Annotated in this window: 107 protein-coding genes (1 of these 107 running past the window's edge); 50 read left to right on the top strand and 57 right to left on the bottom strand. The window is 67.7% G+C overall.

Features of this window, described 5'->3' with window-relative positions:
• From OM960_RS00745 to OM960_RS00710, 8 genes are all read right to left on the bottom strand, one after another.
• Window positions 1-2824, bottom strand: partial view of a methyl-accepting chemotaxis protein gene (locus tag OM960_RS00745; RefSeq protein WP_264770750.1) — the 5' portion only. 311 nt of this gene lie to the left of the window's left edge; only the first 2824 of its 3135 coding nucleotides appear in the window; its start codon is at window positions 2822-2824; its stop codon lies off the left edge, out of view.
• Between the two features lie 79 nt (window positions 2825-2903).
• Window positions 2904-4502, bottom strand: a complete 1599-nt coding sequence (pgi, locus tag OM960_RS00740; RefSeq protein ID WP_264770749.1) for a glucose-6-phosphate isomerase — start codon at window positions 4500-4502, stop codon at window positions 2904-2906.
• Between the two features lie 15 nt (window positions 4503-4517).
• Window positions 4518-5189 (bottom strand): 6-phosphogluconolactonase, encoded by a 672-nt coding sequence (gene pgl, locus OM960_RS00735; protein WP_263332206.1) that lies wholly within the window; start codon window positions 5187-5189, stop codon window positions 4518-4520.
• Window positions 5186-6649: a glucose-6-phosphate dehydrogenase gene (gene zwf, locus OM960_RS00730; RefSeq protein WP_264770748.1), complete on the bottom strand. Its 1464-nt coding sequence runs from the start codon at window positions 6647-6649 to the stop codon at window positions 5186-5188. Before zwf ends, pgl begins: the two co-directional genes overlap by 4 nt.
• A gap of 158 nt (window positions 6650-6807) precedes the next feature.
• Window positions 6808-7803 (bottom strand): acryloyl-CoA reductase, encoded by a 996-nt coding sequence (acuI, locus tag OM960_RS00725; RefSeq protein ID WP_263332202.1) that lies wholly within the window; start codon window positions 7801-7803, stop codon window positions 6808-6810.
• 10 nt (window positions 7804-7813) lie between these two features.
• On the bottom strand, window positions 7814-8899 hold the full coding sequence (locus OM960_RS00720; RefSeq protein WP_264770747.1) for a dimethylsulfoniopropionate demethylase: 1086 nt from the start codon (window positions 8897-8899) through the stop codon (window positions 7814-7816).
• A gap of 20 nt (window positions 8900-8919) precedes the next feature.
• Window positions 8920-9540 carry a DUF1326 domain-containing protein gene (locus OM960_RS00715; RefSeq protein ID WP_263332199.1) on the bottom strand — a complete coding sequence of 207 codons (621 nt, stop codon included), beginning with the start codon at window positions 9538-9540 and terminating at the stop codon, window positions 8920-8922.
• Window positions 9541-9551: 11 nt separating this feature from the next.
• Window positions 9552-10358, bottom strand: a complete 807-nt coding sequence (locus OM960_RS00710) for a DUF2182 domain-containing protein (protein ID WP_263332197.1) — start codon at window positions 10356-10358, stop codon at window positions 9552-9554.
• A gap of 112 nt (window positions 10359-10470) precedes the next feature.
• On the opposite strand from OM960_RS00710, the gene OM960_RS00705 reads away from it, so the two are divergent.
• Window positions 10471-11220 (top strand): FadR/GntR family transcriptional regulator, encoded by a 750-nt coding sequence (locus OM960_RS00705; protein WP_263332195.1) that lies wholly within the window; start codon window positions 10471-10473, stop codon window positions 11218-11220.
• A gap of 28 nt (window positions 11221-11248) precedes the next feature.
• Here the strand turns inward: OM960_RS00705 and OM960_RS00700 are convergent, their stop codons facing one another.
• The 7 genes from OM960_RS00700 to hisD form a co-directional block, all read right to left on the bottom strand.
• Entirely contained in the window at window positions 11249-12886 is a 1638-nt protein-coding gene (locus OM960_RS00700) for an ABC transporter ATP-binding protein (protein WP_264770746.1), read from the bottom strand.
• Window positions 12887-12890: 4 nt separating this feature from the next.
• The gene (locus tag OM960_RS00695) at window positions 12891-13814 is read right to left on the bottom strand and encodes an ABC transporter permease (RefSeq protein ID WP_263332191.1); all 924 of its coding nucleotides are present in this window, start codon (window positions 13812-13814) and stop codon (window positions 12891-12893) included.
• Window positions 13815-13825: 11 nt separating this feature from the next.
• Complete coding sequence (locus OM960_RS00690; RefSeq protein WP_263332190.1) at window positions 13826-14779, bottom strand: ABC transporter permease; 954 nt, start codon at window positions 14777-14779, stop codon at window positions 13826-13828.
• Between the two features lie 101 nt (window positions 14780-14880).
• Window positions 14881-16449, bottom strand: coding sequence for an ABC transporter substrate-binding protein (locus OM960_RS00685; protein ID WP_263332188.1), 1569 nt, complete (start codon window positions 16447-16449; stop codon window positions 14881-14883).
• A gap of 59 nt (window positions 16450-16508) precedes the next feature.
• A complete protein-coding gene (locus tag OM960_RS00680) occupies window positions 16509-17618 on the bottom strand; it encodes a mandelate racemase/muconate lactonizing enzyme family protein (RefSeq protein ID WP_264770745.1) in 1110 nt (369 codons plus the stop codon).
• A gap of 156 nt (window positions 17619-17774) precedes the next feature.
• Window positions 17775-18464, bottom strand: coding sequence for a cysteate racemase (gene cuyB / locus OM960_RS00675; RefSeq protein ID WP_263332184.1), 690 nt, complete (start codon window positions 18462-18464; stop codon window positions 17775-17777).
• A gap of 21 nt (window positions 18465-18485) precedes the next feature.
• Window positions 18486-19787 (bottom strand): histidinol dehydrogenase, encoded by a 1302-nt coding sequence (gene hisD / locus OM960_RS00670; protein ID WP_263332183.1) that lies wholly within the window; start codon window positions 19785-19787, stop codon window positions 18486-18488.
• Window positions 19788-19890: 103 nt separating this feature from the next.
• On the opposite strand from hisD, the gene OM960_RS00665 reads away from it, so the two are divergent.
• Window positions 19891-20862, top strand: a complete 972-nt coding sequence (locus OM960_RS00665) for a LysR family transcriptional regulator (RefSeq protein ID WP_263332181.1) — start codon at window positions 19891-19893, stop codon at window positions 20860-20862.
• Window positions 20863-20989: 127 nt separating this feature from the next.
• Here OM960_RS00665 and OM960_RS00660 read toward each other — a convergent pair whose 3' ends face one another.
• The 8 genes from OM960_RS00660 to OM960_RS00625 form a co-directional block, all read right to left on the bottom strand.
• Window positions 20990-21865 (bottom strand): dimethyl sulfoxide reductase anchor subunit family protein, encoded by an 876-nt coding sequence (locus OM960_RS00660; protein ID WP_264770744.1) that lies wholly within the window; start codon window positions 21863-21865, stop codon window positions 20990-20992.
• Window positions 21865-22602 (bottom strand): 4Fe-4S dicluster domain-containing protein, encoded by a 738-nt coding sequence (locus OM960_RS00655; RefSeq protein ID WP_264770743.1) that lies wholly within the window; start codon window positions 22600-22602, stop codon window positions 21865-21867. Before OM960_RS00655 ends, OM960_RS00660 begins: the two co-directional genes overlap by 1 nt.
• Complete coding sequence (locus OM960_RS00650) at window positions 22599-25385, bottom strand: molybdopterin oxidoreductase family protein (protein ID WP_264770742.1); 2787 nt, start codon at window positions 25383-25385, stop codon at window positions 22599-22601. The genes OM960_RS00655 and OM960_RS00650 overlap by 4 nt, the downstream gene beginning before the upstream one ends.
• Before the next feature lie 76 nt (window positions 25386-25461).
• Window positions 25462-26622, bottom strand: a complete 1161-nt coding sequence (locus OM960_RS00645) for an acetate/propionate family kinase (RefSeq protein WP_264770741.1) — start codon at window positions 26620-26622, stop codon at window positions 25462-25464.
• A gap of 1 nt (window position 26623) precedes the next feature.
• Complete coding sequence (locus OM960_RS00640; protein ID WP_263332171.1) at window positions 26624-27370, bottom strand: sulfite exporter TauE/SafE family protein; 747 nt, start codon at window positions 27368-27370, stop codon at window positions 26624-26626.
• Entirely contained in the window at window positions 27370-29148 is a 1779-nt protein-coding gene (gene xsc / locus OM960_RS00635; protein WP_263332169.1) for a sulfoacetaldehyde acetyltransferase, read from the bottom strand. The genes OM960_RS00640 and xsc overlap by 1 nt, the downstream gene beginning before the upstream one ends.
• 94 nt (window positions 29149-29242) lie before the next feature.
• Window positions 29243-30724 (bottom strand): MocR-like pyridoxine biosynthesis transcription factor PdxR, encoded by a 1482-nt coding sequence (pdxR, locus tag OM960_RS00630; RefSeq protein ID WP_263332167.1) that lies wholly within the window; start codon window positions 30722-30724, stop codon window positions 29243-29245.
• Window positions 30725-30876: 152 nt separating this feature from the next.
• On the bottom strand, window positions 30877-32256 hold the full coding sequence (locus tag OM960_RS00625) for an aminotransferase family protein (RefSeq protein ID WP_263332165.1): 1380 nt from the start codon (window positions 32254-32256) through the stop codon (window positions 30877-30879).
• Between the two features lie 443 nt (window positions 32257-32699).
• Here OM960_RS00625 and OM960_RS00620 point away from each other — a divergent pair, with 443 nt between their 5' ends.
• The 6 genes from OM960_RS00620 to OM960_RS00595 all read left to right on the top strand — a co-directional run bounded on the left by OM960_RS00620 (window position 32700) and on the right by OM960_RS00595 (window position 39044).
• On the top strand, window positions 32700-33698 hold the full coding sequence (locus tag OM960_RS00620) for a taurine ABC transporter substrate-binding protein (protein WP_263332163.1): 999 nt from the start codon (window positions 32700-32702) through the stop codon (window positions 33696-33698).
• A 69-nt stretch (window positions 33699-33767) separates the two neighbouring features.
• Window positions 33768-34574, top strand: coding sequence for a taurine ABC transporter ATP-binding protein (locus OM960_RS00615; RefSeq protein ID WP_263332161.1), 807 nt, complete (start codon window positions 33768-33770; stop codon window positions 34572-34574).
• Complete coding sequence (locus OM960_RS00610) at window positions 34571-35836, top strand: ABC transporter permease (protein ID WP_264770740.1); 1266 nt, start codon at window positions 34571-34573, stop codon at window positions 35834-35836. Before OM960_RS00615 ends, OM960_RS00610 begins: the two co-directional genes overlap by 4 nt.
• 76 nt (window positions 35837-35912) lie before the next feature.
• Entirely contained in the window at window positions 35913-37010 is a 1098-nt protein-coding gene (locus OM960_RS00605) for an NAD-dependent epimerase/dehydratase family protein (RefSeq protein WP_264770739.1), read from the top strand.
• Between the two features lie 55 nt (window positions 37011-37065).
• Window positions 37066-37893, top strand: a complete 828-nt coding sequence (locus OM960_RS00600) for a methyltransferase domain-containing protein (RefSeq protein ID WP_264770738.1) — start codon at window positions 37066-37068, stop codon at window positions 37891-37893.
• Entirely contained in the window at window positions 37890-39044 is a 1155-nt protein-coding gene (locus OM960_RS00595; RefSeq protein ID WP_264770737.1) for a glycosyltransferase family 4 protein, read from the top strand. The genes OM960_RS00600 and OM960_RS00595 overlap by 4 nt, the downstream gene beginning before the upstream one ends.
• 30 nt (window positions 39045-39074) lie before the next feature.
• Here OM960_RS00595 and OM960_RS00590 read toward each other — a convergent pair whose 3' ends face one another.
• Both OM960_RS00590 and OM960_RS00585 read right to left on the bottom strand, forming a co-directional pair.
• Window positions 39075-39785: a methyltransferase domain-containing protein gene (locus OM960_RS00590; protein ID WP_264770736.1), complete on the bottom strand. Its 711-nt coding sequence runs from the start codon at window positions 39783-39785 to the stop codon at window positions 39075-39077.
• A gap of 153 nt (window positions 39786-39938) precedes the next feature.
• Entirely contained in the window at window positions 39939-41375 is a 1437-nt protein-coding gene (locus OM960_RS00585) for a mannose-1-phosphate guanylyltransferase/mannose-6-phosphate isomerase (protein WP_264770735.1), read from the bottom strand.
• Between the two features lie 197 nt (window positions 41376-41572).
• Between OM960_RS00585 and OM960_RS00580 the strand changes: the two genes are divergently transcribed.
• From OM960_RS00580 to OM960_RS00550, 7 genes are all read left to right on the top strand, one after another.
• Complete coding sequence (locus OM960_RS00580; protein WP_264770734.1) at window positions 41573-42961, top strand: phosphohexomutase domain-containing protein; 1389 nt, start codon at window positions 41573-41575, stop codon at window positions 42959-42961.
• A 6-nt stretch (window positions 42962-42967) separates the two neighbouring features.
• Window positions 42968-43255, top strand: coding sequence for a hypothetical protein (locus OM960_RS00575; protein WP_263332144.1), 288 nt, complete (start codon window positions 42968-42970; stop codon window positions 43253-43255).
• 1 nt (window position 43256) lies between these two features.
• Complete coding sequence (locus tag OM960_RS00570) at window positions 43257-43979, top strand: imm11 family protein (RefSeq protein WP_264770733.1); 723 nt, start codon at window positions 43257-43259, stop codon at window positions 43977-43979.
• Between the two features lie 45 nt (window positions 43980-44024).
• The gene (locus OM960_RS00565; RefSeq protein WP_264770732.1) at window positions 44025-44198 is read left to right on the top strand and encodes a hypothetical protein; all 174 of its coding nucleotides are present in this window, start codon (window positions 44025-44027) and stop codon (window positions 44196-44198) included.
• Window positions 44195-44326, top strand: coding sequence for a hypothetical protein (locus OM960_RS00560; RefSeq protein ID WP_263332137.1), 132 nt, complete (start codon window positions 44195-44197; stop codon window positions 44324-44326). The genes OM960_RS00565 and OM960_RS00560 overlap by 4 nt, the downstream gene beginning before the upstream one ends.
• Window positions 44327-44519: 193 nt before the next feature.
• On the top strand, window positions 44520-45203 hold the full coding sequence (locus tag OM960_RS00555) for a phosphohexomutase domain-containing protein (protein WP_264770731.1): 684 nt from the start codon (window positions 44520-44522) through the stop codon (window positions 45201-45203).
• A 187-nt stretch (window positions 45204-45390) separates the two neighbouring features.
• On the top strand, window positions 45391-45942 hold the full coding sequence (locus tag OM960_RS00550) for a hypothetical protein (RefSeq protein ID WP_264770730.1): 552 nt from the start codon (window positions 45391-45393) through the stop codon (window positions 45940-45942).
• A 149-nt stretch (window positions 45943-46091) separates the two neighbouring features.
• Here the strand turns inward: OM960_RS00550 and OM960_RS00545 are convergent, their stop codons facing one another.
• From OM960_RS00545 to OM960_RS00530, 4 genes are all read right to left on the bottom strand, one after another.
• The gene (locus tag OM960_RS00545) at window positions 46092-47081 is read right to left on the bottom strand and encodes a C45 family autoproteolytic acyltransferase/hydrolase (protein WP_264770729.1); all 990 of its coding nucleotides are present in this window, start codon (window positions 47079-47081) and stop codon (window positions 46092-46094) included.
• Window positions 47082-47111: 30 nt separating this feature from the next.
• Window positions 47112-48572 (bottom strand): biotin carboxylase, encoded by a 1461-nt coding sequence (locus OM960_RS00540; RefSeq protein ID WP_264770728.1) that lies wholly within the window; start codon window positions 48570-48572, stop codon window positions 47112-47114.
• Between the two features lie 15 nt (window positions 48573-48587).
• Complete coding sequence (locus OM960_RS00535) at window positions 48588-51326, bottom strand: aminotransferase class I/II-fold pyridoxal phosphate-dependent enzyme (protein ID WP_263332129.1); 2739 nt, start codon at window positions 51324-51326, stop codon at window positions 48588-48590.
• A gap of 69 nt (window positions 51327-51395) precedes the next feature.
• The gene (locus tag OM960_RS00530) at window positions 51396-52388 is read right to left on the bottom strand and encodes a carbon-nitrogen hydrolase family protein (RefSeq protein WP_263332127.1); all 993 of its coding nucleotides are present in this window, start codon (window positions 52386-52388) and stop codon (window positions 51396-51398) included.
• A 278-nt stretch (window positions 52389-52666) separates the two neighbouring features.
• On the opposite strand from OM960_RS00530, the gene OM960_RS00525 reads away from it, so the two are divergent.
• From OM960_RS00525 to OM960_RS00505, 5 genes are all read left to right on the top strand, one after another.
• Window positions 52667-53902 (top strand): aromatic ring-hydroxylating oxygenase subunit alpha, encoded by a 1236-nt coding sequence (locus OM960_RS00525; RefSeq protein WP_264770727.1) that lies wholly within the window; start codon window positions 52667-52669, stop codon window positions 53900-53902.
• Window positions 53903-53907: 5 nt separating this feature from the next.
• Window positions 53908-54981, top strand: coding sequence for an FAD-binding oxidoreductase (locus OM960_RS00520; protein ID WP_290428493.1), 1074 nt, complete (start codon window positions 53908-53910; stop codon window positions 54979-54981).
• 78 nt (window positions 54982-55059) lie between these two features.
• Entirely contained in the window at window positions 55060-55620 is a 561-nt protein-coding gene (locus OM960_RS00515) for a DUF4202 domain-containing protein (protein WP_264770726.1), read from the top strand.
• A 343-nt stretch (window positions 55621-55963) separates the two neighbouring features.
• Window positions 55964-56146 carry a hypothetical protein gene (locus tag OM960_RS00510; RefSeq protein WP_264770725.1) on the top strand — a complete coding sequence of 61 codons (183 nt, stop codon included), beginning with the start codon at window positions 55964-55966 and terminating at the stop codon, window positions 56144-56146.
• A 58-nt stretch (window positions 56147-56204) separates the two neighbouring features.
• Window positions 56205-56543 carry a TfoX/Sxy family protein gene (locus OM960_RS00505; RefSeq protein WP_264770724.1) on the top strand — a complete coding sequence of 113 codons (339 nt, stop codon included), beginning with the start codon at window positions 56205-56207 and terminating at the stop codon, window positions 56541-56543.
• Between the two features lie 47 nt (window positions 56544-56590).
• Here OM960_RS00505 and ndk read toward each other — a convergent pair whose 3' ends face one another.
• On the bottom strand, window positions 56591-57013 hold the full coding sequence (ndk, locus tag OM960_RS00500; RefSeq protein WP_263332117.1) for a nucleoside-diphosphate kinase: 423 nt from the start codon (window positions 57011-57013) through the stop codon (window positions 56591-56593).
• Window positions 57014-57207: 194 nt separating this feature from the next.
• Here ndk and OM960_RS00495 point away from each other — a divergent pair, with 194 nt between their 5' ends.
• The 4 genes from OM960_RS00495 to OM960_RS00480 all read left to right on the top strand — a co-directional run bounded on the left by OM960_RS00495 (window position 57208) and on the right by OM960_RS00480 (window position 61157).
• Window positions 57208-59064, top strand: coding sequence for an ABC-F family ATP-binding cassette domain-containing protein (locus OM960_RS00495; protein ID WP_264770950.1), 1857 nt, complete (start codon window positions 57208-57210; stop codon window positions 59062-59064).
• Window positions 59065-59105: 41 nt separating this feature from the next.
• Window positions 59106-59720, top strand: a complete 615-nt coding sequence (locus tag OM960_RS00490; protein WP_263332115.1) for a MarC family protein — start codon at window positions 59106-59108, stop codon at window positions 59718-59720.
• A 3-nt stretch (window positions 59721-59723) separates the two neighbouring features.
• Window positions 59724-60299 (top strand): retropepsin-like aspartic protease family protein, encoded by a 576-nt coding sequence (locus OM960_RS00485; RefSeq protein ID WP_264770723.1) that lies wholly within the window; start codon window positions 59724-59726, stop codon window positions 60297-60299.
• A 75-nt stretch (window positions 60300-60374) separates the two neighbouring features.
• Entirely contained in the window at window positions 60375-61157 is a 783-nt protein-coding gene (locus tag OM960_RS00480; RefSeq protein ID WP_264770722.1) for a glycosyltransferase family 25 protein, read from the top strand.
• A 9-nt stretch (window positions 61158-61166) separates the two neighbouring features.
• On the opposite strand, the gene OM960_RS00475 is transcribed toward OM960_RS00480, so the two are convergent.
• A complete protein-coding gene (locus OM960_RS00475) occupies window positions 61167-61628 on the bottom strand; it encodes a DNA polymerase III subunit chi (protein WP_264770721.1) in 462 nt (153 codons plus the stop codon).
• Window positions 61628-63097, bottom strand: coding sequence for a leucyl aminopeptidase (locus tag OM960_RS00470; protein ID WP_264770720.1), 1470 nt, complete (start codon window positions 63095-63097; stop codon window positions 61628-61630). The genes OM960_RS00475 and OM960_RS00470 overlap by 1 nt, the downstream gene beginning before the upstream one ends.
• Before the next feature lie 122 nt (window positions 63098-63219).
• Between OM960_RS00470 and lptF the strand changes: the two genes are divergently transcribed.
• The 6 genes from lptF to rsmA all read left to right on the top strand — a co-directional run bounded on the left by lptF (window position 63220) and on the right by rsmA (window position 70873).
• On the top strand, window positions 63220-64350 hold the full coding sequence (gene lptF, locus OM960_RS00465) for an LPS export ABC transporter permease LptF (protein ID WP_264770719.1): 1131 nt from the start codon (window positions 63220-63222) through the stop codon (window positions 64348-64350).
• Window positions 64347-65444, top strand: a complete 1098-nt coding sequence (gene lptG / locus OM960_RS00460) for an LPS export ABC transporter permease LptG (RefSeq protein ID WP_263332101.1) — start codon at window positions 64347-64349, stop codon at window positions 65442-65444. Before lptF ends, lptG begins: the two co-directional genes overlap by 4 nt.
• On the top strand, window positions 65444-67597 hold the full coding sequence (locus tag OM960_RS00455) for an LPS-assembly protein LptD (RefSeq protein ID WP_264770718.1): 2154 nt from the start codon (window positions 65444-65446) through the stop codon (window positions 67595-67597). The genes lptG and OM960_RS00455 overlap by 1 nt, the downstream gene beginning before the upstream one ends.
• Window positions 67598-67649: 52 nt before the next feature.
• Window positions 67650-68948 carry a peptidylprolyl isomerase gene (locus OM960_RS00450; protein WP_264770717.1) on the top strand — a complete coding sequence of 433 codons (1299 nt, stop codon included), beginning with the start codon at window positions 67650-67652 and terminating at the stop codon, window positions 68946-68948.
• 10 nt (window positions 68949-68958) lie between these two features.
• Window positions 68959-69942, top strand: a complete 984-nt coding sequence (gene pdxA, locus OM960_RS00445; RefSeq protein WP_264770716.1) for a 4-hydroxythreonine-4-phosphate dehydrogenase PdxA — start codon at window positions 68959-68961, stop codon at window positions 69940-69942.
• Between the two features lie 88 nt (window positions 69943-70030).
• Entirely contained in the window at window positions 70031-70873 is an 843-nt protein-coding gene (rsmA, locus tag OM960_RS00440; RefSeq protein WP_264770715.1) for a 16S rRNA (adenine(1518)-N(6)/adenine(1519)-N(6))-dimethyltransferase RsmA, read from the top strand.
• A gap of 58 nt (window positions 70874-70931) precedes the next feature.
• Here rsmA and OM960_RS00435 read toward each other — a convergent pair whose 3' ends face one another.
• The 6 genes from OM960_RS00435 to OM960_RS00410 form a co-directional block, all read right to left on the bottom strand.
• Window positions 70932-71597: a DUF4167 domain-containing protein gene (locus OM960_RS00435; protein ID WP_263332094.1), complete on the bottom strand. Its 666-nt coding sequence runs from the start codon at window positions 71595-71597 to the stop codon at window positions 70932-70934.
• Between the two features lie 250 nt (window positions 71598-71847).
• Window positions 71848-72675, bottom strand: coding sequence for a peptide chain release factor N(5)-glutamine methyltransferase (gene prmC / locus OM960_RS00430; protein ID WP_264770714.1), 828 nt, complete (start codon window positions 72673-72675; stop codon window positions 71848-71850).
• Between the two features lie 52 nt (window positions 72676-72727).
• Window positions 72728-73783 carry a peptide chain release factor 1 gene (gene prfA / locus OM960_RS00425; protein WP_264770713.1) on the bottom strand — a complete coding sequence of 352 codons (1056 nt, stop codon included), beginning with the start codon at window positions 73781-73783 and terminating at the stop codon, window positions 72728-72730.
• Window positions 73784-74007: 224 nt separating this feature from the next.
• The gene (locus OM960_RS00420; protein WP_264770712.1) at window positions 74008-74448 is read right to left on the bottom strand and encodes a DUF1499 domain-containing protein; all 441 of its coding nucleotides are present in this window, start codon (window positions 74446-74448) and stop codon (window positions 74008-74010) included.
• Window positions 74445-75410 (bottom strand): agmatinase, encoded by a 966-nt coding sequence (speB, locus tag OM960_RS00415; RefSeq protein ID WP_264770711.1) that lies wholly within the window; start codon window positions 75408-75410, stop codon window positions 74445-74447. Before speB ends, OM960_RS00420 begins: the two co-directional genes overlap by 4 nt.
• 212 nt (window positions 75411-75622) lie before the next feature.
• Entirely contained in the window at window positions 75623-76786 is a 1164-nt protein-coding gene (locus OM960_RS00410) for a M20 aminoacylase family protein (protein ID WP_263332084.1), read from the bottom strand.
• Between the two features lie 64 nt (window positions 76787-76850).
• Between OM960_RS00410 and mazG the strand changes: the two genes are divergently transcribed.
• From mazG to OM960_RS00395, 3 genes are all read left to right on the top strand, one after another.
• Window positions 76851-77687 carry a nucleoside triphosphate pyrophosphohydrolase gene (gene mazG, locus OM960_RS00405; protein ID WP_263332082.1) on the top strand — a complete coding sequence of 279 codons (837 nt, stop codon included), beginning with the start codon at window positions 76851-76853 and terminating at the stop codon, window positions 77685-77687.
• Between the two features lie 151 nt (window positions 77688-77838).
• Window positions 77839-78318, top strand: coding sequence for a VOC family protein (locus tag OM960_RS00400; protein WP_264770710.1), 480 nt, complete (start codon window positions 77839-77841; stop codon window positions 78316-78318).
• A 113-nt stretch (window positions 78319-78431) separates the two neighbouring features.
• Complete coding sequence (locus OM960_RS00395; RefSeq protein ID WP_264770709.1) at window positions 78432-79439, top strand: Fe(3+) ABC transporter substrate-binding protein; 1008 nt, start codon at window positions 78432-78434, stop codon at window positions 79437-79439.
• Between the two features lie 64 nt (window positions 79440-79503).
• Here the strand turns inward: OM960_RS00395 and OM960_RS00390 are convergent, their stop codons facing one another.
• From OM960_RS00390 to OM960_RS00355, 8 genes are all read right to left on the bottom strand, one after another.
• A complete protein-coding gene (locus OM960_RS00390) occupies window positions 79504-79629 on the bottom strand; it encodes a hypothetical protein (RefSeq protein ID WP_263332076.1) in 126 nt (41 codons plus the stop codon).
• A 16-nt stretch (window positions 79630-79645) separates the two neighbouring features.
• Window positions 79646-80866, bottom strand: coding sequence for a formate dehydrogenase subunit gamma (locus OM960_RS00385; RefSeq protein WP_264770708.1), 1221 nt, complete (start codon window positions 80864-80866; stop codon window positions 79646-79648).
• A 25-nt stretch (window positions 80867-80891) separates the two neighbouring features.
• Window positions 80892-81488, bottom strand: a complete 597-nt coding sequence (fdh3B, locus tag OM960_RS00380; RefSeq protein ID WP_263332073.1) for a formate dehydrogenase FDH3 subunit beta — start codon at window positions 81486-81488, stop codon at window positions 80892-80894.
• Window positions 81489-81500: 12 nt separating this feature from the next.
• Entirely contained in the window at window positions 81501-84416 is a 2916-nt protein-coding gene (locus tag OM960_RS00375; protein WP_263332071.1) for a formate dehydrogenase subunit alpha, read from the bottom strand.
• Window positions 84417-84517: 101 nt separating this feature from the next.
• Window positions 84518-84709 carry a twin-arginine translocation signal domain-containing protein gene (locus OM960_RS00370; RefSeq protein ID WP_263332069.1) on the bottom strand — a complete coding sequence of 64 codons (192 nt, stop codon included), beginning with the start codon at window positions 84707-84709 and terminating at the stop codon, window positions 84518-84520.
• 51 nt (window positions 84710-84760) lie between these two features.
• Window positions 84761-85372, bottom strand: coding sequence for a TorD/DmsD family molecular chaperone (locus OM960_RS00365; protein ID WP_264770707.1), 612 nt, complete (start codon window positions 85370-85372; stop codon window positions 84761-84763).
• Window positions 85369-85971 (bottom strand): DUF3306 domain-containing protein, encoded by a 603-nt coding sequence (locus OM960_RS00360; RefSeq protein WP_264770706.1) that lies wholly within the window; start codon window positions 85969-85971, stop codon window positions 85369-85371. The genes OM960_RS00365 and OM960_RS00360 overlap by 4 nt, the downstream gene beginning before the upstream one ends.
• On the bottom strand, window positions 85968-86534 hold the full coding sequence (locus tag OM960_RS00355; RefSeq protein WP_264770705.1) for a DUF3305 domain-containing protein: 567 nt from the start codon (window positions 86532-86534) through the stop codon (window positions 85968-85970). Before OM960_RS00355 ends, OM960_RS00360 begins: the two co-directional genes overlap by 4 nt.
• Before the next feature lie 327 nt (window positions 86535-86861).
• On the opposite strand from OM960_RS00355, the gene OM960_RS00350 reads away from it, so the two are divergent.
• Window positions 86862-88814, top strand: coding sequence for a 4Fe-4S binding protein (locus OM960_RS00350; protein ID WP_264770704.1), 1953 nt, complete (start codon window positions 86862-86864; stop codon window positions 88812-88814).
• A gap of 8 nt (window positions 88815-88822) precedes the next feature.
• Here the strand turns inward: OM960_RS00350 and OM960_RS00345 are convergent, their stop codons facing one another.
• Window positions 88823-89563, bottom strand: coding sequence for a hypothetical protein (locus OM960_RS00345; protein WP_264770703.1), 741 nt, complete (start codon window positions 89561-89563; stop codon window positions 88823-88825).
• A 73-nt stretch (window positions 89564-89636) separates the two neighbouring features.
• Between OM960_RS00345 and OM960_RS00340 the strand changes: the two genes are divergently transcribed.
• The 10 genes from OM960_RS00340 (at window position 89637) to OM960_RS00295 (ending at window position 100260) form a co-directional block, all read left to right on the top strand.
• Window positions 89637-89837 (top strand): DUF6494 family protein, encoded by a 201-nt coding sequence (locus OM960_RS00340; RefSeq protein ID WP_263332057.1) that lies wholly within the window; start codon window positions 89637-89639, stop codon window positions 89835-89837.
• On the top strand, window positions 89834-90901 hold the full coding sequence (locus OM960_RS00335; RefSeq protein ID WP_264770702.1) for an Mrp/NBP35 family ATP-binding protein: 1068 nt from the start codon (window positions 89834-89836) through the stop codon (window positions 90899-90901). The genes OM960_RS00340 and OM960_RS00335 overlap by 4 nt, the downstream gene beginning before the upstream one ends.
• A complete protein-coding gene (locus OM960_RS00330) occupies window positions 90898-91620 on the top strand; it encodes a biotin/lipoate--protein ligase family protein (RefSeq protein WP_264770701.1) in 723 nt (240 codons plus the stop codon). Before OM960_RS00335 ends, OM960_RS00330 begins: the two co-directional genes overlap by 4 nt.
• Window position 91621: 1 nt before the next feature.
• Window positions 91622-92101 (top strand): DUF6505 family protein, encoded by a 480-nt coding sequence (locus OM960_RS00325; protein WP_264770700.1) that lies wholly within the window; start codon window positions 91622-91624, stop codon window positions 92099-92101.
• 96 nt (window positions 92102-92197) lie between these two features.
• The gene (locus OM960_RS00320; RefSeq protein WP_264770699.1) at window positions 92198-93712 is read left to right on the top strand and encodes a sulfatase-like hydrolase/transferase; all 1515 of its coding nucleotides are present in this window, start codon (window positions 92198-92200) and stop codon (window positions 93710-93712) included.
• 265 nt (window positions 93713-93977) lie between these two features.
• Window positions 93978-96017 carry an ABC transporter substrate-binding protein gene (locus OM960_RS00315; protein WP_264770698.1) on the top strand — a complete coding sequence of 680 codons (2040 nt, stop codon included), beginning with the start codon at window positions 93978-93980 and terminating at the stop codon, window positions 96015-96017.
• A gap of 92 nt (window positions 96018-96109) precedes the next feature.
• Window positions 96110-97117 carry an ABC transporter permease gene (locus OM960_RS00310; RefSeq protein WP_263332046.1) on the top strand — a complete coding sequence of 336 codons (1008 nt, stop codon included), beginning with the start codon at window positions 96110-96112 and terminating at the stop codon, window positions 97115-97117.
• Window positions 97118-97121: 4 nt separating this feature from the next.
• Window positions 97122-98270, top strand: coding sequence for an ABC transporter permease (locus OM960_RS00305; protein ID WP_264770697.1), 1149 nt, complete (start codon window positions 97122-97124; stop codon window positions 98268-98270).
• Window positions 98267-99262 carry an ABC transporter ATP-binding protein gene (locus OM960_RS00300; protein ID WP_264770696.1) on the top strand — a complete coding sequence of 332 codons (996 nt, stop codon included), beginning with the start codon at window positions 98267-98269 and terminating at the stop codon, window positions 99260-99262. Before OM960_RS00305 ends, OM960_RS00300 begins: the two co-directional genes overlap by 4 nt.
• Window positions 99259-100260, top strand: a complete 1002-nt coding sequence (locus OM960_RS00295) for an ABC transporter ATP-binding protein (RefSeq protein WP_264770695.1) — start codon at window positions 99259-99261, stop codon at window positions 100258-100260. Before OM960_RS00300 ends, OM960_RS00295 begins: the two co-directional genes overlap by 4 nt.
• Here the strand turns inward: OM960_RS00295 and OM960_RS00290 are convergent.
• From OM960_RS00290 to OM960_RS00280, 3 genes are read right to left on the bottom strand one after another with little or no spacing between them, the layout of a single operon-like run.
• A complete protein-coding gene (locus tag OM960_RS00290) occupies window positions 100257-100568 on the bottom strand; it encodes a non-heme iron oxygenase ferredoxin subunit (RefSeq protein WP_264770694.1) in 312 nt (103 codons plus the stop codon). The genes OM960_RS00295 and OM960_RS00290 overlap by 4 nt on opposite strands.
• A gap of 10 nt (window positions 100569-100578) precedes the next feature.
• Window positions 100579-101607, bottom strand: a complete 1029-nt coding sequence (locus OM960_RS00285; RefSeq protein WP_264770693.1) for a fatty acid desaturase — start codon at window positions 101605-101607, stop codon at window positions 100579-100581.
• Window positions 101608-101617: 10 nt separating this feature from the next.
• Window positions 101618-102379, bottom strand: coding sequence for a class II aldolase and adducin N-terminal domain-containing protein (locus tag OM960_RS00280; RefSeq protein WP_411709770.1), 762 nt, complete (start codon window positions 102377-102379; stop codon window positions 101618-101620).
• Between the two features lie 111 nt (window positions 102380-102490).
• On the opposite strand from OM960_RS00280, the gene OM960_RS00270 reads away from it, so the two are divergent.
• Window positions 102491-103369, top strand: coding sequence for a LysR family transcriptional regulator (locus OM960_RS00270; protein ID WP_290428492.1), 879 nt, complete (start codon window positions 102491-102493; stop codon window positions 103367-103369).
• Window positions 103370-103378: 9 nt separating this feature from the next.
• Here the strand turns inward: OM960_RS00270 and OM960_RS00265 are convergent, their stop codons facing one another.
• Complete coding sequence (locus tag OM960_RS00265; RefSeq protein WP_263332034.1) at window positions 103379-104044, bottom strand: SOS response-associated peptidase; 666 nt, start codon at window positions 104042-104044, stop codon at window positions 103379-103381.
• 180 nt (window positions 104045-104224) lie between these two features.
• Here OM960_RS00265 and OM960_RS00260 point away from each other — a divergent pair, with 180 nt between their 5' ends.
• Window positions 104225-104527, top strand: coding sequence for a putative quinol monooxygenase (locus OM960_RS00260; RefSeq protein ID WP_263332032.1), 303 nt, complete (start codon window positions 104225-104227; stop codon window positions 104525-104527).
• A 27-nt stretch (window positions 104528-104554) separates the two neighbouring features.
• Here OM960_RS00260 and OM960_RS00255 read toward each other — a convergent pair whose 3' ends face one another.
• The 4 genes from OM960_RS00255 to OM960_RS00240 form a co-directional block, all read right to left on the bottom strand.
• The gene (locus OM960_RS00255; RefSeq protein WP_264770692.1) at window positions 104555-105163 is read right to left on the bottom strand and encodes a lytic transglycosylase domain-containing protein; all 609 of its coding nucleotides are present in this window, start codon (window positions 105161-105163) and stop codon (window positions 104555-104557) included.
• A 103-nt stretch (window positions 105164-105266) separates the two neighbouring features.
• Window positions 105267-105788 (bottom strand): helix-turn-helix transcriptional regulator, encoded by a 522-nt coding sequence (locus OM960_RS00250; RefSeq protein WP_264770691.1) that lies wholly within the window; start codon window positions 105786-105788, stop codon window positions 105267-105269.
• A complete protein-coding gene (locus OM960_RS00245; RefSeq protein WP_264770690.1) occupies window positions 105785-106321 on the bottom strand; it encodes a cytochrome b/b6 domain-containing protein in 537 nt (178 codons plus the stop codon). The genes OM960_RS00250 and OM960_RS00245 overlap by 4 nt, the downstream gene beginning before the upstream one ends.
• A gap of 55 nt (window positions 106322-106376) precedes the next feature.
• Window positions 106377-106625: a PepSY domain-containing protein gene (locus tag OM960_RS00240; protein WP_264770689.1), complete on the bottom strand. Its 249-nt coding sequence runs from the start codon at window positions 106623-106625 to the stop codon at window positions 106377-106379.
• Window positions 106626-106872: 247 nt separating this feature from the next.
• On the opposite strand from OM960_RS00240, the gene ssb reads away from it, so the two are divergent.
• Window positions 106873-107391, top strand: coding sequence for a single-stranded DNA-binding protein (gene ssb / locus OM960_RS00235; protein WP_263332022.1), 519 nt, complete (start codon window positions 106873-106875; stop codon window positions 107389-107391).
• 99 nt (window positions 107392-107490) lie between these two features.
• Here the strand turns inward: ssb and aroB are convergent, their stop codons facing one another.
• Complete coding sequence (gene aroB, locus OM960_RS00230) at window positions 107491-108606, bottom strand: 3-dehydroquinate synthase (protein ID WP_264770688.1); 1116 nt, start codon at window positions 108604-108606, stop codon at window positions 107491-107493.
• Window positions 108603-109148, bottom strand: a complete 546-nt coding sequence (locus OM960_RS00225; protein ID WP_264770687.1) for a shikimate kinase — start codon at window positions 109146-109148, stop codon at window positions 108603-108605. Before OM960_RS00225 ends, aroB begins: the two co-directional genes overlap by 4 nt.
• Before the next feature lie 210 nt (window positions 109149-109358).
• On the opposite strand from OM960_RS00225, the gene OM960_RS00220 reads away from it, so the two are divergent.
• The 3 genes from OM960_RS00220 to OM960_RS00210 all read left to right on the top strand — a co-directional run.
• Window positions 109359-109496, top strand: a complete 138-nt coding sequence (locus OM960_RS00220) for a hypothetical protein (RefSeq protein ID WP_263332015.1) — start codon at window positions 109359-109361, stop codon at window positions 109494-109496.
• The gene (locus OM960_RS00215; protein WP_264770686.1) at window positions 109483-111039 is read left to right on the top strand and encodes a hypothetical protein; all 1557 of its coding nucleotides are present in this window, start codon (window positions 109483-109485) and stop codon (window positions 111037-111039) included. Before OM960_RS00220 ends, OM960_RS00215 begins: the two co-directional genes overlap by 14 nt.
• 2 nt (window positions 111040-111041) lie before the next feature.
• Window positions 111042-111904, top strand: an 863-nt coding sequence (locus OM960_RS00210) for a tyrosine recombinase (RefSeq protein ID WP_264770685.1), incomplete at its 3' end; no start/stop codon positions are given.

Genomic DNA, 111904 nt, shown 5'->3' with positions numbered 1-111904 from the left:
CGTTTATTTCCGCAAGCCCAGCCGACTGCTCCTGGGATGAAACCGCGATCTCCGACACCCGTGCGGAGATGCTGGAGACCGAGGCCACGATATCCTTGAGTGCGCGCCCGGTCTCGGCTACGAGGCCGACACCGCGCTTGACCTGGGCCGAAGAAGCCGAGATCAACTTGTCGATTTCCCGCGCCGCTTCTGACGAGCGCTGCGCGAGCGCACGGACCTCGGCAGCCACGACAGCGAAGCCACGTCCAGCTTCGCCCGCCCGGGCCGCTTCCACACCGGCGTTCAGCGCAAGCAAGTTGGTCTGGAAGGCGATGTCATCGATCACTGTTATGATCTTCGCGATCCGTTCCGACGAGCACTCGATCTCGCCCATCGCCCGAACGGCCTCCTCCACGACGGTTCCGGACGCTTCCGCCGAAGCGCGCGCAGTTCCTACGAAGCTGCTCGCTTCCGCGGCGCCGACTGCCGCCGACTTGACCGACATCGTAAGCTCGTCGAGGGCCGCCGCCGTCTGCTCCAACGTTGCGGCCTGCTTTTCGGTTCGGCCATTGAGATCATCGGCCGACCGCGCGATTTCAAGCGCATCGACCTCGATCGTGGACGCGTTCTCGATCACCGCGCCCATCGCATCGGCTAGCCGGGCCGCGGCCTGGTTGAAGTCCATTCGTAATGTCTCGTAATCCGTGGCGAATTCGCCCTCGATCCGCGCGGTCAGGTCGCCATCGGACAGATGGCTTAGACCGACCCGAAGCGCCTCCACCACCTGGCTCTGCGCGGCTTCCATGGCGCGCCGGTGGATCTCGGCCGTGCGCAGCGCTAGTTGCGCCTCCGTCACGTCAGATCCCATGAGGAAGACTTTCAGCAATCGGCCGTCCCGATCGTGGACCGGTGAGAGACCGCCGTCGATGATGCTTTCGCGCCCCTCGTCGGGTCCGGTCCGGAATCGGCCGACCACCGAGTCGCCCGCCATGAGACGTTCCCAGATGGCATCCAGATCGCCCTTCGCCTCTGGATCGCCCCGCAGGAGCTCGGCATGGTTCTTTCCGAGGTACTTGCCCTCGGGCGCGCCGAGCAGGGCGATCATTTTCTCGTTCACCTTGATGAGCCGTCCATCGGCATCGAACTCGGCCGTCGCAAGGTACCTGTCGATGGCCGCCAGGACCGCCAGGTTCATTCGCTCGACCGTTACGTCCCGCAATTCGATTACGGACCCGATCCGGCCCTGACCCTCCATTGCGACCTCGTTGATATCGAGCGCAAAACGGGCACTGCCGAGTTGCGCCTCCGAGCAGAAAGGCAGTGTCGCTTCGTCCTCCAGACGCAGTCGTGCGGCCTCAGGCAGGATACCGAGCATCTCGACGTCATGACCGACCACGGCATCTGGGTGAAATCCGGGCCTCGCCTTTCGGACCTCACCGACATGGCGGTCGAGCAGGGCCGTCGCGGATGGATTGACGTAGCTCACGCGCAGATCGCGATCCACGATCATCAGGGCCGCCGAAGAGCTCTCGAAGGCGGCGCTCTTGAATGCGGCGTCGCGAGCGATGGCCGCGGTCGCGGCCAACCCGTTACGCACGGTCTCCAGCGCCCGCGCGATCGTTCCAATCTCGTCGCGCCGGGCAGTGTCACGGATCGGTACCGAGTAGTCACCGGCGGCGATCACGCTCATCGCCGCCGCGGTGCGTTCGAGCGGCCGAGCGAGACTGCGCGCCAGGAGGAACACGACCAGGCCAAGCGCGACCATCGAGGCGACGCCGCCCAGCACCATGCGTTCGGTCAGGAGCGTGACCGGCGTCAGAAGCGACGCCATCGGCTCTTCGTAGATCAGTGCCAGATCCAGCCCCGGAAGCGTGATCCTGCCGGACATCAGCACCGACGGCACGCCGAACAATCCATTTTCGCGGGCAAAGACATGGTTCTCTCGAAACGCCGACTTGAGCACCTCGGCGGCGCTTTTCTGAGAGAGCGCAGTCGACTCTCCCCCGACATTTGTGCGCAGCCGGTAGTCCCTGCCGACAAGATAGGTCAGCGAACCCGTATTCGCTCCGAGATCCGCTCCGAGCAACGCGGTCAGCTGTTCGGCCGAGATCTGGAACACGAGCGCACCGAGCGCCCGCCCGTCCACCGAGCGGATGGGCGCGGCCGCGAAGCTCGTCGCCCGCCCTGTCGAGGGGCCGTAATGGTCGAAATCGGAAAATAGGACTGTCGCATCGGGTGCCTGCATGGCGCGGCGGGCAGTCTTGGCGAGCAGGCTCGAGCGCAGCGGGCCGGTGAAGATATTTTGGCCGAGATCGTCCTCCTTTGCGACGCTGTAGAGCACATTGCCCCCGTCATCGAGGATCATGATGTCGTGATAGGCCTTCTGCCGAAGGATCGAAACGAACCCCGCGTGGTAGCGGTTATGGGCAATCGAATAGTCCGAAACGCTGGCGGGCTGCTCGAGCCGATACCTCTCGCCGGCCGGATAGGGGTTGCGGGCAATGAACTGCTCATGGAGCACGTCCGGCGCGGCCTGGCCGAGCCGCTCCCATGCCATGGTGAAGTCTCGGACCGCGCGGACCGCCGTCGGGCTTGCGGCCTGAGAGGCCAGATCCGCAGCGACGACGGAAAACCACGAAGCGACCTCGGTCTCCTTCGCGTCGACCACCGTCTCGATCCGGGCGCGCGCTGCATCCATGAGCGCATCCCGTGCGAAGCGGTAGCTCGTGTAGCCCATCGCAAGAAGCGCCGCGAGCGCGAGCGCGCCGAGGATGATCGGCAGCTTCACCGCAAGGCTGAGGTTGTCCAGAAGCCGCATCGCCATCTCCGCCGCAAGCACCCGCATCGGCCGTCGAGGCCATGCGAGGCCGAGAATGGAGCGCGCAGCTTGAAGATTCGCTTAACGATGCTTCGGCGCGCGCGCTTCAGCCGGCGAGGTAATCGACGAGAAGGCGCGTGGATCCGTCCTTGCCCTCCGTCGGCTCGCGACCCGCAAGGATCGGCTCGAGGGCCAGCGCCAGTTCCTTGCCGAGTTCGACCCCCCACTGGTCGAAGGAGTTGATGCCGAGGATCACGCCCTCGACGAAGACCCGGTGCTCGTAGAGGGCGAGGATCTGGCCGAACGTGAACGGGGTCAGCTTCGGGTAGAGCAGCGTCGTCGAGGGCCGATTGCCCGGAAAGACCCGGTGCCGCGCCTGCCGCTCGAGATCGGGGCAGGCAAAGCCAGCAGCAGACATAAGCGCGCGCGCCTCCGCCAGCGTGCGGCCGCGCATGAGCGCCTCGGCCTGCGCGAGGCAGTTCGCGGCGAGCAGGCGATGCTGATGCGCCAGCGTCGGCTCGTGCCCCTCGCGGGCAAGCAGGAACTCGCAGGGGATCACCCGTGTACCCTGGTGGATGAGCTGGTAGAAGGCGTGCTGGCCATTGGTACCGGGCTCGCCCCAGACCACGGGGCCCGAATGGCGCGGCAGCTCGGTGCCGTCCATCGCCACGCGCTTGCCGTTACTCTCCATCTCGAGCTGCTGGAGATAGGCCGGCAGGCGGCTGAGGCGCTGTTCATAGGGCAGCACCGCGCGGGTGGCATGGCCGCAGATCTGGTTGTGCCAGATGCCGACCAGCGCCAGCATCACCGGCATGTTCTCGACCAGCGGCGCCTCGCGGAAGTGCCGGTCCATCGCCGCGCCGCCGGCGAGAAACGCCGTGAAGGCCTCCGGCCCGATCGCCAGCATCAGCGAGAGCCCGACCGGCCCCCAGACCGAATAGCGACCGCCGACCCAGTCGGCGAAGCCGAAGACCCGCTCGGCCGCGATGCCGAAGGCCGCGGTGGGCTCGGCGGCGGTCGAGACCGCGGCGAACTGCGCGCCCGGATCGGCGACCGCCTTCGCCATCCACGCACGGGCGGCCTCCGCATTGGTCATCGTCTCGACCGTCGTGAAGGTCTTCGAGGCGACGATCACCAGCGTCGTCGCCGGATCGAGCGGTGCGAGCACGTCATGGACATGGGCGCCATCGACGTTGGAGACGAAATGCGTGCGCGGCCCGTCGGCATAGGGCGCAAGCGCGAGGCAGGCCATCGCCGGGCCGAGGTCGGAGCCGCCGATGCCGATGTTGACCACATCGGTGATGCGGCCGCCCTGCCCCGCGATGCGGCCCGACCGGACCGCCTCGGCAAAGGCTTCCATCCGCGCATGGGTGGCGCGGACCTCGGGCATCACGTTCTCGCCATCCACATCGATATCCGTGTCGAGATTGCGCAGCGCGGTGTGCAGGACCGCGCGGCCCTCGGTCTCGTTGATCTTCGCGCCCGCGAACATCGCCTCGCGGCGCCCGGCCACGCCCGAAGCCTCGGCGAGCCGGATAAGGAGATCGCGCGCATGCGGGTCGATCGACGTCTTGGAATAGTCGAACAGGAGCCCGCCGGCGCGGATCGAGAACCGCCCGGCCCGGTCGGCGCCCTCGAAGAGCGCAAGGATCGGCCGGTCGGCGTGAAGCGCCTGATGGTGGCGCAGGTCGTCCCAAAGGGTCATGGTGGCTCCGGTTGATCAGGGGGCCCAATGCACGGTGGCATTGGCCAGCACCGAGAGGATCGGCGCCTCGTCCGCGGACAGATCCTGCGCGCGTTCAAGGGCCTTACGCTTCTCCGCGCCGGTAATGACGACATGGCAGCTCATCGCGTCGGCGAGAACGCGGGCCGACAGCGTGACCCGCGTTTCACCTGCGCCGGGCGCGCGGATCGGCACCAGCAGCGGCGCGTCGTCGTCGAGCGCCTCGGCGAGCCCGTCGGCGCCGGGGAAAAGCGAGGCGGTGTGCATGTCCGCGCCCATGCCGAGCAAGAGTACGTTGAGCGGCAGGAGCGGTTCGATCTCAGCCGCAAGCCGGTCAAGCACGGCCTCCGGTTCGGGCGCATCGGCATAGAGCGGCAGGAAGCGGGCATTCGCGGCGCGGCCGGTCAGCAGGCGCTGGCGGATCAGGCGCGCGTTCGAGCGTTCGTGGCTTTCGGGCACCCAGCGTTCGTCCGAGGGCAGGACGGTGACCCGGTCCCAGTCCAGTTTCACCCCCGACAGGACGTCGAAGATCGGGCCCGGCGTGGTGCCGCCGGGAACGCAGAAGCTGACCGCGTCGTTCTGGCGCAGCGCCATCGAAAGCTCGCTTGCCAGAAGGTCGGCCAGGTCGAACATCATCAGTTCGGCGTCGGGGTAGTCTTCGAAGGTCATTCCCGGATCTCCCGCCATCTTCGCCCGTCGCGATGCAGAAGCATCAGCGCGTCCTCGGGCCCCGAGGAGCCCGGATCATATGCTTTCGGTCGGTCGCCGCGCGCCTCCCAGGCGGCGATGATCGGATCGGTCCAGGCCCAGGCCGCCTCGACCTCGTCGCCGCGCATGAACAGCGTCTGGTTGCCCCGGATCACGTCCATGATCAAGCGCTCATACGCGTCCGGGATGTCGGCACCGTCCTCGCCCAGAGCCTCGGCAAAGGACATGTCGAGCGGCACCTCGGTCAGGCGCATCCCGCCCGGCCCCGGTTCCTTGATCATCACCGAAAGCGTCATCCCCTCGTTCGGCTGGAGCCGGATCGCCAGCACGTTCTCGCGCCAACCCTCCTCGTCGCCGAAGATCGAATGCGGCACCTCCTTGAACACGACCGCGATCTCGGAGGCCCGCGCGCGGAGCTTCTTGCCGGTGCGCAGGTAGAACGGCGTGCCCTTCCAGCGCCAGTTGGCAATGTCGACCTTGAGAGCGATGTAGCTCTCGGTGCGGCTGTCGCGATGGTCGACATCCTCGACATAGGAAGAGCCATTGCCGCCCGGCCCGCCCGCCCGGTACTGGCCGCGCACGATGTCCTCGGGCGCGACCGGCTGCAGCGCGTGGATCACCTTGAGCTTCTCGTCCCTGACCGCGTCGGGATCGAAGCGGTAGGGCGCCTCCATCGCGATGAGGCAGAGAAGTTGCATCAGGTGGTTCTGTACCATGTCCCGCATCGCGCCGGACTTGTCGTAATAGGCGCCGCGGCCGCCGACGCCGACCGTTTCGGAGACGGTGATCTGGACGTGATCGACGTGGCGCGCGTTCCACAGGGGCTCGAACAGGATGTTGGCGAATCGCACCGCCATCAGGTTCTGCACCGTCTCCTTGCCGAGATAGTGGTCGATCCGGTAGATCTGGCTCTCCGCGAAATGCGCGGCCAGCGTGGCGTTCAGCGCCTTCGCGGTCTCCAGATCGCGGCCGAAGGGCTTCTCGACGACGATCCGCGCCTCGGGCGAGGCGATGCCGTGGCGGTGGAGCCGTTCGGCGAGGTCGCCGAAGAGCGAGGGCGCGACCGAGAAGTAATAGGCCTGGACCACGTCGGGACGGATCAGGGCTGCCAGCTCCGGCCAGCCGCTGTCACCCTTCGCATCGACTGAGACATAGCGCAGATGGTCAAGGAAGCGCGCGATGCTCTCCGCGTCGCGTTTCTTCGCGTCGATGAACTCCGCGATCGCCTCGGCGACGAAGGCGCGGAATCCTTGGTCGTCCATCTCGGTCCGGGCCGAGCCGATGATGCGCGAGGTCTCGGGGATCTGGCCGGCGACGAAACGCCGGTAGAGTCCGGGCAGGATCTTGCGGCGCGCGAGGTCGCCGGTCGCCCCGAAGACGACGAGGTCGAACGGATCGACCGGAATCACGCGAGAGACCATGGACTCCTCGTTGCTTTACGCGCCCGTTAGCGCTAACGGTGACGCTCTTAGCGATTTCACGGCCGGGAGTCTAGCACCTGCCGCGCGGGCGTGCCATCTCAACGCGAACGGGCGCCGGCGCATTCGCGTCGGCGCCTAAAGCGGTCAATAGTCGGGGGTCAGGCGTTCACGTCGACGACGACGCGGCCCTTGACCTGGCCCTTCAGGATATCGCGGCCGAGCTGCGGCAGGTCCGAGAGCACCGCCGGCTGGATCATCGCCTCGAGCTTGTCCATCGGCAGGTCCTTCGCGATCCGCTCCCAGGCGCGGACCCGGTTGGCATAGGGCTGCATCACCGAGTCGATGCCGAGCAGGTTCACCCCGCGCAGGATGAAGGGGGTGATCAGCGCCCCCTCGATCGCGGCACCGCCGGCAAGGCCCACTGCGGCAACCGAGGTGCCGTATTTCATCTGCTTCAGCACGCGGCCGAGCATTGCCCCCGCCACCGCATCTACGCAGCCGGCCCACTGCTCGCCTTCGAGCGGCTTCTTCGTGACCTCGGTCAGCTCCTCGCGCGCGACGATCTGGGTGGCGCCGAGGCTTTTCAGGTAGTCCGCCGTCTCGGGACGCCCCGTGACGGCGGCGACCTCGTGGCCGAGCTTGGCGAGGATTGCGGTCGCGACCGAGCCGACGCCGCCCGCCGCCCCCGTGACCAGAACCGGCCCATGACCCGGCGCGAGCCCGTGATCCTCGAGCGCCATGACCGAGAGCATCGCGGTCAGGCCCGCCGTGCCGACCGCCATCGCTTGGCGCGTGGTCAACCCCGCGGGCAACGGCACCAGCCAGTCGGCCCGGACGCTCGCCTTCTGGGCATAGCCGCCCCAATGCGCCTCGCCGACGCGCCAGCCGGTCAGCACGACCTTGTCGCCGGCCTTGTAGCGCGGATCGGAAGATTTCTCGACCGTACCGGCGAAGTCTATGCCCGGCACATGCGGGTAGTTGCGCACCAGCCCGCCGCCCGGCCCGATGCAGAGCCCGTCCTTGTAGTTCACCGTCGAATACTCGACCGCGACCAGGACCTCGCTCTCGGGCAGGCGGCTTTCCTCGATCGCCTCGACCGAGGCGGAGGTCTTGCCGCTTTCCGCGTCCTTCGTGACCACCAATGCGTTGATCATCGCTTTCTCCTCAAATCCAGAATTTCGCCTGCACGACGGCATCGCGCATGCCGTCCTGCGTCTCGACCTCGACCTTCGTGCCCGCGTCCCAGTGGCTCTGGTCGATCATCCCGATGGCCACGTTGGTTCCGAAGTCGGGGCTGTACTTGGCGCTCGTCACCTGACCGACTCTCGCACCGCCCGCATAGACAGGCCAGAGCCGATCGCAGCGCGGCAGGTCGCCCTCGATCGCGAGCGGGCGGATCATCCGCTCCACCGGCCGGGCCGTGAGTCCCGCCTTGCCGATATAGTCGGCGGGCGAGTTGACGTATTTGCCAAGGCCCGCCTCGAACGGCGTGTTCGCGCGGGTCATGTCGTTGCCGTAGCTCAGGAGCCCGCCCTCGACCCGCTCGATCAGGTTGGGGCAACCCGCGCGGACATGGAGATCCTCGCCCGCTGCGAAGAGAGCCTCCCAGAGCGGCATGCCGTAATCCCCGTCATCGACATAGATCTCGAACCCGCCCTGCTTCGAGTACCCCGAGCGCGCCACGATCATCTCGCGGCCCTCGAAGGCGAGCCGCTTGTAGCGGAAGAACCGGATCTCGCGCACCGCGTCGCCGAAGACCCGCGCCATCAGGTCGTCGGACTTCGGCCCCTGCACCGCGAGCGGCGAGACGTCCGGCTCCTCGACCACCACATCGAGCCCGAGCGCGTCGGCGACACCCAGCACATACTGCAGGTAATCGCTGTCAGCGATCGAGATCCAGTAATGATCCGCCGCGACCTTCACCGCCACCGGATCGTTGAGCAGGCCGCCGTTGCGGTCCACGACCGGGATATAGTAGCACTGGTCGTCCGCCATCTTCGTCAGGTCGCGCGGGCTGATCAGCGTCATCAGCCGCAGCGCGTCCGGCCCCTTGACGCTGACCTGCCGCTCGCAGGCCACGTCCCAGACCTGAACATGGCGCTTCAGGTGGTGGTAGTCCTCGACGAATCCGCCGAACTGCGCCGGCAGCAGCATGTGGTTGTAGACCGTGTAACTCGTCACACCGGCGGCTTCGACGCCGGGCGTAAACGGGGTACGCCGCACGCGGCGCGAGGAAGTGATGACCGTCATGCCTTTCTCCCTGCCCCGGCTCAGTTCGGCCCGTGCCAGTCGATCTGGCAGATCTCGGCCGAGCGGCCATCGAAATCCCAGACCCGGCCGAAGGCGCGGACCTTGCCCTTCGAGGCCTTGGCCACGGTGATATCCGGGCCCATCCAGTATTCGGTATTGCTGACGACGATATCCTCGCCACCCTTGCCCGCCACCGGCGCCACCTCGCCCTTGATCGCGCGTCCGACGGTCAGGCGCCGGGTCTTGCCCTCGGTCTCGTAACTGACGGGCGCGCGCTCGGCACCGAGGAACTCGCTCACGAGCACCTTGAAAAGCCCGGTCGTGCCGCGTGCCTGGCCGGTGAAGATCTTCAGGAGCCCCTCGTAGGCCTTGTCGGAAGCGCGGTCGTCGACATAGGCGGCGGCCTTCCAGTTGCCGCGGCCCATCTTGCCGGGGATCTCGAGGAGGAGGCCGATGTTCAGCCCCGCGAGGCTTTCGCCATCATACTGCCCCTCGTCGATGCGGATGCCGGCCCAACCCATGCAGTAGCCCTCGGTCGGGGGATGATCGCCGAGCGAGATAACGCAAGGACAGAAGACGGTGCAGTTGCAGTTGAGGATCAGTTCCCCCTTGATGGTCCATTCGGGCAAGGTATCGGCCATGTGTTCCTCCGTCAGGCGATTTGCAGGGCGCGAAGGGCGGCAAGGCCCCCCGCAAGGATCAGTGCCGAACCGGCGGGGCGGGTGAGCCTCCGGCCGATCTCGGGCAGTTTCTCGAGCGTCATGAAGAGCGTCGCCGCCCCCATCCAGACGAGGTTCATCGTGCCGCCGATGAAGCCCAGGGCCATCAGCGCCCAGCAGCAGCCGAGGCACAGCGCGCCGAGGCGCAGCCCCATGCCGAAGGCGGCAGTCGCGCCGGGCCGCCAGTGCTGCAGGAAGAAGGTGAGCGGCATCCGGCATTTCGCGAGGCAGGCCGCCTTGATCGCCGAGAACTGGTATGCGCCCGCGCCGAAGAGCAGCGCCGCCGTCAGCCAGGGCGAGAGGCTCACGCCGGCGGGCGTCAGCATGCCGCCCCGCGCCAGCGCCCATTGCGCGGCGGCGCCGAAGACCGAGGCCGCGAGCCAGACCGCGACATAGCCCGCGACGAGGGCGACGGCCCCTGGCCCGGTCGTGGCCCCGGTCGCCGAAAGATCAGTGAAGGTCCGGAGCGCCGGCACGAAGGTCGGCAGCATCATCGCCGAGGCCATCAGCGCCCACATCGCCCAGAGCGCGACGGGCTCCGCCTCGCCGGCCGAGGCGCAGAGCGCCGCCCAGAACTCCGCCGGGACCGAGCCCGCTTCCGCTCCCGGCAGGCCGCGCGCCATCAGCGCGACGCCGGCCCAAGCAGCGAGGATCACGCCGTATAAGCCCAGCCAGCCCATCGCACGCGCAGAGAGCCGCACGGCTGCGCGCCTTCCGCCATGCTGGATCGGTGCGGACATGGATGCCCCCGGGACAGAAAAGAATGGACGGATGCCCCCGTCGCGCCTAGGGTCTGCCTATCCGCGGCAAATGTCAAACAATTAATGTCTGACAATTGAGAATGGAAAGCGAATGGAGAAACTGACGCTCGGCACCGAGGGCGAACTGCCGGTCCGGATCGCCCAAGCGATCCGAGATGCGATCGTCGCGGGACAACTGATCGTGGACCAGCGCCTTCCTTCCGAACAGGAACTGGCCGAGCAGTTCGGCGTCTCCCGCCCCACCGTGCGCGAGGCGCTGAAGCGGCTCGCGGCGCAAAGCCTGATCCGCACCCAGAGGGGCGCCACAGGCGGCGCCTTCGTCAACCGGATCTCCTACGAGGAGGCGGCAAGCCAGCAGATCACCACCTCGACGCTGCTTCTCAGCATGAACGCGGTGGATTTCGATACCGCCCGCGAGGCGCGCTACGCGCTCGAGCGCGCCTGCGTCCCCTTCGCCGCCGAACGGCGGAAGGCCGACCACCTCGCGGCGATGCGGGCCGAGATCTTCCGGCAGGGCCAGCCGGGGCTGTCGGACGAGGGCTTCTGCGCCTCGGACGTCGCCTTCCACCGCGCTTTGGTCGACGCAGCCGGCAATCCGGTCCTCTCCTACCAGCTCGCCGGCGCGGTCGAGGCGATGCAGCCCCTGATGAACATGATCACCTTCTCCGCGCGGTCACGCGAACGTATCGTTGCCCTGCACACGGCGATCGCCGACGCCATCGAGGCGCGGGATGCCGGAACCGCCGAGACCGCGCTCGCGAGCCTCTCCGCCTATACCGCTGAACTTGCCGCGAATATCCGCGCGAAACGCCAGACGATGCGCGATGCGGCAAAAGGCTGAGACGGGTTCAAACCCGCCTCGCTTTTGATCAGGACGCTTTTTCCGCCCGCTCCTTCAGCAGCTTCGTCAGCCAGTCGGGGTCCATCTCGGGCACCGAGGACAGCAGAAGCTCGGTATAGGGATCGTGCGGCGGCTGGAACATCTCGTCCTTCGGCCCCTGTTCCACCACCCGCCCGTTCTGCATCACCACCACCTCGTCGGCGATGGCGCGCACCGTGGCGAGGTCGTGGGTGATGAACATGTAGGCGAGGTCGAACTCGGTCTGGAGCCGGTCGAGGAGCTTCAGGATGCCTTCGGCCACGAGCTGGTCGAGGGCCGAGGTCACCTCGTCGCAGATGATGAACTTCGGCTCCGCGGCGAGCGCGCGGGCGATGCCCACACGCTGCTTCTGGCCGCCCGACAGCTCCGAGGGCAGCCGGTCGATGAACTTGTCCGGGTCGAGCTCGATGAGATTCAGAAGATCGCGGATCCGGTCGGTCAGCGCCTTGCCCTGCAGCCCGAGATACATCTGCGCCGGCCGGCCGATCAGCTCACGCAGGCGCAGCTTCGGGTTCAGCGCGGTATCGGCCATCTGGTAGATCATCTGCGCCTGCCGGAGCTGGTCGCGGCTTCGCTGCCGGTAGTCGGGTGGCAAGGGCTTGCCGTCGAAGAGCACCTGCCCCTGCCGCGGCGGCAGGAGCCCGGTGATCACCCGCGCCGCCGTCGACTTACCCGAACCGCTCTCGCCCACCACCGCGACGGTGCGGCGCTTGTGGATGTCGAAGTTGATATTCTTGAGGATGTCGATCGGGCCGTAACCGGCCGTAACCGCCTTGACCGAGACCACCGGCACCGTGCCCTTTTCCACGGGAGGCTGGGTCGCGCGGGCATGGCTGCGCACCGCCCAGAGCGTCTTGGTGTAGTCCTGCTTCGGGCTTGCCAGCATGGTGCGGGTGTCGGCCTCCTCGACCTCGTCACCGCGCAGCAGCACCTTGATCTTGTCGGCCATCTGCGCCACGACCGCGAGGTCGTGGGTGATGTAGATCGCCGCCGTGTCGAACTGGGCGACGATGTCGCGGATCGCCGCCAGGACCTCGATCTGGGTCGTCACGTCGAGGGCGGTCGTCGGCTCGTCGAAGATGATCAGATCCGGCCGGCAGGCCATCGCCATGGCCGTCATCGCCCGCTGCAGCTGGCCGCCCGAGACCTGGTGCGGATAGCGGAACCCGATCTCGTCCGGATTGGGCAGCTGCATCCGGCGGTAAAGCTCCACCGCGTCGCTCTCGGCCTCGGCGCGGCCCATCACGCCATGCTGGACCGGCGCCTCGCTGTACTGGTCGATGAGCTTGTGGGCAGGGTTGAAGCTCGCCGCCGCCGACTGCGCGACATAGGCGATGCGCTTGCCCCTGAGCCCCCGCCTCGTCGCCTCCGACGCCTTCATCAGGTCGATCCCGTCGAAGTCGATCGTGCCGCCGGAGATCCGGCAGCCGTCGCGGGTGAAGCCCATCGCGGCGAGGCCCAGCGTCGACTTGCCCGCGCCGCTCTCGCCGATCAGCCCCAGCACCTCGCCCTTGTTGAGTGTCAGGTCCACGCCCTTGATGATCGGCGACCAGGTCTCGTCCGAGCGACCCTCGATCTCGATATTGCGCATCGTCAGGAGGACGGGCTTGTTGGTCGTGTCTTTCATCGCCTCACTCCTTCAACCCGCTGGCGCGGTGCAGCATCCAGTCGACGACGAAGTTGACCGCAACCGTGAGGAGCGCGATCGCGCCCGCCGGCAGAAGCGGCGTGACATCGCCGAAGGTGATCAGCGCCGCGTTCTCCCGCACCATCGAGCCCCAGTCCGCGGTGGGCGGCTGGACGCCGACGCCGAGGAAGGAAAGCGCCGAGATCATCAGGAAGACGAAGCAGAACCTGAGCCCGAACTCGGCCACCAGGGGCGCCATCGCGTTCGGCAGGATCTCCCGCGTGATGAGCCGCCAAAGCCCCTCGCCGCGGAGCTTCGCGGCCTCGATATAATCCATTACCACGATGTCCTGCGCCACCGATCGCGCGAGTCGGAACACCCGCGTCGAGTCGATGGTCGCGATCACGAGGATCAGCGTCACGACCGAGGTGCCGAAGATCGTGAGAAGCAGGAGCGAGAAGATCAGCGACGGGATCGCCATCAGGATATCGACGACACGGCTGAGAAACTGGTCCATCCAGCCCCCGACGGTCGCCGCCAGCAGCCCGAGGATCGAGCCGATGGCGAAGGCCAGAGCGGTGGTCATGAAGGCGATGCCGACGGTGTTCCGCGCCCCGTAGATGAGCCGGGTGAACATGTCGCGGCCGAGATTGTCCGTGCCGAGGATATAGGGCGCCTCCCAGGGCAGGAACTGGCCGCCTACGACCTCGCGCTCGGCGAAGGGCGCGATCACCGGGGCGAAGATCGCGACGAGGATGTAGAGAAGGATCACGAGCATCCCGAACGCGGCCGTCAGCGGCGCGGTTCTCAGCGCCTTGCGCAGCCCGCCGCGCGACACCGCGATGGCCGCGGTTCGGAAGAGCCAGCCCGCGGCCAGCGCCACGGCAATGGCCACCGCGATCCAGAGGAGCTTGATGAGGATCGTCATGTCAGCCCTCCTTACTTGCGGTGGATGAGACGCGGATTCGACAGGGTCGAAAGCACGTCGGCAGTGAGGTTGAGAAGCACGTAAGCCGCGGCGAAGATCAGCGCGACGGCCTGCACGACCGGGAAGTCGCGCTTGGCCACGCTGTCGACCATCAGCTGGCCGAGGCCCGGATAGACGAAGACCACCTCGACCACGACGACGCCGGTTATGAGATAGGCGAGGTTCAGCGCGATGACGGTGATGATCGGCGCCAACGCGTTCGGCAGCGCGTGCTTCAGGATAACCCGCATCGGGTTGATGCCCTTGAGCCGCGCCATCTCGATATAGGGCGAGGCGAGCAGGTTGATGATCGCCGCCCGTGTCATCCGCATCATGTGCGCGGTCACCACGAGCGTCAGCGTCAGCGCCGGCAGGAACGCGCGGTAGAGCGCCTCGCCGAGGCTCGTATTCGGATCCATCCGCGTCATCGACGGGAAGAGACCCGACTGCGCAAGGACGAAGATCAGGATGTAAGCCACAAAGAATTCAGGAAAAGAGATCGAGGTCAGCGCCAGCGCATTGGCCGCGCGGTCGAAGATCGAGTTGCGGTAGAGCGCGGCGAGGATGCCGAGCGTCAGCGACAGCGGCACCGCGATTGCCGCAGCATAGAGCGCGAGGAAGAGCGTGTTGCCGAGCCGGGTCGCGATCAGGTCGGCAATTGGCCGCTTGTTGGCGAGCGAGGTGCCGAAATCGCCCTGCAGCGCCCCGAAGAGCCAGTTGAAGTACCGCTGGTAGGCCGGAAGATCGAGGCCAAGCTCCTTGCGGAACGCCGCGACGGTCTCGGGCGTCGCCGACTGCCCGAGAATTGCCTGCGCGAGGTCACCCGGCAGAAGTTCCGTGGCGCTGAAGATGATCACCGAAATGACCAGCAGCGTCAGAAGCCCGAGGCCAAGACGCTTGAAGATCATTTCCCACACGATGGACATGCAGGCCTCCCCCGATTATCGCCCTGCCGGTTCTCCGGCCGGCGGATTTGGCCCGATTGGGCGGTGTTAGCCCCGGCGCCTCAGCGCCGGGGCCGATGGTATCAGGCGAACCACCAGCGCTCGTAGAGCCGCAGGCCGTCGAGGCCCTGGTTGGTGCCGATGACCTCGGGCACACCGACCTTGTCGGAATGCGCGTTGACGTAGCTCGCGAACATCGGGATGACGACGCCGCCCTCGTTGGCGCAGATCGCCTGCATCTCCCAGTACATCTCGCGGCGCTTGTCGTCGTCCAGTTCCGACCGCGCGGATACAAGCAGTTCATTGAACCGCGCATGATCCCAGAAGCTGTCGTTCCACGGCGCCCCGGCGCTGTAGGCCACCGAGAACATCAGATCCTCGGTCGGTCGGCCGCCCCAGTAGGAGGCGCAGAACGGCTTCTTCATCCAGACGTTGTCCCAGTAGCCGTCCGACGGCTCGCGCACGACCTCGATGTTGATGCCGGCGGCCGCGGCCCGCTCGGCATAGAGCACGGCGGAATCCACCGCCCCGGCGAATGCAGCATCGGCTGCCGAGAGCTGGACCGTCAGCGTGTCCATTCCGGCTTCCTTGAGGTGGAACTTCGCCTTGTCCGGGTCGTAGGTCTTCTGCTCCAGTTCGGTGTTGAAGTAGCGCTGGCCGCTGCCGATCGGATGGTCGTTGCCGGCGCTGCCGAAGCCGCGCAGGATCTTCTCGACCAGTTCGTCCCGGTCGATGCCGTACTTCAGCGCCTGACGCACGTTGTTGTTGTCGTAGGGCGAGAGCCGGGTATCCATCGGGAACACGAAGTGCTGGTTGCCGGTCACGGGCAGGACCTTGATGCCCGGCGCACGCTCGAGAAGCGAGACGGTGTTCAGGTCGACGCCGTCGATCACGTCCACTTCGCCGGTGATCAGCGCGTTCTGGCGCGCCGCCGCGTCGACGATCGACAGCGCGTCGATGCCGTCGAACCAGGCGCGGTCGGTCTTGAAGTAGTTCGGGTTGCGGCTCATCTTCACCGAGACGCCCGGCTCGAAGCTGTCGAGCACATAGGCGCCGGTTCCGTCCGTCGTCGTCGGGTCGATCTTGCCTTCCGCCGAGGGCAGCACCACGAGGTGATAGTCGGCAAGGATGAACGGGAAGTCGGCATTGCCGCCCGAGAGCGAGATGACGACGTTCGAACCCTCGGCCTTGATGTCGGTGATCGGGTCGACATAGGGCTTCGCGGCCGATTTCGATTCCTCACCGCGGTGATAGTTGAGCGATGCGACGACGTCGTCCGTCGTCATCGTCTTGCCGCTGTGGAAGGTCACGCCCTCGCGGATCTTGAAGGTCCAGGTCGCGGCGTCGGCCGAGGCCTCCCAGCTCTCGGCAAGTTCCGCCACCAGCGAGCCGTCGGGCGCGATCTCGGTCAGCGTGTTGCAGCGCGCGGTGTTGAAGCTCTGCACGAAGGTCGAATCCCAGGTCGCGGGATCGAGGCTGTCGGTGGTGTTGCCGCTGGCGAGGGCGATACGCAGGACGCCGCCCCGCTTCGGCTCGGCCATGGCCTTACGCACGCTCGCGGGCAGGATCAGCCCGGCGGCGCCGAGCGCGGTCGCGCCCTTCAAGAGGCCGCGGCGGCTGATGCCACCCATCGGGGAGTTCAGTTTCGACATTTTGTCCTCCTTGTCGGTGTTCTTGTTTGGATTGATTACGGCCGCCGGATCGGGCGGGGTCAAGCCTCTAACGCGCTCTTTTGATAATTTGCCCGGCCGAGCCAGTCGGGGTCGATCTCGACGCCCCAACCGGGACCGTCGGGAATGTGCAGATGCCCATCGCGGACCGCATAGGGATCGCCGAGGAACAACCCCTGCTGCCAGGGGTAATAATCGGGCCCCTCGATCGAGAATTCGAGATATTTCCCGGCATTCGGGATCGCGCCCAGAAGGTGCATCGTACAGATCGTCACGAGCGACAGATTGGCGCTGTGCGGGGTGCAGGGCAAGCCCGCCTTCGCGGCCATGTCGGCGACCAGAAGCGTCCGTGCGAGGCCGCCCATGTACATCACGTCGGGCTGCACGATATCGACCGCGCGCATCTCGATCATTCGCTTCCAGGTGGCGAGGTCCCAGTCCTGCTCGCCCCCTGTCACGTCGAGGTCGAGCGCGTCGGTGACCGCTTTCGTCTGTTCCAGTTCCCAGTAGGGGCACGGCTCCTCGAAATGCGAGATCCCCACGGCCTCGAGCTGCCGGCCGACCTCGATCGCGCGGGCCGGCGAGAAGCCCGAATTGCCGTCGACGAGCTTGGCCACGTCGTGCCCAAGCGCCCGCGCAACGACCGGAATCACCGCCTCGGTCCGCCCCGGCCATTCGTCGACGTCGCGTCCGCATTCCGCGCCGACGCGCCACTTGAAGGCGTCGAAACCCTGTTCGTCCCGGAGCCGGCAGAGCCGCGCCGCCTCGTCCTCGGGCGTGATGTCGCGCTTCATCGATGAGGCATAGGCGCGGATCGGGCCCGGCTTGCCGCCCAGAAGTTCCACGACCGGCTTGCCCTCGCGCCTGCCCCGGAGATCCCAGAGCGCGGTGTCGAGCCCCGCGAGCGCCCGGCAGCGATAGGAGCCGGGGAACTTGTGCTCCTTCTCCTCGATCCGCTGGACGAGGCCGAGGATATCGCCGGTTCCCGCCCCGAGCGCGTGCGGCGCGACCTGGCGATGAAAAATCTGGGCGGTGATGTCGGCATTGTAGGTGGAGCACTGGCCCCAGCCGGTGGCGCCATCCTCGGCGGTCAGTTTCACGAAGCAGACGAACTCGTTCGAAAAGGTCTCAAGAGTAGAGATCCTCGCCATGCAACGCGCCCCCGATCGCCGCCAACCCCCAGGCCCGGATCGTGGATCCGGCCTCAATTGTCAGACCTTAAGGCACCGTTAGCGCCAGAATAGCGCCTGAAAGCGACGCTCTGTCGATTATTTGCGACACAACATCGCTTTTCATTGATTGACTGATCAATTTACCGAGAGCGTCACGATTCGCGCGGCAAGACAGTCGAGGCTGTCGGTCCAGACCAGATCCCCCGGCAGGCCGGGGGCAAGGATCGACAGTTCGGTGCAGGCTACCAGAAGCGCCGCGCAGCCCTGCCCCGCGATCAGGTCACGCCCGATCGCGGCGAGGTCCGCACGGTCACCCTCCGACACCCGCCCTGCCTTGACGGCGCGGATGATCGCCAGCAGCCGGTCCTCCTCCGCGCTCCAGACCGGGGTGAGCCCCGCCTCGGCGAAGGCCGCGTCGAAGACCCGCGCCTTCCGCGCCGCGGGCGAGGCGAGCATGCCGATCCGCGCGCCCGCCCCGTGCTTCGCCACGAGCGCCCCGACCGTCTCGGCGATCATATCGATGAACGGCACCGTGACCGCGGCGCGGATGTCGGGCGCATAGGCGTGGGCAGTGTTGCAGGGCATCGCGATCGCCTCCGCTCCCGCCGCCTCGAGCCGCCGCGCGAGATCGGCGAGGACCGGCGCCGGGCTTGGCCCGGTGCCCTCGATCAGGGCGGCGATGCGGCTCGGCACCTGGGGATACTGGAACACCAGAAGCGGCACATGGTCGGAATCGTCCGCCGCCGGCCGCGCCGCGATCACCCGCTCCATCAGGAGCACGGTCGCATCCGGCCCCATGCCCCCCAGAACCCCGACAAGCCGCATCGCGCCTCTCCCCTCACGCCGTCAGGGTGTAACCACGAACGCTTCGCCGGGGAAGAACTTCTCCAGCCGGATATCGGCGGAGCGGGCATGGCCCTCCATCCCCTCGTAACGCGAGATCCGCGCCGTCACCGCGGCCAGTTCGCGCAGCGCCTCGGGCGCCACCTCCTGCCAGGTCACGGTCTTGAGGAACTTGTGGACCGAGAGCCCGCCGGTATAGCGCGCCGCACCAGAGGTCGGCAGCACATGGTTGGTGCCCGCCGCCTTGTCGCCGAACGCAACCGTCGTCTGCGGCCCGAGGAAGAGCGAGCCATAGGCCGACAGCCGGCCCCGCCACCAGGGAAGATCGGCGGCCTGCACATGCAGATGCTCGGGCGCGACCCGGTCGGCATGCTCGGCCATCTCCTCGCGGGTGTCGCACAGCACGATCTCGCCGAGGTCGGCCCAGGCGGCCTCGGCGGCACCCCGGTTGGGCTGCGGCAGCTCGGCGATGCAGGCCGGGATCAGCGCCGTCACCGCCTCGGCCAGCGCGGCGCTGTCGGTCACCAGCCAGACCGGCGAGGTCTGGCCGTGCTCGGCCTGCCCGACCAGGTCCCAGGCCACCAGATGGGGATCGGCATCGCCGTCGGCGATCACCATGCTGTCCGTGGGCCCCGCGAACATGTCGATGCCGACGCGGCCGAAAAGCTGGCGCTTGGCCTCGGCGACATAGGCGTTGCCGGGGCCGACGAGGATATCCGCCGGCGGCAGGCCGAACTGGCCGAAGGCCATCGCCGCAACCCCTTGCACACCGCCGAGCGCGAGGATCCGGTCGGCTCCGCAATAGTCGAGCGCGTAGAGGATCGGCGCCGGGATGCCCTTGCCCGGACGCGGCGGCGACACCGCCGAGATATGTCCGACGCCGGCCACCTTCGCCGTCGTCACGGTCATCAGCGCCGAGGCGATATGGCTGTAGCGCCCGCCCGGCACATAGGCCCCGGCCGAGGCGATCGGGATCAGCCGCTGCCCGGCCCTGAGTCCCGGCCTGAGCTCCACCTCGGTCTCGCGGCAGCTTTCGAGCTGGGCGCGCGCAAAGCCGGCGATGTTGTCATGGGCATAGCGGATGTCGTCCTTCAGCCGCTGCGGAACCTCGTCCGCTGCCGCCTCGATCACCTCGCGCGGCACCACGATCTCGCCCGTCCAGCCGTCGAGCCGCTCGGCATAGCGCTGGGTGACGATCTCGCCGCCGGCCTCGATCTCGGCCAGCATCCGCGCCACGGTGGCCTGGACGCCGGCATTCTCTTCGGCCTTCTCGCCGCCCGACTGCTTGATGAACCTGATGCTCATTTTCTTCGATCCCATTTCATTGCCGCATCGGTCGGGCTTGACCCGATCCGATTGCGGGTTCACTTTTCTGAAACTTGTGATACCCCAAGAGGCTCCGCCCTTCATGCTTTCCAAAGGCATCACCCTGCGCGCGCTCGAACTGTTCGAGGCGATCGCCCAGACCGGCACGGTGGCCGAGGCCGCGCGGCTGATGGATCTGAGCCTGCCGGCCGCCTCGCAGCAGATCTCGAACCTCGAGACCACGCTCGGCACCACGCTCTTCGACCGCGCCCACCGGCCCCTGCGGCTCACGCCCGCGGGGCGCGTCTTCCTGCACCGGGTGCGCGACGCCCTGAGCCAGATCCGCCAGGCCCGCGCCGAGCTTACCGTGCTCGACATCTCGCATCTGAAGAGCCTGCGGCTCGGCGTGATCGACGATTTCGACGCAGAACTGACACCGGAACTGGTGATCGCGCTCGCCAAGAACCTGAAGAACTGCCGTTTCCGCCTGACCACGGCGCCGAGCCACGAGGTCACGGCGCTGCTGGCGAGCCGCCAGCTCGACATCGTGATCGCGGCCGCGCCGCAGGATCCGGTGCCGGGCGCGCATGAACATCGGCTGCTGCGCGATCCTTACGTGCTCGCCGTGCCGCGCGGCCTCTCCCTGCCGAAGGGGCGCGAAATCGACACGCTCACGGCGCTGCCCTTCCTGCGCTACGACCGCAATCAGCTCATGGGCCGCCAGATCGAGGCGCATCTGGCGCGCCACCGCGTCACGCTCCCCGACCGGATCGAGATCGACAGCAACCAGTCGATCATCGCGCTCGTCGCCAATGGCGCGGGCTTCTCGATCACCACGCCCTTGGCGTTGCTGAGGGCGCGGAGCTTCCTGCCGCAGATCGACATCCATCCCCTGCCCCTCGCCGCGATGTCGCGCACGATCTCGCTCTTCGCGCTGAGCCAGGAGGCCGGCAATGTCCCGGCCGAGATTGCGAAGATGCTGCGCGCGATGATGACCGCGCGGCTGATCGGCCCGGCCAAGGAATTCGCACCTTGGCTTGCCGACACGTTCGCGGTGATTCCGGCGCAGGGTTAGGATCACGGGGCGGGCTCCGGGGCGGGGTCTTCCCGGATAGGACGGCGCGGGGGACGCTGCGGCAAGCATCGCCCCCCGTTTTCTGCAAGATGGAAGCGCGGCTTCCGGAAACTGGAATACGCCGGGGTCAGCGCCGCCCATAGTAGAGACCGACGACATGCTCGGCCTCCGCGAAGAAGAGCCAGCGCGCGGCGAAGGCCCCGGCAAGATGGACGAGGGCTGCCAGCGCCACGGTCGCGACCGACGCGGGCAGGACCAGCAGGATCACCGCCGGCAGAAGCCCGGCCGCGACGACCGCGATCATCCGCAGCCGGGCGGCATGCTTGCGCCCCACGTCATGGATCATCTCGCGCAGGAGGTAGTTCGAACCGGTATGGGCCGGCGCGAACTGCCGCACCGATCCGACCGCCCCGAGCCCGGTCGCGCTGCCGAGCGAGGCGCCCACGGCGGCGAACCGCCCGTCACCGAGACGGAAAGCCGCGACGAGCAGCAATCCGAGCGCGAGGCAGAGCAGTGCCGCCAGCACCGCCCGCCCCGACAGCATCGCCCCGGCGGCGAGCGCGAAGCCCATGAACAAGGCCGGCGTGGTCCAGAAGTTCCAGCGCGGGATGGTCTTGAGCTGGGTGTAGATCATCGAGGTAGCGGCGATGGTCACAAGACAGGATAACGCCCCCAGAACGCCCAGGGCCGCGGGCGGCTCCGCCCCGAAGACCGCCGCCAGCGCGACCGGCGCAAGGAGGGCAAGCGAGACGACCGCGGCCCAGGCCTCGCGGCTAAGCCAGCTCGTCCGCCACTGGGTGAAGGCGCGGAGCGCCCGCTGCGGGTTGCCAAGGTGGAAGGCCGAGGCGAGAAGCCCGATCCCGGCCAGCGCGTAGCCGAGCCCCCAGAGCAGGAGGGCCGCCCAGCCCGTGACCGCGACCGCGCCGAGCCCGAGGAAGGCCAGCAGCCCGAATCCGGCACCGGACAGTACCGTGAAGACAATGACGGAAGGTGCTGGATGCATTAGAGTTTCTCCAGAATCCGGTCGAGCCATCCGGCGAATCCGGTGGCCTTCACATCCAGAAGCGGCGCGAGCACGTCGATCTCCTCGGCCTTGCCCTTCGGGCGCGGCGGCAGGTACTTGTTGACCGGCTTGGTCTCCATCTCCGGCATGAGGTCATAGCCGCCACGCTCGGCAACGAGCTTGCTCACGGCACTGCCGGGATCGCCGAGATCGCCGAAATGCCGCGCCCCGGTCGGACACGTTCGGACGCAGGCCGGCTGGCGGTCCTCCTCGGGCAGGTTCTCGTTGTAGATCCGGTCGACGCAGAGCGTGCATTTCTTCATCACGCCCGCCGCCTGATCAAGCTCCCGCGCCCCGTAGGGACAGGCCCAGGCACAGAGGCCGCAACCGATGCAGGCGTCCTCGTTCACCAGTACGATCCCGTCCTCGGCGCGCTTGTAGCTCGCCCCGGTCGGGCAGACCGTGACGCAGGGCGCGTTCTCGCAGTGAAGGCACGAGCGCGGGAAGTTGATGATCTGCGCAGGGCCCTGTTCGGGCTGAACCTCGTAAGAGTGAACGCGGTTGAGGAACGTCCCCGAAGGTTCTGATCCGTAAGCGTTCTGATCCGACAGCGGCACGCCGTAGCCCTGATCGTTCCAGCCCTTGCAGGCGGTCACGCAGGCATGGCAGCCGACGCAGGTGTCGAGGTCGATGACGAGCCCCAGTTTCTTCGCGGAGGGCGGCGGAAGCGCAGTCATGGCCGGTTCCTCCTCGCTTGCGGCACGGGTGAGACGAGGTTCGGGAAGGCGGGTTGCGCCTCTTCGGGTGGATCGGCCTTCTCGACCCGCACGCGCAGGTCGAACCACGCCGCCTGGCCGGTGATCGGATCGGAGTTGGACCAACGCAAACCATCGCCCTTCTCGGGCAGAAGTTCGTGGATCAGGTGGTTGAGAAGAAAGCCTTTCGTCGCCTCCGGCGCCTCCGGGTCGAGCGCCCAGGCGCCCTTGCGCTTGCCGATCGCGTTCCAGGTCCAGATCGTGTTCTCGTTCAGCGCCGCCATGTGCGCCACCGGCACCGTGATCTCGCCCGAGGGCGAGGTCACGCGGGCCCAGTCGCCCTCCGCGAAGCCGCAGGACTCCCAGATCTTGGTTGGCACATAGAGCGGGTTATGACCGTGGATCTGCCTCAGCCAGGCGTTCTGCGAGCCCCAGCTGTGGTACATCGCCATCGGCCTCTGAGTCAGGGCATGGACCGGATAGGCGTCGCCCGCGCTCTCGCCGAAGGGTTCGTACCAGATCGGCAAGGGGTCCATCGTCTCTTTCAGGCGCTGGCGCAGATGCTCGGGCGGCTGGCGCATCCCGTGGCCCTCGGCGGCCAGCCGGAACCGCTGCAACGGCTCGGACCAGAGCGTGAAGAGATAGGGATGGGGTTTGTCGTAGAATCCGAGGCTTACCGCCCAGTCCTGATACGCCGAGTTCCACGGCTTGTAGAATTGAGCCTCCTCCGGGACATGGGCGACGTGGAACCCGCCATTGTCGATGTAGCGCTGAAGCTGATCGGGATTGACCGGCCCGCGCCCGGTCTGGTCGCCGTTGCCACGCCAGCCCATCAGCGGCCCGACCCCCGGCCGACGCTCGTGGTTGACCATGTAATCCGCGTAATCGCGGTACTTTGCGCGGCCTTCCTCATCCACGAAGCCGGGCAGCTTCAGCCGGTTCGCAAGCTCCACCAACACCGACTGGAAGCCCCTAACCTCGCGGTCCGGCTCGATCACCGGCCAGCGGATCGCATCGGCTGCGGCCTCGGCTTCGCAGATCGGCCGGTCGAGGAGCGAGATGCAGTCATGCCGCTCCAGATAGGTCGTGTCCGGCAGCACAAGGTCGGCATAGGCCACCATCTCCGAGGCATAGGCGTCGGAATAGATGATGCGCGGGATCTTGTACTCGCCCGCCTCGTCCCTCTCGGTCAGCATCTCCATGACGCTGCGCGTGTTCATCGACGAGTTCCACGACATGTTGGCCATGTAGAGCAGGAGCGTGTCGATCTTGTAGGGGTCGCCCGCATGGGCGTTCGGGATGACCATGTGCATCAGCCCGTGCGCCGACATCGGGTTTTCCCAGGAAAACCCCTTGTCGATCCGCGCCGGCGAGCCGTCCGGCTTCAGCGCGAGATGCTCCGGCCCCCGCACAAAGCCGAGATGCGGCCCGCCCAAGGGCTTGCCCGGCACGCAGTCGCAATGCGGGGTCGGATGCGCCTCGATCGGCTTCGGATAGGGCGGCTTGAAACGGAACCCGCCGGGCGTCTCGACCGAGCCGATGAGGATCTGCAGCAGGTGCAGCGCGCGGGCGGTCTGGAAGCCGTTGGAATGGGCCGAGATCCCGCGCATCGCATGGAAGGCGACCGGGCGGCCGATCATCTTCTCGTGCCGGTCGCCGCGGAAATCGGTCCAGGCGCGGTCGAGCACGACCGGCGCGTCGAAGGCGGCATGGGCGATCTCGGCCGCGAGCCCCTTGATGCGGGCCGCCGGAATGCCGGTGCGATCCGCCACCGCCTCGGGCGCGTAATCGTCGGCGAGATAGCGTTCGGCGAGGTGCTGGAACACCGTCCGGTGGCCCTCGTGGACGGCGCCGAGATCGGGCTCGACACCCTTCGTGTCGAAGGGCGTGGGCTTGCCGGACCGTCGGTCGATGACCAGGAGCTTGCCATCACCATCGCGCAGCAGGAGCCCCTTGCCCGGCCCCTCGGTGCCATCCACCAGACAGGGCGCGTTGGTGAACCGCGCGAGATAGTCGAGGTCGATCTTGCCGGCTTTCAGGATCTCGTGGACCAGCGACAGGATCAGGAGCCCGTCGGTCCCCGGCGTGATCCCGTACCAGTCGTCGGCGACGCCGTTGTAGCCGGTGCGGATCGGGTTGACGCCGATCACCCGGGCGCCGCGCGCCTTGAGCTTGCCGATGCCGATCTTGATCGGGTTGGAATCGTGGTCCTCGGCGACACCGAACAGCACGAAGAGCTTCGCCCGGTCCCAGTCGGGCTGGCCGAACTCCCAGAACGCGCCGCCCATCGTGTAGATGCCGCCTGCCGCCATGTTGACCGAGCAGAAACCGCCATGCGCGGCATAGTTCGGCGTCCCGAAGCCCTGCGCCCAGAAGCTCGTGAACGATTGCGACTGGTCGCGCCCGGTGAAGAAGGCAAGTCTCTCCGGCGCGTCGTCGCGCAGGGGCTTCAGCCAGCCCACCGCGATCTCGAACGCCTCCTCCCAGGAGATCTCCTCGAACGCGCCCGAGCCGCGCGGACCGACCCGCTTCAGCGGCGCGCGGAGCCGCGAGGGTGCTGTCACCTGCATGATCCCCGAGGCGCCCTTGGCGCAAAGCACGCCCCTGTTGACCGGGTGCCGGCGGTTGCCCTCGATATAGCTCACGCGCCCCGACTTCAGGTGCACGTTGATGCCGCAGCGGCAGGCGCACATGTAGCATGTCGTGCGCCTGACCTCGTCCGAGACATTGGGAGAAGTGTCCAGCTTCGGCTCTTGAAAGCCCATTTTCGTTCCCTATCCCTGTTCGCGCGCGGAACGTTCTTCCCGATTGATCCTCAGATCAACCCGAATGTGCCCGCTTTCATTTTTTCGTATCGGTCGTTTGCCCCCCGAGTACCGCGACCACCTCGGCCGCGATGTGGCGCTCCTCGGCGGCCGGCACGATCACCACCGGCACCGCCGAACCGGCCCGGTCGAGCCGCGCCCCGCCCGCCGCATTCGCTGCCGGATCGAGCGCCACGCCCATGAAACCGAGCCCCTCGCAGATCGCCCTGCGCGCCTCGGCGTCGTTCTCGCCGATGCCGCCGGTGAAGGCGACGCAGTCGAGCCCGCCCATCGCCGAGATCATCGAGCCGGCGTGGCGCACCGCCCAGTAGCCGAAATGCGAGACCGCAAAGCGCGCCTCCTCGGTTCCCGCCGCGTGCAGCGCGCGCATGTCGGAGGCGCCGCCGAGGCCGAGAAGCCCGCTTCTGTTGTTGAGGAGCCGCTTTGCCCCGTCGATGCCGTGATCCTCGGCGAGCCGGATCACGGCGTTGCCGTCGATCGCGCCGGTGCGCGTGCCCATCGTCAGCCCGTCGAGCGGCGAGTAGCCCATCGTCGTCGCCACCGACCGCCCGTCGCGGATCGCCGCGAGCGAGGCGCCGTTGCCGAGATGGAGCGCCAGCACCCGGCCTGGCAGCGGCGCGCCGAGCAGCTCCGGCAGCCGCAGCGTGAGGCTCGCGTAGGAGATGCCGTGAAAGCCGTAGCGGCGGATGCCCTTCGCCTCTTCCTCCGCCGGCAGCGCGTAGCGCAGCGCGACCTCGGGATTGGTGGCGTGGAAGGCGGTGTCGAAGCAGGCGACCTGCGGCAGCTCCGGCGCGAGCCGCCCGAGAGCCCGGATCGCCGCGAGATTGTGGGGATTGTGCAGCGGCGCGAGCGGTACGCAGGCCTCGATCGCTGCCAGCACCTCGGGAGTGACCCGGACCGAGCCGGTCAAGGCCCGCCCGCCATGCACGACCCGGTGGCCCGCCGCCTTCAGCCGCGCGACCGGATGACCCGCCTCTGCGAGCCCCGCGATGAGGAGCGACAGCGCCGCGTCATGGTCGGGCGCCTCGCAGGCGCGCTCCACGCCGATCTTCAGCCGCGCGGCACCGCCGATCTCGGTCACGGCGCCGGTAGCGACAGTCTGAAGCGCGCCGTCGAAGAGCGCCACCTTGATCGAGGACGACCCGGCATTGACGACGAGGATCAGGTCATTCTCCATCTCAGATCACCGATTTCAGAAGGCCGAGCGTCGCGAGCCCGGCAAGGAGGAGAAGCGCGAAGCGGCGAAAGTCCTGCGGCTCGGCCTTGAGGAACTGCCGCCCGCCGAGCCAGATTCCCGCCGCCATCATCGGCAACACGAAAAGCGTGGCGCGGAACGTGTCGGCGCTGACCATACCGGCCCGCGCCATGATGGGCAGCGACCAGAGGTCCATCAGCGTGAAATAGGCGATGAGCGTCGCCCGGAACACCGCAGCCGCGACCGGCTGCGCCGTCATGAAGACCGCGACCGGCAGCCCCCCCACGCCCGCACCGTTGGCGAGGCCCGAGACGAAGCCGGTGCCGGTCGTCCCGACATCGCCGACGTGACCGCGAAAGCTCCAGCCGATCCAGAGCAACGCGCACATTACCAGCACGAAGAGCGCGATCACCGCCCGCGCGAGATCCGTGCCGATCGACGTGATGATCGTCACCCCCAAGGGCACGCCGGCCAGCGCGCCGAGCATCAGCGTGCCGACCCGCCGCCAGTCGATCCGCGCCCAGATCCCGCGCGCCTGCTGCACCGTCATCACGATGTCGCACAGGATCACCACCGGTACCGCATGGAGCGGGCTGGTGACGAGGCTCGTCGCCAGGATCACCAGTGCCGCGAAACCGAACCCGGAATAGCCCCGCACGAAGGCCGCGCCGAAGACGGCGACGGCGAGAAACGCCGCCGCCGCCGGTTCCAGCCCGAAGGGGAGCGCCATCACGCCCCTTTTTGCGGGCGCATGTCGGCGCGGTTGATGCCCGCGACCTCGACAGGCTTCTTCATCGCGTCGCGGCGGAAGGGCTCGCCCAGTTCCTGGTTGATCATGGCTTCGATGAGCGTGGTCTTGCCATGCTTCATCTGGTCCTCGATCGCCTTGTTGAGCGCGGCCGTCAGCTCGTCCATCGTCCGGGCCACGACGCCCTGCAACCCGCAGGCCTTGGCGATGCCGGCATAGGACACCTGCGTATCCAGCTCGGTGCCGACGAAGTTGTCGTCATACCAGAGGGTGGAGTTGCGCTTTTCCGCGCCCCACTGGTAGTTGCGGAAGACGATCTGCGTGACGGCCGGCCATTCCTCGCGGCCGATGGCGGTCAGTTCCGTCACCGCGATGCCGAAGGCGCCGTCGCCCGAGAAACCGACGACCGGCACGTCCGGGCAGCCGATCTTGGCGCCGATCACCGCAGGCAGGCCGTAGCCGCAGGGGCCGAAGAGACCCGGCGACAGGTATTTGCGGCCTTCCTCGAAGGACGGATAGGCGTTGCCGATGGCGCAGTTGTTGCCGATGTCGGACGAGATGATCGCGTTCTTCGGCAGTGCCGACTGAATTGCGCGCCACGCTTTGCGCGGCGAGAGCCAGTCCGGCTTCGCGGCACGGGCACGCTCGTTCCAGGTGGTGCCCGGATCGTCCTGCTCGTGATCCATCGAGGTCAGTTCCTGCGCCCAGGCCGACTTGGTCTTGGCAATGAGCGCCTTGCGATCGTCACGACCGGCGTCGCCAGCGCTGTCCGAGAGCCGCTCGAGGATCGAGTTGGCGACCTTCTTCGCATCGCCGATGATGCCGACGGTGACCTTCTTGGTCAGTCCGATCCGGTTCGGGTTGATGTCGACCTGGATGATCGCGGCATCCTTCGGCCAGTAGTCGATGCCGTAGCCCGGCAGCGTCGAGAACGGGTTGAGCCGGGTGCCGAGCGCCAGGACGACATCAGCCTTGGCGATGAGTTCCATGCCCGCCTTCGAGCCGTTGTAGCCGAGCGGGCCCGCGAAAAGGGGATGCGAGCCGGGGAACGCGTCGTTGTGCTGGTAGCCGACGCAGACCGGGGCCGATAGGCGCTCGGCGAGCTTGATCGTGTCGCCGATTGCGCCGCCGAGCACCACGCCCGCGCCGTTCAGGATCACCGGGAACTTGGCGTTCGACAGAAGCTCGGCCGCCTTAGACAGCGCCTCATCGCCGCCGCCGGGGCGTTCGAACTCGACGATCTGCGGCAGTTCGATGTCGATCACCTGGGTCCAGAAATCGCGCGGCATGTTGATCTGCGCCGGCGCCGAGGCGCGCTTGGCCTGCAGGATCACGCGGTTCAGCACCTCGGCGACGCGCGACGGGTCTCGCACCTCTTCCTGATAGGCGACCATATCGCGGAACGCGGCCATCTGCTCGACTTCCTGGAAGCCGCCCTGCCCCATCGTCTTGTTGGCGGCCTGCGGCGTCACCAGCAGAAGCGGCGTGTGGTTCCAGTAGGCGGTCTTCACGGCGGTGACGAAGTTGGTGATGCCGGGGCCGTTCTGGGCGATCATCATCGACATCTTGCCGGTGGCGCGGGTGTAGCCGTCCGCCATCATGCCGCCCGATCCCTCATGGGCGCAGTCCCAGAAGGTGATGCCGGCTTTGCCGAAGATATCCGAGATCGGCATCATGGCCGAGCCGATGATGCCAAAGGCATGCTCAATGCCGTGCATCTGCAGGACTTTGACGAAAGCTTCTTCGGTGGTCATCTTCATGGGTCGTCTCCTTCAGCCGCAGCCATTCCGACGGGGCCACAGGCCCCGGTTCGAAACGTTTCTACGCCCCGTTACCGGCACCCTGTAGGGCCAGTCACGCCACCTGATTAGCGCCAGTTTCGCGCAACGCCTCGGCGATGAGCGCGATGCCCTCGGGAATCCGGTTCTGCGAGATCGAGGAATAGGCGAGCCGGTAGTAATTCCGCGGCGCCGTGCCCGGCGCGAAGAAGGCCCGCCCCGGCTCGATCAGCACGCCCTTCGCGCGCAGGTCGACCGCGAGCAGCCCGGTATCCACCGCCGCTGGCGCCCGCATCCAGAAGCTCGATCCGCCGAAGGCGCCCTGCCCGGCGATTTCCAGCCCGTGGGTTCGGATCGCCTCGTCCATCACCGTGCGGCGGCGCTTGTAGGCCTGGTTCAGCCGGTTGATCAGCGCGTCGTAATGGCCGAGCGAGAGGAAATAGGCCACCGTGCGCTGGATATGCCCCGGCGTGTGGCGCAGCATCGCCGCGCGAAGCGCGCGCGCCTCGCGGATGAAGGCCTCGGAGGCGACGAGATAGCCGAGCCGGAGCCCCGGAAACAGCGACTTCGAGAACGAGCCGACATGGATCACCCGGCCCTCGCGGTCGAGCGACTTCAAGGCCGGGGCAGCGGGCTTCAGGAACGACATCTCGAACTCGTAATCGTCCTCGATGACAAGGAAATCCTCGCGCCCCGCGCGCTCCAGAAGCGCGGTGCGTCGGCCGATCGGCATCGTCGCATTGGTCGGGCAGTGATGGCTTGGCGTCGTGAAGATCGCCTCGATCCCCTCCGGCACCGCCTCGGGCAGCAGGCCATCGGCATCCACCTCGACCGGCAGCACCTCGGCGCCGATCTGGCCGAGAATCGCGCGCAGGCCCGGATAGCAGGGATTCTCCACCGCTGCCCGGCTGCCCTGGCCGAGCAGGATCTCGGACGCGAGCCAGAGCGCGTTCTGCGCCCCCATGGTCAGGAGGATCTCCTCGGGCCGGGCGCTGATTCCGCGCCGGGGCAGGATCGAGCGCATGATGTACTCGATCAGCATCGGGTCGTCGCGCTCGTAGAAATCGGCCGTCAGCACCTCGAAGTCACGCTTGCCGAGCGCACGCAGCGCGCATTGGCGCCAGTTCTGGTGGTCGAAGAGCGTGGCGTCGGCCTGGCCGTAGATGAAGGGATAGGCATAGGACTGCCAGTCGACCGGCCGCGCGATCAGCTCGTGGCGCGAGAACCGGCGGCCGACGATCCGCTCCCAGTCCACGGTGTCGCGATGCGGCCGCTCCTCGAACTCGAAACCCGGCTGCATGGGCGCGGTGTCCGAGACGTAATAGCCCGAGCGCCCCCGCGCCGTCAGGTAATCGCCCGAAACAAGCTCGGTATAGGCGAGCGTCACGGTGATCCGGCTGACACCGAGATGCTCGGCGAGCCCGCGGCTCGACGGCAGCTTCTCGCCCGGGCGGAAGCGGCCGCGCAGGATGCCCTCGGCCACCATCTGCTGGATCTGCTGCTGCAACGTCCCGTTGAAACCGGGCGTCAGGAAAAAGGCTTCCGCCGGGATCGACATTTCTGGCCTTATGCGCGCGCTGAACTGGACCTAGATCCAGAAAGCCGAAACGGGCGCCGCCGTCAAGCCGCGCCCGCTCCTTCTTCATTGTCCAAGTACCCCGGGGGAGTCGCCGCCCCGGCGGCGACGGGGGCAGCGCCCCCTCCTTGGCCTCAGCTGAAGACCTTGGTCAGCGCCTTGTCGATCGCACCGGTGATCTGGTCGATGTCGTCCGCGGTGGCGATCAGCGCCGGCGAGAGGCAGAGCGTGTTGTTGAAGCCCGGCAGCGAGCGGTTGGTCGCGCCGATGAGCACGCCCTGCGCCGCACATTCGGCGACCACGGCCTGCACCTTCTTCTCGTCCGCCGGCTCCTTCGTGGCGCGGTCCGCCACCAGCTCGGCGCCGCAGAAAAGGCCCTTGCCGCGCACGTCGCCGATCACCCGGTGCTTGTCCATCAGCGCGCGGAGATTGTTCATCGTCCGCTCGCCCATCTTGACGGTGTTCTCCAAGAGCCCCTCGTCCTCGATGATCCGCATGTTCTCGATCGCCGCCGCCGGACCGGCGGTGCAGCCGCCGAAGGTGGAGATGTCGCGGAAATAGTTCATCGGGTCCGAGGCGTCGTCCTTGAACATCTCGAAGACGGCTTCGGTCGTCACCATGCAGGCGATCGCGGCATAGCCCGAGGCGACGCCCTTGGCCATCGTCACGAAGTCCGGCTTGATGCCGTAGTGCTGGTAGCCGAACCAGGTGCCGGTGCGGCCGACGCCGCAGACGACCTCGTCGATATGCAACAGGATCTCGTACTTCTTGCAGATCTCCTGCACCCGCTCCCAGTAGCCTTCCGGCGGGGTGATGACGCCGCCGCCCGCGGTCACCGGCTCGAGGCAGAGCGCGCCGATGGTATCCGGCCCCTCGCGCAGGATCACTTCCTCGATCGCGTCCGCCGCGCGCTCGCCGTAATTCGCGACATCCCACTGCTTGCGGTATTCGAGGCAGTGCGGAACCTTCACGAAGCCCGGCACGAAGGGGCCGTACTGGGCGTTGCGCTCGTCCTGGCCGCCGGCCGACATCGTCGCGATGGTGGCGCCGTGATAGTCGCGGTCGCGGTAGAGGATCTTGTGCTTCTTGCCGCCGTAGCGCTTATGGGCGATCTGGCGGATCATCTTGAACGCCTTCTCGTTCGCTTCCGAACCCGAGTTGGTGTAGTAGACACGGCTCATGCCCGGCATCTTCTCAATGAGCCGCTTGGCGAAGATCGAGCCGGGAATCGAACCGGCGGAGTTGGCGAAGTAGTTGACCTTGATGAGCTGGTCATAGACCGCCTTGGCGATCGACTCGCGGCCATAGCCCACGTTGACGGTCCAGACGCCACCCGAAACGGCGTCGAGCAGTTCCTTGCCCTTCGCGTCCCAGACCCGCATCCCCTTGCCCTCGACGATCACGCGGGGGTCCGAGGTCTCGAACGGCTTGTGCTGGATCAGGTGATGCCAGAGATGGGCGCGGTCGGCCTCGACCACTTCGGAAATATCGTTCGAATAGACGGAGCTGTTCATCGTTTCTACCTTTTCTCGGTGCGCTGCCGGCCCGTCGGAATCGCGCCTCTATTCGGCCGGGACGGGGTCGGGCTTGACGCCGAAATCATCACGAAAGCCGCCGTTGCCGTAGGGCCAGAGACTACGCTCCGATAGTACCAGATTTCCACCAACATTCCACTTTCCGAAACCTGCACTTCGCCGCTTCGAAAAGCGCGACGGCGCGCTTGCCGCAGGGACCGGCGCCGATCCGAATGGAGAGGTCGGAAGGCGGGAGGCCATCTGGTACACTGCACGCGCGGGAGAAAGGCCCGGCGGCAGCCGGCAAGACAAGCCCGGATCCGGGAAAACTGGACTTAACACTGACACGGAATCTGGTCCTATACCGGCCATTGTTAGCGCCTCATAGTGACGGGCAACAAGGCAATCCGAACAGGACCAGGGTTAATCAGGGAGAACGACGCATGAGAACTACGACTTTCAGGACGGCGGTCGCGGTGGCAGCTCTGATGGCGGGGGCCCAGGCGGCCCAAGCGCTCGATGAGATCACGGTGGCCTACTTCCTCGAATGGCCGATGCCGTTCGAATACGCAAAGGTGATGGGCACCTACGAACAGGAGATGGGCGTCAAGATCAACTGGCGCAGCTTCGACACCGGCACCGCGATGTCGGCGGCGATGGCGAGCGGAGACGTGCAGATCGCCGTGAGCCAGGGCGTGCCGCCCTTCGTCGTCGCGACCTCGGCCGGCCAGGACCTGCAGGCGGTCGACGTCGCCGTGTCCTACGCCGAGAACGACAACTGCGTGGTGCGCACCGATCTCGAGATCACCAAGGACAACGCCGCCGAACTGGCCGGCAAGAAGGTCGCCGTGCCGATCGGCACCGCGGCGCATTACGGCTTCCTCAAGCAGATGTCGCATTTCGGCGTCGACATCTCGACGATGGAAATCGTCGACATGGCGCCGCCCGACGCTGCTGCCGCCTTCGCGCAGGGTTCGCTCGACATGGCCTGCGGCTGGGGCGGCGCGCTGCGGCGGATGCTGGAAAGCGGCAACGTGCTCCTGACCGGGGCCGAGAAGGAAGAACTCGGCATCCTCGTCTTCGACGTGACCTCGGTGCCGGCTTCCTTCGCGGCCGAACAGCCCGAGCTCCTGTCGAAGTTCCTGAAAGTGACCGCCGATGCCAACGCGATGTGGAACGAGGGCTCAAAGCAGGCCGAGATGCTGCCGGTCATCGCCCAGGACGCCGGCATGGACGAGACCGCGACCGCCGACACCATGGCCACCTTCGTCTTCCCCTCGGCCGAGGACCAGCTTTCGGCGAAGTGGCTCGGCGGCGGCGCGCAGGAGTTCATGAAGGGCGTGGCCGACGTCTTCGTGCAGGCCGGCTCGGTGCCGGCGGCGCTCGACAGCTACGACAACGCGGTCAACGTCGCGCCGCTCTCCTCGGCAGCGGGGATGTAAGCACCCCCACCCCGCGGCCCGGCCGCCAGCGGCCGGGCCGTCCCGCAACCAGATCCGCGAGGGGGGACCATGACCGGATTGATCATCGACAACGTGTCGATGCGATTTGACTTGCCCAACGGCTCGGCCGTTCAGGCGCTCAAAAACGTATCTCTGGAACTGAAAAAAGGCGAACTCCTGTCGGTCCTCGGACCCTCGGGCTGCGGCAAGACCACGCTGCTCAACATCCTCGCGGGCTTTCTCGCGCCGACCGAGGGCAAGGTCGAGCTGAACGGCCACCGCGTCACCGGCCCCGCCGCCGAACGCGGCATGGTGTTCCAGCAGGGCGCGCTCTTCGAATGGATGAGCGTCCGCAAGAACGTCGACTTCGGCCCGCGCATGAAGGGCATGGCCCAGGCGGAGCGCGACAAGATTACCGACCACCTGCTCGATATCGTCGGGCTTCAGGAGTTCAAGGAAAAGGCGGTGTACGAGCTTTCGGGCGGCATGCAGCAGCGCGTGGCGCTGGCGCGGTGCCTCGCGAACGACCCCGACGTGATCCTGATGGACGAACCCCTCGGCGCCCTCGACGCGCTGACGCGCGAGAAGATGCAGGGCCTCGTGCTCAAGCTCTGGAAGGAAACCGGCAAGACAGTGATCCTTATCACCCACTCGGTCGAGGAGGCGCTTCTGCTCGGTGAAAGGCTCCTCGTCATGGCCCCGCGTCCGGGGCGGATCTTCAAGGAATATCGCCTGCCCTTCGCCGAACGCGGCGTCGGCCGCGACCTGCGCGACGTCAAGAAGTCCGAGGGCTTCGCGGAGACGCGCGAAGAGATCCTCGGCATGATCTGGGGCATGGAGGAAGAAATCATGGGCCGATCGGAGACCGCGGCATGACCGTTCTCATCTTCTACGTCGCGCTCTTCGCCGCCGCCTATTTCGTCGTGCGCTTCATCCGCAGACACCGCGAGGGGCGGCACGACTACACCAGCCTCAAGACCGTGACCTTCGGCGACGAAAGCGCGATCACGCCCGACCGCGTGGCCTCGGTCATCTCGGTGCTCACGATCTTCCTGATCTGGGGCGCCTTCACCGGCTCGAAACTGGTGCCGTTCCACGTCCCCGGCCCGTTCATGGGCGAGACCTCCTTCACCTACACCGCGACCAACGCCGCCGGCGAGACCGACGAGGCCACCGTCACCGTGCTCGTCCACGAGGCCGGCCAGAAACCGGCGGCGCCGGAAGTCGCGCCCGGCACCGGCTTCGCCAGGGACGACAGCGCGGCGATGCAGGCCTGGCGCAGCATGCTGCTGCGGCCCGCCTCGAACGACGAGGGCGGCTCGGAGTCGGGCTTCACCATCACCGCGATCGACGGCAAGCCGGTGCAGCCCGAGGTTCCCGCCGCCGTCGCCAACGGCAAGGTGACGCTGACCTCGAAGGGCTCGATGAACTTCGAGCCCAACAAGGGCTGGCAGATGGAGCCGATCTGGATGCCCGCGCCCGAGGCCGTGGCCGCGCGGCTCGCCGAGATTGCCACCAACGGCTACCAGAACACCTCGCTCTGGGGCCATCTCGGCGCCTCGCTGATGCGGGTGCTCGGCGGCTTCATCCTCGGTTCGATCGTCGGCATTCCCTTGGGCTACGCGATGGGCCTGTCGAGCTGGTTCCGCGGCTGGTTCGACCCGATCGTGGAGTTCATGCGCCCGGTGCCGCCCTTGGCGCTGATCCCGCTCGTGATCATCTGGTTCGGCATCTGGGAGACCGGCAAGATCGTCCTGCTGTTCCTCGCCGCACTGTGGATCATGACCATCGCCGCGCGCTCCGGCGTGTCGGGGGTCAGGATCTCCAAGATCCACGCCGCCTATTCGCTCGGCGCCACGAAAGCGCAGATCATGCGCCACGTCATCATCCCGAACTCGCTGCCCGACATCTTCACCGGCGCGCGGGTGGCGATGGGGGTCTGCTGGGGCACCGTGGTCGCGGCCGAGCTCGTCGCCGCGCAGAAGGGTGCCGGCATGATGATCATCGCCGCCTCGAAGTTCCAGCTCACCGACATCGTCGTGATGGGGATCATCCTGATCGGCATCATCGGCTACGGCATCGACATCCTGATGCGGATGGCCGAACGCTGGCTCGTGCCCTGGAAGGGCCGCGGCTGACCACTCTCCCGGCGGGGCGTTTGCAATCGCCCCGCCGACCGCTATCGTCAACCGGACGCGAGACGGAGGGCGGAGCGTGCATGAAGCTGGATGGCGCGATGCGCTGAGGGGGCGCCGGGTCTTCGTGACCGGCGCCTCCGGCTTTATCGGGCGCCGGCTGGTCCCCGCGCTCGCCGCCTCCGGCGCGGCCGTCACCGTGCTCGCCCGCTCCCGCGCCGCCGCGCGGGGCCTACCGCCCGGGGTCCGCGTCCTGCCGGGCAGCCTCGCGCCGGGGACGGACCTCGCCGCCGCGCTCGCCGGGCAGGAGGTGCTGCTGCACCTCGCCTACGACCTCCGCGCCGCCCCCGCCGCCAATCTCGCGGCCTTCGACCTTCTCGCCGATGCCGCGGCACGCGCCGCGGTCGGTCGGATCGTCCACGCGAGCTCGATCGTCGTCTATGACGGCTGGCCCGGCGGCGACCTCGACGAGGCCAGCCCCTGGGGCGGCTCCGGCGGCAGCGGCTACCGCGCGGTCAAGATCGCGATGGAACGACGCCTCCTTGCCGGCACGCTTCCCGCCGCGATCCTTCAGCCGACCATCGTCTACGGCCCCGGCTCGGCGCTCTGGACCGACAGCTTCGCTTTGGCGCTCGCGCGCGGCGCCGTCGTGGTGCCGGAGCCCGAGGGCCTCTGCAACGGCGTCTTCGTCGACGATGTGGTGCAGGCCGCCTTGCGCGCCGCGGCCCTGCCCGACCTCGGGCACGAGCGTTTCATCGTCTCGGGGCCCGAGCCCTTCGCCTGGTCGGCGCTGATCGAGGGCTACGCCGCGATCCTCGGCCGGGGCGAACTGCGCCGTGTGCCGGAGGCCGAGCTCCGCGCCCGCCTTGGCCCTCGCCCCGCCCCCGCCGGCCCCGCGGCCGCGCCGCCGCTCGCCGCCCGGATCAGCGCTGGCGCCCGCCGCCTGATCGGCCACCGCCGGTTCGAGGCGCTGACCAGCGCGCTCCGCCAAGGGCTCGACCGGGACGGCGTCATGTATCCCGACCACCACCTGCTCGACGAGATGACCAGGCGCGGCCGCTGCCGCATCGACCATGCTTGCGCCCGGCTCGGCTACGCGCCCGACCATAACCTCGCGCGAGGCCTCACCGCGACGGCGGACTACCTGCGCAGCCGCCATCCCGACCGCCGCGCTTGACAGAAAAAAAAGATTATGCCCGGCTAGACCCTTAGAGGGCGCAGCGAAAGGATTCATGGTGATCATTGGCGCGCAGCTGGCGGGTATTGTTCGGGGCGTTGCAACAAAGCTTCTCCCTGACGACCTGCGCAAATGGATCCGGAAACAGCAGCGCCTGCTCAAGCTGCAATCGGTGCCGGTCGGCACGGTGGATTTCGGCGGCCTCCGGCGGCTCACCCCGATCAGCCCGATCTTCGGCATCGACCGCGACCTGATCTCGGTCGAGCGCTATTACATCGAGCATTTCCTCAAGCGCCACGAGGCCGACATCCAGGGCCGCGTGCTCGAGATGGGCGAGCCGCTCTATACCGAGAAGTTCGGGGGCGCGAAGGTCACGCGGAGCGACGTGCTGAACTATGTCGAGGGCAACCCGAAGGCGACGATCGTCGCCGATCTCTGCGACGCGCCGCACATCCCCGACGACACGTTCGACTGCATCGTGATAACCCAGACCCTGCAGATGATCTTCGAGGTCGACAAGGCGATCGCGACACTGCACCGGATCCTCAAGCCCGGCGGGGTCGTGCTCGCCACCTCGCACGGCATCACAAAGGTCGCCCGGCGCGAGGGCGTCGACGACTGGGGCGAGTACTGGCACTTCACCACCCAGTCGAGCCGCCGCCTCTTCGGCGACGTCTTCGGCCGCGAGAACATCGCGGTCGAGCCCTACGGCAACGTCCTGACCACGATCGCCTCGCTGCACGGCCTCGCCGCGCGCGAGCTCGACTCCGAGGAGCTCGACCACAACGATCCGGACTTCGAGCTTCTGGTCATGATCCGCGCCGTCAAGGCCGCGGATGCCGCCGATGCGGCAGCGAGTCCGGGCGGCACGAAAGCGCCGTGACCGGACCGGCGCAAACCGACCGGCCGATGCGGATCCTGCAGATCGGCACCCAGTTCGGGGTCGGCGGCATTGCCCGGCATGTCATCGATCTCACGCATTGGCTGCGCGGCGCCGGGCACACGGTCCATTTCGCCGGCGAACCCGGCGCCCTGCTCGACGCCAGCAAGGACGACCAGTTCCACGCGCTGCCGCTGGCCGGGGTCTCCGCACTGGGCGGCTCGGTTCCGGCGCGGATACGCAACCTCCTGCGCTGCGTCCCGCGGCTGCGGCGCCTGATCCGTGCCCATCCGGTGGACGTGATCCATTGCCATGAAAGCGCGCCAGCCCTCGTCACGAGCCTCGCCGTGATCGGCACCGGAATTCCGGTCGTGGTCACCTACCACGGCTCCGAACCCGAACGCATCCGCAGCTTCGGCCGCATCTGCCGGCTCGGCGCCGAGGTCGTGGTCACGCCCAGCCACCTTTGCGCCGGGCAGCTCCACGAGATCGGCCGCATTCCCGCCGACCGCCTCCGCGTCGTCGGTCTCGGCGTCAAGCCCGCCCCCGAGACCGACGCCGAAGAGGTCGCCGCGCTGCGCCGCGACCTCCTCGGCGCCGACGGCGAACTGCTCGTCCTCTCGCTTTCGCGCGCCTCCTACCAAAAGGGGCTCGACATCCTCATCGAGGTCGCGATGGAGGTGGCCAGGCACCGGGGCGACATCCGCTTCGTCGTGGCCGGTGCCGGGCCGCTGCTGGAGAACCTCCGGGCCGCGGCCCGCGCCAAGGGGGCCGAGCGCCATGTGCGCTTCATCGGCGCGACGCACCGGCCCTACCTCCATCTCCTTGCCTCGGACATCTACCTCCTGACCTCGCGCTGGGAGGCGCTGCCGATCTCGATCGTCGAGGCATTCCGCGCCGGCGTTCCGGTGATCGCCTCCGACACCGGCGGCGTCCGCGAACTGGTCGACACCGATGTCGGCGCTGTCGTCCCGGTCGGCGACGTGGCGGCCTGCGCCAGCGAGATCCTGCGGCTCGCCGGCGATCCCGGCTTGCGCGCCGCGATGGCCGCCGCAGCGTTCGAACGGAGCCGCGAGGACCGCTTCACGCCCGACTTCATCCACCGCCAGTTCGAAAAGCTCTACCGCGACCTCGCAGCCAAGCGGACGGGCTAGCCGCCGCTCCGGCTCCGCGCGCTGCACCGGTCACTTGATCGCGAGGAACCCCTCGAAGCAGAGGTATTTCTGCACCGTTGTGATGTCGACGAACCCCGCCCGCGTCATCAGGTCGAGGTTTCCTTGTGTCGAGAAAGGCTCGAGAATGCCCTTCAGGCTGCGCGCCTTCGAGACGATCTCGTCGCCGGTGAAGCCGTTGCGCAGCTTGAAGTCGGCATAGAGCGTGGTGACGATGTCCTGGAACCGCGCATCCGGCGCGCGGACCTTTTCAAACATGATCAGCGCCCCGCCCCAGTGCAGCGCCTCGTAGAGCTTGTCGATGAGCTGCTGGCGGTCGCGCGGCGGGATGAACTGCATCGTGTAGTAGGACACGATCAGATCTGCCTTCTGGTAGTCGAAGAGCCGCGCGTCCTCGTGCAGAAGCTCGATATTCGCGATCCCGGCGCAATGGTCGCGCGCCTTGTCGATCATCGGCCCGACCGGATCGATGCCGATCCACTTGGCCCCGGTCTTGGCCTGGTTGTGCACCGCGAGCTTCTTCAGAAGCTCGCCCGTCGAGGTGCCGATCTCGTAACAGGTGGAGACGTCGGAGACGAAGAAGTCGCTGAGCTGGCAGACGAGGTCATGGCCCTCGTCATAGAGCGGGACAGACTGGCGGATATGCTCGACGAAGGTGTCGGCGGTCTTGCCGTCGAAGGTCCAGCCGGCATTCCCGGCTTCGATCTTGTGGCCGACACCCATGTTTAACCCCGCGTTCCGCTCACCCGTTACCCGCCGATGCACGTTCCCGCACATCGGAACATCAACGGATGATCACCCGGAACACGCGGAAAATCAACGTTCCGTCATGATCCCGGCCGTGCGCGCCAGGCCCGGTAGACCTCGCGGCCGGGCTCAGACCCGCCCGAACGCATCCTCCATGCGTTCGATATCGTCCTCGCCGAGATAGTCGCCAGTCTGGACCTCGATCAGTTCGAGCGGCCCCTCCGCCGGGTTGGCGAGCCGGTGCACCGCGCCGATGGCGACATAGGTGCTCTCGTTCTCGCGCAGGATAAAGACCTTGCCTTCGAGCGTGACCTCGGCGGTGCCGCGCACCACGACCCAGTGCTCGGCGCGGTAGCGGTGGCGTTGCAGGCTGAGCATCGCGCCCGGCTTCACCACGATGCGCTTGACGCGGAACCTTTCGCCAAGATCGGTGGTCTGGAACCAGCCCCAGGGCCGGTGGGTGCGGGCATGCTCGGTCGCTTCCGGCCGCCGCCGCTCGGTCAGCGCGCCGACGAGTGCCTTGACGTCCTGCGCCCGCTCGCGCGGCGCGACCATCACCGCGTCCGGCGTCTCGACGATCGCGAGCCCCTCGACCCCGAGCGCACAGACCAGACGCCCCTCGGAATGGATCATGTTGCCGCGCGCGTCGATGGCGAGCCCCGCGCCGCGGATCGCGTTGCCGTCGCCGTCCTTCTCGGCCGCGGCCCAGACCGCGTTCCAGTCGCCGAGATCGGACCAGCGAAACCCGGCCGGCACCACATGGGCGTCCCGCGTGCACTCCATGAAGCCGTGATCGAAGGAGATCGCACGGATGTCGGCGAAGTCAGACCCCGGCACGAGGAACCCGTGCTCGCGGCGGAGCCCGCCCACCGCGCGCCCGACCGCCGCCACCGCCTGCGGATCGACCGTCTCCATTGCCGCGACCAGCCAGCCGGCGCGGAAGCAGAAGATGCCGGCGTTCCACAGGCAACCCTCGGCGATGAGACGCCGCGCGAGCGGTTCCTCTGGCTTCTCGACGAACTTCGCGACCGAAAAACAGCCCGCCCCGCTCGCATGGCCCGGCCGGACATAGCCATAAGCGGTCGAGGGCGCGTCCGGCACGATGCCGATCACCGCGACGCCCGCCTCCCCGACCCGCGCCGCCGCCATCGCGACCGCGCTACGGAACGCATCCCCGTCGCGGATCAGATGGTCCGAGGGAACCACCGCCACGACCGCATCCGGATCGTCGCGGGCGATGATCGCCGCCGCGAGCAGCACCGCCGCCAGCGTGTCGCGCCGCTCCGGCTCGACCACGATCCGCGCGCCGGGCACGATCGCCTCGACCTGATCGCGCAAGGTGAACCGCTGCGGCGCGGAGCCGACGACCACGGGTGCGGCGAAGCCGGGGCCCATGACCCGCCGGAGCGTGATCTGCAACAGCGTCTCGCCATCCTGCATCGCGAGAAGCTGCTTGGCCATGCCGGCGCGCGAGACCGGCCAGAGCCGCGTCCCGGTTCCGCCGCAGAGCACGACCGGGATGATCGTCTCGCGCCGGGCGGCGAACCCCTCGAACCCGCCGTCCATCATCGCGCCGCACCGCCGCCGATGCCGCGATCCGCTTGTCCGCACGTTCCTCTCGTGGCCATTTCCCGCGTCCTCCCCGCAACCGCAGGCACCAAGCGCCTTTCCCTAGAGTTGCGGCGAATTTCTTAATTTTTCCTTTACCTTGACGTGAGATCGCTTTCGGAGGACGCTAGGGTAGATGGCGAGGTGGGAAGGCTATGACCATCGGTTTTGGCACCAGCGGGCTCCGCGGGCCGGTGGCGGACCTGACAGACGCGATCTGTGCCGCCAATGCGCGCGCCTTTCTCCAGGCGGTGCCGCATAGCGGCCTTCTGATGCTCGCGCGCGACCTGCGCCCCTCCTCGCCGCGCATCTCCGCGGCGGTCGCGGCCGGCGCGGCGAGCCTCGGTGTCGCGGTCCGCGACTGCGGCACGCTGCCGACACCGGCGCTGGCACTCGCCGCGATGGCCGCGGGCGTGCCGGCGATCATGGTCACCGGCAGCCATATCCCCGCCGACCGCAACGGGCTCAAGTTCTTCACCGCGCGGGGAGAGATCACCAAGGCCGACGAGACCGCGATCCGCGCCGCCCTGCGCCCGCCGCCGCCGATGCGGCCCGTCTGTCCCGAGACCGACGCCGCCGCCGGCGCCGGCTATCTCGCCCGCTACGGATCCGCCTTCGCGCGCGACACGCTCGCCGGGATGCGCCTCGGCCTCTATGAGCACAGCTCGGTCGCCCGCGACCTCCTCGCCGGACTTCTCGCCGCGCTCGGCGCCGAGGTCGTGCCGCTCGGCCGCAGCACGACCTTCGTGCCGCTCGACACCGAGGCGATCGACACTTGCACCGCGGCGCGCCTCGCCGGCTGGGCCGCCACGCTCGGACTCGACGCGATCGTCTCCACCGACGGCGACGGCGACCGCCCGCTCGTCGCCGACGCGGCCGGGCACGTCATAGCCGGCGACATTCTCGGCACGCTCACCGCCGCGGCGCTCGGCGCCGACATCGTCGTGACGCCGGTCACCTCGAACTCGCTGATCGAGACCTCGGGCCGCTTCGCGCGCACCCGCCGCACCCGCATCGGCTCGCCCCATGTCATCGCCGCGATGGCCGAGGCGATGGCGCGGCCCGGGCCCCGGGTCGCGGGCTTCGAGGCCAACGGCGGCTTCCTCCTCGGCTACACCGCCGAAACCCCGGCGGGGCGGATCGCGCCCCTGATGACCCGCGACGCGGTGCTGCCGATCCTCGTGCCGCTGGCCGAGGCGGCGCGGCGCCGGCTCCCGCTCTCCGCCCTCGTCGCCGAACTGCCCGGCCGCCGCACCGCGAGCGACCGGCTCGCCGGCATCGCCCCGGCGCAGGGAGAGGCGCTCATCCAGCGCCTCGTGGACGACCCCGCGGCCCGCGCCCGGTTCTTCGCCGCCGCCGGACCGGAGGCCGCGATCGACCGCACCGACGGGCTGCGCCTGCGCTTCGCGAACGGCGCCATCGCGCACCTGCGCCCCTCCGGCAACGCCCCGGAATTCCGCTGCTACGCCGAGGCCGAGGACCAGGAGGCCGCCGACCACCTGCTCGGCACCACCCTCGACGCCACGCGCCGCGCCCTTGGTTGAGCGCGAATGAACGCCCCCCGGCGCGATCCCCGCGCCGCCGCCCCCATCCGCGACCAGATCAAGGCGGGCACCTTCCCGGTGCGCCTCAAGCCCGGGGACTGGCAGCCGGGCGGCGTCAACCGGCTTCTCGACATCATCGCGCGGAACCGCGAAACGACGGGCCGGGTCATCGCCAATGCCAAGCAGATGGCGAAGAAGGGGAACCTGAGGCTCCATCCGAACGTGACGCGCCTCGTGGACGCCGAGGTGCTGAAGAAGATGGGGTCCGAGAAGGCGGGCGGGCCGGAGCAATGATATGACCGGGCTGATGACCCGCAGGGCGGTGGCGGTCGGGGCGACGGCCGCGATGTTGGGCGGCGGCGTCCAGGCAGAGGGCGCGGAAGAGCGAAAGGTTGAAGGAATGGTCTATCACATCTCGGGCGGCAAATACGTCACCGACTATCTCGGCTCGCAACCCGGCTACAAGGCGCTGGACGGGGACATCGACAAAGTCGAGATCGTCGATCCGACGCCGGATGGGGGGGGGCTGATCACCCGGCGTGGCCTGAAAAGCGGCCGCCCGATGAAGCCCGACCACATGCCGACCAAACTGCAGCGGATCGGCCGCGGCCTCGATATCTTCCCGCTGCTCGATGTGGACAGCTATACGAGCTGCCTGCTCGTCAACCAGACCTTCAAGGACATCCTCGAGGAGCTGGAGCCCGGCGTGCATCAGTTCTTTCCGATGGAGATCTTCATCAAGGACGAGAAGGTCGGCGACCGCTACTGGCTGAACATCTGCAACCGGCTGGATACCTATCACCCCACGCTGACCTACCCGCGCAACGAGCGAGGGTTCTTCGAACCAGTGAAAGGTGAGCCGTTCTCCGTCGTTTTCTCCGTTGATGCGATCGGGAACCATCACGCCTGGCACGACAAGTTTGGGCAGGGCACGTACATCTCCGACACCTTCGCCGAGAGACTGCAGGCGGCCGTGTTAAGTGGGCTGCATTTCAGCGAACCGAAGCCGCAGCAGTAGCGCGTACATGCCGCAGTAGCGATTTCACAAAGGGTATTGGATCAGATGGCATTTGACAGCGGTGGCAACCGGATCGTGCGCCCCGACATGGGGGCTCTGCCCGGTTTCGTGGGCCAGAAGGGATTTCAGGGCGCGCATGTGTTGGGCGAAGTGAAGCTCGGCGGGCGGTCGGTTCCCCAGAAGATGGGGGCGGCCAGCGGAGGAGTTGCCACACAATGACCTGCTATTTGGGAGACCAAGCGCTCGGGCACACGAACCTCTGTTTCGACGTTCTCGATGGCGGCATGAAGAAGGTCGAGAACGAGGACCGCAGCATCAAAGGAGAGTTGAAATGGCCTGGTGTGTGATCGATCCGCTCAGGGATGGCCTGTGCTGCCCGACCGCGTCCTTCTGGGGCTTCGAGGAGAGCCTGACCAAGTACACCGCGAGGAAATGACCGAGGAGGAGCGCGCGCGCATCTTCCCACAGCACGCTGGAGCGTACATTTCGACCGTATCGCGAAAGTTCCGTCATGAAATCGGCACCACATTCGACCACCGGGTGATCCAGCCGCTGGCGCCGCACGAATTCCCGACCGAACTGAGGCTGGAAAGAACCTATGGCGGCCTCGGCGCCGACATCGTCGTGACGCCGATCACCTCGAACTCGTTGATCGAGGCCTCGGGCCGCTTCGCGCGCACCCGCCGCACCCGGATCGGCTCGCCCCATGTCATCGCCGCAATGGCCGAGGCGATGGCGCGGCCCGGCCCCCGGGTCGCGGGCTTCGAGGCCAACGGCGGCTTCCTCCTCGGCTACACTGCCGAGACGCGCGCGGGGCGGATCGCGCCGCTGATGACCCGCGACGCGGTGCTGCCGATCCTCGTGCCGCTGGCCGAGGCGGCGCGGCGCCGGCTCCCGCTCTCCGCGCTCGTCGCCGAACTGCCCGGCCGCCGCACCGCGAGCGACCGGCTCGCCGGCATCGCCCCGGCGCAGGGAGAGGCGCTCATCCGGCGCCTCGTGGACGACCCCGCGGCCCGCGCCCGGTTCTTCGTCGCCGCCGGCCCGGAGGCCGCGATCGACCTCACCGACGGGCTGCGCGTGACCTTCGCGAACGGCGCCGTCGCGCATCTGCGCCCCTCCGGCAACGCCCCGGAGTTCCGCTGCTACGCCGAGGCCGAGGACCAGGAGGCCGCCGACCACCTGCTCGGCACCACCCTCGACGCCACGCGCCGGGCATTCGGTTGAGAACCAATGAGCGGCGCGCCCGGCCGCGCCAAGACCGGCCGCGTTATCGCCAAATTCCGCTTGGCGGTGAAGGAAGGCGAGTTGCGCCTTCCCCCCATATCGGCGCACTTGTGGAGATCGAGATGATGGAGAAGATGGGCGCGACGCGGGCCACTTCGGAGGCGGAGGGGTGGCCGAGTGAGGGTTGATGCAGGACCGACTGAGGCGCAAGATGGATAGCGGGCGCAAACTGTCGCGTGCAGTGCTGTTGGCGGGCGCCGCTACCGCAGGTGTGTACATGGCCTCGGGAGCCGCGAGCGGCGTGGGTATTTGCCTCCGGGGCGGGCCGTTGTTCCCTCACAAGTCGGTGCTCCTTGATCGCGCGATAGAGGGGTTGTTCCCGACCACTTTTTCACCTGCCTTTAAGGATGACGCGCGCGAGTTGCGCGGCCCCGAGAGCGAAATCGGCTCATTCCCACACGTAGTGCAGTATCGGACTGCGTTTCCCGATTGCTGCGGCATTATTTCGGAAGGGCGTATCCCGGATGAGATTTATGGGAATACCCGAATCGGAATAAAGCAACCCGGCTTGTGGGATAAGTTAATTGGTCGCGGTCGGTATATTTTATACGCGCGCGAAGCGGCAATTGATTGGTCAGCCGAACCTCCAGAGCCTGTGGCTGGAAACTATTTTGCGCTCTTTTGGATCGACAATTGCGGGGTCAAGGTACCGGTCCCACCTGACAAAATCGTGGGGTGAAGAATACCGAAGAACCTTTATGCGGCGGAGATCGACTTTGCGTATCTCATTGGCGATGGAAAATGGCCTAAGCCCCCACAATTGAAATGGCCCACCTGCCAATTCAGGAACGTCGAAGCCTCGCAAATCCGCGAGAATGCGAGGCCCCGTCAGATCACCCGGTAGCCGTGATCCGGCGTGTAGATCGCGCGCGCGTCCTCGACGAAATCGTTTATGTCGAAGGCCCATGACGCCTGCGGCCAGCGCAGCTCCATCTGGCCGAGCCGCGGTCGGTAGACCGCGGTGTAGAGCGTGCCGAAGCCGAGCGAATAGGCGGTCGAGTAGAGCGGCGGGCGCAGGAAAGCCGAGATGAACTTCTCCTGCGGCTCGACATGGAGCGTGAGCCGCTGCAGGAGGAACCGCTCGCGCTGCACGGTCGCGGTCATCCGCGCGTGGCTCATCCATTCCACCGTCTTCTGGTGGTTGGTGGCGACCGCCGCATGGGTGATCTGCGCCGGCCGGTCGGGCGCCATCAGCGCGGTGAGGAAGCGCCGTTTCGCGTCGAGCACGGTGACGTTGTAGCTCATATGCGTCGGCACGCGGGCGAGCACCCTGCCCGCCTCCTCGGCGGTCTCGCAGGTCTGAAGCACATAGCGCAGGATCAGCGGCACGCCGAAGCCTTCGCCGACGATCCGCCGTCCGCCGAAGGTGAGCGAGACCGCGAGCCCGGCATCGTTCATGCCGTCGACGAGCCCCCAGAGCCCGTCGCTGGTGCCGAGCACCGTACGGCCAAGCCAACCGGTCCGAAGCATGAGCCGGTCGAAGGCACGCGGGCTGTAGTCGTAATTCCGGACCAGGACCGGTTCACGTCCCGGCCAGATCGCCTGCGAACAGCCCGAAAGGTAGGGCGGCGGCCTCCAGAACGACAGGAATCGCGCCGCGTGGTCGCCGCCGCCGGCAAGCTCGCAGAGCCGCTCGTAGAGCGGCACCAGCTCGGGCATGTGGTCCTTCAGCGCCCGCTTGCTCTCCCAGTAGGGCGGGCGCGGCTCCTCGCCCTCCCGCAGCCACCAGCGGTGGTAGTCGGGCCAATACTCGTGAAAGAGCGCGGCCCATTTCGGGCCGGGCTCGGTCTCGTCGATGGCGCGCCAGAGAAAGTCCATACCGGGAGGACCGGCCCATCCGGGCCGGCGCTACATGATCTTGAAGGCCGGGTCGGCGAAGGCCGGCCCTGCCTGCACCGCCTCGAACGGCTTGGCAGCAAAGCCCTGCTTGATGCCGTGGATCCACTTCTTCGCCCGTTCGTTGAGCTTGAACCCATTGGTCATCGAGCGGCCGCGCGTGACGAGGATGCCAAGGTCCGCGCCCTCGTAGCGGAAATCGCCGGGGCGCAGGATCCTGAGGAAGAAAGCCTCGTTCTCGCTCTCGACCGCGCGGCGGTGATAGTCGAAGCGGTCATAGACGACGCGGCCGTCCTCGAGCATCCGGTAGATCCCGGTCTGCGGCGCATGAGTGACGATGTCGACGCTGTCGTCGGTATGCTTGATCACCATCTGGCTCCACGAGTCGATCATCTCGGCATCGGCCCAACGAGCATTCAGCGCCTCGACGTCGAGGTGGAACTTCTTCTTCGAGAACTCCAGCAGGTGGAACAGGAACAAGGGCGCGTCGGCATGGGCGAAGGCCGCGTGGTTGGTCATCGACGAGGCGCCGGTGATGCGCGGGTTGAGTTCGCCGAGCCAGATCTCGCCGGTCTTCTTGTCGATGAGGAAATCGAGCTCGAAATAGCCGCGATAGCCCTCTTTCCGAAGCTGCTCGCCGAACTGGAAGGTCAGCTCCCGCGCCCGCTGCCGGGTCTTCGGCGGGAAGGCGGTGGAGAAGATCTCGTTGCCGCACCAGCCGCCGCGATAGGGGGTCAGCTCCTTGAAGCCGACAAGCTCGGTCATCAGGGGTCCGACGATCGTGCCCTCCTTCGTCGCACAGGCCTCGATCGCCGAGCCGCGGCAGTCGATCCGCTTCATGATCTTGATCTCGCCCTCGCCGACGATCTCGTGCTCGTGGCGGCGGAAATCGGCCTCGGACTTGATGAAGAAGGTGGTGTGGCCGCTATCGCCGAAGGCCGATTGCAGCACGAGGTCATGGCCGAGCTCGGCCTTGTCGCAGATCTTCTTCAGGTGCTCGTAGCTTTTCACCTCGGAAAGCGTGTTCGGCACCGAGGGCACCCCGGCCTTGTTGCCGATCCTCACCGTCTCGATCTTGTTGTCGCACTTCGTGCGCAGCTTCGCCTTCGGGAACCAGACCTCGGCGCCAAGCTCCTTCGACAGCCGCTCGGTCTCCTCGTCGAACATCAGGAAGACGAACTTCGGCTTGCCGCCGCGCCGCTTGATGAGGTCGATCACCTCCTTGTGCTGCAGAAGGTAGTTGTTGATCTCCTCGATCGACTGGAACTCGGCATGCGGCTGCTCGGAGGGGCAGAAGACGTTCGGGTGGCGGCCATCATAGCAGTCGATATAACATATGTATTTGAAATTCTTGCACCATTCGTCGATACCCAGCAGGTTGAAATTGGTTGCCGAGATAAAATAGACCGGATCCTCGTTGCGGTGAAAATGCCGGCGGATCTCGGAAATGTTCTGCAGTTCTCTGGTCGCCATCTGTCTCTCCCCTGTTTATTCCGCCGCTTTCGGCAGCTTGTTTTTCACCAGATTGTCGAGCGCCTCTTCGGTGAAGACGCGAAGCCCGAGGTCGGGCCGGTAGCCGTGGATCTCGTTGACGTCGAGCGCACGCATGAAGGCGAGGATCTCCTCGCTGACCACCTGCCCCGGCACCAGGATCGGAAAGCCCGGCGGATAGGGGATGATGAACGAGGCCGAAACTACCTCGCGCCCCGATTTCATCGCCTGCCGGATCGAGCCGTCGAGCGCGAGGTAGTCGCAGTTGTTCTCGTCGTAACTGAGGAAGAAGGCGGTGCGGATGTCGCCCTCGGTGGTGCTCTGGTCGCTGCGGAAGGCGTCGTGGAAACGCGAGAAGTCCGGCAGGGGCGGCAGGTCAACCATCAGCGCCTTGACCCGGTGCTCGAAGGCCAGCCGCTCCATCTTCGAGGCATCGTCGAGCCGCTCGTCAAGCTCGTTGGCGATCTCGACCAGCACCTCGATGAGATAGGCGACCGAGGACCGCGTCGTGCCGATATTGGTCATGAAGAGGACCGTGTTGCGCGAGGTCTTGTTGATCTGGATCCCGTACTTGTCCATCAGGATCTTGGTCTTGAACGTGTCGCCGTCCCAGCCGGTCCCGCCGACCGCGAGCGTCACCCGCGTCGCGTCGAGAACGAACTCGTCGCGCTCCCAGCATTCCCAGATATCGGTCCATCCCTGATGGGGATCGTAGTAGCTCTCGACGCCGCTCTCGCGATACTCGGCCGGGATCATGTCGCCCGCAGCCAGCACCTTGAAGTACTTCTGCAACAATGGATGGGTCGCGATCGCCTTGCGCATCGACATCGCCGCCTCGACCTGGCGCTGGACGAACTCGAACCCTTCAAGCTCGACCTGCCGCCGCCCGACATCGAGCGAGGCAATGATCTGGTAGTTCGGGCTCGTGGAGGTATGGGTCATGTAGGCTTCGCGGAAGCTCTGCTCGACCTCGCCCTTGAAGTCCTGGTCGTTGACATGGATCATTGAGCCCTGCCGGAGCGAGGTCAGCGTCTTGTGGGTCGACTGGGTCGCATAGACACGCACCCGCGCCTCCGGCGGCGCCACGAGCCGGGTCTTGAGGAGCGTCGCCTCGTCGGCGTCCTTCAGCTTCTCCTGTTGCTTTTCCCAGGCCTTGGCCTGTTCGGGGCTCCTGAGCTTCTCGCGCAGGTTGTTCGCGGCGTTCATCGCGGTGCGCTGGCGGTAGGTCGGGCCGAAACGGGCGAAGGCGAACCACGCCTCGTCCCAGAGGAAGATCAGGTCGGGCTTGATGGCGAGGCATTCCTCCATCACCCGCTCGACATTGTAGACGATGCCGTCGAAGGTGCAGTTCGTGAGCAGGAGCATCCGAACCTGGTCGAGCTTGCCCGCGGCCTTCAGCTTCAGGAGCTGGTGCTTGACCTCCTTCAGCGGCACCGCGCCGTACATCGAGTAGTCGTTCAAGGGATAGCTGTCGAGGTAGACGACCTGCGCGCCCGCGAGCACCATGCCGTAATGGTGCGACTTGTGGCAGTCGCGGTCGATCAGCACGATGTCGCCCGGCCGCATCAGCGCCTGCACCACGATCTTGTTGCAGGTCGAGGTGCCGTTCGTGGCAAAGAAGGTCTGCTTCGCGCCGAATGCCCGCGCCGCGAGTTCCTGCGCCTTCTTGATCGGCCCGTGCGGCTCAAGGAGGCTGTCGAGCCCCCCGCTCGTCGCCGATGTCTCGGCGAGGAAGATGTTCGGCCCGTAGAACGCCCCCATGTCCTGGATCCAGTGCGAGCGCGAGATCGACTTGCCGCGGCTGATCGGCATGGCGTGGAAGACGCCCGTCGGCTGCTTGGAATACTCCACCAGCGCAGTGAAGAACGGCGTCTTGTAGCGCGACTGCACGCCCCGGAGGATGTTGAGATGCAGTTCGAGGAAGTCCTCCTGATTGTAGAACACCCGCCGGCAGATACCGAGATCGAGCCCGGCGATCTCCTCGACCGAGCGCTCCGTGACGAGATACGCGTCGAGCTCCGGCCGCACTTTCGCGATGAGCCGACAGAGCTCGGGCCCGTAATCCTCTGCCTTCAGCGACTCGATCCCCTCTGCGCCGCCGGCGCGGTTCAGGTAGCGTTTCAGGATCGGCAGATCGGTCTTCGACTTCAGGGTCAGCCCCGGCCGCACCACGACCGCCTGGACGTTGTGGTTGAAGAGGATGCCGATCAGCGCGTCCTCCAGGCTCGGCACGACCACGGTCTCGTAGACGAACGGGTCCTCCGGCCGCCGCATCCGCTGGACGTTGTTCCTAAGCCAGCGTTCCTGATGCTCGTTCAGGTCGTCGACGATCATCACCTCGAAATAGTGCCGCGCCAGAGCCCGCGCCTCGGGCGAGAGCATCGCCTCGTCCTCGTGATCCTCGGCATCGGCACTGTCGCGGTCGAGTGGGATGTGGCGGCGGCGATAGGCGCCGGTGGCCAGCGCCCGCGCCGCTCGGTGGGTGCCGAAGGCAAGATCGTCGAGATTGCCGTGCTCGAACTGCCGCCGGAGATGGTCGAAGGCCTGTACGCCCGGAAAGGCCCAGTAGGTCTCGACCAGCGCCAGCGCGTCGAAGAGCCGTTCGATCTCCTTGCGCAGGGCGTCCGCCTTGCGGCCCGAGGGGTCGCGCGCCAGCGCGGCGGTGGCCGCGCGCAACGCGCTCCACCGGTCCGAGCGGAGCTGGATCGCCGAATAGTAGTCGTTGACCGATTGCATGGCCTCGTCCCCGTTTTATACGGCGACCGAGGATTTGCGGGTCAGCGCGCGCTCGGCAGACCCGAGCGCTCAGCCGCTCGCTGATTTGTCCGCCAGTGGTGGCGGAAGGTCCTCCGCATCCGATCTCGCCGAATGGAAGGCCAGATTGTGAACAGCATGCGACATTGTGTGAGCGCTCACAACCGGTATTTCCAGCCCGAGCCGCGAGCCCTGACGCGGCATCTCCAGAGGCCCGAGGGTCTTGAGATAGGCATCCGCTCCACTCGTCCGGTCGTAGACGCTGAACTCCGCCGAGCGGTCGCGGAAGCTCTTCAGCACCTGGCCCAGGCCCTTGATCCCGGTCTCGCGCTGACGCCGGACCTGATCGAGATCGACCTCGATCGGGAACATGTCCTCCTGTCCGCCCGACTGGTGCAGCACCGTCGCCGCCGGATCGACGACGAGCGAACGCCCGACGCCGCCGGCGCTCAAGCCGTTCACGTCGATGACGTAGCACTGGAACTGCGCCGCCGTCGCCCGCGCGATCGCCAGTTCCGCGTCGCGGTCGGTGGTGCCGGTCAGCACCGGGTGCAACAGCACCTCGACCCCGGCCGAGGTGAGCTGGCGCGTCGTCTCCGGGAACCAGATGTCGTAGCAGATCGAGAGCCCGAAGCGGCCGACCTCGGGCACGTCGAAGACGCAGAACTCGGTTCCGGCCTCGACTTCCGATTCATAAGGTCTGAACGGGAACATCTTGCGGTAGCGGCTGACCACATGGCCCGTCGGGTCGATGACAGCGGAAGTGTTGTAGATCCGCCCGTCCTCGGCCTTCTCGAACATCGAGCCGGGGATCAGCCAGACCTTGTAGCGCCGTGCCGCGGCGCGGAACTGGTCGAGCGCCTCGTTCTCGAAGGGCTGCGCGAAGCGCGGCAGCGGGCCGTAGGGCGCCAGCTCCGAGAAGAGCACCATCTGGGTCCAGGGGAAGCGCGCCATCAGGATATCGAGGCGATGGATCATGCCTTCAACGTTGGAGTTGAGCGCGCTGACATGCATCTGCACGCCGGCAATGGCGAAAGGGGTCATATCCGTATCTCCGTCGGCCGTCCGCCCCGCGAGGCAGGACAGGCCTTAGTCCGTTCGTCGCTCTCCATAGCGGCAAATCGACGGCACGGAAACCAGATCGCGCAAAAGTGTGGCGCGGCCGCCGCACCGGCCGGGCGGGACCGCGCGGCGGCGGCCGTTTCCACAGCGTCAATTATCGGTGGCAAGATGTCGCTTTCGACGCTCCACCTCTGTCGTTTTCGGCTCATAAGCGCCCGGCATTCCACCCACGGCCGCCGGCCGCCTCAAGGACCCCGCCCATGCTTCGCGATTCCGACATCCTCTCGCAGCTACTCTCGCGCCGCCCGAAGACCTCGCTTGGCCGTGACTTCTACACCGCCCCCGAGGTCTACGACGCCGACATGCGGCTGATCTGGACCCGCGACTGGGTCTACGTCGCCTCCGCGCCCGAGATTGCCAAGCCAGGCAACTTCGTCACCGTCCAGATCGGCGACTATTCGGTGATCGTGGTGCGCGGCAACGACAATGTCGTCCGCGCCTTCCACAATTCCTGCCGCCACCGTGGCAGCCGGATCTGCCAGACCGCCAAGGGCTCGAACCCGAAGCTCGTCTGCCCCTACCACCAGTGGACCTACGAGCTTGACGGCCGCCTCCTCTGGGCGCGCGACATGGGCAAGGACTTCGACGCGTCCAAGCACGGGCTGAAGCCGGTCCATTGCGACATGGCCGCCGGCATGATCTTCATCTGCCTCGCCGAGACCGCGCCCGACTTCGCGCCCGTGAAGGCCGAAGCCGACCGCTACACCGCCAAGCACACGCTCGCGGACCTGAAAGTGGCGCACCAGTCGACGATCATCGAGAAGGGCAACTGGAAGCTCGTGCTGGAGAACAACCGCGAGTGCTACCATTGCTCGGGCTCGCATCCGTCGCTCTGCCGCACCTTCAACGACGACCCGAACCTCGTCGGCGCCGACGACAGCGTCTCCTCGCCCGCCGGTGCGGCCCATGTCGCGCGCTGCGAGGCCGCGGGCCTGCCGTCGAAATACATCATCGACCCCAACGAACAGTGGCGCCTCGTCCGCATCCCCTTCGTCGGCGACGCGGTCAGCTACACGATGGACGGCAAGGCGGCGGTGAAGAAGATGCTGCCCGGCATGCCCTTCGCCAACGCGGGCTCGCTTCTCTTCTTCCACTACCCCAACACCTGGAACCACTTCCTGTCGGATCACGTCCTGAACTTCCGCGTCCTCCCGGTCAGCCCGACCGAGACGCAGGTGACCACGACCTGGCTCGTCCACAAGGACGCGGTCGAGGGCGAGGATTACGACATCCAGCGCCTGACCGAGGTCTGGGAAGCGACCAACGACGAGGACCGCCACGTCGTCGAGCAGAACCAGCTCGGCATCAACTCGCCCGCCTACGAACCCGGCCCCTATTCGGACCTGCAGGAAAGCGGCGTGATCCAGTTCATCGACTGGTATGTCGCGACGCTGCAGAACCGGATGGTCGGCCGCAAAGTCATCGCTGCGGAGTAACGCCCATGATCCCGATGCCGCGCGAAAACACGCCGCTCTGGAATGACAGCGAACCCCTGGAATGCGTGATGGTCATTCCCGAGGCGCCGAACGTGAAGACATTCTCGTTCCGGCCGCCCTCGGGGGGCACGTTCCTGTTCCGGGCCGGCCAGTTCCTCACGCTGGAACTGCCGGCGCCGGGCGGCACGGTGTGGCGGACCTTCACCATCTCTTCGAGCCCGACCTCGAACGCCTATGTGACGATCACCGCCAAAATGCAGCCCGACAGCGTCGGCGTGCGCTGGATGTTCGAACACCTCCAGCCGGGCATGCGGATCAACGTCAAGGGGCCGGGCGGCGTCTTCCACCTGCCGCGCCAGCCGGACGGCAAGTACCTCTTCATCTCGGCCGGTACCGGCGTGACGCCGATGATGTCGATGGCCTCGTTCCTCTTCGAACGCGGCGAGGATCCCGACATCAGCTTCGTCACCTGCGCCAAGCGCCCGTCGGACATCGTGTTCCGCAAGCGGCTGGAATACATGGCGAGCCGGGTGCAGGGCCTCAGGCTCAACTTCGTCGTGGAGCACGAGGAACCCTACGAGGTCTGGACCGGCTATCGCGGCTACTTCAACCAGCTCATGCTCGGCCTTATGGCGCCCGATTACCTCGAGCGCGACGTCTATTGCTGCGGCCCCGAGGGCTTCATGCAGTCGGTGCGCGACATGCTCCACGCGCTCGGCTACGACATGTCGCGCTACCACCAGGAGACGTTCCAGGCCCCGGTGCTCCGAGTCGAGGACATCGAGATCCCCGACGACGTGGTGCCGCAGGAAACCGCGAAGGCCGAGATCGCCTTCGTCAATTCCGAGGTCGTCTCCACCTGCGCCGAAACCGACACGATCCTCGCGGTCGCGAAATCCTCGGGGCTCAACATCCCCTCGGGCTGCAATATCGGCGTCTGCGGCACCTGCAAGGTCAAGACCCGCTCGGGCCAGGTCCACATGGTCCACAACGGCGGCATCAGCGAGGAGGACGTCGAGGCGGGCTATGTGCTGGCCTGCTGCTCGCACGCGATCGGCCGCGTCGAGGTCGAGATCTGACCCCCGGCCCCGGGCGCGGCTTGACCGCGCCCGGCGGCTTTGCGACGGTGCGTCCTGCCCCCCGCATGAAGGACCGCCATGACCCGCCTCGCCACCACCCTCGCCGCCATCGACGCCGCCAATAGTGCGGACCCCGACCGTCACGAGGGCGCGCCGGCCGCGCGGCTCTACGGCGAGCGCATGACGGCGGAACTGGAGCGACTCTTTCCCGAGGCCTCGGATGCGCTCCGCATCGCCGCACGCGGCCAGCACATCGAGCGCTGGACCTCGCCGCGTTCCGACTATCCCGAGGGCCGCGAGGGCTATCTCACCTGGCGCCGCGACCTCGCCGCCTTCCATGCCAGACGGGTGGGCGGGATCATGGCCGAAGCGGGCTATGACGAGGCCACGATCGCCCATGTGGGCACGATGCTGCGCAAGGAGGGCATCAAGCGCGACGCCGAGGTGCAGGCGCTCGAGGACGTGATCTGCTTCACCTTCCTGCGCTGGTACTTCTCCCCCTTCGCCGAGGGCCGCAACGCGGAGGAACTTGAACGCATCGTCGCCAAGACCGCGCGCAAGATGTCCGCGGAGGCCCGCGCCCGGGCGCTCGCGGAGTTCGACCTGCCGGAGCCCTTCGCCGCCGCCTTCCGGGCGTAACCGCCTGACTTCCCTGACGAGTCCGGGCCGCCGATCCACCCGATCCCGGGCGAGACTCACTCCGCAATCGACGGTTGTGGCCTCCCCCCGATACCCGCCTGAAGCCGTTTCCGTATCGGCAATCGTGACCTATCGCGCACAGCGACTGTTGCCGAATTGACCCGCATTCCGGCGGCTTTCCGCGCTGCGGCTAGGCGTGGAAGCCGAAGAGGCGCAGAATCGACTTGACGGTGCCGGATCACGACCATATCTGCGCCGCGCCAAAGCCACCGTCACGTGTTGGCATGGCATGAGGACAGGCTACCGAATGCGGCCCGTGGGCCGCGCTGCAAGGAACGAAGAGATGGAATACCCAAGGCAGATGGACGCGGGCCAGGAACGGTCTGAACAGACTTCCGTCGGCACCCCCCGGCCCCGCCAGCAGAGCGCGGAACAGCCGGTCTCGCGGCAGCAGCAGCAGTCGGAAGGCGAGCGCGTCTCCGGCCAGATGGGCGCGACGATCTTCACCGACTGGGCCTCGATCTGAGCCCTTGCGGGCGGCGCGCCCGCGCCGCTAGTCTCGGGGCTCCGACCGAGGAGTCCCGATGCCCCGCTCCGTATCCGCGATCCCCAATCTGGGCCCCGCCTCCGAGGCCGCCTTCGCCCGCGCCGGCATCGGCTCGGCCGAGGAGATCGAGGCGATGGGCGCCGACGCCGCCTATCTGAGGCTGCTGCAATCGGGAACGCGCCCCCATTTCATCGGATATTACGTTCTGGTCATGGGCCTTCAGGGAAGGCCCTGGAACGATTGCGCGGGGGCCGAGAAACAGGCGCTCCGTACCCGCTTCGACGCGCTCAAGGCCGAGGCGATGCCCTCCAAGGGAAAGGACCGCTCCCGGCTGGAAGCGGTCCTCGATGAGATCGGGCTTCTCCGCCCGCGCTGAGACGATTTTTAAGGAAAAATCGTCCGAAAATTCTTAAAGAATTTTCGTCAGCCGACGAGTTCGAGACCCGAGAAGAAGAAGGCGATTTCCTGCGCCGCGGTTTCGGCCGCATCCGAGCCGTGGACCGAGTTCTCGCCCACGGAGAGCGCGAATTCCTTGCGGATCGTACCGGCGTCGGCATTGGCGGGGTTGGTGGCGCCCATCACTTCGCGGTTCTTCGCGATCGCGTTCTCGCCCTCGAGCACCTGCACCACGACCGGGGCAGAAGCCATGAACTCGCACAGTTCGCCGTAGAAGGGGCGTTCCTTGTGGACTTCGTAGAACTTGCCGGCCTGCTCCATCGAGAGCTTGATGCGCTTCTGCGCGACGATGCGGAGGCCCGCGTCCTCGAACTTTGCGTTGATCTTGCCGGTCAGGTTGCGGTTGGTCGCGTCGGGTTTGATGATGGACAGCGTGCGTTCGATCGCCATGTGATGTGCCTTCTGATTGGGGGACGCCGGGCGTCGTGCCGCGCGTCGGATGATCCGCGCGCCTGCTAGCATGGGTCTTCACGAATGAAAAGGTGGCGCGGGCGTCGGGTGCGGATGCCTCCGGCGGGGATATTTGCAGCAAGATGAAGGCAGGGCGCTTTCAGCGGCAGGGCGGCTCTGCTATGGCGGCGCCGATGCTCAGGATCGCCGACATCACCTATTCCGTCGAAGGCCGCCCCCTGTTCGAGGGCGCCTCGGCGACGATTCCGGCCGGCCACAAGGTCGGTCTCGTGGGCGCCAACGGCGCCGGCAAGACCACGCTCTTCCGGCTGATCCGCGGCGAGCTCGCGCTCGAGGGCGGCGAGATCGCGCTGCCGACCCGCGCCAGGATCGGCGGCGTGGCGCAGGAGGTGCCCTCGTCGGCGACCTCGCTCCTCGACACCGTGCTCGGGGCCGATACCGAGCGTGCCGAGCTGATGGCCGAGGCCGAGACCGCGACCGACGCGCACCGCATCGCCGAGATCCAGCACCGGCTCGCCGATATCGACGCCTGGTCGGCTGAGGCGCGGGCCAGCGCGATCCTCAAGGGGCTCGGCTTCGACAATGACGACCAGCGCCGGCCCTGTTCGGACTTCTCCGGCGGCTGGCGGATGCGGGTGGCGCTCGCGGGCGTGCTCTTCGCCCAGCCCGACCTTCTGCTGCTCGACGAGCCCACCAACTACCTCGACCTCGAAGGTGCCCTCTGGCTCGAGAGCTATCTCGCCAGGTACCCCCATACCGTCATCATCATCAGCCACGACCGCGGGCTTCTGAACCGCGCGGTGGGCGCGATCCTGCACCTGGAGAACCGCAAGCTCACGCTCTGGTCCGGCCCCTACGACCAGTTCGCCCGCCAGCGCGCGGCCCTGCGCGCGGTGCAGGCGGCCGAGGCGAAGAAGCAGGACGCGCGCCGCGCGCATCTGCAAAGCTTCGTCGACCGCTTCAAGGCCAAGGCCTCGAAGGCGGTGCAGGCCCAGAGCCGGGTCAAGATGCTGGAGAAGATGACGCCGATCCTCGCCCCCGAGGAGGCGAAGAAGGTGGTCTTCACCTTCCCCGAGCCCGAACAGCTCTCGCCGCCGATCGTCACCATGGAGGGCACCTCCGTCGGTTATGACGGCCCGCCGGTGCTGCGCCGCCTGTCCCTGCGCATCGACCAGGACGACCGGATCGCGCTTCTGGGCCGTAACGGCGAGGGAAAATCCACGCTTTCCAAGCTTTTGGCGGGCAAGCTTCAACCGTGTGACGGCAAGGTCGTGCGCTCATCGAAGCTCCGAATCGGCTATTTCGCCCAGCACCAGGTCGACGAGCTGCATCTCGGCGAGACGCCCCTGCAGCACATCCAGCGGCTCCGCCCCGAGGAGAGCCAACCCAAGCTTCGCGCCCGGCTCGCGGGCTTTGGCTTGGGCGCCGACCAGGCCGAGACCGTGGTCGGCCGGCTCTCGGGCGGCCAGAAGGCGCGGCTCTCGCTCCTTCTGGCGACGCTCGACGCGCCGCATCTCCTGATCCTCGACGAGCCCACCAACCACCTCGACATCGAGAGCCGCGAGGCGCTCGTCGAGGCGCTGACCGAATATTCCGGCGCGGTGATCCTCGTCTCCCACGACATGCATCTGCTCGGCCTCGTCGCCGACCGGCTCTGGCTCGTGAAGGGCGGCGCGGTCGCGTCCTATGACGGCGATCTCGACAGCTACCGGCGCGAGCTCCTGGCCGGCGACGAGGCGGCGAAGCCCGCCGAGAAGGCGAAGCCGAAACCGGCGCGCGCGGTGTCGCGCGACGCGGTCCTGGCGCTCAAGGCCGAGGTCCGCAAATGCGAGGAGCGGCTCGAAAAGCTCGCCGAGATGCGCGAGCGGCTGTCGGCCAAGCTCGCCGATCCCGCGCTTTACGAGGACGCCCGCATCCAGGAGCTCGAGGGCTGGAACCGCAAGTTCGCCGAGATCGAGGAGGCGACTGCCCGCGCCGAGGCGCTGTGGATGGCCGCGGCCGAGCGGCTGGACGCCGTGGAGGCGGTCTGAGCGCTCTTGCCGAAACCGGCCCCCGGCCCTAAGGCTTGTGCATGGATACCGCGTTCCTGATCACGGCCTTCGCCACGCTCTTCGTCGTCATCGACCCGCCGGGGCTGGTGCCGATGTTCATCGCGCTCACGCAGGGCATGGATGCCGACCATCGCCGCCGGCTCGGGCTCCGCGCCTGCCTGATCGCGGGCGGCCTCCTGACGCTCTTCGGCCTCTTCGGCGAGTCGATCCTCGGCTTCATCGGCATCTCGATGTCGGCCTTCCGCATCGCCGGGGGAATCCTGCTCTTTCTCACCGCGCTCGACATGCTGTTCGAACGCCGCACCCAGCGGCGCGAGGGCCAGCACCCCGACCCGCATCACGACCCCTCGGTCTTCCCGCTCGCGACGCCGCTGATCGCCGGGCCCGGCGCGATCGCCACGATGATCCTCCTGATGGGGCAGTCGGGCGGCGGCTGGCAGGGCACGCTGACGGTGCTCGGCCTGATGTTCGCGATGCTCACGGTCACCTTCCTCTTCTTCCTCGCCTCGCCGCCGCTCGAGCGGCTGCTCGGGCGCACCGGGACCGTGGTGATCACCCGGCTCCTCGGCATGCTCCTCGCCGCGCTTTCGGTCCAGTTCGTCATCGACGGCGTGCGGGAAACCGGGATGGTTTGACCCGTGGAGAGCGGCGACTTTCCGCGGCTCGTCTACCTCGGGCTCCTGCTCGCCGTGATCGCCGGCTATTTCCTGTTGGCCAACCGCCGGCAGCTCGGCAAGGTCGCGCAGCAGGCCGCGATCTGGGGGCTGATCTTCCTCGGCGCGATCGCCGTCGCCGGGCTCTGGGACGACATCCGCCGCTCGGCCCGCCCAGCCGAGGCGGTGATCCGCGGCGACAGTATCGAGGTTCCGGCGGCCGCGGACGGGCATTTCTACCTCATGGCGGAGGTGAACGGCGTGACGGTCCGCTTCGTCGTCGACACCGGCGCCACCGACATCGTGCTCACCCAGCGCGACGCCGCGCGGGCGGGGCTCGATCCCGAAGGCCTGAACTACTTCGGCACCGCGATGACCGCGAACGGCCGCGTCGCGACCGCGCCGGTGCGGCTCGACACGCTGGCGCTCGGCGGCGTGAGCGATGCCAACGTGCCCGCCGTCGTCAATGGCGGCGAACTTGACACATCACTACTCGGAATGAGCTATCTCGGCCGCCACGAGGTAACATTCTCGCGCGACAGGATGATCCTGAGGCGCTGACCGGATCGCGGCGCGCCAGGCTTGAATGCCGCTGCCGCGGATCCTGCAGCGCCCCCCAAACAGGAGGCGCCGCCCATGACCGTCGAGGCGCTCGTCATCAGCCTTCGGTCCGCCGCGGCCCGGCGGGCGATGCAGGAGGCGCAGCTTGGCCGGCTCGGGCTTCCGCACCGGCTCCTCGATGCCGTGAACGCTGCCGGGATTCAGGCCGCCGATCTCGCGCGGTGGCAAAGAGCGTGGTGCCGGCCGCTCAGGGCCAGCGAGATCGCCTGCGCCCTGAGCCACCGGCAGGCCTGGTCCGAGGTGGCCGCCGGTACCCAACCGCGGCTCATCCTCGAGGACGACGCGGTGCTTGGCCCCGCCACTGCCGCCGTGCTTGACGTGCTGCAGCACAGATCCGGTCTCGACTGCGTGACGCTCGAGACCTTCACCCTCCCCAAGCTCCTCGGCCGGCGCGTTGCCATCGGCGCGACGGGTCACATGCTGGCGGAGGTGTTCCGCGACAGCGCCGGGGCCGCGGCGTACCTGCTCTGGCCCGACGGCGCGCGGCGGCTGCTCGCGAGTCTGCCAGGTCTCCTGCCGCCGGCGGATGCCGCCATCAATCTGACCGTCGGACTGCGCATGTACCAGGTCGAGCCGGCCTGCGCGATGCAGGCGATATTCCTGCCGCGGGGCGAAGGTATCACGCCCGAGGTTGCCGAGACCACGATTTCGAACGCGCCGCGGCCGAAGGTGGATTCGGCCGGCGACTGGCTCCGCTACAAGCTCCGCCGCCTTCGCGTCTCGGCCATCCTGCTCAGAAAACGGCTGCGAGGGCTTGGTCGGTCGCAAAAACGGATCGCCGAGTTTCGCATCGCGTAACCGCCGGCTTCAGCCGCTCTCCGCCTTCTTCTGCCAGCGGCCGCTCTCCTCGCTCCAGTACTGCGCCGGTACGCCGGCGCCGGTCAGCGCCTTCCACTGGCCGCGCGCGCGCTCGACCGCCGCCGGGTCGTTACCGTCGAAGATCACGCAGACCCGCTCCAGCGCGCGGCATTCCTCCGGACCGATCTCAGCGCCATCGACCGCCATCAGGCACTGCGCGCCGTTCGGCGCCTCCGCCCCGAGGGTCAACAGAACCGGCTGCAGCGCGTCATGCGGCCCCCCGGCGATGCCGTGCGGCAGGAAGCTCTCCTCGCCCCCGAGCCAGAGCTTCTGGTCGAGCCAGTCGAGACGCTCCGCCCCGCGCCCCCGCACCACCACATGCCAGCCCGCCTGCAGCGACTTCGCCAAGAGCATCGGCAAGGTCGCCTCCAAGGGAGACCGCGTCAGGTGGTAGAAGAGCGCGTTGCCCATCAGCCCTCCAGCATGTCGCGTACCAGCCGGTCGAGCGCCATCACCCCCCAGCCCGACGCCCCCTTGGGCGCGAGCACGGTCTCCTTCGGCGGTAGCGCCACCCCGGCGATGTCGAGATGGCACCACGGCGTCTCGTCCTTGACGAAGCGGCGCAGGAACTGCGCCGCGGTGATCGAGCCCGCGGGCCGCCCGCCGGTGTTCTTGATATCGGCGAGCCGCGACTTGATCAGCTCGTCATAGGCCGGCCCCATCGGCATCCGCCAGGCGCCCTCGCCCTCGGCGTCCGCCGCCTTCAGGAACGCCGCGCAGAGCTTGTCGTCGTTCGAGAACACGCCCGCGTTCTCGTGGCCGAGCCCGATGATGATCGCGCCCGTGAGCGTCGCGAGGTTGATCATGCCGGTCGGCTTGAACCGCTCCTGCGCGTACCAGAGCACGTCGGCCAGCACGAGCCGCCCCTCGGCATCGGTGTTGATAACCTCGATTGTGTCGCCCTTCATCGATTTGACGATATCACCCGGCCGCTGCGCCTTGCCGTCGGGCATGTTCTCGACGAGCCCGACGAGGCCGACGACATTGGCCTTGGCTTTCCGGAGAGCGAGCGTCCGCATCACCCCGGCGACGACGCCCGCGCCGCCCATGTCCATCGTCATCTCCTCCATACCCAGGGCGGGCTTGATCGAGATGCCGCCGGTGTCGAACACCACGCCCTTGCCGACGAGCGCGAAGGGCGCCTCGCCCTTCCTGCCGCCGTTCCACTGCATGACGACGACCTTGGAGGGGCTTTCCGACCCCTGCCCCACGCCCAGAAGCGCCCGCATCCCGAGCTTTTCGAGATCCTTCTCCTCCAGCACCTCGACCGCGAGGCCGAGCTTCTTCATCGCCGCCAGCCGGTCGGCGAAATCGCTGGTGGTCAGCACGTTGGCGGGCTCGTTGACGAGATCGCGGGTGAAGCAGACGCCCTCGGCCACCGCCGCCATCGGCGCGAAGGCCGCCCCGGCATCCTCGGGCTTGTCGACCATGACCACCGCCGCGCCCTTCGCGGGCTTCTCGGCGGTGCGGTACTCGGCGAACTCGTAGCCCCGAAGCGCGAGGCCGAGCGCGATCTCGGCGGCGCGCGGATGGTTCGCGGCAAGGACCGTTACGCCACCCTCGCCCAAAGCCTTGCCGATCGCGGCACCGGCCTTGCGCGCCTCCGCGACCGAAGCGCGGCGGGCGAGCTTCACGAGCTGCACCGCCTCGGCCTGAAGCCCCGCCGGGTAACCCAGGTCCATCGCCTCGCCGGGCTTGAGCTTGCCCCAGGCCTTGCCTTCCATCGCGCGAGTGATCGCCCCCTTCATCTGCCGGTCGAGCCGGCGCGCGACCGTTCCGGGCCGCGCATCGGGAGCGAGGATCACGGCTATCCGGCCTGTGGCAGCGGTCAGGGCATCGAAATCGGTGGCGGTGAAGGTCACGGCGACGGGTGCGCTCATCTGGGATCTCCGGCGTGGTTTTGCCGGACCCTACAGGCGGCTCCGGTGCTTGGCCAGATAGGAGTTTTCCCGCCCGAAGCTTTCGGCTAGGGATGGGCGCGCAGGAAACAGGAGAAGACGAAGTGTCCAGATTCGACAGGTATATGCTGTCGCAGTTGATGATGCTTTTCGGCTTCTTCGCGCTCGTCCTCGTGGCGGTCTACTGGGTCAACCGGGCGGTTCTGCTCTTCGACCAGCTGATCGCCGACGGCCAGTCGGCCTGGGTCTTCCTCGAATTCACCGCGCTCACGCTGCCCAACGTGATCCGCCTCGTCCTGCCGGTCGCGGCCTTCATCGCCTCGGTCTACGTCACCAACAGGCTCTCCTCGGAGAGCGAGCTCGTGGTGATGCAGGCGACCGGATTCTCGCCCTTCCGGCTGGCGCGGCCGGTGCTCTATTTCGGCCTCGTCGTCGGCCTGATGATGGCGGTCCTCGTCCATGCGCTGGTCCCGGCGAGCCGGGCCAAGCTCTCCGAGCGGCGCGCCGAGATCGCCGAGAATGTCGCCGCGCGGTTCCTCGGCGACGGCGACTTCCTGCATCCAGCGCCGCAGATCACCTCCTATATCCGCGAGATCACCCCGAGTGGCGAGCTGCTTGACCTTTACCTCTCCGACATGCGTTCCCCGGGCGAGCGCACCGCCTATACCGCCGAACGGGCGCTCCTGGTCCGGACCGAGTCGGGGCCGAAACTGGTGATGTTCGACGGGATGATCCAGACGCTCGACACCAAGACCAAGACGCTCGCCCTGACGCGGTTCGAGAACTATTCCTACGACATCGGCGCGCTGATCGGCCGGCCGGGCGAAGGCAAGCCCACGGTGGACGAGGCTTCGACCGCGACCCTGCTCTGGCCGGATCCCGCGATGGCCGCGCAGATCGGCGCGAGCCGGAACGAAATGCTCTTCGCCGGCCACGAGCGGCTCTCGCAGCCGTTCCTCGCCGTCGTCGCCGCGCTGATCGGGTTTTCGACGCTCCTGACCGGTGGCTACAGCCGCTTCGGGCTCTGGCGCCAGATCGTGGTCGCGGTCTTCCTGCTGATCGGCGTGCAGTTCCTCGTCAACGGCGCCACCAACATGGCCACCCGCGACCCCGAGCTCTGGCCGGTCGTCTACCTGCCGATCCTTGCCGGTCTTGCGGCCGCCGTCGCGCTCCTGTCGATCTCGGGGCGGAGCCGGCGGGTGCGGCACGACCTCGTCGGGGCGGTGGCGTCATGATCCTGTCGCTCTACATCGCCCGGCGCTTCTTCACCATGTTCCTCATGGTCTTCGCCGGCTTCTTCGCGGTGCTCTACCTGATCGACATGGTCGAGGAGATCCGCCGCTTCGCGGACCAGGGCCTCAGCCTCGCCGCCACCGCCGAGCTGGCGCTCCTCAACACGCCGCAATCGGCCTACCGGATCCTGCCGATGACGGTGATCCTCGCCGCGATCGCTCTCTTCCTCGCGCTCGCGCGCTCCTCCGAACTGGTGGTGATCCGCGCCGCCGGCCGCTCGGCGTTGAGCATGCTCATGGCGCCGCTCGCCGCCGCCCTCGTCATCGGCGCGATCGCGATCACGATCCTCAACCCGATCGTCGCGGGCACCGCCAAGCGGTACGAGGAACTGTCGAGCCGCTACAAGCTCGGCGACGGCAACGTGCTGTCGGTGTCCCGCGAAGGCCTCTGGCTCCGCCAGGGCGGCCCCGACGGCCAGACCGTGATCCGCGCCGCGCGCGCCAATTCCGACGGCACCACGCTCTACGGCGTCTCGTTCACCACCTTCGCGCCGGAAAGTGGCCCGGTTTCGCGGGTCGACGCGGCGGAGGCGACGCTGGGCGAAGGTGCCTGGATCCTGAGGGATGCCAAGCGCTGGCCTTTCGTGCTCGGCGCCAATCCCGAACGCGACGCGACCCGCTTCGATGTCTTTCGCCTCGCCTCCGACCTCACCGCTGACCAGATCCGCGAGAGCTTCGGCGCGCCCTCGACGATCCCGATCTGGGAACTGCCGGCCTTCATCGACAGCCTCGAACGCGCCGGTTTCTCGGCGCGCAAACACAATGTCTGGCTACAGATGGAGCTCGCGCTGCCGCTCTTGCTCGTCGCGATGGTGCTGGTCGGCGCCGGCTTCACGATGCGCCACGCCCGCTCGGGCCGCACCGGGATGATGGTGCTCCTGGCGATCGTCTCGGGCTTCGCGATCTTTCTCCTGCGCAACTTCGCCCAGGTCCTCGGCGAGAATGGCCAGATCCCGGTCGCGCTCGCCGCCTGGAGCCCGCCGCTCGCGGCGGCCCTCCTGTCGCTGAGCCTCGTGCTGCATCTGGAGGACGGCTGATGCGCCTGATTGCCGCCGTGATCGCGGCCCTTCTGCTCGCAAGCCCCGCCGTCGCGCAGGATGATGCCGCGCAGGCCACGGCAACGCTCGTCGCCGACCGGGTCTACCTCACGGGCGACGACACGCTCACCGCCGAGGGCGCGGTCGAGGTGCTCTACAAGGGCGCCCGGCTCACCGCCGAGAAGATCGTCTACGACAGCACCGGCGACCGGATCCTCATCACCGGCCCGATCAAGCTGATCGACGGCCAGGGCGCGGTCGCGCTCGCCGATTCCGGCGAAATGTCACGCGACCTGACCGAGGGGGTGCTCCGAAGCGCGCGGATGATGCTCGACCAGCAGCTCCAGCTCGCCGCCGTCGAACTGCGGCGCACGGGCGGCGGCCGCTACACCGCCTTCGACAAGGTCGTCGCTTCCTCCTGCCAGGTCTGCCCGAGCAACCCCGTTCCGCTCTGGGAGATCCGCGCCCGCCGGGTGATCCACGATCGCGAGAAGCGCATGCTCTACTACCAGCACGCGCAGTTCCGCGTCTCCGGCGTGCCGATCTTCTACACGCCGCGCCTCCGGATGCCCGACCCGACGCTCGACCGCGCGCCGGGCTTCCTGATTCCGCGCTTCCGCACGACCTCGGCCCTCGGCTTCGGCGTCAAGCTGCCCTATTTCCTGCCGCTCGGCGACAGCCGCGACGTCACGTTCACGCCTTATCTCTCGTTAAGCCGGACCCAAACGCTGGAGTTCCGCTACCGCGAGGCGTTCCGCACCGGGACGGTCGAGTTCAACGGCGCCCTGAGCGACGACGACATCGTTCCCGGCAAGACCCGCGGCTATCTCTTCGCCGAAGGCAGCTTCCGACTGCCGCGCGACTTCCGGCTCGACTTCACGCTGCAAGGCGTGACCGATGACGCCTACCTGCTCGACTACGACATCAGCGAGACGGACCGGCTCAGGAGCGGCGTCTCGGTGACCCGGACGCGGCGCAACGAACATATCGACGCGCGGCTCTTCCGCTACTGGTCGATCCGCTCCGGCGACGACAATTCGGTACTGCCGACCTGGGTCGGCGATGTGACGTTCAAGCGCCGCTTCGCGCCCAGCCAGCTCGGCGGCGAGGGCCAGATCACGGTGCAGTCCCATTCCCTGCGCCGCAGTTCCGAGATCGACACCGACGCCAACGGCGACGGCATCACCGACGGCCGCGACGTCGCGCGCGCGACGCTCCGGGGCGACTGGCGCCGCAACTGGGTTCTCGCCAATGGCATGGTCGTCTCGACCGAGCTCCAGGCCACCGCCGATGTCTACGCGATCAGCCAGGACGCGAGCTATCCCGGCACCGTGACCCGGTTCACACCGGCCGGCGCGGTCGAGCTCCGCTGGCCCTGGGTCCGCTACGAGGATCGCGGCGCAAGCCAGGTGCTCGAACCGGTGGTCCAGCTGGTCTGGAGCCCCGACACGGCCGACGACGTACCCAACGAGGACAGTCAGGTGGTCGCCTTCGACGAGGGCAACCTCTTCGGCTTCAATCGCTTCCCGGGCGCCGACCGGCACGAACTCGGCACGCGGCTCAACGTCGGGTTCGGCTGGACCCGCCACGCGCCCGGCGGCTGGTCGATGGGCGTGACGGCCGGCCGGATCTTCCGGGCCGAGGACCTCGGCCAGTTCACGCCGGGCAGCGGGCTCGACGGGACGGCGTCGGACTGGCTCGTCTCGGCGCGGGTAGATTCCGGCCAGGGCCTGACCGTGGTCAACCGCGCGCTCTTCGACGACAGGTTGGATTTCAGCCTCGACGAGCTCGGCATCGCCTATGCGCGCGACCGCTACGCCGTCGCGGCGAGCTATCTCTGGCTCGTCGAGGACCCGATCGAGGGCCGGCCGTCGCCAAGCTCGGAACTGCTGATGAATGCCCGCTGGGACGTCAGCCGCAACTGGCGCGGCCGGATCTCGGGGCGCTACGACTTCGAGGCCGCGAGCGCGGTCCGCGCCGGGCTCGGCCTGACCTATCTCAGCGAATGCGCGACGATCGATCTTTCGCTCTCGCGTCGGTTCACGTCCTCGACTAGTGTGAACCCCAGCACGGATTTCAATGTCTCGGTGGTCATGAACGGGTTCGGGACCGGCAACGACGGGCGACGCTACCGCCGCAGTTGCTCTTACTGACGACGACGGGACGGAAATCGAAACGAAGAACAGAGCAGACGGACGACAGACGATGCGCTTCCCCTTCCTCCTCTCTCTCGCCCTCGCGGCGGCCACGACCACCGCGCTGCCGGCAATGGCGCAGGGCAGCCGGTTCTCGACGGCGGTGATCGTCAACGACTCCGCGGTCACCCAGTACGAGCTCGAGCAGCGAATCCGCTTCCTGCAGCTCCTGCGCGCGCCCGGCGATCCGGCGGTCGAGGCCGAGAAGGGCCTGATCGACGACCGGCTGCGCAGCCAGGCCGCCGAGGCCGCCGAAATCACCCTGACTGAGGAACAGATCGCCGCCGGCATGACCGAATTCGCCGCCCGCGCCAATCTCAGCGCCGAGGAGTTCGTCACGGCGATCGGCCAGGGCGGGGTCGCGCCCGAGACGTTCCGCGACTTCGTCAGCTCCGGCCTCGCGTGGCGCGAGGCGGTGCGCGCACGCTACGCAAAGCAGATCGTCATCTCCGACGCCGAGATCGACCGCGCGCTCTCGGTCGAAGCCGGCCGCGGCGCGGGCCCGCGCGTGCTCCTCTCCGAGATCCTGCTGCCGGTCCGCCCCGACACCTCCTTCGAGATCCGCCGCCTCGCGACCGAGCTCTCCGAGACGATCCGCTCCGAGGGTGATTTCGCCCGCGCCGCCCGCGCCCATTCCGCCGCGCCCTCGCGCGACCGCGGCGGCCAGATCGGCTGGATCCCCCTGACCAACCTGCCCGCGCAGATCCGCCCGGCCGTGGCGGGCCTCGCCCAGGGCCAGGTGAGCCCGCCGATCCCGCTCGGCGACGCCATCGCGATCTTCCGCATGCGCGGCACGAGCGAAGGGGGCGAGATCAAGCCGGCCAACATCACGGTCGATTATGCGCAGTACCTGATCCCCGGCGCCGGCACCGCCGATGCCCAGGCCGAGGCCGCGCGGATACGCGCCAAGGCCGACACCTGCGACGACCTCTACCGCGTGCTCCGCGGCGCCCCTGCCACCCAGCTGATCCGCGAGACGCGGCCCCTCGGCCAGGTGCCCGCCGACATCGCCTCCGCCCTCGCCGGGCTCGACGAGAACGAGGTCTCAACCGCCCTCACCCGCGGCAACGCGCAGGTCTTCCTGATGCTCTGCGACCGCGACGCGACCCTCGCCGATGGCGGCGCCCCGGTCGTCGACCCGGCCGCGATCGCCCCCGAGGGCGCCCCGGCCATCGATCCCGAGCTCGGCTTCGGCGCCGGCCCGAGCCGCGCCCAGATCCGCGAGGAGCTGACCAACCAGCGGCTCGGCAACCTCGCCGACGGCTATCTCGCCGAACTGCGCTCGGCCGCGATCATCCACCGGCCGTGACGCGGACCCGATGCAGGATCTGCCCATCGCGCTGAGCTGCGGCGAGCCTTCCGGCATCGGCCCCGAGATCGCCGTCAAGGCGCGGGCCGCGCTCGGCGCCTCGCTGCCCTTCTTCTGGATCGGTGACCCGGCGCACCTGCCGCCGGGCACCGGGCTTCAGGAGATCGCACATCCCGCCGAGGCACTCGCGGTGCCCGCCGGCCGGCTGCCGGTCCTCGCCCACGCCTTCCCCGAGGCGGCGCCGCCGGGCGCGCCCCGTCCCGCCAATGCCCGCGCCGTGATCGAGGTGATCGCGCGCGCCGTCACGCTGGTCACGCGCGGCGAGGCCGCCGCGCTCTGCACCGCGCCGATTCACAAGAAGGCACTGAAGGGCGGCGCGGGCTTCGCCTTTCCCGGCCATACCGAGTACCTCGCCGATCTCGCTGGCGGCGCGCGCGTCGTGATGATGCTCGCCTGCCCCGACCTGCGGGTCGTGCCCACGACGATCCACATCCCGCTCTCCGAGGTTCCCGCCCGGCTCACGCCGGCGCTTCTCGAGGAGACGATCCGCATCACCCATGCCGGCCTGATCCGCGATTTCGGCCTCGCCGCGCCGCGCCTCGCGGTGGCCGGCCTCAACCCCCATGCGGGCGAGGGCGGCGCGATGGGCGACGAGGAGACGCGCGTGATCGCGCCGGTGCTCGAGCGCCTCCGCGCCGAGGGCATCGCGGTTGCCGGTCCACTTCCCGCCGACACGATGTTCCACCCCGCCGCGCGGGCACGCTATGACGCGGCGATCTGCATGTATCACGACCAGGCGCTGATTCCGATCAAGACGCTCGATTTCGCCGGCGGCGTCAACGTGACGCTCGGCCTGCCCTTCATCCGCACCTCGCCCGATCACGGCACCGCCTTCGACATCGCCGGCCAGGGCGTCGCCGACCCGGCAAGCCTGATCGCCGCGCTGAAACTCGCGCGGGAGATGACCTGCGCCCGTCAGGCAGACCGCGCATGAGACCGTTCCAGCAGCCCCCGAATTTTCCGCGGAAATTCGCCGATTTTTCGCAGAAAAATCGCATCCCGAAAGCCGGAGGGAACGACACATGGCGGCACTAGACGGCCTGCCGCCGCTGCGCGAGGTGATCGCCACGCACGGGATCGCGGCCAAGAAGAACCTCGGCCAGAACTTCCTTCTGGACCTCAACCTGACGGCCAAGATCGCCCGCTGTGCCGGCGACCTGACGAAGTGCGACGTGCTCGAGGTCGGCCCCGGTCCCGGCGGTCTTACCCGGAGCCTTCTCGCCGAGGGCGCGCGCCGCGTCCTTGCCGTCGAGAAGGATGCCCGCTGCCTGCCCGCGCTGGCCGAGATCGCCGCAGCCTATCCCGGCCGGCTCGAGGTCATCAATGCCGACGCGCTCGAGATCGATCCGCTCGCCCATCTCACGCCACCGATCCGCATCGTCGCCAACCTGCCCTACAACGTCGGTACCGAGCTTCTGACCCGCTGGCTCACGCCGCCCGCCTGGCCACCGGTCTGGGACAGCCTGACGCTGATGTTCCAGAAGGAGGTGGCCGAACGGATCGTCGCCCAGCCCGGCTCCAAGGCCTACGGCCGACTCGCGCTCCTCGCCCAGTGGCTCACCGACGCCCGCATCGTGATGACCCTGCCGCCCGAGGCCTTCACCCCGCCGCCGAAGATCCACTCTGCCGTGGTCCACCTCACCGCGCTGCCCGCTCCGCGCTTCCCGGCCGATCCGAAGATCCTCAATCGGATCGTCGCGGCGGGCTTCAACCAGCGCCGAAAGATGCTCCGGGCCAGCCTGAAATCGGTGGCGCCGGGAATCGAGGCAAAGCTCGAGGCCGCCGGGATCGCGCCCACGGCGCGGGCCGAAGAGATATCGCTCGAAGCCTTCTGCCGCCTCGCGCGGCTGCTCGCGGAAGGCTGAACGCAAACGGCCCGAACCTTGAGGTCGGGCCGTTCGGGGTATTCCTTGAAAACCGAGGTTATTCGGCCACGTCGACCGGGTTCCCGTCGCCCGGCGTGTCGTCCTTCGCCTTGGGCTCGGCGGCGCGCTTCTCGCGCGGCTTGCGGGGCCCGCGTGACCCGCGGCCGGTCTTCTTCTCGGCCGCCGGAGCGGGTTCCTCGGTCGGCTGCGGCAGTTCGGGCATCATCGTCGCCGACGGCATGGCACGCGGGCTCGATTCCGGCGTCTCGACCAGACCCGGACCGTCATCCTCAGCCTCGTCGCGCGCCGTGGGCATCGGCCCCGAGCGGAACTCGCCCGCGTCGCGGCCGTTACGCTCCTCGTAGCGGGGCCGTTGGTTCTGGCGCTCGCCGCCATTGCCGCCCTGCCCCTGCCCGGGCTGGGCCGGACCGTTGCCGCCCTCGCCCTGCTGCTGGCGCTGCTCCTGCTCGCGGCTCATCTCGCGCTGCGCCTCGCCCAGCATGCGCGTGTAGTGCTCGGCATGCTGGAGGAAGTTCTGCTCGGCCACCCGGTCGTTCGAGAGCTGAGCGTCGCGCGCCAGCGTCAGGTACTTGTCGATGATCTGCTGCGGGGTGCCGCGGACCTTGCCCTCCGGGCCGGAGGAATCGAAGACCCGGTTGACGATGTTACCGAGCGAGCGTTGACGGTTCGATTTCGAACGCGAACGGGATTTGGATGATCTCATGTGCTTTCGTCTGTCCGAGCCAAAGGGCTTGTGAGCGGGCTTGCCCGGTTCCGCGTCCTGTGCCGGGACTGTCCGGCGTCGGCCTGCGGTTCCTGATCGTGCTGGGCGAAGCGGTCCGGGCGGCGCCAAACGCTCCACCCGTCACGGCTCCCTTAATGCATGATGTGCGGGCCTCGGCAAGCGGAATCTCGCGGCGCCGGCGGATTTCCACTATCGCTGCGGTAATCTTAGCGCAAAAAGCACCCCGATGTCACCTTTCGGCCACCACGACCCGGTCGCGGCCGTCGAGATCGGGCCGGACCGTCACCCTCGCGAACCCCGCCGCGCGGAACAGTTCCGCGACCGCCGGGCCCTGGCTCGCGCCGATCTCGACGATGACCGTTCCCCCGGGCACAAGATGCGCCGCCGCGCCGCCCGCGATCGCGCGGTAGGCGTCGAGCCCGTCGCCTCCAGGCGTGAGTGCCAGGTACGGCTCCCAGTCACGCACCTCGGGCGCAAGCCCGGCCATCTCGTCTGCGGCGATATAGGGCGGGTTCGAGACGATGAGGTCGAAGCGCCCCGTGACGCTCGCGAACCAGTCCGAGCGCAGGAACCGGGCGCGCTCCGCGAGCCCGAGCGCCTCGGCGTTGCCGCGCGCGACATCGAGCGCGGCCGGGCTCAGATCGGCGCCGAGCCCCTCGGCCTCCGGCCTTTCCGCCAGAAGCGTCAGGAGGATGCAGCCGGTTCCGGTGCCGAGGTCGAGGACAGTGCCGAAGCGCCGCTCCAGCGCCGCGGCGATCAGCGCCTCGGTTTCGGGGCGCGGATCGAGCGTGTCGCGCGTCACCCGGAAGCGCCGTCCGTAGAAATCGCGCCCGCCGGTGATCTGGCTCACCGGCTCGCGGGCGATCCGCCGCGCGACGGCCGCCTCGAACGCGGTGAGCGCGGCCGGGCCGACAGGGTCTGGCAGGATGAGGCTCACCCGCTCCGGTGCGATGCCGAGCGCATGGGCGAGGAGCCGGCGGGCATCGCGCGGCGCGCCCTCGATCCCCGCCGCGCCGAGCCGCCGCACGGCGGCGGCTAGCAGTTCCGACCCGGTCACCGGCGCGCCCTGCCGCCGATGTTCAGGGCCGCAGGCCCGAGAACGAGGCGTCTCACGCCTCCATCTCCGCAAGCTTCGCGGCCTGGTCCTCGGCGGTGAGCGCGTCGATTATCTCGGTCAGGTCGCCCTGCATCACCTGGTCGAGCCGGTAGAGCGTGAGGTTTATGCGGTGATCGGTCAGCCGGCCTTGCGGGAAGTTGTAGGTGCGGATCCGCTCGGAGCGGTCGCCGGAGCCGACCTGCGCCTTGCGCTCGGCGGCGCGGGCATCGTCCGCCCTGCCGCGTTCGAGGTCGTAGAGCCGGGCGCGCAGCACCGCCATCGCGTTGGCGCGGTTCTGGTGCTGGGACTTTTCCGATGAGGTGACGACGATGCCGGTCGGAAGGTGGGTGATCCTGACCGCGGAATCGGTGGTGTTGACGTGCTGGCCGCCCGCGCCGGAGGAGCGCATCGTGTCGATGCGGATGTCGGAGGCCGGGATCTCGATATCGACCTCCTCGGCCTCGGGCAGGACCGCGACGGTCGCGGCCGAGGTATGGATGCGGCCGCCCGATTCCGTTTCCGGCACGCGCTGGACCCGGTGGACGCCGGATTCGTACTTGAGCCGGGCGAAGACCCCCTCGCCCTCGATCCGCGCCATCGCCTCCTTGACGCCGCCGAGCTCGGTCTCGCTGAGTTCGAGCAGTTCGAAGCGCCAGCCCTGTGCCTCGGCGTGTTTCTGATACATCCGGAGGAGATCGCCGGCGAAGAGAGCGGCCTCCTCGCCGCCCGTCCCGGGCCGGATCTCGAGGATCGCGGGGCGGGCATCGGCGGCATCCTTGGGCAGGAGCGCGATCCGGAGCCTTGCCTCCATCTCGGGGATCCGCGCCTTGAGGGCCGGGATCTCGTCCTCGGCGAGCGCGCGCATCTCGGGGTCGGCGAGCATCGCCTCGGCCTGGTCGAGATCGTCGAGCGCCTGGCGGTAGGCGGCGATCTCGGCCGCGACCGGCTTCAGCTCGGAATATTCGCGGCTGAGCTGGGCGATCTCGGCGGGCGCGGCGCCGGCCGAGAGCTTGGCCTCGAGGAACTCGAAGCGGCGGGTGATCTGGGCGAGCTTGTCCAAGGGTACCATCGGTGCGGTTTCGCTCTTGTCCGGGCGTCGGTCAAGGGGGGAGCGGCCGGGGGTTTCACACCCCCGGGCCCCCGTGGGGTACTTCGGCAATGAAGAAGGCAGGCGGAAGGTGCCGGTCCTGCCGTCGCTCCGCTGTGTGTACGCATGTCGCATGGGATGGGTACGCGGGGCCGACGGGGCGTCGGGTAATGGAATGCGGCGGACCGGAAGATCTGATCACGACCCTAAGGCGTCGTTAACGCGGCGGTCCAGTCCTGGAGCCGGGCGGCATTGACGCCGAAGTCGTCGCGGCCGAAGCGTTGACGGGCGTGCAGCGTGAGCTCGACTTCAGATCCGTTTTGAACCGCCTGCGCCGTTGTGTAGTCGGGGAAGCCAAAGGCGGCGGACCGGGTGAGCCAGGTGATGCGGCCCTCCTCCGGGCTGCCGGCAAGGCGTGTCGTGCGCCTCGTGGCGCGCGCGATGGCATCGAGCCGGGCGAGGACCTCGGCGGGGCTCCGGCCAGGCAAGGTCAGGGCGCCGCGCGCGCCGCCCGGCTCTCCGGTCAGGGTGTCGGCGCCGGGCACGGCAGGATCGACATGCCAGCGCGCCGGGTCGGAGGGGGCGAGGCGAATCCACGCCAGGCCCGCTCCGACGAGAAGCGCAAGGAGGAGGAGCGCCAGCCTCACCCTTTGCGCTTCTGCCAGCAGTAGAGGCAGATCAGCTCATGCGCGACATGGGCGCCGGCGATCGCGGTGGCGCCCGTGGTGTCGTAGGCCGGCGAGACCTCGACGACATCGCCGCCGACGAGATTGATGCCGGCAAGGTCGCGCAGGATCGCCGCGACCTGCCACGAGGCGAGCCCGCCCCAGACCGGGGTGCCGGTGCCGGGCGCGAAGGCGGGGTCGAGGCAATCGATGTCGAAGGTGAGGTAGGTTGGGCGGTCGCCGATCACCGCCTTGATTTTCCTTGCGACTTCAGCCGCACCGGTCTCGTGCACCTCACGCGCGTCGATCACGTTCACGCCCATGAAGTCGTCGTTATGGGTGCGGATGCCGACCTGCACGCTGGTTCTGGGGTCGACGATGCCGGACTTGATCGCCTTGTAGAACATCGTGCCGTGGTCGATCCGCTCGAAATCCTCGTCGACCCAGGTGTCGGAATGGGCGTCGAAATGGAGAAGCGAGATCGGCCCGTACTTCTCGGCATAGGCCTTCAGGATCGGGAAGGTGATGTAGTGGTCGCCGCCGAGCGTTACACTGCCCGCACCGGCCGCGAGGATGCCGCGGATGTGCTCGGTGAGCGTGTCGGGGAAGGCCGAGACCTTGGCATAATCGAAGGCGAGGTCGCCGTAATCGACGATGTCGAACTCGTCGAGCGGCGAGTAGCCCCAGCCATAGGGCGGATCGCAGGGCTGAAGCGCGGAGGCCTCGCGGACCGCGCGCGGCCCGAACCTAGTGCCGGTGCGGTTGGTCACCGCCTGATCGAACGGCACCCCGGTGATCGCGAGGTCGACGCCGGTCAGGTCCTTGCTGTAGCGCCGCCGAAGGAAGCTCGTCGCGCCGCCGAACACATTCTCATAGGCGAGCCCGCGCCGCGTCTCGCTGGTGAAGGCCAGATCAACCTGGGTCCTTGCATCTGCCAATGCCATGGAACCATCTCCGTGAAGTTTCGGACATCGTTCGGGGCCGGAGATGTCGCCGATCCGGGTGCCCCATTTCGCGCCGAGACCGGTCGATTCGTCAAGATAATTTGATCAAATCCCAGGAAAGCTGAAACCCGAAGGTGCGGCGCCGCTGTCTTGGTGTCAGGTATTTCATATAATTTTCATATCGTTACGGCGCGATATGAAAGCCGGAAGATCTACCCGAGCGGCTGGGCGCGCTCCACCAGCCGGGCGAAGAAGCTCGCGCCATAGGGGGCGGCTTCGTCGTTGAACTCGTAGGCCGGGTGGTGCAGCCCCGCCCCCTTGCCCTGGCCGAGGAAGAGGTAGCAGCCGGGGCGCTTTTCGAGGAGGTAGGAGAAATCCTCCGCCCCCATCTCGCGTCCGCCCTCGGCCTCGACCGCCGCGGCGCCCGACACGTCGCGGGCGGTCTCGACCGCGAAGGCGGTCTGGTCGGGGGCGTTCACGGTCGCGGGGTAGCCGAGTTCGTAGTCGATCTCGGCCTGCACGCCATAGGCGGCGGCATGGCCGGCGACGATCTCCTCGAACCGCGTCTGGATCCGGGCCCGCACCTCGGGGCGGAAGCTGCGGATCGTCGCGCCGAACCAGGCGGTCTCGGGGATGATGTTCGAGGCGGTGCCGGCGTGGATCTCGGTCACCGAGACCACGACCTCGTCCAGGGGATCGATGTTGCGGCTGGCGATCGTCTGCAGCGCGCCGACCATGCCGACCAGCGCCGGGATCGGGTCGACGCATTCGTGCGGATAGGCGCCGTGGCCGCCCCTTCCGGTCAGTGTCACGCGGGCGGTATCGACCGAGGCCATGATCGGGCCCGGCGTGGTCACGAAATGGCCGAGTGGAACGGTCGGCGAGTTGTGGAGCGCATAGACCTCGCCGATGCCGAAGCGTTCGAGGATGCCCTCCTTCACCATGACCTCGCCGCCGCCGCCATCCTCCTCGGCGGGCTGGAAGATCAGCGCGACGCGGCCGCGGAAGCGGCGGGTCTCGGCAAGGTACTTGGCCGCGCCGAGGAGCATCGCGGTATGGCCGTCATGGCCGCAGGCATGCATGACGCCGGGCACTTCCGAGGCGTGTTCGACGCCGGTCGCCTCGGTGATCGGCAGCGCGTCCATGTCGGCCCTGAGACCGATCACCGGCCCCTCGCCCTCGCCGTCGATCAGCGCGACGATCCCGGTCTCGGCGATCCCCTCGTGGATCTCGTCGACGCCGAACTCGCGCAGCTTCGCGGCGACGAAGGCCGCGGTCTTGTGGCAGGCGAAGCGCAGCTCCGGGTGGCGGTGCAGTTGGCGGCGCCATTCCGCCATCTCGGGGGCGTAGGCGGCGATGCGGTTGAGGACGGCCATGTGGACTCTCGGGCGCTATTGCGAATACTGCGCCCCAGATGACCGCAAAATCCCGGAGCACGCAATGACCCTCGACCGCCACGCCTCGGACCGCCTGATCCACGATCCCGAGGGCGGGCTGCCGCGGCTTCTGGAGATCATGGCGCGGCTCAGGGATCCCGCGACCGGCTGTCCCTGGGACATCGAGCAGGATTTTACGACCATCGCGCCCTACACGATCGAGGAGGCCTACGAGGTCGCCGACGCGATCGAGCGCGAGGCCTGGGGCGAGTTGCGAGGCGAGCTGGGCGACCTGCTGCTGCAGACGGTCTATCACGCGCAGATGGCCTCCGAGGCCGGGCATTTCGGGTTCGCCGAGGTAATCCGCGCGATCTCCGACAAGATGGTCGCGCGCCACCCCCATGTCTTCGGCGACGAAAGCCGCGACAAGAGTGCCGAGGACCAGACCCGCGACTGGGAGCGGATGAAGGCGGCCGAACGCGCGGGCGCGGCGGCGCGCGGCACGCTGGATGGTATCGCGATGGGGCTGCCGGCGCTGACGCGGGCGGTGAAGCTGCAGAACCGCGCCGCGCGCGTCGGCTTCGACTGGCCCTCGACCGCCGAGGTCGTCGACAAGATTACCGAGGAGGCGCGCGAGCTGCAGGAGGCCCGCGCCACGATGACGGAGACCGAGATATTCGAGGAGTTCGGCGATCTTCTCTTCGTGATCGCCAATCTCGCGCGGCATCTCAGGATCGACCCGGAGGCGGCGCTCCGGGCCGCCAACGCCAAGTTCACCCGGCGCTTCGCCTCGATCGAATCCGCGCTCGCCCACCGGGGCAAGCGCCCTGAAGAGTCCGACCTCGCCGAGATGGACGCGCTCTGGGACGAGGCGAAACGGCTGGAGAAGGCGGCGAAATAGCCGGCTGCCCGACGGCTCTCGGTCTCCGCACCCAGCCGGCCTCGGCAATCGCTTGCGGCACGCAGGGCTGAGCCGGTATCGTTGATCCCGGCACGGGGCGGTGCCGGCGTTTCCGGTCCCCGAGCCAGCGCTCGCTAAACGGGGATCGCACATGCCAACCGCCAAGACCACGATCTGCCTCTGGTACGACAGGGACGCGGAGGAAGCGGCTCGCTTCTATGCGGCGACGTTCCCCGAGAGTTCGGTCGGCGCGGTCTTCCGCGCGCCCTCCGACTATCCGTCGGGCAAGGCGGGCGACGTGCTGACGGTCGAATTCACGGTCCTCGGCCTCCCCTGCCTCGGCCTCAACGGCGGTCCGGCCTTCTGCCACTCCGAAGCCTTCTCGTTCCAGATCACCACCGACGACCAGGCGGAAACCGACCGCTATTGGAACGCGATCATCGGCAACGGCGGGCAGGAAAGCGCCTGCGGCTGGTGCAAGGACCGCTGGGGGATCTCGTGGCAGATCACGCCGCGCGTCCTGACCGGAGCGCTGGCGGCCGGCGGCGAGGCCGCGAAACGCGCCTTCGACGCGATGATGACGATGACCCGGATCGACGTCGCCGCGATCGAGGCCGCCGTTCGCGGCTGAAATTGCCGGGGATGACGCCTGCGGCCAAATAGGCGACCAGTTTAATCAGGTATTGACGCGCCCCTGCAGGTCGGGAATAAGGACGCCAGAATATCTGACCAAAGGAGTCGACTATGTCCCTGCGGACACCGCTTTTCGCCCTTTCGCTCGCCGCTCTCGCCGGACCTGCGCTCGCCGAAGAAGTCAACGTCTACTCGTCGCGCCAGCCGGAACTGGTGCAACCGCTCTTCGACGCCTTCACCGCCGAGACCGGCATCGCCGTCAATGTCGCCCATGTCGACAAGGGCCTGGTCGAGCGGCTATCGAGCGAGGGCGACCGCAGCCCGGCCGACCTCGTGATGACCGTCGACATCGCCAAGCTCTCGCAGGTGGTCGAGGCGGGCGTGACCCAGCCGGTCTCCTCCGAAGTGCTCGCCGCCAACATCCCGGCGGAGTTCCGCGACCCCGGCAACCAGTGGTTCGGGCTCACGACCCGCGCCCGCATCGTCTATGCCTCGAAGGAGCGCGTGGCCGATGGCGAGGTGACGACCTACGAGGATCTCGCGGACCCGAAATGGCAGGGCCGGATCTGCACCCGTCCGGGGACGCACGATTACAACCTCGGCCTGATGGCGGCGATGATCGAGCATCACGGCGCCGAATATGCCAAGAAATGGGCCACGGGCCTGCGCGCCAACCTCGCCCGCAAGCCCGAGGGCAACGATCGGGCGCAGGTGAAGTCGATCTGGGCCGGCGAATGCGACATCTCGCTTGGCAATACCTATTACATGGGCGCGATGCTGAGCGATCCCGAGCAGGTCGAATGGGCCAACTCGGTGCGCATCGTCTACCCGGTGTTCGAAGGCGACGGCACCCATATGAACGTCTCGGGCGTGGCGATGACCAAGTCGGCGCCGAACCATGACGCGGCGCTGAAACTGATGGAGTTCCTGTCGTCCGACGAGGCGCAGAAGATCTATGCCGGGCTCAACCACGAATTCCCGGTCAAGCCGGGCGTGGCGCGGTCGGAAGTGGTCGCAAGCTGGGGCGAGTTCACTCCGGACAGCCTCAACCTCATGGATGTCGCGAAGTCGCGGCCCGAGGCGCTGAAGCTGATGGAAGAAGTGAACTTCGACGGCTAATCCGCTGTTCAAGAAACGAAATGCGCCGGGCCCTTCCCGGCGCATTTTGCATTTTCGGCTGCCGTCAATCGAGCCGAACCGACGGCCCGCTCGTCACCTCGCGCGCGGAAAAGCCCGCGCGGTCGAGCGCAAAGTCAGCCAGGACCGCGATTGCGGCGGCCGACAGGAACGCGAGCAGCATTACCTTCATCGCCTCTCCTTCCCGCTCACTCGGCCGGGGCGCCCGGCGGGTGGTCCGGCGCGGCGCCGGTCACCTCCTCGTACCACAGCGAATGGTGCTCCTTGGCCCATTGCACGTCGACCTCGCCCGATCCGACCGCGTCGAAGGCGCCTTCCATGCCGATCGAGCCGAGGTAGATATGGGCGATGATGATGGCGATGAAGGCGAAGGCGACGATGCCGTGCCAGGCCTGCGCCAGTTGCATTTCCTGATGCGGCCCAAGCACCTCGGGCAATGGCCCGAGGCCGACAAGCTGCGGAAGGCCGGTCGCGTTCAGCACCTCGAAGGTCTTGGCGAACATCGGCAATTCGAACGGAAAAAGGAGCGAGAGCCCCGAGAGCGAGATCGACAGGCCGAGCACCACAACCGCCCAGAAGACGATCTTCTGACCCGCGTTGAACTTGCGCGCCGGCGGGTGCACACCCTTGCTGAAGAGGCCGCCCCCCTTGGCGAGCCACACCAGATCGTGCCGGTTCGGGAGGTTGTGGCCGATCCAGACCACGATGACCAGCGCGAGCCCGGCCATGAAGGCCCAGGAGAAGTTGTTGTGCGCCCATTTCCCGGCCGCGGCGAGGGGCGCATAGGCCTCCTTGCCCAGGAGCGGGATCAGCGCGATCCGGCCGAAGAGAATCATCAGCCCGGTCAGCGCCAGCACGATGAACGAACCCGCCATCAGCCAGTGGCCGAAGCGTTCGAGCGCGCCGAAGCGGCGCACGGTTTGCCCGGTGCGCCCGCCCTCGATGCGGATCCGGCCCCGGAGAAGGAAGAAGAGCAGGATCACCGCGATCATGGCGATGAGCCCGTAGCCGCCGTAGATCAGCAGCGGCCCCTCGCGGAACTTCAGCCAGCGCATGCCGCCGTCCTGGATCACCACGCCCGCCGCGGGCGCCGAGGTCGGGACCGTCACCGAAGCCTCGCCATAGCGTAAGGCGCGCCAAAGCTCGGGGTCGGAGACGCCGCCGAGCGTGCCAAGCTGCTCGGAGGGGTCGGCGGCCGACGCGGGATCACCGGTTTCCCCGCGCCGGAAGCTGTCGTCGATCTTTTCGCCCCGCTGCCGCGCCAGGATGTCCTCGAGCGTCTGCGCCCCACCGGTGGCAGCGCGCGGATCCTCCGCGCCGCCCTCCACGGTCTGGGCCAGCGGCGCGGTGGCCGCGAGGCCCAGCGCCAGGATCGCCGCCGAGAGGATGCGAATGCCGCGAACGCTCATGCTCTCCCCCGATCGCAGGTGCCGGTCAGTTGCCCGCCTTCTGTTCATAGGCCGTGCCCCAGCCCCAGGCGCCCGAGCCGAAGCCGCGCGCCACGACCCGCTCGCGGTAGATCGCCGAGACCACGTCGCCGTCGCCGGCGAGAAGCGCCTTGGTCGAGCACATCTCGGCGCAGATCGGCAGCTTGCCTTCCGCGATGCGGTTGCGGCCGTACTTGGCGAACTCGGCGGTGGAATTGTCCGCCTCCGGGCCGCCGGCACAGAAGGTGCATTTGTCCATCTTGCCGCGCGAACCGAAATTGCCGGCCTGCGGATACTGCGGCGCCCCGAAGGGGCAGGCGTAGAAGCAATAGCCGCAGCCGATGCAGAGGTCCTTGGAATGCAGGACGATGCCGTCCTCGGTCTGGTAGAAGCAGTCGACCGGGCAGACCGCCATGCAGGGCGCGTCCGAACAGTGCATGCAGGCGACCGAGATCGACCTTTCGCCGGGCTTGCCGTCGTTGATGGTCACGACCCGGCGGCGGTTGATGCCCCAAGGCACCTCATGTTCGTTCTTGCAGGCGGTGACGCAGGCGTTGCACTCGATGCAGCGTTCGGCGTCACAGAGGAATTTCACGCGTGCCATATCCGTTCCTCCCTATGCTGCGCTGATCTTGCAAAGCGTGCACTTGGTCTCCTGCATCAGGGTGACCGAGTCGTAGCCGTAGGTCTGCGCGGTGTTGGAACTTTCGCCGAGGACGTATGGGTCGGCGCCCGGTGGATACTTGTCGCGCAGGTCGTTGCCCTGGAAATGCCCGCCGAAATGGAAGGGCATGAAGGCGACGCCCTCACCCACCCTTTCGGTCACCATCGCCATGACCTTGACGGCCGATCCCTCGGCGCCCTCGACCCAGACCTGTTGCCGGTCGCGGATGCCGAGGTTGTTGGCGTCGCGCGGGTTGATCTCCACGAACATGTCCTGCTGAAGCTCCGCGAGCCACGGGTTAGACCGGCTCTCGTCGCCGCCGCCCTCGTATTCGACGAGCCGCCCGGAGGTCAGGATCATCGGATAGTCCGCCGTGAAGTCCTTCTCCTGGATCGAGGCATACATCGTCGGCAGTCGGTAGAGCTTGCGGTCGTCATAGGTCGGGTAATCGGCCACGAGGTCGCGCCGCGGCGTGTAGAGCGGTTCGCGGTGCAGTGGCACCGGGTCGGGGAAGGTCCAGACCACGGCGCGGGCCTTGGCATTGCCGAAGGGCGCGCATTCGTGCTTGATCGCGACCCGCTGGATACCGCCCGAAAGATCGAGCTTCCAGTTGGCCGTGGGCCCGCCCACCGCCTCGATCGCGGCACGCTCCTCGTCGGTGAGATCCCCGTCCCAGCCGAGGTCCATCAGCATCTGCATGGTGAACTCGGGGTAGCCGTCCTGGATCTCGGACCCCGCCGAATAGACGCCCTCGGCCAGAAGGTTCTCTCCGTCGCGCTCCACCCCGAAGCGGGCGCGGAAGGTGAGGCCGCCCTGGCTGACCGGCATCGACATGTCGTAGAGGTTCGCGGTGCCGGGGTGACCCATCTCTGGCGTGCCCCAGCAGGGCCAGGGAAGCCCGTAAAACTCGCCGTCCGCCGGTCCGCCCACTGCGCGCAGCGTCGTCTTGTCGAAGGTGTGCTGGTTGGCCATGTGCAGCTTCAGCCGCTCGGGGCTCTGGCCGGTGTAGCCGATGGTCCACATGCCGCGGTTGAACTCGCGGGTGATGTCCTCGATCACCGGCTCGCCGTCCTTGACCTCGATATTGCGGAAGAGCCGGTCTGAGAAGCCGAACTTGTCGGCGAACATGCGGATGATCGTGTGGTCCGGGAGCGATTCAAAGACCGGCTCCACCACCTTCTCGCGCCATTGCAACGAGCGGTTCGAGGCGGTCACCGAGCCCGATGTCTCGAACTGGGTCGAGGCCGGCAGGAGCCAGACGCCGTCGGTGCGGTCATGCAGCACCGCCGAGACGGTCGGATAGGGGTCGATCACGACGAGCATGTCGAGCTTTTCCATCGCCGTCTTCATCTCGGCGCCGCGGGTCTGCGAGTTCGGCGCATGCCCCCAGAGCACCATGGCCCGGACATTGTCGTTCTGGTCCATGTTGGCCTTGTCTTCCAGGACCCCGTCGATCCAGCGCGAGACCGGGATGCCGCTCGTGTTCATCAGGCTTATGTCGTTGCCGTCGCCGTCCTTGGCGACATTGCCGTCGGCATCCTTGAGCATGTCGAACCGGCCCTTGAGCCAGTCGAGATCCTCGCCCCAGACCCGGCTCCAGTGCGCCCAGGCGCCGCCCGAAAGGCCGTAATAGCCCGGCAGGTCGTGGGAAAGGACACCGAGGTCGGTGGCGCCTTGAACGTTGTCATGGCCGCGGAAGATGTTGGTGCCGCCGCCGGCAGTGCCCATGTTGCCGAGCGCGAGCTGCAGCACGCAGTAGGCGCGGGTGTTGTTGTTGCCGTTGGTGTGCTGGGTGCCGCCCATGCACCAGATCACGGTGCCGGGCCGGTTGTTGGCGAGCGTCATCGCCACCCGGCGAAGCTGCGAGCCCGGCACGCCGGTCACCCGCTCGGTCTCCTCGGGTGTCCACTTCTTCACCTCGTCGCGGATCTGGTCCATGCCCCAGACACGGGTGCGGATGAACTCCTTGTCCTCCCAGCCGTTCTCGAAGATGTGCCAGAGGAGGCCCCAGATCAGCCCAACGTCTGTGCCGGGCCGCAGCCGCACATATTCGTCGGCATGGGCAGCGGTGCGGGTGAAGCGCGGATCGCAGACGATCAGGGCCGCGTTGTTCTCCTCCTTGGCCTTCAGGAGATGCATGAGCGAGACAGGGTGCGCCTCGGCCGGGTTGCCGCCGATGAGGAAGATCGCCCTCGAGTTATGGATGTCGTTGTAGCTGTTGGTCATGGCGCCGTAGCCCCATGTGTTGGCCACTCCGGCGACCGTCGTCGAATGGCAGATCCGCGCCTGGTGGTCGACGTTGTTCGATCCCCAATAGGCCGCGAACTTGCGGAAGAGATAGGCGCCCTCGTTGGAATGCTTGGCCGAACCCAGCCAGTAGACGCTGTCAGGCCCGCTTTCCTCGCGGATCTTGAGCATGCCGTCGCCGATCTCGTTGATCGCGTCCTCCCAGCTCATCCGCTTCCACTCGCCGCCTTCCTTCTTCATCGGGTACTTGAGGCGGCGCTCGCCATGCGCATGCTCGCGGACGCTGGCGCCCTTGGCACAATGGGCGCCGAGGTTGAACGGGCTGTCCCAGCCGGGTTCCTGTCCGATCCAGACGCCGTTCTCGACCTCGGCGATGACGGTGCAGCCGACCGAGCAATGGGTGCAGACCGTCTTGACCGTCTTGACCGCCGTCGCGGCGGCCTCCTGTGCCTTTGCGCGGCGCACCGTGCCGCCAGTGGCGCCGATCGCGGCAAGCCCGCCGATGGCGAGCCCCGATCCGCGCAGGAAGGCACGCCGGTCGACCGTGGTTTCACCTGTAGCGGACAGGGCCGTCATTCGCTGCGTTCCGGTCGCAGCCCTGCTCGTCTTTTTCCTGAGCATCCTCATCTCCCTTGCTGGTCCGGCCGCGAAGGCCGGTGGCTGGGTCAGTCCCCTCGCGCCGGGGCCAATCTTCCGCCGGCCCGGGGGGGCGCGTCCCGGTCTCAGAACCGGGCGCTGGCGTAGTAGGCGCGGGTATGGGCGGTGTCCTGCAGCCCCTTGGTCTTCGGCTGCTCCTCGGCCGCCGCCTCGTCGGGGCCGAGTGCGGCCGCCGCCGCCGCCGCCGGCGCGGCGGTCGATGCCAGTTTCAGGAAATCGCGGCGAGTGGTCCGGTCCGCATCCCTGGTCTTGCCCATCGGTCAATCCTCCCTTGCAACCTTGCGGCGGGTCCTTCCCGCCTTCCTTGTTCACTCCCCCAGAAGGCGGAACGCCTCCTTCTCGATCACCATGAACTCGCGCCCGATCGTGCCGACCGGGGCATAGAGAACCGATCCTTTCGCGGTTTCGAGATCGGCAAAGAAATGCCCCGCCCAGGGCGCGACATGGCGGTTGAAGAACTCTTTCTGGCGGTCGAGCGGGCGGACCATGCCGAAACGGCCGTCGATCAGCCCCGCCATCATCTCCATCAGGCTCGCGATGTTGTCCTCGGGCTCGTAGACGCTCTCGGACCGCGCCAGCCCGAGCGTCGCCATGTCGCGGCGCAGGAGCATGAGCGGCTTTTCGTTGAGGAACCCGGTCAGGTAGTAGCTCGCATAGGGCAGCAATTCGCCCCGCCCGAGGCCGATGAAGAGCCGGGTGAACTCGCGCTTGACCGAGACCGGCGTCGCGGCGGCGGCGAGCTTTGCCAGCGCCGCGATCGCCCGGCCGAGCGGGCTCGCGTCGCCGGTCAGCGCCGCGGTCTTGTCCAGAAGCGCCCGGTCGGGCGGCGCGGCGAAGAGCGCCGAGAGGAAGCCGTAGAGATCGGCGCGGAGCCGGTCCTCCTCGGTGATCGCGGCGTGAGGCATGGCGGTGCCGGTCATGTCCGCAACTCCGTGCATGCGTCATCGAACGTGAAGCGCATGTGGCGGCGCGGCGGCGCCCTTTCTTCCTCCACTACCTGCGGCGCCGTCTCGATCGGATCGACCGAAGCGACCATGTCTTCCGGGGCAGGCTCCGGGATCTCGTCCGGCACGGCGGCCTCGACCACGGTCTGTTCCGGCGCCGCCAGCGCCGTCAGATGGCGCAGCATGCCGCGCCCGACCTGGTAGGCCGTGCGCAGGTCCGGCCTGACCGTGGCGGCGTCGGTATAATCCTCGCCGTGATCGACGAGCCCGTCGAGATTGGCGAGCACCGGATTGCTCCGCCACAGCCGCCTGAGCGCGCGGCGGCGCAGATGCTCCGGCACGGCCTCCTTCAGGAAGGCCGCGAAATCGTCGCCGCGCTCCAGCGTGTCGGGATCGGCAAGGCCCAGCGCGTCGAGGATTTCCGCGTCGCTCTTGCCCGCCAGTGCCGCCTCGCGCGCGGCGCGCTCCGCCGTGGCTTCTGCGGCGCGGGCGTCTTCGACCTCCGCCTCGGCTTCGGCGGCCACCGCGGCGCGGCGTCGGCTCCAGAAATCGCTGTCGGGGCGCGCGGGGCTCATCCCGTCCCCTCCCGCGTCGAAAGGCCCGGCGCCCGGTAGACGTCAGCCTCCTGCCGGATCCGCGGATCGCCCCGCCCCTCTTCGACCGTGTCGACCCGCGCGCGGTCGCGGCGGCGCTTCACGAAGGGCGTCTCGACGTGGTGGGCCGCGACGAAATCGCCGATCCAGGCGATCAGCCCTGCGGGCATCGGAACGCATTCGATGAGCCCGTCGCCGCTGTCCATGTAGTCCTGGCCCTCATAGGCCGAGGCGGTGACGAGGACCGGCGTCCAGGGCATCGGTGCGGCGGGATCCTCGGCGCTGCGCAGCACAACGACGAGGCCCGGCTCGCGCGCCGAGAGCGTCGCCCTGTAGCCTTCGGTATCGCTGGACCAGAGGTCCAGCGGCAGCGTCGCAGCGTGGTACTCGACCGTCTCGCCCTCGCGGCGGATCACGCGCCAGCGTGCAGGCCCCGCCCCCGGCAGAAGCGCCGTCACCTTCCACGCCCAGGCGGCCCAGCGGGTCACACCCGGCGATTTCCGGACGACGATGCCAACAGGCAAAGATGCACGCGCAAGCGCCATCGCGCTCTACGATCCTCCCCCCTTTTCTGCCCGCATTCTCACGGTCGGTGCTGAACCCAAGCCTGCATCACACCGCCCGCATCACAAAGAGGAATCACGCCGAATCGCGAAAACGTGCACAGTCAAGGGATTAAACCGGTGGTATTTTCGCACGACGCAACGGAATATTCGCACAGCCATCCCTGATTTTCGGGAATATCTTCCCAAAGTTTCGCAGAAACCGCGAACGAATCGATTTCGACTCGCGATCACGGCCTTTACGCGGCGGGCTCTTTCATGCTCGCATTCACGCCAGACGGTCGGCGCCGCCGCACACCGGGGAAACACATGCCCAAGCGCCTCTTGCTCTGCGATTGCCTCGGAAGCCAGAAGATCGACGCCAAGGCACTCGCCAATGCGACCGAACTTGACGCGTCACGCGTCCATTCGGCGCTCTGCACGCGCGAGATCGCCGTGGCCGCCAAGGCGATCGGCGAGGAGGAGGTGGTGATCGCCTGCGCCCAGGAGGCCGCGCGCTTTGCCGAGCTTGCCGCGGACCTCGACCGCCCTGCCCCCGCCTGCATCGACATCCGCGACCGCGCCGGCTGGTCGGACGGCAGCGACGCCACGCCTAAGATGGCCGCGCTCCTCGCCGAGGCGCTGGTGCCCGTGCCGCCGACGAAGACGATCGATGTCGTCTCGGAGGGGACGTGCCTCGTCATCGGCCGCGCCGAAGTCGCCCTGCCGGCGGCGGAGCGGCTGTCCGAGACGCTCGCGGTCACGGTCCTTCTCGATGCGGGCGGCGAACTGCCGGTGACGCGCGGCTTCGAGGTGGTCAGCGGCCGGATCGTGAGCGTCATGGGGACACTCGGCCGCTTCACGCTCCGGCTCGACGCGCTCCGGCAGCTGGAGCCCGGCGGGCGCGGCGCCTTCGCGCTGGGTCCGGCGCGGGACGGGGCCGAGACGCGCTGCGACGTAATCCTCGACCTTTCGGGCGGGGCGTCGCTCTTTCCCGCGCCAGAGAAGCGCGACGGCTACCTGCGCGCCGATCCCGGCGATGCGAACCGGGTGGCGGCGGCGGTGTTCGAGGCCGCCCAGCATGTCGGCACGTTCGAAAAGCCGCTCCATGTCGCGCTTGTCCCTGAGCTTTGCGCCCATTCGCGCGCCGGGCAGACCGGCTGCACCCGCTGTCTCGACGCCTGCCCGACCGGTGCCATCACGCCCGACGGCGACCATGTCACGGTCGATCCGATGGTCTGCGCAGGTTGTGGCGCCTGCTCTGCGCTCTGCCCCTCGGCCGCGATCGCCTATGACGCGCCACCGGTGGCGCATCTGCTCCGCCGCGTCGCGGTTCTGGCCGACACCTACCGCGCAGCCGGCGGCCGCGCGGCCCGGCTTCTGGTCCACGACGCCCCGCATGGTCGCGAGATGATCGCGCTCGCCGCCCGCTTCGGCCGCGGCCTGCCGGCCGAGGTGATCCCGCTCGAGGTCGCGGCGCTGGCGGGCTTCGGCCATGCCGAGATGCTGGCCGCACTCGCGGTCGGGTTCGATGGCGTCGACGTGCTGACGGCGCCGCGCACCGACCGCGACACGCTTGCACGCGAAGCGTCGCTCGCGGCGGCGATGGGCGCAGGCGGGCGGGTCCGGCTCCTCGATCTTGCCGACCCCGAGGCGCTGTCCGACGCGCTCTATGGCACGGCGCCGGAGCCTCTGGACATCGCGCCGGTCTTGCCGCTCGGCAGCCGCCGGCAGGTGGCGCGGCTGGCCGCAAAGGCGCTGGTGGGCGACACGCTTCCGCTGCCGCTGCCAGTGGGCGCGCCCTATGGCGCGGTCCGCGTCGATACGGATGCCTGCACGCTTTGCCTCTCCTGCGCCTCGCTTTGCCCCTCGGGAGCGCTTCTCGCCAATCCGGACAAGCCGCAGCTTCGCTTCCAAGAGGATGCCTGCCTGCAATGCGGGCTCTGCGCGACGGTCTGCCCCGAGGACGCGATCACGCTCGAACCGCGCTTCGATCCCACCGACGCGGCCCTTGGCCAGAGCGTCCTCAAGGAGGAGGAGCCCTTCGCCTGCATCGAATGCGGCAAGCCCTTCGGCGTGCGCTCCACGGTCGAGCGGATCGTTGAGAAGCTCGCCGGCAAGCACCCGATGTTCGCCGACAGCGCCGCCGGGCGGCTGATCCAGATGTGCGACGACTGCCGCATCCGCGCCCAGTATCACGGCGAGGCCAATCCGCTGGCCGCGGGCGAGCGCCCGGCGGTGCGGACGACCGACGACTACCTTTCCAAGCGGCGGGATCACTGAGGATGGCGTTAACGGCTCTGGATATCCGCCCCGAGATCGGCCGCCGGGATGCCGGCGACATAGGCGCGGAGTGCGGCGGCCTCGGCCGCGGTGATCTCGACCGGCACGATCGGCGGCGGGCGCGCGGGGTCGAAGGGCGGGCTGATGCCCTCGACCCGAAGGAAGGCGGGATGGGGGTTGAGCGCGTAGAAGGCCGCGAAGCGGTCGGCCCAGTCCGAGAGCGTCTTCAGGGCCGCGAAGGAGGGCGTCGAGCCGAGCGTCATCGCGGTCAGGCCCGGCGCCACGCGGTGGCAGCGGGCGCGTTGCTCATGGGCCACCTCGCGGCCGAGTGCCGCGTCGCCCTCGACGGGCGCGGGCGCCTCCTGCACCACCTCGGGCGGCGCGGAGAACGGCGACCCATCGGTCGGCACGAAGGAAGCGAGCGTGTTCCGTCCGACCTCAGAGCCGAGCCATGCGGCGAAGCGATGCGCCGCGTCGTTGTCTCCGGCAAGGTCGAGCGCGTAGAGCGCCTCTCCCCGCGCCATCACCGGCGCCGCGCCGGGTCCGGCCGGGCCGAGCTTCGCATCGGCCGCTCCGTTGACCAGCCGCGCGCGACGGCCGGTTTTCAACGCGAAGCGCGGCAGGATATAGTCGAGCAAACCGCTGGCCACGATCTTCGGCGGGGCCGAGAGCGTGAACTCGCGCGCCTCCTCCGTCCGCGCCGGCAGCGCGGTGAGGGCTAGGAACAGGATGGCAAGCCGGATCCGCATGGCGCGGCCCTCCCGGCACCAAGGCTAGGGGCGCGCCGGCGGCCCGGTCAACCGTTGCGGAAAGGACGAGACCATGGATGACGATTTCAACATGTCGATGCGCAAGTTCCTCAAGCAGGTCGGCGTGACCTCGCAGCAGGCGATCGAGAAGGCCGTGCGCGAGGCCGGGCCGGCCGCGGCGGGCAGGACCCTCTCGGCCAAGGTGGTGCTGACGATCGAGGGGCTCGACGTCGAGCATGTGGTGACCGGCAAGATCACCGGACCGTCTGCATGAGCATCACGCGGGACGCCGTTCTTGACGTCCTGAAGTCGGTTGCCGACCCGGTCGGCGGCAAAGACATCGTTTCGGCCGGCATCGTCCGGGCGCTGACGGTCGAGGGCGGCACGGTGCGCTTCGTCCTCGAGATCGACCCGGCGCGGGCGCAGCGGATGGAGCCCGCGCGTGCCGAAGCCGAGGCGCGGCTCCGCGCCCTGCCGGGCGTCGACACCGTCTCGGTGGTGATGACCGCGCACAGCGCCGCACCTCAGCCGCCCGACCTCAAGGGCGGCGCGCGGCCGAAGCCGCAGGGGCCGGAGAAGGTGCCGGGCGTCGAGCGCATCGTCGCCATCGCCTCCGGAAAGGGCGGTGTCGGCAAGTCGACCGTGGCCGCCAACCTCGCCGTGGCGCTGGCCGCCGAGGGGCGCCGGGTGGGCCTCCTCGATGCCGATGTCTACGGGCCGTCGCAGCCTCGGATGCTCGGCGTTTCCGGCCGTCCCGCATCGCCCGACGGCAAGACGATCCTGCCGCTGAGGAATCACGGCGTCACGCTGATGTCGCTCGGCCTGCTCACGCAGGAGGACGAAGCGGTGGTCTGGCGCGGGCCGATGCTGATGGGCGCGCTGCAGCAGATGCTCTTTCAGGTCCAGTGGGGCGCTCTCGACATCCTTGTCGTCGACCTGCCGCCCGGCACCGGCGACGTGCAGATGACGCTCGCGCAGAAGGCCGAGGTCACGGGCGCGATCATCGTCTCGACGCCGCAGGACATAGCCCTTCTCGACGCCCGCAAGGGCATCGACATGTTCCGCAAGATGGGCACACCGATCCTCGGCATGATCGAGAACATGGCGGTTCACATCTGTTCGAACTGCGGCCACGAGGAGCATATCTTCGGCCACGGCGGCGTGCGCGCCGAAGCCGCGCGGCTCGGCGTGCCGCTCCTGGCCGAGATCCCGCTCCATCTCGACATCCGCACCGCCTCGGACGGCGGCGCGCCGGTTGTGGCGTCGAAAGCAGCCTCGCCCCAGGCCCGCGCCTTCCGCGAGTTGGCGCGGCGGCTCGTCGCCGAGGGGCTGGCATGAGCGCGGCGCCGGTCTTCCCGCCCCTGATGACGGGGCGCGCGGCCGAAGCCGAGGATCCCTTCCTGCTGGCCTGCGAAGAGGCCGAGTCCGATGGCGATCCCGGCCTGCTCGTCTGGCGCGTCACCTCCGAAACCCTGAGCGCGGCGCTGGTGCTGGTCCCGGAATCCCTGCTCGAACCGGCGATGGCGGGCTTCATCGCCTGCGCCGTCGGATTGCAGAACGCGCTCGGCGCGCTGGCGCCGCCGGAAACGGCGGTGCATCTCGACTGGTCCGGCGGGATCATCCTCAACGGCGCGGAGGCGGGACGGCTGCGGGTCGCCGCACCAAGTCGCGATCCGGCGGAGGAGCCCGACTGGCTCGTCGTCGGCTTCGACCTCGCCCTGTCACTGCCGCCCGGCGCCGAACCTGGAGAGAGCCCCGGGCGCACCGCGCTCGATCAGGAGGGCTGCGGCGGGCTCGATCCGCTGCGGCTCCTCGAAGCCTGGTCGCGCCACACGCTCCTGTGGCTCAACGCGCTTGACGATGCCGAGGGGCGCGCAGACCTGCACCGCGAATGGCAGGGGCTCGCCTGGAAGCTCGGGGAAACCGTCGCGGTGACCGTGGCGGGCCTGCAGGAGGCGGGCCGCTTCCTCGGCGCCGACGAGAATTTCGGCATGCTGATCGAGACCGGCGGCACCACCCGGTTGATCCGGCTGTCGGCCCTGATCGAGGAGGTCTGACGTGCAGCTCGCCCGCGCGATCCATTTCGACGAAAGCGACATGAACGTCTTCGCCATCCCGGCGCGGACCGGGGAATGGGCAATCTCCGGCGGCTTCGAGTTTTCGAACTGGAGCGAGGCGGACCTCGTCGGCAAGCAGCGCCAGGCCTTCGCCAACGGCTGGCTCGGGATCGAGACCTTCGGCCGCGTGACCTTCGTCGCCGTGACCCGGATCGAGGCGGCCGAACTGGAGGTGCTTACCGAGCGGCTGGCGCGGCATTTCGTCGAGGTCTACGGCGCGCCCTCCCTCGAGGCGGCGCGCCCCGTGGCGGCGGAGGAGCTTGCGCAGATGGCCGATCTCTGCGCCGAGCATGCGCCGAACACGGTTCTGACCGTCTGGCGCGACCTGACCGATGCCGGTGTGCGCGAGCAGTACCGCTTCATCGAGGCGGCCGAGGCCGGGATCGACCAGTTCGCGATCCACGGGCAGCTCGAGGATTAGCGGCCGGCACGATTCCGACGCACGAACCGACATATTTCCGTTGCCCCGAATCGCTATTGCCGCCTTCGTCAGGGACAACTGCCAAGGGGGGCCGGAATGGCTGCGACCGACAACATCCTGTTCGTGGTGATCGACCAGCTCCGGGCCGACTGCCTGTCCGGCGCCCTGGCCGGGCATGTCCGCCTGCCGAACCTCCGCGCGCTGATGGCGGATGCCGCGAGCTTCACGCGGCACTTCTCGGTGGCCAATCCCTGCGGCCCGTCGCGCGCCTCGCTGCTCACCGGCCAGTACGCGATGAACCACCGCTCGGTCCGGAACGGCACGCCCCTGCCGCATGACACGCCAAACCTCGCCACCGAGATGCGCAAGGCCGGCTGGCTGCCGCTTCTCTTCGGCTATACCGACGCGACGCCGGATCCGCGCGTTCACACGCCGGGCGATCCCGTGCTCAAGAGCTACGAGCAGGTGTTGCCGGGGTTTCAGGAGGCGGTCGAGATGCGGCTGGAGGAAAGCCTGCCCTGGCGCGCCGACCTGATGGCGAAGGGCTATGACGTGCCGCCCTACCCCGAGATCTTCCGCCCGACCGGTCCCAACCCCGACGATCCCGCGCTCTACCGTGCCGAGGACAGCGACACCGCCTTTCTCACCGACGAGACAATCCGCGCGCTCCGGGCCCGCGCGCCCGGCTGGTTCGCGCATCTGACCTATATCCGCCCGCACAATCCGCTGGTCGCGCCCGAGCCCTACAACCGGATGTACGATCCCGCGACGATCCCGCTGCCCGAGCGGATCGGCACGATCGAGGAGGAACAGGCGGTCCACCCGTTCATCGCCCCCTGCCACGCGAAGAACCCGATCTCGGGCATGGTCGAGGGCTTCCCGGATATGGAGCCGAGCGACGCCAACATCCGCAAGCTCCGCGCGATCTACCTCGGGCTGGCGACCGAGGTCGATCACCATCTCGGACGCATCATCGACTTCCTGAAAGCGACCGGCCAGTACGACCGGACGCTGATCGTCGTCACCGCCGATCACGGCGAGATGCTGGGCGACCGCTACATCTGGGCGAAATCGACCTATCACGACGCGGCCTATCACACGCCGCTGATCATCCGCGACCCGGCCCTGCCCGGCTCGTTCGGCACGAGCCACGACCACCCGACGGAATCCGTCGACGTTGCGCCGACGATCCTCGACCGGTTCGGCCTCGACGTGCCGCAGACGATGAACGGCCGGAGCCTGATGCCGTTCCTGCGCGGCGAGGAACCGGCCGGCTGGCGGCGCTTCACCTGGTCGGAGCTTGATTTCGGCAACCCGGTCGAGCCGACGCCCGCGCAGACCACGCTCGGCCTAGACCCGGAGACGACGAACCTCGCCGTCTTGCGCGGCAAGGACCACACGCTGGTGCATTTCAACGGCGGCCTGCCGCCCCTGCTCTTCGATCACCGGGCGGACGGCGAGCGGCGCGACCTTGCTGGTGATCCGGCGATGCGCGAGACGCTCCTGAGCCTCTACCGGGAGATGACGGACCATCGGATGCGCCACGCGGCGAGCCGCTTCACGCGCACCATGATCACCGCCGACGGCGCAGTCACGGTGCCGCGTGAATGAAAGCCCTGAGATAGAATCGCCCGGCAGAAATGCAAACGGTGCAATTACTTGACGGCGTCTCGGTGGCGCGGACATACTCGTTCCGAGACGGAAGAACGACAGGATCGCGCACCCCGGGACCGTCCGCCGGTCACCGCGCGGTTTGAACATCAGAGGGAGGGAACTGGAGACACGCACCACTGCCGGCCGATCTCGGCATTCGGACTGAGGGCCGGATTCCAGGAAGAATAATAATTCATAAATAAGCCAAGCAACGGGAGAAATCATGAAACGACTACTTTTCGGCAGCGTCGCGCTGCTGGCATTTCCGATGGCCGCGGCGGCGAGCTGCCCCGGCATCACGGTCGCCGACATGGGCGGCATCGCCCCCGGCGCCTTCCCCCAGCAATACGACCTCGCGGACTTCCAGACGGCCGCCGGCTGCACGATGGAATTCACCGAGAACCCCGCGATCGCCGAGCTGAACGGCAAGATCCGCGGCAACCCCGAGATGCCGGCGCTCGCCGATCGCCTGCCCGAGGAACCGCTGGTCGTCGTGCCCTATGACGCGGTGGGCAAGTATGGCGGCACGCTCGATGCCCTGTCGAATGCCACCGAGGCCGGCACGTCGGACTTCCTCTCGGTTCGCCACGTCAACCTCGTGCGCTATTCCGACGACCTCGAGACCATTGTCCCGAACGTCGCCAAAAGCTGGGAATGGAACGAGGACTACACCCAGCTCACCTTCCATCTCCGCAAGGGCCACAAGTGGTCGGACGGCCAGCCCTTCACCTCGGCCGACGTGAAGTTCTGGTACGACAACCTCGCACTCGATCCGAATGTCAACGAGAAGCCGAAGGACTATGTCACCGTTGCGGGCGAACGGATGGAGGTCGAGACGCCCGACGACCTGACCGTCATCTTCAAGTTGCCGGCGCCGAAGCCGGGGCTTCTGGCCCATTTCGCCACGCATTTCGCGCAAGGGTTCCAGCCGAAACACTTCCTCGGTCAATTCCACCCCGACATCAACCCGGACGCCGACAAGCTGGCGCAGGAGATGGGCTTCGAGAACGGCTATGCCGTGATCATGGCCTATTTCGGCAATTCGGACTGGACCGACACGCCGACGCCGCAGCTGAACTCGCCCGACAAGATCGCGAAGATGCCGGCCGACACGATGCCCACGCTCGAAAGCCACATCGTCATCCGCGACACGACCGAGGGGCGGCACTTCGTGGCTAACCCCTATTTCTTCCAGGTCGACACGATGGGCCAGCAGCTGCCCTATATCAACGAACTGGACGAGGTCTATGCCAACGACCAGGAGGTCCGTCTGCTGAAACTCGTCAACGGCGAGGCCGACTACAAGACACAGTCGCTGCAACTCGCCGACGCGCCGATCCTCCTGGAAAACCAGGAGAAGGGCGGCTATTCGGTGCAGCTGAAGCCGAAGATCACCATACATGCGGTGTCCTTCAACGTCACATCGGCGGATGAAGAGAAGCGGAAGGTCTTCGGCGACCTGCGCTTCCGTCAGGCGATGTCGATCGCGATCAACCGCGAAGAGATCAACGAGACCGCCTATTTCGGCGAGGGCGTGATCCAGCAATATACCGGCTTCTCGCCGCTGCCGGATTACGTCGACCCGAAATGGAAGGCCTTCGCGACCGAGTATGACCCAGACGGCGCCAAGGCGCTTCTCGACGAGGTCGGCGTCGTCGACAAGGACGGCGACGGGTTCCGCGACCTGCCGAACGGCGCGCCGCTGGTCTTGAACCTGCAGTTCGCGACGCAAGGTATCGCCGGCCAGGTCGTCGAACTGATCGGCCAGCACTGGGCCAATGTCGGCATCAAGACCACGGTGAAGGAGATCACGCCGGACGAGTACCGCTCGGCCCAATCCTCCAACCAGCTTGACGTGGGGCTTTGGGAAAAGGGCCAGCCGGTGGGCATCGTCCTTGGCAACAACGAGCTCTGGGTGCCGCCCTTCAACAACTACTTCGACCACCGGACCGGCATGCTCTGGGCCGAATGGGTCGACACCAACGGCGCGAGCGGCGTCGAGCCGCCCGATTACGTCAAGCAGATGATGGACGACATCAACACGCTGCAATCGGCGCCGTCGGGCACCGACGAGTTCAAGGCGACCGCGAACCGGCTGGTGGAGAACATGGTCTCGAACCTCCTCTTCATCGGCACGGCGCTGACACCGGACCCCATCTACCACCGCAACGCGCTGAAGAACTTCCCGGAGTTCAAGACGGCGTCCTACGAATACTACCGGACGTATCCGTATCGGCCGAGCCAGTGGTACTTCGACGAGTGATGTCGGGACTACCTGAAACCCGGCCGGGGCGGACCTGACTGTCCGCCCCGGCCGCAGAGGCCCGCTCTCGGACTGACAGGACGCGCATCCACATGGCCCAATTCGCCCAATTCGCGCTGACCCGCGCCTTTCTGGCGCTGATCACGCTTCTGACCGTCTCGCTGATCGTCTTCACGCTGATGGAACTTGTACCCGGCACCTGCGCGGAGCGTTACCTCGCCTTCAAGAACACCCAAGGCTCGCAGATCACCATCGCCGACATCGAGGCGGAGGAGAAACGCCTCGGCCTCGACCGGCCGTTCCCGGAGCGCTGGGGGAAATGGGTCTACAACGTCTTCGTCCACGGCGAGTTCGGCGACAGCTGCATCCTCAGGCTCAACATCAACCAGCTTCTGGCGGACAAGTTCTGGATCTCGCTCGGCATCTGCATGGCGGCGCTGATCCTGTCCTATGCGATCGCGGTGCCCATCGGCATCATATCCGCAAGCTCGACGAATCCCGTCACCAACAACTCTTTGAGGTTCGTGAGCTATCTCGGCCTCGCGCTGCCGAACTTCCTTCTGGCGCTCATCATCATGCTGATCTCGACGGTCCTCTTCGGCGACAGCCTGACCGGGCTCTTCTCCAAGGCATACCGCGACGCGGCCTGGAGCTGGGCGAAGTTCGGCGACTTCCTCTCGCGCGCCTGGCTGCCGGTCTTCATCCTCGGCTGGTCGGCCACTGCTTTCGCGCTGCAGACCGTTCGGGCGCTGATGCTCGACGAGATCGGTAAGCTCTATGTTACCGCCGCCTCGGCGCGCGGCGTCTCGGGCGCGAAGCTCCTCTGGCGCTACCCGGCCAAGCATTCGCTCGGGCCGGTGATCAACTCGCTCGGTTTCGACCTCAACCGGATCTTCAACGAACTGCCGATCGTGGCGCTGATCCTGACGCTGACCGAATCCGGCGCCCTTCTCTTTGAAAGCCTCGCGCGCTCCAACGACCAACAGTTGGCCGGCGCGATCATCTTCCTTCTCACGGCGAGCATCGTGGCGCTGAACTTCGTCACCGACATCCTGCTCGCCCTGATCGACCCGCGCGTCCGCCGCGGCATGATGGGGTAAGCGCATGTTCGGACGCAGGAAAACCGCCGCCGGAATCGACCAGAAGGCCAAGGAGGCCTATTTCACCGCCTCGCAGGGGCAGCTCATCTGGGCGCGCCTCAGGGGCAACCGCACCGCGATGATCGCCGCCTGGGCGCTTGTGATCATGATCCTGATGGGGCTCTTCGCGCCGTTCCTCTCGCCCTACGACCCGACCATCGCGGGCCGGGACGAGAACTACGAGAACGGCGCACCGCAGTTCCCGAAATTCTGGGACGAGAACGGCTTTTCCGCCCGCCCCTTCGTCTACGCGACCGAGCGAGAACGCTCGATCAAGACGAACTTTCGCTGGGTGGTGACGGAAAACCGCGACCACCGGCTCTACATGCGGTTCTTCGTTCGCGGATGGGACTACAAGCTCCTCGGCGTCATCCCCTCGAACATCCATCTCTTCGGTCTCGACGAGGGCGGCAAGATCCACCTCTTCGGCACCGATGCGAGCGGCAAGGACATCTTCGGGCGAACCCTGCACGCGATCTGGACCTCGCTCGCGGTGGGGACCCTCGGCGTCCTCATCTCCTTCGTGCTCGCTCTGGTGATTGGAGGGGTGGCCGGCTATTTCGGCGGCTGGATCGACTCGGTCCTGCAGATGATCACCGACGCGATCCGGACGGTGCCGTCGATCCCCCTCTTCATGGCGCTCGCGGCCTTCATGCCTGACCACTGGTCATCCGAGACGCGGTTCTTCTTCATCTCAATCATCCTCGGCCTCATCGGATGGCCGACGCTGGCGCGACGGATACGAACGCATCTTTTGACCGAGCGGACGCAGGAATATGTGCTGGCGGCCGAACTGTGCGGCGCCCCGCCGGGCCATATCATCCGCCGCCACCTGCTGCCCTCGTTCACAAGCTACATCATCGTCGACCTGATGATCTCGTTTCCCTACATGGTCCGGTCCGAGACCGCGCTCTCGTTCATCGGGCTCGGGCTCAAGGACCCGGTGAACTCGCTCGGCGCGCTGATGCAGAACGTCTCCAAGGCCGACGTGCTCCTGAACTACCAGTGGTATTTCATCCCCGTCATCTTCTTCGTGGCGCTGGTTCTCGCCTTCGTCTTCGTCGGCGACGGGTTGCGCGACGCGGCTGACCCCTATTCGGATACCAAGAAATGACGGCACTGATCGAAGTCAAGAACCTGACCATCCAGTTCCGGACCGATGAGGGCCTGGTGACGGCGGTCGACGATGTGAGCTTTTCCATCGACAAGGGACAGGTGATGGGGCTCGTCGGCGAAAGCGGATCGGGCAAGTCGGTGACGGCCAAGGCGCTGATGAATCTGAACGCAAGGAACGCCGTTTACGGCCCCGAAAGCCGGATCACGCTGCACACCGAGGCCGGCCCGGTCGAGGTCCTGAAGCTGAAGACCGCGCGGGATCTGAAGATCGTGCGGGGCGGCGCGATCTCGAAGATCTTCCAGGAACCGATGGCGAGTTTCGCGCCCGCCATCACCATCGGCGACCAGATGGTCGAGCAGCTCCGGCTCCATGCGGACATGTCGAAGGCCAAGGCGAAGGAGATATCGGTCGAGATGCTCGACCGCGTCGGCATCTCCGACCCGTCCCGCCGCTTCGGGCAGTACGCGTTCGAACTGTCGGGCGGCATGCGCCAGCGGGCGATGATCGCGATGGCCTTGTCGACCAAGCCGAAGCTTCTGATCGCGGACGAGCCGACGACCGCCTTGGACGTGACGATCCAGGCGCAGGTGATCGACCTGATGAAAGACCTCGTGAACGAGTTCCACATGGGCATCATCTTCATCACCCACGACCTCGGCGTCATTGCCCAGACCGCCGACAAGGTCGCGGTCAAGTATCTCGGCCGGATCGTCGAGGAAGGCCCGGTGCGCGAGGTGATCCGCAACCCCAAGCACCCCTATACCCAAGGCCTGCTGGCCGCGTTGCCGAAGCTCGACGATCTCGACGCGCCGCTGACGCCGGTCGCGGGGGATATCCCCTCGCCGCTGGAGCGGCCGACGGGATGCGTCTTTCACACACGCTGCCCGAAGATCGTCGGCGATGTCTGCAAGACCGCCCTGCCCCATGACAGCCGCGTCGACGCCTCGCACCGGGTCGCCTGCCACATCCATGCGGAGGTCCCGGCATGAGCGAGACCCTGATCAAGGCCCGCGACTTCTCGGTCGGCTTCAAGATCGGATCGGGCTTCTTCGGCAAACAGGTCCTGAAGGCGGTGGACCATGTCGATCTCGACATCGAGAAGGGCTCGTTTTTCGGCCTCGTGGGCGAAAGTGGTTCGGGAAAGACGACGTTGGGCCGGGCGCTCCTGAAGGCGGTGCCGATCACCGGCGGGTCCGCGAGCTACGCCGACGGCGAGGTCGACTACGACCTCACGACACTCGCCGGGCCGGAGTTGAAGGATTACCGCAAGCGCGCGCAGCTGATCTTCCAGGACCCCTACGCCGCGCTCTCGCCACGCATGACGGTCCGAGACATCATCGCGGAACCGCTGGAGGTCATGGGGCTCACCAAGACCCGCGAGGAGACCGACGCGAGGGTACGCCAGATCGCGGCCAAGTGCCGGCTGAACCTCGAGCATCTCCGGCGCTTCCCGCATGCCTTCTCGGGTGGCCAGCGCCAGCGCATCTCAATCGCCCGGGCGCTCGTCTCGGGACCAAAATTCGTGGTTGCCGACGAAAGCGTCGCTGCCCTCGACGTGTCGATCCAAGCCGATGTTCTCAATCTTCTGAAAGAGTTGCAGCGCGATCTTAAGATTACGTTCCTGTTCATCAGCCACGATCTCTCGGTCGTCGCCCATACCTGTGACCATGTCGCGGTGATGTATCTCGGACGGCTCGTCGAATCCGCGCCGACCCGCGAGCTTTTCAAGGCGCCACGCCATCCTTACACGAAGGCGCTCTTCTCGGCGATCCCGTCGCTCGATCCCGACGACCGGGGCCGCGCCCAAAAGCTGATCGGCGAGATCCCCTCGCCCACCAACCAGCCCTCGGGCTGTAAGTTCCACACGCGCTGCCCCCATGCGGTAGACCGCTGCAAGAAGGACGAGCCGATGCTGGAGCATCCCGGCGACGGGCACGAGGTCGCCTGCCACCGCTGGCGCGAGCTTCTGGAGAGCGCGGCGGCCTAGCCGACGGCGATAAAGACCTCGCCGTTCTCGATCCGCACCGGATGGGTCGCGAGATCGGTGCAGACCGGGGCCGACAGGGCCTTGCCGGAGGGGATGTCGAAGCGTCCGCCATGCAGCGGGCATTCGATGACGCAGCCGATCACCAGCCCCTCATCGAGGCTCTGATGCTCGTGCGTGCAGATGCCGTCTGTGGCGAAGAAGCCCTTCTCGGTGTTATAGATCGCGTAGCTGTGGCCGCCGTGATCCCAGCGGATCAGGTCCTCTTCGTCGATCTCGTCCGCCGCGCAGGCGCGAATCCATTGGGTCATGACGCTCGCCTCACATCGTCCGCTGCGCGATCCGCTCGACGCGACCGCCCTCGGTGATCATGTGCGGCGCCTGCCGGATCGACGGCGCCCTGGTCGAGAGCCCCAGCGACCGCCGCAGCACGACCCCGAACACCTCGGCATTGGTGCGCCAGAAGCCCGGATCGGGTTCGGGCACCTGCGTCTCGATCGCCTTGGCGAGTGTCGGCAGCGCATGGAACGGCACTTGAGGATAAAGGTGGTGCTCCACATGGTTGTTCATGTTCATGTAGAGGAACCGGCCGAGCCAGGAGGTGCGGAACGACCGCGTGCTGTCGAGGATCGAGGGCGAGTTTTCCTGCAGCTCGACATGCTGGGTGAGCGTGAAGAGCAGCATCACCGGCGCGCCGAGCATGCGCGGCAGGACGAGGAACCACAGGGGCCAGAGCTGGCCCGCCGCGATCAGGACGGCGATGGCGGCGTAGATCAAGAGAAATATCCGCGCGTTCCGCGTCATCTTCGGGAACTCGCCCGCCGGCGTCACGTCGCGCATCACGTCGGAGTAGCGTCCGAAGGCGAGCCGCACCATCACCGCCATGTGGAACCGCAGGAGCCCGAACCCGGTCACCTCGGCCAGCCAGCCCGAAAACCCCATCGGCGTGTCGAAGGGCATCTGGCTGTCCATGCCGACATGCCACGTGAAGGTGTGGTGGTTGGTATGGGTGTAGCGGCGGTGGAGAGGCTCCTCCATGTAGATCAGCGAGGTGAGCCACAGCACCGCCTCGTTGAGCCAGCGGCTGCGGAAGGCGGTGCCATGCGCCGTCTCGTGGCTGAACGCATAGGCCGGCACGGTCAGGACCGTGCCGTAGGCGAACATCGCCGGCCAGAGCCATGAAGTGCCGAGCGTCACCCAGACCAGCGCGCCGGTGGCGATCAGCGCGGCCGCCCACCGGGCGAGGTAGACGAGCCCCGGCCGGTCGCTCCGCGCCGCGATCTGCTTCAATAGCTTCTTGTCGAGCGTCACGCCGGACGAGGCGGCGTTGGTCGGCACGTAATCCGGCATGGCGCGCTCCTCAGCTCGCGTAGTCGTCGCCTTCGGTATCGAGGATGCGCCGGAGCTCGGCGAGGTGCTGGGTCGCGTAGCCCGGATAATCGTCGAGCTGGGCCGCGGTCGTCGAGGCGATCTCGTGGCTCAGCACCCTAAGCGGCCGGCCGGTCTGCAGCGCGCGGATATAGGTCTCGGCCGCGCGTTCGAAATAGTAGAGCCGGTTGAAGGCCTCGGCCGGCGTGGCACCGATCACCAGGACGCCGTGGTTGCCCATGATCATCACGGTGGTCTTCGGATCCTTGAGCAGCCCGGCGCAGCGTTCACCCTCGTCCCCGAGCGCGAGGCCGCCGAAATCCCCGTCGATGACGTGGCGCTCGTAGAACATCGCGGTGTTCTGGTCGATCGGCGGCAGCGTGCTGTCGGCAAGGCAGGCGAGCACGGTCGCGTGGATCGAATGGACATGCATGACACAGCGCGCATGCGGGACCAGCCGGTGAATCCCGCCATGCAGCCCCCAGGCGGTCGGATCGGGCGCGTCGGGCCGGTCCAGCGTCTTCGGGTCGTTGGCATCCAGAAGCAAGAGATCCGAGGCGCGGATCCGGCTGAAATGCATCTGGTTCGGGTTCATCAGGAACTGCGTGCCGTCCTCGTTGACGGCGAGGCTGAAGTGGTTCGCCACCGCCTCGTGCAGGTTCATGCGATAGGTCCAGCGGAAGGCCGCCGCCATGTCGCAGCGTTCCTGCCAGTGCGCGATATTCGCCCGCGCGGTTCCCGTCATCTCGTTCATTCCGTCCTCCCACGGCTGATGTGCAAGTCCTAGGCCAATCGGATCCGTTTACCAGCGATGAATTCGAGGCTATGCCATTAGAAAAGTTAATGCACGGATTGCGCGCCCCCGATGTCCGGCCTGAACCTGCCCCCGTTGACCTGGCTGCGTGCCTTCGAGGCGGCCGCGCGGCACCTCTCGTTCACCCTCGCCGCGCAGGAACTGAACCTGACGCAATCGGCGATCAGCCAGCATGTCCGCAGCCTCGAATCCTGGCTCGGGCAGGATCTCTTCCACCGCCAGAGCCGGACACTTGCACTCACGGAGGCGGGGTCGAACTACCTGCCGATGGTGCGCGAGGCCTTCGCGACGCTCGCCCGCGGCACCCGCGCCTTCACCGGCGGCGAGCGCGGGCGGACGCTCCGGATCCTGTGCAACATGACCTTCGCCACCTGGTGGCTCGCGCCCCGGCTCGGCCAGCTTGCCGAGGCGCTGCCCTGGCTTACCCTGAACATCCAGACCGCCGTCTGGGGGGCCGAGAACGCGCCTGGAAACAGCGACATCGAGATCCGTTTCGGCCGGCGCGAGGACATGTCGGCAAGCGCCCGGCTGATCCTTGAGGAGACCATCACCCCGGTCTGCGCGCCCGGCTTCGCGGACGGCGCCCCGGACTGGCGGCGCGATCCCCTGTTCGACTGCGCCGGCGTCATGTCGAACTGGGAGACATGGCTGCAGGCCCAGGGTCACGACCTGCCGGCGGGGCGCAAGATCCACCTCGCCTCGACCTATGTCATCAGCCTTACCGCCGCGATCACCGGCCAGGGCCTCGCCCTTGCGCAGGGCTTCATGATCGACGGCATCCGCCGCACGACACCGCTCGCCGAGCCCTGGCCGCACCGACTGAAGCTCGTCGAGGCCTATTACCTGCTGCCGCCCGCTGGCCATGCCGAGACCCCGGCGACCCGTGCCTTCGCCGACTGGATCGAGGCGGAGATGCAGCGCGGCGTCTGACAGGGCGGCTCAGAGATCGAAGCCGTCGGCCTCGATCAGCTCGGGCCCGTCATCGGCGATACCGAAGGGCCGGACCCTGCGAGTCACGTAGCGCCCCGACCAGCCGGTCCCGAGCGTCGCCACCGCGTCTTCATCCGGTGTCGCGGCGTCGAGCCACGGCAGCAGTTCCTCCGAACTCAGGACCACCGGCATCCGCGGATGCAGGTGCCGGATCGACGGGTCGGCAGCGCGGGTGAGGATCGCGCAGGTCAGGCTGCCATCGGGACGCGCCGCCTTCAGGCCCGCGAAGAAAAAGACCGGCAGGTTCTGCTCGACCGTGATGAGCCAGGGCTGCTTGCGCCCCTTCTCGCCGGTCCACTCGTAATAGCCCGAGGCGGGCAGGATGCAGCGCCCCGCCGCCCAGGCGGCCCGGAACACCGGCTTTTCATGCGCGCTCTCGATCCGCGCGTTAAAGGTCGTGGCCTTCCACTCCTTCACCTCGCCCCTGTGCCAGTGCGGCACGAACCACCAGCGCGCCGCACCGGCCTCGAGCCCGCCCGCGCCGTTGAAGGCGAGGCTGACGGTCTCGGTCGGCTTGATGTTGTAGCTGACCCGGCCGGCCGCGCCGCGAATGACCGAGAGCGCGTCGTGATATTCGGCCCAGCTGCCGTCACCGAGGATGAATCGTCCGCACATGGCGACAGGGTAGCACCGGTGGCGGCCGGATCCATCCGTCGCAAGGGACGCCGCGCCGGATGGTGATAAGCACCTCTGCGCGCACGGTTCGGCCCGGTTTTCGCAAGAATACGCCGGCTTTCGCCTCCCCGGCGGTGGATTTCTCTTGCCTCACGCCGGAACGGTCCTACCTTCTTTTGCATGTCGCGCGTCAAGCTCTCGGGATTTCTGGTCTGCCGGTCTCTGGAAGAGGCCGACCGCATCTCAGGCCTCCTGGCTGATCACATCCGGCTCACTCGGGCCGAGCCCGGCTGCCTGCGCTTCGAGGTGCTGCGCTCCCACGCCGATCCCTGCCGCTTCGCGGTGGCCGAGACGTTCCGCGACCGGGCCGCGTTCGATGCTCACCAGAGCCGTGCCGCGGCGACGATCTGGGCGCGCGCGACGAAGGGGATCCCGCGCGACTACGTCATCGAGGAAGAGCCGGCCGCCACTGAGCGCCGCTGACGCCGGCCGCGGCACCGACGGGTCGGTTCAGATGCCGAGGATCGCCCGGACGTAACCCTTGGTCTCGGCATAGGGCGGCACGCCGCCATACTTGGCGACCGCCTCAGGCCCCGCATTGTAGGCCGCGAGCGCGAGTTTCCAGTTGCCGAAGCGGTCATACATCATGCGCAGGTAGCGCGCGCCGCCGTCGAGATTGTCGTGCGGATCGGTGGCGTTCACGCCAAGCCGCCGGGCCGTCGCCGGCATCAGCTGGGCAAGCCCCGTCGCCCCCTTGTTGGACACCGCCTTCGGGTTCCAGCCCGATTCCTGTTGCACGAGTCTCAGGAACAGGTCCTCCGGCACGCCATGCCTGCGCGCTGCCGTCTTGGCCGCGTCGAGGTAGAGCCCGCGATAGCGCCCGGAATAGGACGGGATTGACGTTGACGACACCGGGCTCTTGCCGTTCGGCGTCAAGCGCGTCGAGGCGGCGTACTGGGTCGACGCGCGGCTGTCGAGCACCGCGGTCTGCTTGTGAAACTGCGCCAGCCGCGATCCCGGCAGGCTGCCTGACCTTGACAAGACCAGACCTTCGGCCTGCGCCGCCCCAACCGACGACACCACGGTCGCGGCCACGAATGCTGCCCTGGAAATACGCATCGGTCCCTCGTCCGGCACTTTTACCGCGCCGGACTATACCGAAATTTTCGCCGCCGAACAGGACTTTGCGCGGATCGCCACCTCAGGTTGCTCGTTTGCCATCTTAACTCTCCCTTTGCGCGATCCGGCCGCCGAGCAGCTCCTCGATCAGCAGGTTGACGAGCTGGGCGCGGCCACGGAGCCCGGCCTTGCGGTAGATCGCGTTCAGGTGGGTCTTGACCGTCGCCTCGGCGGAGCCTCGCAACTCGGCGATCTCGGCGATCGAGCAGCCCTTGATGGTGAACTGCGCGACGTCCGCCTCGGCCGGGGTCAGCTGCCACTGTTCGAAATAGCTCTCCATCACGTCATGCAGCGCGCCCGAGGCGACCGAGAGCGCGCGCTCGACATGGGCCTGCCGCCGCAGGAGCCGCACGAGATAAGCGCCCTCGAAGGCGATCCCGGCGATCAGGCCGAGCGTGGCGACAAGCTCGAGCATCATGTGCGGCCCCTGAAACAGCGAGTCGGGGTTGGTAAGGAGATCGGTGGTGGCGTCGAAGAGAAAGAAGGCGGCGCAGAAGCCCTGCACTGCCATGAGCACAAGGATCGCCGCCTGCCTGTCTTTGCCTGGGGCCGTGCCGTCGGTCATTCCTGCGTCCCGGTTGCCGGTAGGGTCTTGTAACCGGTCACCATGGATTTCGGAAGGTTGATCCCGAGCCTGCGGCTCTCGAACACGACCGCCGCGACATGGGCGAGGACCGAAAGCTCCGCCCAACGCACGGCGATCTCGTGCACCTCCTCGACCCACCTGCTGCCGAAGAAGCTGTAGGTCGTCATCGCGTAGCCTGAAAAGCCGATCACTATAAGCACCGCGATCAGGTTGTAGATCATCAGCGCCCCGAGCGGAGAATGCCCGGCATGGATCCGGCGCCGCCCGGTCGCCATCTCGCCAAGCTGGCCGAGACCGGCGCCGATGGATGGCCGGAAGTCGGCGAAGCGCGCATGGTGCGATCCGACGAAGCCCCAGGCGATCCGCAGCGCGACTAGGGCGACGAGGGCGAGGCCGATTGCCTCGTGGGTCTTGCCTTCGGGATCGGTCAAGAGCGCGTTCGCCGTGAAGCCCGCGACGAGCGACCAGTGGAAGATCCGCACGACCGGATCCCAGACCTTGATTTTTCGCATGTTCTGCCTCCCGGCGTGGACGGGCGGCGGACGGGGCCCGCCGCCCCGAACCGGCTCAGCTGCCTTCCTTGCTGCGCACGATCTTCAGGTTGGCGTCGAGGTAGAGTTCGTAGGTCTTGCCGTCCTTCACGGCGTAGACCTCGATCATGCCGTCCTCGGAGTCGATCTTGCGGACCTCGTAGCCCTGGGCCTTGAGGTCGGCGGTGATCTTCGCCTGGGTCGCGGCATCGGGCATCGAACTCGCGGCGGCGGGGAAGGCACAAGCGAGCGCGAGGGCTGCGGCGAGGGGGATCTTGCGGATCATGTCGGTCTCCCTGGTTGCCGGGGCGGTATGTCCCGGCTTTGGTGGTACGGATCTGGAGCCAAAACCCGCACCACGCCATTGAACCGCAGGACCAGAGGTCAGATGAGCGGGCGTCTGCACCCAAAGTTGCAGACCCGCCGGAGGCGCGGGCGGGCCGGAATTAGGGAAATCGCAACCATGTTGGCCTTCCATCGGCAGCGGCCGGATGGTCTAACGGGGCGAATGGAATCGCGAGGAGGATGTCCGCATGGCGGGATCGGTAAACAAGGTCATTCTGATCGGCAATCTCGGGCGCGACCCCGAGGTGCGGTCGTTCCAGAACGGCGGCAAGGTCTGCAACCTGCGCATCGCCACCTCGGAAAACTGGCGCGACCGCAATACCGGCGAACGGCGCGAGCGGACCGAGTGGCACTCGGTCGCGATCTTCAACGAGAACCTCGTCAAGATCGCCGAGCAGTATCTGAAGAAGGGCTCCAAGGTCTATATCGAGGGCCAGCTCGAGACCCGGAAATGGCAGGATCAGTCCGGCCAGGACCGTTACACGACCGAAATCGTGCTGCGCCAGTTCCGGGGCGAGCTGACGCTCCTTGACGGCCGCGGCGAGGGCGGCGGCGCTGGCGGCGGCTACGAGGACGACCGCTCCGGCGGCTATGGCGGCGGTTCGGGCGGATACGGTGGCGGTTCGGGCGGCTACGGCGGCGGCAGCCAGGGCGGCGGCGGCGGTGGCGGCGGCCGCTCCGATCTCGACGACGAGATTCCGTTCTGATTGACTGCTGACGACCACGGCGCGTGGGGGCGCTGCCCCCACACCCCCGGGGTATTTCGGCAATGAAGATGAGGAGGCGTTCGCTCCGGGCGAGCGTCCTCAGCGGCGGGCGAGTGCTTCGCCCAGAACCTTGCGCACTGCCTCGCCCGGCACGTCGGAGGTCACGAAGGCCTCGCCGATGCCGCGGGCGAGGATGAAGCGCAGCCTGCCGTCGACGATCTTCTTGTCCTGCGCCATGAGCGCGAGGAGCGCCTCCGCATCGGGCAGGTCGCCGGGAATGTCGGCGAGATCGGTCTTCATCCCCATCGCCTTCAGATGCGCGCGGACCCGGCTCGGGGCTTCCTGCGAACAGAGACCGAGCCGCTGGCTGAGTTCGAAGGCGAGCGCGCAGCCGATCGCGACGCCCTCGCCGTGGAGGAGCCGGTCGGAATAGCCGGTTGCGGTCTCGAGCGCGTGGCAGAAGGTATGGCCGAGGTTGAGGAGCGCGCGATCGCCCTCCTCGGTCTCGTCGCGCTCGACGATGCGGGCCTTCATCTCGACCGAGCGGCGCACCGCGTATTGCCGCGCGGCCATGTCGCCGGCGGCGAGCGCGGGACCGTTCGCCTCGAGCCAGTCGAAGAAGGCCGCGTCGCCGAGAAGCCCGTATTTCACCACCTCGCCGTAACCCGAGAGGAAATCGCGCGCCGGCAGCGTGCCGAGCACGCCGATGTCGGCGAGCACCAGCGCGGGCTGATGGAAGGCGCCGATCAGGTTCTTGCCGTGGACCGAGTTGATCCCGGTCTTGCCGCCGACCGAACTGTCGACCTGCGCGAGAAGCGAGGTCGGGATCTGGACGAAGCGCACGCCGCGGCGCAGTACCGCGGCGGCGAAGCCCGCGAGGTCGCCGATCACGCCGCCGCCGAACGCGACCACGATGTCGCGCCGCTCGACCTTCTCGGCCAGGAGCCAGTCGACCGCGCGCGAGAATTGCGGCCATCCCTTGGTCGCCTCGCCTGCCGGCAGCGCCAGCGCGGTCATCGCGATATCGCCGAGGCCTTTACGCAAGGCGTCGAGATGGAGCTCTCCCACCGTCTCGTCGGTCAGCACCGCCACCCGGCGCCGCTTGAGGAACGGTGCGATCTCCGCCCCCGCGCGGGCGAGAAGCCCGGCGCCGATGCGCACGTCGTAGCTGCGGCTGCCAAGATCCACGTGGACGGTTTCGGTCGTGTCGGTCATGCGGTCTCCAGAATGTCGGGGCGTTCGGCCAGCGCGGCGATCACCTGACGGGCCATGTCCTCGATCGAGTATTCGGCCCGCGCGTCGACGATCACGCCTGCCTCGGTATAGAGCGGCGCGCGCTTGTCCAGAAGTGCCGCCAGCGTCCCCTTCGGGTCGGCGGTGCGCAGGAGCGGCCTTGTGTTCTTGTGGCGCACCCGCTGCCAGAGAAGCTCCAGATCCGCCCGGAGCCAAACCGAGACGCCCTTCGCAGCGATCAGCTTGCGGTTCTCGGCCGACAGGAAGGCGCCGCCGCCGGTCGACAGGATGCAGGGCGGTCCGGCGAGAAGGCGCGCCAGCACCTCCGATTCGCGGGCGCGGAAGAAGGGTTCGCCGTCGCGCTCGAAGATCTCGGCCACGGTCCGGTTCGCGGCGCGCACGATCTCCTCGTCGGAATCGAGAAACCCGACGCCGAGCAGCCGCGCAAGCGCCGTGCCGACCGCGGTCTTGCCCGCCCCCATCATGCCCACCAGCACGACCGTCTTTTTCAGCCTTTGCCGCACTCGGTGCCTCTCACCCCCGGCCCGGCAGCCGGTCCGCCGGCGCGGCGACCTCCTGCCCATGACGAAACTTTCTGCCGTGAATGGCGTGAATTCGCCGGAATTGCCATATATAATCGGTGCATTCGCGCCGTAACATCGCGGATCGGACCCTCGGGTCAAATACAGGCAACGGGCAAGACCCGACAAACGACAAGAAAACGGCAGGAAAGAATGCTGCGACTTCTCAAGGCGATTTTCATTCTCGCGCTTCTCGGCTTCATCGGGTTGGCGGGCTACGCCTATCTCGGCGACATGACGCCGAAGCGGACCGAGGTCAACGAACCGGTCGAACTGAATGTGGAAAACTAGGGGCGGCGTTCTCGCTGCCGCGATCCTGACGGCAACCCCGCTGCACGCGGAGTCGCATGGAGCGCCGCCGCTGTCGGCGATCGACTGGTTGTCGAAATCGGTGGCGGGTTCGTCGGCGCGACCGTTGCCGCCCGCGACGAGGATCGAACCGCCGGTGGCGGCAGGGGTTTCCCGCTCGCCGATCGCCATCTCGCCGATCGACGGGCCGACGCTCGACGGCCTCGGGCTTCTGCCCCAATCCAGGACCGGCTTGCCGCGCGGATTGTGGGGAACCACCGCTTCCGATGACCTCGCAAGGCTGATCCGGGCCGAGCGCGTCGATACGCTGCCCGCGATCCAGTCGTTTCTCTACACGCTGCTTCTGGCCGAACTCGCGCCGCCGGTCGATTCCGATGGCAGCGGCGCGCTGTTCCTCGCGCGGGTGGACAAGCTTCTCGATCTCGGCGCGCTCGATCCCGCGCTCTCGCTTCTGGAACTGGTCGAGGATCCGAAGGCCGAGGCGTTCCGCCGCTGGTTCGACGTCGCGCTTCTCATCGGCCAGGAGGACCGGGCCTGCGTGAAGATGCGCGAGACCCCGGAGATCGCGCCGACCTTCCCGGCGCGGGTCTTCTGCCTCGCGCGGGGCGGCGACTGGAACGCGGCGGCGCTGTCGCTCAGGACCGGCGAGACGCTCGGCTATGTCGATGCCGAGACCGCAGCACTCCTCGAGCGGTTCCTCGACCCCGAGCTTTTCGAGGGTGAGCCGCCCCTGCCGGTGCCGCAGCGCCCCTCGCCGCTCGTGCTTCGGCTGATGGAGGCGATCGGACAACCGCTGGCGACGACGACGCTGCCGGTGGCCTTCGCGCAGGCCGACCTGCGCTCCAACGCCGGCTGGAAGACGCGGCTGGAAGCCGGCGAGCGGCTGGCCCGGACTGGCGCGATCGAGCCGAACCGGCTCCTCGGGCTTTACACCGAACGCAAGGCCGCGGCGTCGGGCGGGGTCTGGGAGCGGGTCGACCTGATCCAGGCGCTCGATACCGCGATTTCGGCCCATGACGCGGCGCGGATCGCGAAGATCCTGCCCGAAGCCTGGGAACAGATGTCGGCGATCGAGCTCGAGGTCCCCTTCGCCGCGCTCTACGGCCGCGCGCTGTCCGGCGCGCGTCTCGAGGGCGAGGCGGGCATGCTCGCGTTCCGGGTCGGCCTTCTGTCCGAAGACTCCGAGCGCATCGCCGCGACGCGGGCTCCCACGGATGACACCGAGGCGTTCCTGATCGGTCTCGCGATCGGACGGACCGCCGATGCGCGCCCGCCCGACCAGATGGGCGCGGCGGTTCAGGCCGCCTTCGGGCCCGGCAAGGCGCCGGCTGCGAAATACGCGACGCTCCTCGACGAGAACCGGGCCGGCGAGGCTCTGCTCGCGGCGGTCGATGACATCACCGAGGGCGCGCGCGGGGAGTTGCGCGACGTGACAGAGGGGCTCGTCCTGCTGCGCCACCTCGGGCACGAGAGGGTCGCGCGGCGCGCGGCGCTCGAACTGATGCTGCTGGAGCGGCGGGGCTGAGAATGAAGGACGCGGACCGCTGGATCTCGGCCTTCCTCGATGCCCAGGCGGCGGAGCTCGGGGCGGCGCGCAACACGCTTCTCGCTTATGGGCGCGACCTGAAGGACTTCGCCGGCTGGCTCGCACACCGCGGGCTCGGCTTCGATCGCGCGGCGCGGACCGACGTGGAGGCCTATCTCGTCGGCTGCGAAGCCGAGGGTCTGTCGCGCGCCACCCGCGCGCGGCGGTTGTCGTCGATCCGCCAGATCTACCGTTTCGCCTATGAGGAAGGCTGGCGCGGCGACAACCCGGCGATCCAGATCACCGGGCCGGGCCGGGCCAAGCGCCTGCCGAAAGTGCTGAGCGTCGAGGAGGTGGAGACGCTGCTCGACGCCGCCCGCAAAAGCGGCCGCGGCGACTTCGACCGCCTGCGCAACATCTGCCTGATGGAGCTTCTTTACGCCACCGGCATGCGGGTCAGCGAGCTTGTCGGCCTGCCGGTCGCGGCGGCGCGCGGCGATCCGCGGATGCTGATGGTGCGCGGCAAGGGCGACAAGGAGCGGATGGTGCCGCTTTCGCCCCCGGCCCGCACGGCGCTCGCAGACTGGCTCGCGGCGCGAGACGCTGCCGAGGAGGCCGCGCGGCTCAAGGCGCAGATCCCGCCGGGACGCCACCTCTTTCCCGCCCGCGGGCAGGCTGGCCACATGACCCGCCAGGCGTTCCATGCGCTTCTCAAGGAGCTCGCCCTGGCCGCCGGGATCGCGCCGGCGAAGGTGACGCCGCATGTGCTGCGCCATGCCTTCGCCACGCACCTCCTCGCCGGTGGCGCCGATCTCCGGGCGATCCAGACGCTGCTCGGCCATGCCGATGTCTCGACCACCGAGAT

The sequence above is a fragment of the Defluviimonas salinarum genome, assembly GCF_026013545.1.
Taxonomy (GTDB): Bacteria; Pseudomonadota; Alphaproteobacteria; order Rhodobacterales; family Rhodobacteraceae; genus Albidovulum; species Albidovulum salinarum.
The sequence above is the reverse complement of the archived record's forward strand: the minus strand, read 5'-3'. Positions and strand labels throughout refer to the sequence as shown.

Coding starts and splice junctions, on each gene's coding strand:
- OM960_RS00295 (WP_264770695.1), top strand. CDS start 99,259: ATGAGCGAGACCCTGATCAAGGCCCGCGACTTCTCGGTCGGCTTCAAG.
- OM960_RS00240 (WP_264770689.1), bottom strand. CDS start 106,625: ATGATCCGCAAGATCCCCCTCGCCGCAGCCCTCGCGCTCGCTTGTGCC.
- OM960_RS00305 (WP_264770697.1), top strand. CDS start 97,122: ATGTTCGGACGCAGGAAAACCGCCGCCGGAATCGACCAGAAGGCCAAG.
- OM960_RS00510 (WP_264770725.1), top strand. CDS start 55,964: ATGGAATACCCAAGGCAGATGGACGCGGGCCAGGAACGGTCTGAACAG.
- OM960_RS00545 (WP_264770729.1), bottom strand. CDS start 47,081: ATGGACTTTCTCTGGCGCGCCATCGACGAGACCGAGCCCGGCCCGAAA.
- pdxR (WP_263332167.1), bottom strand. CDS start 30,724: ATGTCGATCCCGGCGGAAGCCTTTTTCCTGACGCCCGGTTTCAACGGG.
- OM960_RS00550 (WP_264770730.1), top strand. CDS start 45,391: ATGCAGGACCGACTGAGGCGCAAGATGGATAGCGGGCGCAAACTGTCG.
- OM960_RS00680 (WP_264770745.1), bottom strand. CDS start 17,618: ATGGCGAGGATCTCTACTCTTGAGACCTTTTCGAACGAGTTCGTCTGC.
- OM960_RS00280 (WP_411709770.1), bottom strand. CDS start 102,379: ATGAACGAGATGACGGGAACCGCGCGGGCGAATATCGCGCACTGGCAG.
- OM960_RS00220 (WP_263332015.1), top strand. CDS start 109,359: ATGCTGCGACTTCTCAAGGCGATTTTCATTCTCGCGCTTCTCGGCTTC.
- mazG (WP_263332082.1), top strand. CDS start 76,851: ATGACCCTCGACCGCCACGCCTCGGACCGCCTGATCCACGATCCCGAG.
- OM960_RS00435 (WP_263332094.1), bottom strand. CDS start 71,597: ATGAGATCATCCAAATCCCGTTCGCGTTCGAAATCGAACCGTCAACGC.
- OM960_RS00660 (WP_264770744.1), bottom strand. CDS start 21,865: ATGCATCCAGCACCTTCCGTCATTGTCTTCACGGTACTGTCCGGTGCC.
- OM960_RS00570 (WP_264770733.1), top strand. CDS start 43,257: ATGACCGGGCTGATGACCCGCAGGGCGGTGGCGGTCGGGGCGACGGCC.
- OM960_RS00600 (WP_264770738.1), top strand. CDS start 37,066: ATGGTGATCATTGGCGCGCAGCTGGCGGGTATTGTTCGGGGCGTTGCA.
- OM960_RS00285 (WP_264770693.1), bottom strand. CDS start 101,607: ATGCCGGATTACGTGCCGACCAACGCCGCCTCGTCCGGCGTGACGCTC.
- OM960_RS00690 (WP_263332190.1), bottom strand. CDS start 14,779: ATGTCCATCGTGTGGGAAATGATCTTCAAGCGTCTTGGCCTCGGGCTT.
- OM960_RS00560 (WP_263332137.1), top strand. CDS start 44,195: ATGACCTGCTATTTGGGAGACCAAGCGCTCGGGCACACGAACCTCTGT.
- OM960_RS00645 (WP_264770741.1), bottom strand. CDS start 26,622: ATGGAGAATGACCTGATCCTCGTCGTCAATGCCGGGTCGTCCTCGATC.
- aroB (WP_264770688.1), bottom strand. CDS start 108,606: ATGACCGACACGACCGAAACCGTCCACGTGGATCTTGGCAGCCGCAGC.
- OM960_RS00625 (WP_263332165.1), bottom strand. CDS start 32,256: ATGAACAGCTCCGTCTATTCGAACGATATTTCCGAAGTGGTCGAGGCC.
- OM960_RS00710 (WP_263332197.1), bottom strand. CDS start 10,358: ATGTCCGCACCGATCCAGCATGGCGGAAGGCGCGCAGCCGTGCGGCTC.
- OM960_RS00265 (WP_263332034.1), bottom strand. CDS start 104,044: ATGTGCGGACGATTCATCCTCGGTGACGGCAGCTGGGCCGAATATCAC.
- OM960_RS00250 (WP_264770691.1), bottom strand. CDS start 105,788: ATGACCGACGGCACGGCCCCAGGCAAAGACAGGCAGGCGGCGATCCTT.
- OM960_RS00375 (WP_263332071.1), bottom strand. CDS start 84,416: ATGCTCAGGAAAAAGACGAGCAGGGCTGCGACCGGAACGCAGCGAATG.
- fdh3B (WP_263332073.1), bottom strand. CDS start 81,488: ATGGCACGCGTGAAATTCCTCTGTGACGCCGAACGCTGCATCGAGTGC.
- OM960_RS00685 (WP_263332188.1), bottom strand. CDS start 16,449: ATGTCGAAACTGAACTCCCCGATGGGTGGCATCAGCCGCCGCGGCCTC.
- OM960_RS00540 (WP_264770728.1), bottom strand. CDS start 48,572: ATGGCGACCAGAGAACTGCAGAACATTTCCGAGATCCGCCGGCATTTT.
- pgi (WP_264770749.1), bottom strand. CDS start 4,502: ATGACCCTTTGGGACGACCTGCGCCACCATCAGGCGCTTCACGCCGAC.
- OM960_RS00310 (WP_263332046.1), top strand. CDS start 96,110: ATGGCCCAATTCGCCCAATTCGCGCTGACCCGCGCCTTTCTGGCGCTG.
- pgl (WP_263332206.1), bottom strand. CDS start 5,189: ATGACCTTCGAAGACTACCCCGACGCCGAACTGATGATGTTCGACCTG.
- OM960_RS00470 (WP_264770720.1), bottom strand. CDS start 63,097: ATGAGCGCACCCGTCGCCGTGACCTTCACCGCCACCGATTTCGATGCC.
- pdxA (WP_264770716.1), top strand. CDS start 68,959: ATGCAGGATCTGCCCATCGCGCTGAGCTGCGGCGAGCCTTCCGGCATC.
- OM960_RS00585 (WP_264770735.1), bottom strand. CDS start 41,375: ATGGACGGCGGGTTCGAGGGGTTCGCCGCCCGGCGCGAGACGATCATC.
- OM960_RS00580 (WP_264770734.1), top strand. CDS start 41,573: ATGACCATCGGTTTTGGCACCAGCGGGCTCCGCGGGCCGGTGGCGGAC.
- OM960_RS00345 (WP_264770703.1), bottom strand. CDS start 89,563: ATGCGGATCCGGCTTGCCATCCTGTTCCTAGCCCTCACCGCGCTGCCG.
- cuyB (WP_263332184.1), bottom strand. CDS start 18,464: ATGCGGCTTGTCGGGGTTCTGGGGGGCATGGGGCCGGATGCGACCGTG.
- zwf (WP_264770748.1), bottom strand. CDS start 6,649: ATGGTCTCTCGCGTGATTCCGGTCGATCCGTTCGACCTCGTCGTCTTC.
- OM960_RS00575 (WP_263332144.1), top strand. CDS start 42,968: ATGAACGCCCCCCGGCGCGATCCCCGCGCCGCCGCCCCCATCCGCGAC.
- OM960_RS00270 (WP_290428492.1), top strand. CDS start 102,491: ATGTCCGGCCTGAACCTGCCCCCGTTGACCTGGCTGCGTGCCTTCGAG.
- OM960_RS00320 (WP_264770699.1), top strand. CDS start 92,198: ATGGCTGCGACCGACAACATCCTGTTCGTGGTGATCGACCAGCTCCGG.
- OM960_RS00360 (WP_264770706.1), bottom strand. CDS start 85,971: ATGAGCCCCGCGCGCCCCGACAGCGATTTCTGGAGCCGACGCCGCGCC.
- OM960_RS00640 (WP_263332171.1), bottom strand. CDS start 27,370: ATGGCGCTCCCCTTCGGGCTGGAACCGGCGGCGGCGGCGTTTCTCGCC.
- OM960_RS00495 (WP_264770950.1), top strand. CDS start 57,208: ATGCTCAGGATCGCCGACATCACCTATTCCGTCGAAGGCCGCCCCCTG.
- rsmA (WP_264770715.1), top strand. CDS start 70,031: ATGGCGGCACTAGACGGCCTGCCGCCGCTGCGCGAGGTGATCGCCACG.
- OM960_RS00565 (WP_264770732.1), top strand. CDS start 44,025: ATGGCATTTGACAGCGGTGGCAACCGGATCGTGCGCCCCGACATGGGG.
- OM960_RS00355 (WP_264770705.1), bottom strand. CDS start 86,534: ATGGCGCTTGCGCGTGCATCTTTGCCTGTTGGCATCGTCGTCCGGAAA.
- speB (WP_264770711.1), bottom strand. CDS start 75,410: ATGGCATTGGCAGATGCAAGGACCCAGGTTGATCTGGCCTTCACCAGC.
- OM960_RS00610 (WP_264770740.1), top strand. CDS start 34,571: ATGACCGTTCTCATCTTCTACGTCGCGCTCTTCGCCGCCGCCTATTTC.
- OM960_RS00450 (WP_264770717.1), top strand. CDS start 67,650: ATGCGCTTCCCCTTCCTCCTCTCTCTCGCCCTCGCGGCGGCCACGACC.
- OM960_RS00715 (WP_263332199.1), bottom strand. CDS start 9,540: ATGGCCGATACCTTGCCCGAATGGACCATCAAGGGGGAACTGATCCTC.
- OM960_RS00315 (WP_264770698.1), top strand. CDS start 93,978: ATGAAACGACTACTTTTCGGCAGCGTCGCGCTGCTGGCATTTCCGATG.
- OM960_RS00530 (WP_263332127.1), bottom strand. CDS start 52,388: ATGACCCCTTTCGCCATTGCCGGCGTGCAGATGCATGTCAGCGCGCTC.
- OM960_RS00385 (WP_264770708.1), bottom strand. CDS start 80,866: ATGAGCGTTCGCGGCATTCGCATCCTCTCGGCGGCGATCCTGGCGCTG.
- OM960_RS00515 (WP_264770726.1), top strand. CDS start 55,060: ATGACCCGCCTCGCCACCACCCTCGCCGCCATCGACGCCGCCAATAGT.
- OM960_RS00215 (WP_264770686.1), top strand. CDS start 109,483: ATGTGGAAAACTAGGGGCGGCGTTCTCGCTGCCGCGATCCTGACGGCA.
- OM960_RS00700 (WP_264770746.1), bottom strand. CDS start 12,886: ATGAAAGACACGACCAACAAGCCCGTCCTCCTGACGATGCGCAATATC.
- OM960_RS00290 (WP_264770694.1), bottom strand. CDS start 100,568: ATGACCCAATGGATTCGCGCCTGCGCGGCGGACGAGATCGACGAAGAG.
- prfA (WP_264770713.1), bottom strand. CDS start 73,783: ATGGTACCCTTGGACAAGCTCGCCCAGATCACCCGCCGCTTCGAGTTC.
- OM960_RS00330 (WP_264770701.1), top strand. CDS start 90,898: ATGAGCGCGGCGCCGGTCTTCCCGCCCCTGATGACGGGGCGCGCGGCC.
- OM960_RS00350 (WP_264770704.1), top strand. CDS start 86,862: ATGCCCAAGCGCCTCTTGCTCTGCGATTGCCTCGGAAGCCAGAAGATC.
- OM960_RS00300 (WP_264770696.1), top strand. CDS start 98,267: ATGACGGCACTGATCGAAGTCAAGAACCTGACCATCCAGTTCCGGACC.
- OM960_RS00475 (WP_264770721.1), bottom strand. CDS start 61,628: ATGGGCAACGCGCTCTTCTACCACCTGACGCGGTCTCCCTTGGAGGCG.
- OM960_RS00650 (WP_264770742.1), bottom strand. CDS start 25,385: ATGGGCTTTCAAGAGCCGAAGCTGGACACTTCTCCCAATGTCTCGGAC.
- OM960_RS00505 (WP_264770724.1), top strand. CDS start 56,205: ATGCCCCGCTCCGTATCCGCGATCCCCAATCTGGGCCCCGCCTCCGAG.
- ndk (WP_263332117.1), bottom strand. CDS start 57,013: ATGGCGATCGAACGCACGCTGTCCATCATCAAACCCGACGCGACCAAC.
- OM960_RS00490 (WP_263332115.1), top strand. CDS start 59,106: ATGGATACCGCGTTCCTGATCACGGCCTTCGCCACGCTCTTCGTCGTC.
- OM960_RS00525 (WP_264770727.1), top strand. CDS start 52,667: ATGCTTCGCGATTCCGACATCCTCTCGCAGCTACTCTCGCGCCGCCCG.
- OM960_RS00400 (WP_264770710.1), top strand. CDS start 77,839: ATGCCAACCGCCAAGACCACGATCTGCCTCTGGTACGACAGGGACGCG.
- OM960_RS00620 (WP_263332163.1), top strand. CDS start 32,700: ATGAGAACTACGACTTTCAGGACGGCGGTCGCGGTGGCAGCTCTGATG.
- OM960_RS00370 (WP_263332069.1), bottom strand. CDS start 84,709: ATGGGCAAGACCAGGGATGCGGACCGGACCACTCGCCGCGATTTCCTG.
- OM960_RS00260 (WP_263332032.1), top strand. CDS start 104,225: ATGTCGCGCGTCAAGCTCTCGGGATTTCTGGTCTGCCGGTCTCTGGAA.
- OM960_RS00410 (WP_263332084.1), bottom strand. CDS start 76,786: ATGGCCGTCCTCAACCGCATCGCCGCCTACGCCCCCGAGATGGCGGAA.
- OM960_RS00365 (WP_264770707.1), bottom strand. CDS start 85,372: ATGACCGGCACCGCCATGCCTCACGCCGCGATCACCGAGGAGGACCGG.
- OM960_RS00455 (WP_264770718.1), top strand. CDS start 65,444: ATGCGCCTGATTGCCGCCGTGATCGCGGCCCTTCTGCTCGCAAGCCCC.
- OM960_RS00340 (WP_263332057.1), top strand. CDS start 89,637: ATGGATGACGATTTCAACATGTCGATGCGCAAGTTCCTCAAGCAGGTC.
- OM960_RS00655 (WP_264770743.1), bottom strand. CDS start 22,602: ATGACTGCGCTTCCGCCGCCCTCCGCGAAGAAACTGGGGCTCGTCATC.
- xsc (WP_263332169.1), bottom strand. CDS start 29,148: ATGAAGATGACCACCGAAGAAGCTTTCGTCAAAGTCCTGCAGATGCAC.
- OM960_RS00480 (WP_264770722.1), top strand. CDS start 60,375: ATGACCGTCGAGGCGCTCGTCATCAGCCTTCGGTCCGCCGCGGCCCGG.
- OM960_RS00695 (WP_263332191.1), bottom strand. CDS start 13,814: ATGACGATCCTCATCAAGCTCCTCTGGATCGCGGTGGCCATTGCCGTG.
- OM960_RS00535 (WP_263332129.1), bottom strand. CDS start 51,326: ATGCAATCGGTCAACGACTACTATTCGGCGATCCAGCTCCGCTCGGAC.
- acuI (WP_263332202.1), bottom strand. CDS start 7,803: ATGATCAACGCATTGGTGGTCACGAAGGACGCGGAAAGCGGCAAGACC.
- OM960_RS00395 (WP_264770709.1), top strand. CDS start 78,432: ATGTCCCTGCGGACACCGCTTTTCGCCCTTTCGCTCGCCGCTCTCGCC.
- OM960_RS00615 (WP_263332161.1), top strand. CDS start 33,768: ATGACCGGATTGATCATCGACAACGTGTCGATGCGATTTGACTTGCCC.
- ssb (WP_263332022.1), top strand. CDS start 106,873: ATGGCGGGATCGGTAAACAAGGTCATTCTGATCGGCAATCTCGGGCGC.
- OM960_RS00705 (WP_263332195.1), top strand. CDS start 10,471: ATGGAGAAACTGACGCTCGGCACCGAGGGCGAACTGCCGGTCCGGATC.
- lptG (WP_263332101.1), top strand. CDS start 64,347: ATGATCCTGTCGCTCTACATCGCCCGGCGCTTCTTCACCATGTTCCTC.
- OM960_RS00335 (WP_264770702.1), top strand. CDS start 89,834: ATGAGCATCACGCGGGACGCCGTTCTTGACGTCCTGAAGTCGGTTGCC.
- OM960_RS00590 (WP_264770736.1), bottom strand. CDS start 39,785: ATGGGTGTCGGCCACAAGATCGAAGCCGGGAATGCCGGCTGGACCTTC.
- OM960_RS00665 (WP_263332181.1), top strand. CDS start 19,891: ATGCTTTCCAAAGGCATCACCCTGCGCGCGCTCGAACTGTTCGAGGCG.
- OM960_RS00720 (WP_264770747.1), bottom strand. CDS start 8,899: ATGACGGTCATCACTTCCTCGCGCCGCGTGCGGCGTACCCCGTTTACG.
- OM960_RS00255 (WP_264770692.1), bottom strand. CDS start 105,163: ATGCGTATTTCCAGGGCAGCATTCGTGGCCGCGACCGTGGTGTCGTCG.
- OM960_RS00520 (WP_290428493.1), top strand. CDS start 53,908: ATGATCCCGATGCCGCGCGAAAACACGCCGCTCTGGAATGACAGCGAA.
- OM960_RS00390 (WP_263332076.1), bottom strand. CDS start 79,629: ATGAAGGTAATGCTGCTCGCGTTCCTGTCGGCCGCCGCAATCGCGGTC.
- hisD (WP_263332183.1), bottom strand. CDS start 19,787: ATGAGCATCAGGTTCATCAAGCAGTCGGGCGGCGAGAAGGCCGAAGAG.
- OM960_RS00245 (WP_264770690.1), bottom strand. CDS start 106,321: ATGCGAAAAATCAAGGTCTGGGATCCGGTCGTGCGGATCTTCCACTGG.